This window comes from Erwinia mallotivora (assembly GCF_000590885.1).
GTDB classification, from domain to species: domain Bacteria; phylum Pseudomonadota; class Gammaproteobacteria; order Enterobacterales; family Enterobacteriaceae; genus Erwinia; species Erwinia mallotivora.
In genome coordinates, this window is the sequence record NZ_JFHN01000029.1 from 1 (window position 1) to 115,343 (window position 115,343).

The following is a 115,343-nucleotide window of genomic DNA, read 5'->3' on the forward strand; positions in this document are numbered from 1 at the left end:
CGGTTGGTGATTTGTTTTGATTTGGCGATTGATCAGATCGCACAATCCGGGCTGAGTTCCCTTAAAGTGATCTACTATTCCGCGCAGCTATTTAGAGTCGGGGGCTGGTGCTGAGTCCGCAGCGGGGCGGAGCCGTGCAGATTCCAGGTTGCGGCGGCGAGGCAATCATTCTGCTAATGTTCTCTCTGGTTTCAAACAAGCAGGAACAGTCCGGGGTGCACTAATGATAATGTTTCTTACCTGTTCGGATATGTAACTGCTCAATTTGACGTGCATAATACTTTTGCAGTTCGGACAGTGCATCACGTCTGGTTCTAATTGGGCTCCGTTTGGTAAACGGAAAATATTGTACGTTAAGGTTGTTTTTGCACCGGCTGATATCAACTGACCGCAAAGGACGATACTTCGCCGTGATAAGTGCCATCAATAACATGCTTATCGACCTGATGGCCGCGATGTCGCATAAGGACTGGCTGAGTCGCCGCCAGCGTCAAAAGCAGGGAATTGAACGGGCCCATACATTTGGTAAGTACCGGGGAAAACAGGCTGATCAGGAACGGCATCAGAAAGTCCTGTACTACCGGCATATCAAGAAACTGAGCATCAGTGAAACAGCAGATGCGACAGGGTACAGCCTCTCCCAAATATGTCGGATACAGAACCTCTATCGAGAGGTAAACTCAGATTCTGACTTTTCATTTTCGAATTAAGTTCAGTAAGAAACTCAATCAGGCAATGGCATGTAATTTAAGGTGATTAGATGTACAATTTCACGGCAGTCTGTTGAAAGGCATAAGCTCGAAATTATTCAATGATATGAATGTTTGGGGCGCTGTAAGACCCTGGAAACGCGAGTCGCATCTAAAAGCAACTTGTTTTGACCCCTGATTTTTATTGCGAGAGGCTATGACTAAAACCACTATTTTGCATCTCTCTGATCTGCACAGGGATTCGGGAAGCCGTATCAAGACACAACCCCTTTTGTCATCTTTGTATCGTGATCGCAAGCGCTATACTGAAAATGAAGGCATTCCTAAACCTGATATAGCGGTCATTAGCGGTGACATCGTCTATGGAGTTAGGGGAGATGATCCAGATGGTGATAGAAATCTCGAATTGCAGTATGAGGAAGCCTATGAAACTTTAGCTGGTTTGGCTGAACGGTTTTTTGACGGTGATAGGGAAAGGATAGTTGTTGCGCCGGGTAACCACGATATAAGTATGCCACATGTCCTCCGCGCGATGAAGCGTTTAGACACCCCTCCTGACGATGACAAGAGACGAATGCTAATTCAGAAGGTTTGGGAAGACGATTCACGATATAGACTCAATATTCCAGAGATGTCTGTCTATGAAATCATCAACCAGACTGTCTACCATCAACGCTTAGAACCATACGCAAAATTTTACGATCGCTTCTACGAAGGCAAACGGAAGTTCTCGTTAAATCCTAAAGAACAATATTCTATCCATGAATATCCTGAGTTAGATCTCTGTGTAGTAGCATTTTCGAGCTGTCTTGAGAATGATTTATTTAATCGAACAGGAGCAATTTCTGCTGAGGCTATCAATAACGCAATGGACGAGGTTGCACCGAAAGTAGAAAGAGGGGCTCTCGCTATTAGCGTCTGGCATCACAGCATCCAGGGTGGTCCCAAAGAAAACGACTATATAGACTCCGATTTTCTCCGACTGCTCATGGATTCTGATTGCTCTATTGGCATGCATGGACATCAGCATAGATCGGGCCTACTAGAAAATCGGTTCTCTCCTGACGTACAACGACATATATCGGTGATTAGTGCAGGAACTCTTTGCGGTGGTCCACGAAGTCTGCCCACAGGTAGAATGAGGGGATATAACGTTGTTGTACTCGATCGAGAAGCCGGATATGGCACCGTTCACGTAAGAGCGATGACTAACAACGATTTCAGTGCTCCCATATGGGAACGAGGCTACGTCAGTGAATTTAGTGGCAGTTCGATACAGTTTGCGTTAGCTAAAAAACGAGTTCAATCAATATCGCCCTTCGAGTTGGCAGCAAAAGCAGATGAATTGTTAAGAAATGGCCAAGCAATAGAAGCTTATGAGCTTATTCGCAATCACACACAAAACCAGTGGGTACGTGCAATTGCAGTTAAAGCTCTTATCAATTTAGAGGAATGGGGGGAAATTGTTGATTTGCTCACCCCCCCTGCGTCCGATACAGATTTTCTTATACTGAGTGAAGCATACGAGAATCTGCTTGACTGGCCATCTTTACGTACCTTGATTAGCTCTATCGATTCAGAAATCCCCTCTGGCTCAGCTGCGGTACGTATGAGAATTCAACAATGTCAAATTCTTTTGAGGGGCAAGTAAATATGTCAACAACTAATATATCTTTCCAAGTTGAAACAGATCGAGTACTTGAGATTCTCTCAAAGCAAATATATGACTCCCCGTTTGCTATGGTGCGAGAGAATATCCAAAACTGCTACGATGCAGTGCTCATGAGAGCCAATATTGAAGGTGGTGAGTTGTGTTCTTATCACATTGAGGTAATCGTCACTCCCGAATCAATATCTATAACCGACAACGGTATCGGCATGTCGGAAACAGTATTAAAGGAAAATTTCTGGAAAGCTGGGTCATCCGGTAAAAATACTGAAAGTGCGCGTCAAGCCGGTGTTATCGGTACGTTTGGTATTGGTGCTATGGCCAACTTTGGTGTGTGCTCTGGCCTCTCAGTTACCACACGGGCATTTAATAGTGCTGTAGGTTACCGTACTGAAGCTCAAAAGAAAGACCTTAAAATTGGCCAAGACTGCATTAGCTTTGAACTACTGGATCATTCGACGCCTGTTGGTACAAGTATCGTAGCAACTCTTGATGGCGATTCTTTACTCGACCTGGACGGTCTAAAAAACTACGTGAGCCAGTTCGTAAAATTTCTTCCCGTACCTGTAATAATTAACGGTGAGCTGATTAGCCAACAAGATCAAATTACTGCTGTAGGGATCAAAGATTGGCAGTCTATTGGTAAAAAAAACGTGGTTGCTGGCACGCTAGAATTTAACTTAGAGGTATATATTTCTGGCACTAATGGAGTCGGGTTGGTGTGCTCTAATTTCCAGCGTGATAGCGCACCAATTAAAGGGCTACTCTGCCTCCGCAATGGCATGGGGTCAATCATGGGGCTTCGTTCCAGCTTCGGTCTAGCGCCATTGCCTGTCGCGAGTGTTTACCAACTCGGCGGATTTGCCGATTTACCGTTCCTTGTACCCACAGCTGGCCGTGAAGCCTTAACCAGAGATTCTATCGGCGATGCTTCAAGAATTTTCCCTCCCCTTGAGAAGAGTCTCACTGAAATGCTGGCATCTCATCCAATTGCAGACAGCCTGACAGCATTTCAACAATATGTGGTAAATAATCACCTTACTGTTTTAGGAAGCAGAGTAAAAATTCAGGTTCAGGAAGATGGCGAACAATTCGAAATGGGGGAGCTGACGACCCAATTTTCTGGCCTTCAGATGCAATCTTATGAGGGCACCGATCCAGATCTTATAAGGATGTTTTCAGGGTCAGAAAATCCCCTCATACGGATCAGTCAGAGCCAGCCGCGTCGTGAACTGCAACGTAGATATTTGAGTGAAATACTTCATATTCCAAGCATTCCAAACCATGCAACTATATCGCATGTATATGATCCAGGAAACTTAACTCGCGAGGAGGTTAGCCTAACGTTCTCGCTTGCTAAGGTACTTCGAAGTGACTATATGCTGGATGATGTGGATTTAATTTGGGCGGATATCACTCATGGAGTTCCGATGATCGCTAAGATGGAGGGAGATAAGGTTACCCTGACGCTCTCCAGAAATTGGCCAGCCCTGAAAGCAGTTCTAAACCATCTTTCGACTTCATACGAACTTCTTGATAGTTTCACGAAAGATTTCGTAAGGGTATATATATATGCCCAAATTCAGTCTTTTGTACCTAGTTCGCAACGTGCAGGACTTGATGCTCTTCAGCGAGCACTAGAACGGAAGCGTGAGATTTTCCGGCTTGAGCGACAAGACAACGGGGAATTAGATCCCCTGATTGCAGACTACTTAAGTGGCAAAGTTGAAATAGGTCAAGTTCTCAGCGCCGCCGTGGCAATTACTGCGGTACAAAGCCAGCATGTCAGTGGTAGGCAAGTGGGCACTGTTGAACAGGCTCTACCAGATGTAGTAAGTGCAGCAGCCCCTGAAATTCCCGCATCTAGTATTGCAGTGGCTGCTCCAACAGCAGCGTCTCCTATCCTGCGATTGAATACCACAATTGACGACCGACTGTTGACTACGGAACAAGAATTGCCGCAATTGAATAACTATCGGATGTTTTTAGCATTGTCAGATCGACTTTTCCTGCAGGAACTTGAGTTTTTCAAATGGCCGCATTCAACTCAAGTAGCTTGGGCTGGTCGGAGAATTGTTTATCTCTTTACAGGAGCAAATGCAGGCATCAGCTTGTATTACGATATAGAACTCAGAGGTGCTAGGTTAGCCGGTGATGCGGGAGGTACTGCGTTGGCAACAACGACTATTGTTTCGAATAATCGTATCCTTGTGCCCGTACCGACGCCTTTAATGAAATGTTTTACGGTAACAGATGATCCAATTGAGTTTTACGTTAGATTTGATCTCCTTATGCATCACGACTATTTACAGAAGCCAATACATTAAGAGTTTGATCAACCTGTCCAGTTAGTTGTAAAGCGGATGTTTCAACCTCTAATCCCTATTAAGTTAAGAGGAAGGAACATCCGTTTTTCGTTTCAAATTGGTAGGTTTTTATCATTGAGATGAACATGTAAATAGACCCGTTTTAGTTCCACGCACTTTTTGAGATCCCCGACAGATAGTGTTGTAACCGGTATTCCTCCGGTGTCAGATTTTTCAGGGACTCATGCGGACGTTCACAGTTATATTCTGAAAGCCACCGCTCTGTGATTTCCCTTACTTCGTTCAGCGTCCTGAACAGATAGAAATCGAGTATTTCAGTGCGGTATGTCCGGTTAAAGCGTTCAATAAATGCATTCTGAGTCGGCTTACCCGGTTCGATAAATTCCAGCCTCACTGCGTGCATTTCTGCCCACTCCGCCAGAGCCAGCGAAATAAATTCCGGGCCGTTATCCATGCGAAGCATCGCCGGATATCCGCGGTTTGCTGCGATCCTGTCGAGCACCCGAACCACTCGCCGGGCCGGCAGATTCAGATCAATTTCAATCGACAACGCCTCCCGGTTAAAGTCATCAACGACATTGAACGTGTGAAAACGACGGCCACAGACCAGGGCATCATGCATAAAATCAACAGACCAGCTCTGGTTCAGCGCTGCCGGCGTGGCCAGCGGCGAGGGATTACGCACCGGCAACCGTTGTTTGCCCTTACGGCGAAAATTCAGCTTCAGCAGGCAGTAAATACGGTAGATCCGTTTATGGTTCCACTGGTATCCCTGCCGCCGCAGAACCTGAAACAGCTTCGGGAAACCGTATCGCGGATATCTTTCAGCAGCCGTCTGCAACGCGAAAATAACGGGTTCGTCACGCGTGGTATCCGGGCGGTAATGGTAAATTGTTCTGCTGAGATTCAGACTCCGGCAGGCCTGACGGATACTGAGTCCGAACGTCGTTATCAGATGAGTGACCAGCTCACGCCTGGAAGCTGGCCTCAGAGCTTTTTTTCAATAACATCTTTCAGTGCCCGATTCTCAAGACTGAGGTCGGCAAACATCTGCTTAAGCCGTCGGTTCTCGTCCTCAAGGTCCTTTATCTTTTTAATATCAGAAGCTTCTATGCCACCGTATTTGGACTTCCAGTTATAGTACGTGGCTTCAGAGACCCCGGCCTCACGGCAGACATCTTTGACTGTTCGTCCGGCTTCAACCGACTTAATCACCGTGATGATCTGATGCTCAGTAAAACGGGCTTTACGCATAACGGGCCGGAATTTATCTCTCTGGCACTGGCCGAATGGGCAGAAAGCCGGAGCGTGGAGCTGGAATTTATTAAGCCCGGAAAGCCAACACAGAATGCGTTTATAGAACGTTTTAACCGGACTTACCGGACAGAGGTACTGGATTTTTATCTGTTCAGAACGCTGGACGAGGTGCGGGAAATCACAGATAAATGGCTGGTCGAATACAACACTGAACGTCCGCATGAATCCCTGAACAACCTGACGCCGGAAGAGTACCGGATGATGGATAATTTCGCCGGAACCTCAAAAAGTGCATGGAACTAAAACGGGTGTCTTTACAAGTTGGCTCTAATTTATTCTACAGAGCCGCTATTAGATTAAATTATGAATCAATATCATTTACTATGGTTAGCGCATCAGACCACGTGGTATTTTCCTCAACATGTTTTTTAATTAGAACCCGGTTCGACACAATCATAGATGGCCAACGATTCTTCCAAGAGCGGTATGCATGCCAAGAGTATCCAATATAGTAATCTTTTCTCATTGTTGTCATCGAGCGTAGTACTGCATCAAGGTATTTTCCTTCTATTGAAGTTTTACGCACTTCAAAAATAGTTCCGAGGTAAATGAGCCAACGAGCCAGATGTTCATATTGCTCCCAGGCATTATGCTCGTTGGTTAAATTTGTTTTGGTTTCAATAATATCGCCAATCATTGCTACTACCATGTTATTATTCCAGCTCAGCCCCTCAGCGGCAATTGCAGAAATAATCTGATAAAATGAGTCTTCGAGCTTCAAGTACGTGTCTTTGAATGAGTGATTTTCATACACGACTTTCCGAATGGATTTTAAGGAACTTTCGGAAATCTTTTCTGCCTTCGGTATTTCTTTGTTTAAATTTTTAAAGAAAGCATTAATTTCAAGGGAATCTAATACTCTAATACCGTAGCAATGAAAATAGTAATCCTTCACATTTTGGTCTATTGAGGACCTAGAAATCAAAAATATATTTGAACCAACTACATGACTTTTAGAAAAACCTTTATAATCACTAATAATTGCTTTTAGGTTCGTATCCCCAAGAGAATATCCTAAAATCACAACAGTGTTTTCATACAAAACGGTGCTTAGTTTTCGAGAAAAGTATGAATCACTATTTATAAATTTAAAATAATCCTCTGATGTGATCACCATATTTTGGGGGGAATCTACGGAACCATGTACATGATAGACTTTAACATTCGCAGAAGATCTTGGTATCGGCAATCCCGGTGTAATTGATTGAGAAGTATTTTCACATGTTAAACTTTCAGCTAGTTTATCATAATTGGTTGTTACGACGCGGAAAGAACGGTTAGAAAAAAAGCTCTCAATTTCCTCCTTACTATCTCCTAACTGTATTTTAGAAATAATCTTAGCAACCTCTTCATGAATGTCCTTATCTTGAGCTGCCAGCTTTATTGAGATTATTTGTGCTGTTTCTTCTAGGCTTAAAAGTGATGACTTTTCTTTTGGAAAAAGTGACGCCTTTAATTTATCTGCATTTGGTAAAATATCGCACAGTTCTTCGAGAAGACCTTTCCATGTTGGAGCATCACCATTAGATACCTCCTTTGAAAAACCTGTTCCGGTAAATAGACAAAGTCTATTTGTGGCTGCTGCATATGCAATTTCAAATAACTCACTCATCTGAGAATCCTTTTTCATTTTTATAACTGCCAAGATACAGCTTAGCGGTTCTCTTTTCAATATGGGAATGTCCGCTCCTGGCACGAAGCAGCCCACAACAACTATTCCTGGTTACCAAGAATGATATTTAGTCAAATGTTGCAGATGGCTTCTCGTTTTCTGGCGACCAATAGCCACCACTGCCATGATATGTTTCAGCGCCTAATACAAACTGAGTACCGCAATGCTTACATGTAAAATGATAGTCAACTATATCGCTCCATATCATCTTTTCAGCACACTCATTAAAGCTATATTGGTTCCAATCATCAGTTGCTTCGATCTCAGTCAAAATCCCTTCTTTGAGCGCATGCTTTGCAATACGAATTGCCTTACGTAAATGTTCAGGATGACGGATGATGTATTTAACACACAAATCCAGGCAGTGTTCACAACTCATCAAAAGATCCCTCCATAATAATGTTTTTTGCCTGAGTTTAGCCCACTCACACAGTATTACACATGGTAATTATTTCCTTCCTGAAAGACATTAGCTACGTCCGCTCCTGGCACAAACCAGCCCCACGTCCCCTACCACTATCCATCCCAAAACTTTCATGGCAAACTTAAGTTTATGTGATGTAACCGGAACTTTCACGATGTCATTGCCCGCCGCTGAATGCCTGTTTACTGAAGGCAAAATCACCCTGCCGGAAGGCTGTCAGGACCGCACCGTCAATGCCTTTCCCGCACCCGCGCCGGGCGCTCCTGCATTTAATATTTCCCGTGACGCGCTGAATGATGCCGAAACCCTTTCCGCTTACGTTGACCGCCAGCTGGCGCTGATGCAGGCGCACCTGAAGGACTGGAAGCAGACCGGGCGCGTGCCATCGGTGCTGGGTGATAATCTGCTGCACGGCGAGTGCGTTCACGCCAGCTATCTGCGCGACGGCAGGCGCGTCTTTCAGCAGCAGGCGGTTTTTAATCCGCAGGACAACCGTATTCTGGTGTTCACCATGACCTGCACCGCTGCGCTGACTGAGGCGGATGACGCGCAGTTTCAGCGCCTGCTGGCCAGCTTTCGTTTCCATGAACAGTAAGGACTGAGGTCATGTTTGAAGCGGCCCGCGTCGGCGATGATATCGGTCACTCTCATGCCCTCGCGGGGATGATTGCCGGTACGATTGTTGGCGGGCTGATTGCGGCGGCGGGCGGGCTTGCCGCCGGCGCGCTGTTTGTGGCCGGGATGGCTTCGGCCTGCCTGGGCGTTGGCGTGCTGCTGGTCGGGGCCAGCCTGGCGGTGGGGTATCTTACCGGAGAGCTGGCCACTGCCGCCCGTGACGGTATCGCCGATGCGGGGGCCGCCAGCATGGAGAAGGAAGGCGTTATCGGCACCGGCTCGCCTGACGTCTTTATCAACGGCAAACCTGCCGCCATCGCCACCAACAGCATGGTTGCATGCGCGAAGGATGCGGGCGCGCAGCAGATGGCGGAAGGCTCGTCGCGGGTGTTTATCAACGGGCTTCCGGCGGCGCGAATCAGTGACCAGACCACCTGCGGCGGCAGGGTGATGACCGGCTCCGGCAACGTGCGCATCGGCGGCGACCCGTTGCAGACGCTGCCCATCCAGCCTGAAGTGCCTGAGTGGGTGTACAAAGCCTCTGACCTGACGCTGCTGTTTGCCGGGCTGATTGGCGGGGCAGGGGGCGCAGCCGGAAAGGTCGGTGCGCTGAGCCGCCTGCTCAGTAAACTGCCCTTCATCGGTAAACTGACCCGTGTCGCCTGCCGCGCCGGGGTGCTGATGACCGGTGCCGCCGCCGTGGGGATTATTGCCCGCCCGGTGGATATCGTCAGCGGCCAGAAGTTTCTCAGCGGTGATGATGAGCTCGATTTTGTGCTGCCTTCCCGCCTGCCGGTGCGCTGGCAGCGCTGCTGGCGCAGCGGCAACCCCGGCGACAGCGTGCTGGGGCGCGGCTGGAGCCTGTTTTGGGAAACCCGCCTGGAACGGTATCAGGACGGGCTGGTGTGGCGCGCACCCTCCGGCGATTACGTCTCCTTTCCGCTGGTGCCCAGAGGGCAACGGACCTTCTGCGAGGCGGAGAAGCGCTGGCTGGAGCACCATGCGGACGACAGCTGGTCGGTATATGACGCTGGTGAAGAGCGCTGGCACTTTCCGGCGCTGCCCGACGATGCGCCGTCCCTGCCGCTGCGCCTGACGGAACCGTGCGGCAATGCCATCCTCTTTGAGTGGAACGATGACCACACTCTGCACGCGCTGACCGACAGCGCCGCACAGCGCGTGACCTGCCGCTATCAGAGTATTCACGGTCAGACCCGTCTGGTGGGCGCGTGGCTGGATGATGAGGTCTGCCTGGTCAGTTACGGTTACGACGAAAAGGGACGGCTGCTGACCGTCATCGGGCGCGGCGGCCAGGTCCGCCGTCGCTTCAGCTGGTATGACGACGGCGACGGCGCGGACCTGATGCGCAGCCACGAGGACGGCAACGGCCTGGTCAGTGAATACCGCTGGCAGGTGACCGACGGCCTGCCGCGCGTGGTGGCGTACCGCAACGGCGCGGGTGAGCAGCTTAATCTTGAATATGACTTTGAAAACGGCACCCGCCGCGCCACCCGTGACGACGGGGCGCAGGCGCAGTGGCTGATTGATGACGATGACAACGTTGCCAGCTTTACCGACTGGGACGGTCGCCAGACCAGCTTCGTTTATCGCGACGGTGAGCTGTGTGACGTCATCCTGCCCGGCGGGGCGATGCGCCGCAGCCAGTGGGACCGCTTTGGCCGGATGGTTTCCGAAACCGACCCGGCGGGCCGCACCACCCGTTATCACTGGTTCCGCAATACCGGGCGCATCGTACAGACCGTTTACCCGGACCGGACCAGCACGCGGGCCACTTACGACCTGCACGGTCGCCTGCTGTCGGAAACCGACCCGCTGAACCACACCACCCGGTACCACTACCCTGATGAGGAAGAGACGCTGCCCGCGCGCATCACCGATGCGAACGGCGGTGACGTGCTGCTGGAGTGGAACCGTCAGGGCCTGCTGACAACGCGCACCGACTGCTCCGGCAGCGTCACCCGCTTCAGCTATGACCGCTTCGGGCAGCTGGTCAGCAGTGAGGATGCGGAAGGGAACCTTACCCGCCGCGAGTGGGACGCTGCCGGGCAGCTTACCGCCGTTATCCGCGCCGACGGCAGCCGGGAAACCCTGCGCTGGAACGAACAGGGCCAGCTTGCTGCTTGGCGTGACCCGCTGGAAAGCGAAACCTGCTGGCAGTACAACGCGCTTGGGCTGCCGGTCAGCGTCACCGACCGTATCGGCCGTACGCGCCGCTGGCATTACGACCCGCGCGGCAACCTGCTTAAGCTTGAGAACGGCAACGGCGGGGAATACCGCTTTACCGTGGATGCCGTGGGCCGCCCGCTGAGTGAAACCCGTCCGGACGACACCCTCCGGCAGATGGAGTGGGACGAACGCGGCCTGCTCTGTACGCTGCTGGAGAGCGGTAAACCGCAGGCGGACGGCGGCATCGCCCGGCGCGTGCAGACCTTCAGCTATGATGACGGCGGCCTGCTGACGGCCCGCAATACCCGTCACGCCGAATACCGCTACCGGCGTGGGGAAAACGGTGAACTCACCGGGCTGCTACGCACGCCGACTTCAGAAGGCGTGGCGCTGGGCATTGAAGCGGACGACATCCGCTTTTGCCACGACGCGGCCGGGCAGCTTGTCAGCGAACGGGGCGTTGGCGGCGGGCTGGAATATGAATACGACCCGCTGGGCAACCTGACACAACTCACCCTGCCGGGCGGGCAGCACCTCTCCTGGCTGCACTACGGCTCCGGCCACGTCAGCGCCGTTCGCTTTAACCAGCAGACGGTCAGCGAATTCACCCGCGACCGGCTGCACCGGGAAATCAGCCGCAGCCAGGGCGCGCGTGAACAGCGCCGGGAATACGACAGCCTGGGCCGGCGCACGTTACAGCGCAGCATCCCCGGTTCCACGCCGGACCTGCCGGAGCAGATAATCCTCGAACGCGCTTTCCGCTATACCGCACGCGGTGAGCTGGCGGGTGTCAGCGACACCCTGAGGGGCGAGGTGAGCTACGGCTATGACCCGGAAGGCCGTCTGCTCAGCCAGTACGAGGCACGTCAGGGGCACCAGAGGCAGTCATTCCGCTACGATGCCGCCGATAATCTACTGCCCGATGAAATCCATCCGGACCGTCCGGTGACGGATAACCGCCTGACGCACTGGCAGAACCTGTTTATGCAGTACGACGGCTGGGGCAATCTGGTCCGCCGTCGCAGCGGGCTGCACGAACAGCACTACCGGTACGACGTTGAAAACCGGCTGATACAGGCTGAGGGCACCGGGCCGGAAGGGCGCTTCACCGCGCATTACCACTACGATGCGCTGGGCAGGCGCACGCGCAAAACCGTCACCACCGCACGCGGTACGCAGGAAACCCGCTTCCTGTGGCAGGGCTTTCGTCTGTTGCAGGAGCAGCATAACGGTCAGTGCCACACGTATATTTACGACCCCAATGAGGCATACAGCTCGCTGGCGCGCGTTGACCACCCGGCAGACGAAAACCACGGCGAGATTTACTGGTTCAGCACCGACCTGAACGGCGCGCCGCTGGAGGTAACGGACGAACAGGGGCAGCTTCGCTGGAGCGGCCAGTACGGCAGCTTTGGCCAGGTCAGCAGGCAGACCGACGGATTTTATCGTCTGTCCGGGCACACATCCCTGACTCATCAGCCGCTGCGCTATGCCGGGCAGTATGCGGACGGTGAAACCGGCCTGCACTATAATCTGTTCCGGCACTATGACCCACAGATGGGGCGCTTTACGGTGCAGGACCCGATAGGGTTAGCCGGTGGCTGGAATCTTTATCAGTATGCGCCGAACCCGCTGGGTTGGATCGATCCACTGGGGCTTGCCCTCACGCAGCTCCAGCAAATGGTTGTTGATGCTCATTCTCAGCTTGATGAGTTTGCTCAGGGCCGTAAAACAACGGCTATCGGTATTGATAAAGAGGGTAATTACCACCTCGCTTCAAGCGATCGCGTGGTCCCTCCGGCTCAACGCGCCTGGGCTAAAACGAATAATGTCAATGTTATCAGGGGCGACGGACATGCCGAAGAGACTATAATGAACAAGGTTTCTGATGTGGAACACATTGATGCCTCCAGAGGCGTCTGTCTTGATTGTGAAGGTATGATGCATGAAAATAGCGTATTAACTGACACGCCAAAAACGGGTAAGCGAAGCCGAAACAGAATAAAAGGATGCACGGGGAAATGATTATTGAACAATATGCCAGTGACTATTTGGGTAGTCTCAGTCAACTATCTGGTGAAAAGAAATTAGTTATTGGTTTATGTAATCTTGCCAGGCATATAAAGTCTGTTCAGCAATTTGATGGCTTTTACAATGAATCATTGTCAGATGAGTTCACGAAAATACTGAAAGGTTTCCTGGACTGTACGCAAGGCGTTAAATCCACACTTGTTGGAAAAGACTATATCCAATCTGTTGCTCCTGACACAGATGACTACCCGGATACTGAAGGGACTATTGCTCAGAATGCATTTGGGGCAGCATATTATTTACATTCATATTTTGTCAGTAATGAGAATCAAGACTTTTTGCAGTCCCTTGATAAGTCATTTGAAAGTACAGATGCTTTGAAGTATGACAAGGGAACGACTGAGGAGGAAGATGAATATTTTTCACTTGAAGCTAACAAGCTGGAAAGAATTTTGGTTAAAGTAAAAAACATAGATGCATTTCCTTTAAGCCGTGTTGAAGAGCTAATGGATTTTGCGAAAACCATTCCACTGGACTGAGAGCGCACATCTAAAATAATACCCCTTCCTTAACAGTTTCTTTGCTGAGAATTACTACCCATGCAAAAATATCTGCATTCACGGTTTTCCAGGAAGTATGACGGGCAATTAATTCCCGCTATCCCATAAAGAGTTAATTACGGCTTTTACCTCCGTGCACGGGCACGCTGGAGCGGCCAGTACGGCAGTTTTGGTGAGGTGCGTGCCCAGAGTGACGGGTTTTATCGTCAGTCCGGGCAGTCTTCCCTGCGTCATCAGCCGCTGCGCTACGCCGGACAGTATGCGGACGGTGAAACGGGCCTGCACTATAATCTGTTCCGGTACTACGACCCGCAGGTCGGGCGTTTTACGGTGCAGGATCCGATAGGGCTTTACGGGGGTTGGAATCTTTATCAGTATGCACCGAACCCGCTGGGTTGGGTTGATCCATTAGGCTTAGCTGCTGTTAATGATCCCGGATATAATGTTTATGGTTTATATGATTTAGATGTAAATGGAAATCCTGTAGGAAATCCTTATTACGTTGGCATTACTAATGATTTGCCCAGAAGGTCAGCTGAGCATTTAGAAACCGGGCGATTAGGGGGAAATACTGGTCTGATCCCTTTAGATTAAAATATCAACTATGGACAAGCTCGTGGTTATGAGCAATATTATATTGAAGAATATAATACTCGAACCGGAAAAATAGGTAGCGAAATATCTTCAACAAATCGTGGTAATAAATATAACTCTTTTGATCATAGTAGAGCAGATGTTCGAGCAGATTCTTTTAAAAGTGCTTATGAAGATAAGATGAAAAGTTCAGGAAGAAAGAGTGGAGGAACATGTAAATGAAAAACTTTAAGTTATGGGCCTGGGATAAAAAGCCTCGAACAATGCTAAGATTTATTAAGCCTGGTGATATATTTTGCTTTCAATTGGATGATAAAAAATATGGTTTTGGACGAATTATATCAAAGGTCAGCATTGGTCACTCAGCAGAAATATTTGATCACTTTTCATCCTCTCCAGGTATCGATGAGTCTGCTTTAAATCTGAATAACTCTCTTTTTTTATTGATATTGGATACATATAGTCTTTTTGATAAAAAATTTCGGGTGAGTGGAGAATTATTGGACATGGGGATTTTTCTGAAACTCATCAAGATACATATTTTGTCTATGGCCCGGTTGGGGAGAGAAAGAAAGTTGATGTATTGGGGAATGTGTCTGATATATCAGATGAGGAATCAGAAAAATATCCACCATACTTGCCAAAAAATGATTTTCACGTAAAAAATATGTTGTCTGTCTAAGTTGAATGGTTATTAAAGGAATTGTCAGGAAAATTACCTTAATCTTTCTGGCTATTCCGCTAAATTGATTTGAAGTATAAAATATTGAAAATATGTGATCGTAGCTACCTAATCAGAAGTAAAGATCGGAGAGTACTTTTCACAGTTTATAAAAAAATCTGATGAGGTAATTTTTTTAATTGATATTTTTTCGGGAGATATAAAAGTTGAATAGTATAGTCAATGTGGAATCTCTTATGGCAGGTATGCTTTCTGGTGAAGTGGAAAAAAAGACCGGGTTCTCCAGTTATACTGGTTCTGTTTTCAGAGGGAAGGTCAATCGATATCTTCTGGCTTGGTGTCTTCTACCTTTATTTTGCCTGCGTGAGGATTGATATTATTTTCAATACACCTGCGAATAATATCGGGATGCTTACAGTGTCCAACAATTTGCTTTTCACGGTATTCAGGCGCCATGTCATAAACGTCACGAGCGTTTTTCTTTTTCTTGATTCTGATAAGAGTAGAAGCTTTACACTCTTGCTTCTCTCCTGCGACGTCATAGCCTGGAATTCCTCGTGACGATAGCCTTCCCATTCTTTCTGCTCGTACCAAAAGATAACGGTCAAAGAAATAATTGGTACAGTAGGTCGTACTGCAAAAGCGGGAGATTTTGCGAGAAGTGATGATTTATGGTGAGACAATAAAACCCGTAAGTTACGGGTTTTATTGGTGTTATGGCATTATATGAATGCTGGTGAGAAATTACTCGATATTCTGAATCTGCTCGCGCATCTGCTCAATTAATACCTTAAGCTCAATAGCGGAGGCGGTGACGTCAGCGTTGATGGATTTTGAGGCCAGCGTGTTCGACTCGCGATTGAATTCCTGCATCATAAAATCGAGGCGACGACCAACGGCCTCTTTTTTCTTCAGGATGTTGTAAGTCTCTTTGACATGAGCTTCCAGGCGGTCCAGCTCCTCTGCAACATCAACACGCTGCGCCAGCATGATCAACTCCTGCTCCACGCGGTTACTGTCAAGCTGTACCTGAGCTTCCTCTAACTTGCTGACCAGTCGATCACGCTGCCATTTCAGCACCTCAGGCATCTGTGCCCGTACTTTTGTCACCTCAGTACTGACTCCGGCAAGGCGTTGTTCGATCAACGTTTTCAGTGCAGCGCCTTCCGTTTCGCGTGAGGTAATAAAGTCATCAAGTGCCACATCCAGTGCTTTCAGCAATTCGGCGGAGATGACATCGAGATCCTGCTCTTCTGCGGACATGACGCCAGGCCAGCGCAGGATATCAACCGGGTTAATTTCACCTTCATCGCTCTGCAATTTCACCCAGTTTGCCGCCTGCACCAGTTGAACTGCCAGCTTTTCGTTCAGCACCAGCTTGCTTTGTGCCTGCGGGTTAGCATCAAAGCGCAGATTGCACTCGATTTTACCGCGTGTCAGCCGGTTACGAATCCGCTCACGGATGACCGGCTCCAGGCCGCGGAACTGCTCAGGCAGGCGGATATAGGTTTCCAGATAACGTTGGTTGACGGAGCGAAGCTCCCAGGATGCGGTGCCCCATTCGCCTTTGGTTTCACGCCGGGCGTAGGCGGTCATGCTGCGAATCATTGTGTGTACCTGTTTTGAGATAAAGATAATCAGATTATAACGGTGGCAGTGATGGCTTAACAGGTATCAGCCAAAACTCGGCTAAATCAGCGGGGTGTCTGGCGTTTTAACGTGGTGCGATTATGATGTCCGAAGCCGACTGGCTCAGTGCCGGGCGATATGATGACAGCAACATAGCCTGTGAAGAAAAGGATACTAATGAAAAACACTCTCCTGATTGCCGCGTTGACGGCAATAACGCTCAGTGGCTGTACCGCACCCCTTCATCAACCTAAGCCGGTTCCGGTGTGTAAAGTCGGTGATGCGATGCAGCAAAGCACACTTTACTTTGGCCTGAGCAGGCCGCACGGCGTGGAAATCAGCGCAGCGGAATGGCAGTCCTTTATTGATAATGATGTGACGCCACGTTTTAAAGATGGTCTGACGGTCTTTGATGCCCGTGGGCAGTGGTTGGGACAGGATGGTAAAGTGTCGCATGAACCGAGCAAAGCACTGCTACTTATCTACAGCGCCTCGCCGCAAAATGAGCAGAATATTGAGGCCTTAAGAACGCGTTATAAGCAGCGTTTCCAGCAGGAGTCAGTGATGCGGGTTGATCAACCCGCTTGTGTCGGATTTTAAAAATTGCCCGGCGCGCTATGCGCCGGGTGATCATTACAGTACCAGACCAGCAAAGGCTGCGGAAAGCAGGCTGACCAGCGTGGAGCCGTAAACCAGTTTCAGACCAAAGCGGGAAACCACATTACCCTGACTTTCATTCAGTCCTTTAATCGCACCTGCCACGATGCCAATGGAGGCAAAGTTGGCGAAGGACACCAGGAAAACCGAGAGGATCCCCAGTCCACGAGGTGAAAGTTCAGCTGCAATCTTTTTCAACTCAATCATCGCCACAAACTCATTCGCCACCAGTTTGGTTGCCATAATGCTGGCGGCGCGAAGCGCGTCATGGGCTGGAATACCAATCAGCCATGCGAACGGCCAGAAAACATAGCCAAGCATCTGCTGAAAGCTGATACCGAAAACACTGGAAAACAGGGCGTTAATTGCCGCAATCAGCGCGATAAATCCTATCAGCATCGCCATGATAATCATCGCCACTTTGAATCCTGCCAGGATGTATTCACCCAGCATTTCAAAAAAGCTCTGCTCTTCATGCAGCTTTTCCAGTTTGATCTCTGGCTCATCGCCAGGTTGGGTCGGATTAATCAACGACAGGATAATAAAGGTGCTGAACATATTGAGGATCAGCGCCGCCACGACATAACGTGGTTCAATCATCGACATGTAAGCGCCAACGATGGACAGGGAGACGGTCGACATCGCCGCCGCCGCCATAGAATAGAGACGGCGCGCTGAAATATCGGCCAGAATACCTTTATAGGCGATAAAGTTTTCAGACTGGCCCAGTATTAATGAGCTGACAGCATTGAACGATTCCAGCTTGCCCATTCCGTTTACCTTCGACAACAGGGTGCCCACGATGCGGATGAGGAGTGGCAGGATGCGCAAATGTTGCAGGATGCCAATCAGCGCGGAGATAAAGATGATGGGGCAAAGCACGCCAAGGAAGATAAAAGCCATCCCCTGACTGCTCATCCCTCCGAATACGAATTCCGAACCCTGAGCAGCAAATTTCAGCAGTGTTTCAAAGAAACCCGCAAAAGCTGTCACTATGCGCAGGCCACCCGCCGCATGCAGAAAGAAATAAGCCAGTGCGGCTTCGATAACCACCAGCTGGATGATGATTCGGGGCCGAATTTTTTTTCTGTCATTACTGAACAGCAATGCCAGGCAAAAGATGACCACAAGGGCCAACAGGAAATGGAGAATGTCAGGCATCGCAGTTGTTCCACAGAAAGAGGGCGGTAAAGTGCAGCATTTAGCCACAAATCCTGATGCTTTTCACCTGATCTGATTGCACTACGGGAAAGATTCGGAAATCAGAAGAATGATTACCGTACTCAGGCTGTCATAGGCATCCGCCAGTGAAATCCGTATAATGCGCAGCCAATACAGATTTTATCAGCCGGAGAGAAACCATGCGTCCAGCAGGCCGTAGCGCACAGCAGGTGCGTCCCGTAACCCTGACCCGCCATTACACCAAACATGCTGAAGGTTCAGTCCTGGTTGAATTCGGTGATACCAAAGTGTTATGTACTGCCACGATTGAAGAGGGTGTACCCCGGTTTCTGAAAGGTCAGGGCCAGGGGTGGGTGACAGCTGAATACGGTATGTTGCCGCGCGCTACCCACAGTCGCAATGCGCGTGAGGCTGCAAAAGGTAAACAAGGTGGTCGCACTCTGGAGATCCAACGGCTTATCGCCCGTTCACTGCGAGCAGCGCTGGACTTAAAGGCACTGGGCGAGTTCACCATTACCCTGGATTGCGATGTCATTCAGGCGGATGGTGGTACCCGGACAGCGTCAATCACCGGTGCCTGCGTGGCGCTGGCGGATGCGTTAAATCACCTTGTCTCCGTCGGCAAGTTGCAGGCTAATCCAATGAAAGGGATGGTCGCCGCCATTTCTGTCGGTATCGTTGATGGCGAAGCGCGCTGTGACCTGGAGTATGTTGAAGACTCTGCCGCAGAAACTGATATGAACGTAGTGATGACTGAAGATGGTCGGATGATCGAGGTGCAGGGCACGGCCGAAGGAGAACCGTTCAGTCATGAGGAGTTACTCAGCCTGCTGGCGCTGGCACGCGGTGGTATTGAATCGCTAATCAAGGCGCAAAAAGCGGCGTTACAGAACTGATTATTAAGGCGACCTGAGAGTCGCCTCTTTTATAACCGACAGAGGAAGATAAGATGAAAGCCTGGCAGCGTCAGTTTATTGAATTCGCCATCAACAAGCAGGTGCTGAAATTTGGCGATTTCACGCTGAAATCAGGGCGCAAAAGCCCTTATTTCTTTAATGCAGGCCTGTTTAATACGGGCCGGGATCTGGCGCTACTTGGGCGTTTTTATGCACAGGCGCTAGTGGACTCCGCTATTAATTTTGACCTGCTGTTTGGCCCTGCCTATAAAGGCATCCCGATTGCCACTACCACGGCTGTCGCGCTGGCCGATCATCACGATCGCGATGTGCCTTACTGCTTTAATCGTAAGGAAGCGAAGGATCATGGTGAGGGCGGTTTATTGGTCGGCAGCCCCTTGCAGGGGCGTGTCATGCTGGTGGACGACGTCATCACTGCCGGAACGGCAATTCGCGAATCAATGGAAATTATCGCCGCCAATCAGGCCAGGCTTGCCGGGGTGCTGATTTCCCTCGACAGGCAGGAACGCGGTCGCGGCCAGGTTTCCGCCATTCAGGAAGTTGAGCGGGACTACGGTTGTAAGGTGATTTCGCTAATTACGCTGAGTGAGCTGATAACCTGGCTGGAAGAGAGGCCTGAACTGGCCGACCACCTTGCTGCGGTGCGTGCTTACCGGCAGGAATTTGGTATCTGATCTGAACAGGGCCGGCATAAGGCCAGCCCTGGTGCAAACCCGCGTCAGACCAGCTGCAAAGCCAGTAATGACCAGCGGGTTTCAAAATCCACCGTCGGACGATAGCGGAAATCCGAACGAACAAAACGCGACAACATCCCTTCACAAAATGCCAGTAGCTGGCTTGCCAGCAGCGTTTCATCGGTTTTGAAGCCTTCACCATCACGCATTTTCTGCTCGCGCAGCACCTGGCGAAGCTGAAGTTCAATACGTTCGAACAGTTGATTGATCCTGCCCTGCAAACGGTCCTGTTCAAACATTAACGCGTGACCGGTCAGGATGCGCGTCAAACCCGGATTACGCTCACCAAAGCCCAGCAGCAGCTGGATAATCAGACGCAGACGCGGTAGCGTCTCTTTTTCATCTTTTAAAATCAGATTGATGCGCGTAATCAGGCTGTCTTCAATAAATTCGATCAGACTGTCAAACATCCGGGTTTTACTGGGAAAATGGCGATAAAGCGCCGCTTCCGAAACGCCGACGTTGGCGGCCAACTTGGCGGTAGTGATGCGTTGGCTGCCGTCGCTGGATTCCAGCATCAGGGCCAGTGCCTGTAGTATTTCCTCGCGACGGTTCCTTTTCGCTTTTTTTTCTTCTGCCATGTCCTGAACAACCCCTGAAATATCACTTTGAACGGGCAAATGCCCACGCAATCGCGGTGAGCATCATGCTTACGGCAAAAACAAGAATGGGTTTAAGCGCTGGTCGAAGGCCGGGTGCTACTGGCGACCTGAGTGTCCGAAGCCACCTTCACCACGGTCACTGGTGTCAAAATCGTTCACCAGATTGAATTCTGCCTGGACTACCGGCACAAAAACCATCTGCGCAATACGTTCACCGGGCTCAATTGTGAAGTCGTTCTGGCTGCGGTTCCAGACTGATACCATCAGTTGTCCCTGATAATCAGAATCGATAAGGCCGACCAGATTGCCCAGTACCACGCCATGTTTGTGACCCAGACCGGAGCGGGGAAGGATGACTGCGGCTAACTGAGGATCGGCAATGTGAATGGCCAGTCCGGTGGGAATTAACGTCGTGCCTCCCGCACCCAGAACAACAGCCTCATCAAGACAGGCACGCAGGTCCAGACCCGCCGAGCCTGAAGTGGCATAAGTGGGCAAAGGAAAAACCTTGCCCACACGTGGGTCTAAAATCTTAACGTCGATTTTTTTCATCATAACGGCTGACTATCTCGTCTAGTAACTGTTGGCCAAGGAGAGATTTATCGCTGAGCGGTAATTTCTTTTCTCCATCCTGCCAAAAAAGATGCAGGGCATTGTTATCACTGTTGAAACCTTGCCCGGCCTGCGAAACATCATTGGCACAGATTAAATCCAGGTTCTTGCGCCTTCTTTTTTGCTGGGCGTATTCTTCCACATTATCTGTTTCTGCCGCAAATCCGACCACATAGGGCCGACCTTCCTTCATTGCCGCCACACCGGCCACGATATCGGGATTTTTAATCATTTTAAGGGTAATTTCATCACCCTGTTTTTTGATTTTTTTGCATGCCACTTCCGCTGAACGATAGTCTGCTACGGCCGCTGTGGCGATAAAAATATGCTGGCGATGCGCGTTGTCCATAACAGCCTGCTGCATTTCTGCTGCGGTTAATACGTCAATCCGCTTTACCCAGGGTGGAGTGGGTAAACTGACCGGACCTGCCACCAGCGTGACATTCGCGCCCCGCTTCGCAGCGGCTGTGGCAACGGCAAAGCCCATTTTGCCGGAGCTGTGATTAGTGATGAATCTTACCGGGTCAAGGGGCTCACGGGTGGGGCCGGCGGTAATCATAATGTTCAGATGTTGCAGGTCGTTGACCGGCGACGCCCAGTTTAGCGCATTGTCCACAATGGTTAGCGGGTCCAGCATCCGTCCGGGGCCAATGTCACCACAGGCCTGGCTACCGCTATCCGGCCCCCATATCATCACGCCGCGTTCAGCAAGGCGCTGAAGATTGTGCTGGGTAGCGGCTGCCCGGTACATCTGCTGGTTCATTGCCGGCACCACTGCGATCGGGGCCGGTGTGGCAAGACAAATCGTGGTTACCAGATCGTTTGCCATGCCTGCGGCCTGGCGGGCTATCAGATCCGCAGTGGCCGGGGCCAGCACGACCAGATCGGCCCATTTGCCCAGCTCGATGTGGCCCATGGCGGCCTCCGCAGCGGGATCTAATAAGTCAGCGTAAACGGGATAGCCAGAAACAGCCTGCAAGCTAAGGGGAGTGATAAACGCTTTTGCCGCCTCGGTCATTACCACCCGAACTTCCGCCCCCTGATCCCGAAGGCGTCTGACCAGCTCCGGGGTTTTGTATGCAGCAATCCCACCACTTACACCCAGAACAATCTGTTTACCGGTTAATCCTGCCATGCTGCTATCTGCTCCGTTGAGTCTGGCTGACGCGCACTTTGCCGTCATTATCTGCGTATTTTATCACATTCCAGTTGCCTCAGATTTCCACGCCATGCTGCCTTTGCGAGGCGGATCGGGAAGCTGAACAAAACAGATGGAAAAGTACTGTATATAATGCCATGTTTTCTGTGAGAGAGAAAAGGAGATTCGACAAATGAAAGAGCAATGGCTGACTGTTCCACCACGTGAGAAGCTGCTGCAAAATGGTGCAAAGGCGCTAACGGATGCTGAGCTTCTGGCAATTTTTTTACGTACAGGCGCAAATGGCGTACACGTTATGTCCCTGGCGAGACAACTGATTGAAGAGTTCGGGTCACTGTATCAACTGATGACCGCCGGAAAAGCCGCCTTCGGCCACATTAAGGGCATTGGTGATGCAAAATATGCACAGCTGAATGCCATTGCTGAGCTTGGGCGCCGTTTTTTTACCTGTAACGAAGTGCTGGAGCACCGTTCCGTAGAAAGCGCGCAGGATATGCTGAGTTATTTAAGAAGTACGCTTGCCCATCGCGAGCGTGAAATTTTTCTGGTGGTCTTTCTGGATAATCAGCACCAGATGTTGCATCACAGTGAGATGTTTGCCGGAACCATCAACAGCGTGGAGGTTCACCCACGTGAAATTGTCCGTGAAGCCCTGAAACATAATGCAGCGGCACTTATCCTGGCGCATAACCATCCTTCGGGGATCTCCCGCCCCAGCCAGGCAGACAGGGATATCACCAGGCGGATTGTTGCTGCCTGTCAGCTGCTTAATATCAGGGTGTTGGATCACCTGGTTATCGGTCATGGTGAGTACGTCTCTTTTGCAGAAAGAGGGTGGATTTGATGCAGGCAACGCAACGCAGTCCGCTTTTTCTGGTCTGAATGGAGCAATTTTGCGCGATCGTCTGGGATCTTTATCTGTTCGGGACTTGAGCACCAGCGCCGCAGGGCGTATACTACGCCACCTTTGAGAATCTCGGGTTTGGCATTTGGCCTGCTCAGCGGGTTCACATTGAACTCGCCTGGATGGGCTATGAGCCTGACGAGGCGGCCAGGACCTTATTTTTAAAGCTCGAGCTGATTTGATTTTTGGAGAATAGACATGTCACGAGTCTGCCAAGTAACTGGCAAGCGTCCGGTGACGGGTAACAACCGTTCCCACGCAATGAACGCGACGAAACGCCGTTTTCTGCCTAACCTGCATTCTCACCGTTTCTGGGTTGAGAGCGAAAAGCGTTTTGTTACACTGCGTGTATCTGCCAAAGGCATGCGCGTAATTGATAAGAAGGGTATTGAGACGGTTCTGGCCGATCTGCGTACCCGTGGTGAGAAGTACTAAGGTAAGGAACTGAAACATGGCTAAAGGTATTCGCGAGAAAATCAAGCTGGTTTCTTCTGCTGGTACAGGTCACTTCTATACCACCACGAAGAACAAACGTACTAAGCCGGAAAAACTGGAGCTGAAGAAATTCGATCCTGTTGTCCGTCAGCACGTGATGTACAAAGAAGCCAAAATCAAGTAATTGATTTAAGCTGATGAAAACCTCGCTCCGGCGGGGTTTTTTCTTTTGTGAAAACTAAAACAGTGAGTCACGATAATGCCGGAATTACCTGAGGTAGAAACCAGTCGGCGAGGCATCGAACCACATCTCACCGGCGCCACGATTCTGCATGCGATTGTGCGTAACGGACGCCTGCGCTGGCCGGTATCTGATGAGATTCATCGCCTCAGTGACCAGCCTGTGCTTAGCGTACAGCGTCGGGCGAAGTATTTATTGCTGGAGCTACCCACTGGCTGGATTATTATCCATCTGGGGATGTCCGGCAGCCTGCGTGTGCTGACAGAAGAACAACCCGCGGCCAGGCATGACCATGTCGATTTGGTGATGAGCAACGGGAAAGTGCTGCGCTATACCGATCCCCGTCGTTTTGGTGCCTGGCTGTGGAGCAGTGACCTGGAGAGCAGTAACGTGCTCGCTCACCTCGGACCGGAACCTTTAAGTGAAGCGTTTAACGCTGATTATCTGTTTGCTAAATCGCGAACTAAACGCACGCCGGTAAAACCCTGGCTGATGGATAACAAACTGGTGGTAGGCGTCGGCAACATATACGCCAGCGAGTCACTGTTTGCTGCGGGTATCCATCCCGATCGTCAGGCGATGGCGCTGAGTTATGAAGAGGCTGCGTTACTGGTCAACACCATTAAGGCAGTGCTGTTGCGCTCCATTGAACAGGGGGGCACCACGTTACGAGATTTTCTACAGACGGATGGCAAGCCGGGGTATTTTGCGCAGGAATTGCAGGTATATGGCCGTGCCGGAGAGCCGTGCAGAGTATGCGCCACGCCTTTGCTCAGTGCTAAACATGCTCAGCGCAGTACCTTTTTTTGCCCCACCTGCCAGAAATAATCCTGGCCGGATATCGGCTCAGAGCTTCGCCAGCAGAGCGGTATGTATCGTAGCAGGTAAGAAGGCGCTGACATCTCCCTGATGTCGCGCGACCTCTTTCACCAGTGATGAAGAGATAAAGGAATACTCCTGCGACGGCATCAGAAACACACTTTCCAGCGCAGAATAAAGGTGGCGATTCATCTGTGCCAGCTGCATTTCGTATTCGAAATCAGATACCGCACGCAGGCCCCGCACCAGCACACTGGCCTGTTGCTCACGGGCGAAGTCAGCCATCAGATTACTGAAACCGACCACTTCCACATTGGGTAAATGCGCGACCACTTCGCTGGCCAGCGCAATACGTTCATCCAGCGAGAACAGCGGCTTTTTGCCGGGGCTGGCGGCAATCGCCAGTACGATATGGTCGAACATCAGCGCTGCGCGGGTGACGATGTCCAGATGACCGTTAGTCATAGGATCGAATGTGCCGGGGTAGATTGCTTTGGTATTCACAGATGCCCCTTGCCAGAAGAATGAGAGGCGTTATGCAGCGCCCAGAGTGCGGTGTACTTGTTAAAGGTATACTGTGCATTGACGACGGCCAGCAACCAACCCTGTTTACCGTCGAGAAAACCGGCCCGCAAAATCAACGTCTTAAAAAAGGCACCGAGAGTATGGGCAAACACCGAGGCAATGCTGCAACCTTTACCCTGATGGTAACGCTGTTTTGCCCATGCTTCCGCGTAGGCAAACTGTTTCCACTGAAAGGCTGAAAAATCGCGACAGGTCAGATGCAGCAAATCACCGCGCAATGCCGTTACCGTAGCGCCTCTGGCGTCGAGCGATTCGTGCACCTGATGGTCGTTATAGTGAAAAGTCGCCGGATAAAGGCGGACTACCCGATCGGGATACCATCCGCTGTGGCGCATAAAGCGGCCAAGAAACAGATTGCGACGGCTCAGACTGTAAACCGTGTTGGAGAGCGGCTGCTCCAGCACCGTTTCGATGGCACTTCTCAGTTGTGGTGTGACACGCTCATCGCTATCGATCATCAAAATGACGGGGTGGCTGGCATAGCTCTGTGCCAGCTGGCGCTGTTTGCCATAGCCCTGCCATTCTGCTGAGTGATAAACCTTTGCACCATGACGAGCCGCTATCTGCGGTGTGCCGTCACTGCTGCCCGAATCCAGCAGGATAATTTCATCGGCCCAACTGACCGATGCCAGGCATTCCGGCAGCAGGTCCGCTGCATCTCTGGCGATCAGCACGACGGACAGTGGGTGGCGTGTCGTCATTTAGTGGTTCCGCTGTGGCAGATAGGGTTCAAGTAACTGTAGCAGGCGTTGCAGCGCGCCCTGATTCTGATGAAGCACTTCTACGGCATGACGGCCATAGTAAAGGCGATAGTCTTCATCTGTCAGCAGCGTGCCAATCTCTTTATCCAGTGAGCTGGCATCGGTGACGGTAATCAGCCCGTCGGCCTGTGAAAGCCTGGCGCAGATATCTTTAAAGTTGAAAGTATGCGGTCCCATCAGCACCGGAATGGCATGAGCTGCCGCCTCCAGCGGATTATGACCACCGCGTTCCACCAGGCTGCCACCGACAAAGGCCAGGTCGGCAATGCCGTACAGCAACATCAGTTCTCCCATTGTGTCGCCAATCACCACCTGCGTACTGCCAGATGGGATCTCGCCACTGCTGCGCAGAATAAAGCTGAAGCCGTTTTTTTGCGCCATATCGCGGGCAGTGGCGAATCGCTCCGGATGGCGCGGAACCAGAATCAGTAGCAGGGTGGGAAAACGCTGTAACAATCTGCGGTGTGCATCAAGAATAACGCTCTCTTCACCATCGTGAGTGCTGGTGGCGATCCATACCGGACGGCGCGGCGCCCACTGGCGGCGGAGCGTGACAGCGCGAGCGGCCAGCTCCGGGGTGACCGATATATCAAACTTCAGACTGCCGGTAATGGTCAGCTGAGTGCGTTTTAATCCCAGACTGATAAAGCGCTCGCCATCCTCTGCATTCTGCGCCGCGATCAGGGTTATCTGCCGCAGCAGACGTTGCATAAACTTACCGAGTTTTTTATAGCCCCTGGCCGAACGTTCTGACAGGCGGGCATTGGCAATGACCAGCGGAATGTTGCGCGCGTGCAGTTCGGCAATCATATTGGGCCACAGCTCTGTTTCCATAATAATCACCAGCCGTGGGCTGACATTATCAAGAAACCGCTGCATCGAACCGGGCAGATCGTAGGGAAGATAGACGTGATGTACATCTTTGCCGAAGGCTGATGCTGCACGCTCTGAACCGGTTGGCGTCATGGTGGTAACGGTGATCGGCATGGCAGGATAACGATGACGTAATGCCCGCACCAATGGCACCGCTGCCAGCGTTTCTCCCACCGAAACTGAGTGCAGCAGGATGCCGTCCGGTTTAACCTTACCAGCGCAATAGCCATAGCGCTCCGCCCAGCGTTTACGATAGGCGGGAGCTTTGCGGCCTCGTAGCCAGAGCCGGAGCCAAATCAGCGGCTGAATGAGATACAGCAGGACGGTATAAAGTGTTGTCATCACAGTTATTAAAATGCGCGGAGCTCTGCGCAAGAGCAGGCCGAAAACAAGAAACAATGCGGCATGTTAGCAGATAGTCTTTCCGGCTCACACTACTTATCAGGCGTGCCGCATACTTCTTGATACAACGCATTAAGCTGGCCAGCCAGTTGTTGTGGCGAGTATGGCAGGACACGACGCCGGGCAGCATCACCCATACGGCTGTCTGCACTCCTCACTGGCACGGAGACGGCCGCGGCGGTCAGCGAAGGAATATCCAACGCGTCGCAGACAAAACCCTGCTCGCCGTCAACAATGAACTCCGCGCCACCGCAGGTAAAGCTGGTGATGACCGGCAGACCACATGCCATGGCTTCCAGAATAACGTTAGGGAAGGGGTCATACAGTGTGGGCAGCATCAGGCCATCGGCGGCGTGATAGAAAGGGATAACGTTATGCTGTACACCCGCAAAATGTACGCGGTCCAGACATCCCAGACGGCGAGCCAGCGCCACATAGCGCGCTTGCTGCTTGTCCTGTCCCACCACTAACAGATGAGCATCGGTAGCGGCGAGTGCGCAGATACTGGCTTTCAGTCCTTTACGTTCAAAGCCGGAGCCTACATAGATAAAAACCTTACTTTCAGCAGGGAGGCCCAGCTTTTCGCGTGATTGTTGCCGTTGCTCCGGCGTGGCTGGCATAAAGCGGTGTGCATCAATAGCATTATAAATAACGGCGAATTTCTCTTCCGGAAGCTGAAAGCAGCGCATGATGTCATGCTTAACCATCAACGAGTTGCAGATGATTTTTTTCAGGGAAGGTGAGCGAAACATGGTTTCTTCGGCGTTCATCACATAGCGATGGTAGGGGCTCAGGCGAGTCAGTAAACGCTGGGCTGGCGAGATCACCCTTGCCCGTTGCTCCAGCCAGACCCGATGCACACCATCGCCAGCGCGAAAAATATCACAACCGGCAATGCGTTCGTGGCTTTGCACAATATCGAATTTTTCCCGCTGCCAGCAGGCGCGAGCCGCCACCGCAAAACCGCGTTCACGCGAGATTCGCCCCCATTTTCTGGGATTACAGATATGCAGATGCCAGCCGGGTTTTGGTTCATCCTGCCAGCTACGGGTGATGATGTTCAGTTGCAGGCTGTCATCGTCCAGCGCCTCCAGCGCACGGGCGATAAACCGCTCTGCACCGCCGTCGGGCCGGTATTTCTGTCGGACTATTGCCAGGCGAACTTTATTCATCCAGATATTTCCTTGCCGCTGTGACCACGTCCTCAAGCGGGATAGCTGAGAGATAACGGGTTTCTGTGTTGGTATCAATGCTGTCTGGCGACGGCAGCGCGGCAAAGTCACCGGCCCAGATAACCTGGTTGTTTTCGCCCCAGGGGCGCCATTGGGTCAGCTTGGTTGGACCAAACAAGGCAATACAAGGCGTATTCAGTGCGGCCGCCATATGCATAGGCGCAGAATCGACACCGATAAACAGGCGGGCGTGATCGATTAGCGCAGCCAGCTGCGGCAGAGTGAGCTGGCCTGCCAGAGAAATGACGTGCCGGTGATGACACAGTGAGAGGATATTTTCGACCATCGCCTGCTCCTTTTTGTCAGGCGCAGCGGTTAACACAATGTCATAGCCCGACGCCGCCAGCGCATCAATAAGCCCGGCGACTTTGTCATCTTCCCAGCATTTGAATACCCAGCGCGAAGTGGGCTGGATCACGATACAGCGATCGGGGGAAGTCTGCTGTTTTGCCAGTATCGCCAGCGTTTGCTGCCAGTCGTCGTCACTGTAATGCATCGACGCCGGAAAACCGGTCTGCGGGATCCCCAGTGGCGTGAGAGCGGTCAGATTTTGTTCCACGGTATGCAGCGCATTGTGGCCCTGGGTGGAAATGAGATGAGTATGTGCGCGTTGCCACAGTGCATTCTGTCGCTTACGAAAATCGAAACCAATCCTGATTTTTGCCCCGGAAAGTCCGGTAATAATTGCGCTGCGCCACTGGTCAGCCAGATTTATCACCAGGTCGTAATGCGCATGGCGCACGGCCTTCACCAGCGCCATTTCATGACGGATATGCTGCCAGCTTCCCTCTTTCTTCCAGTTACGATCGATAATGTGCAGATGGCGGATCGCCGGATGTGATTGCAACATAGGGCGGGTTTCTTTATACAGCAGCACATCAATATTTGCGTCCGGATAGTGCTGACGGAGTGCATTGATCACCGGGGTGGTCAGCAGCATGTCACCATGATGACGCAGTTTTATCAGCAGAATATTGCTTGGCGCAAAAGTGGTGGGAATGGGAAGAGCCGTGGGCATACTCATTGGGTCTCAAAGTGAAGTGGACCAATTGTAAGGGAAACGCTGTTGCGGGGAAAGCTGACTGCTGCCCGCATTATTTTTTACGCCAGCGCCAGACGCGCCATAACCAGAGCAGCAACTGATACCACTGGCGAATTCCCCGTGCATTTCGCAACATCAGTCCCGGTGTTTTACTGGCAAACAGATCGGCAATCATCGTCTGACGCGCCTGCTCGTCGGGTTCACGACGTAACGAGTGGCAGACGATCAACGCTTCTTTGGTTACCTGCCGGTAGACTGCCGCAGGAATAGTAACCTTCTGACGATAACGCTGATTGATTTCGTCCAGCATTCTGGCGATTTTAAGATAATGCCGCTGATATTCGGCGTTACGCATGCCGGTGCGTTTCTGGTTGCTGATCGACTGGTCATGGACGTAGTAACGATACATGACTTTTTCGTTGTAGCGCACTCTTTGTGCATTGAGCATCAGTTCGGTGGTCCACGGAATATCCTGGTGATGCAGTCCGGGCTCAAAGCACAGCTGAAGCTTTTCGATTAACGCACGACGGTAGATACCCAGCCAAACCACATGCAGATAGCGATTGGTCGATAATGCTTTGCCGAGCCACTCGGCACCACTCAGCACGGTGGTTGATTGCAGGCGATCGGTTGGGATCAGCGGTTTGGCACGGCCACTCCCCCAGAATACCCGCTCCGCATTGCATTGCGCCACATCCAGATCGTCAGTGAGTGCCATAGTCATCAGAGTGCTGTACATCTCTGGTGATAAAGTGTCATCGGCATCGGGAAAGGTGACATATTGCCCGCTGGCAACGGCCATGCCCGTATTGCGCGCCCGGGAAACCCCACCATTCTGCTGATCGATAACCTGGATATGCGGATACTGTGCGGCATAGCGATGGGCCATTTCTGCTGATTCATCAGTAGAACCATCATTAACGATGATAATTTCGACAGAATCCAGCGTTTGCGCCAGTACGGACTCAATAAAAGCCTGGAAACTCTTACCAGCGTTGTACATCGGGACAATCACGCTCAACTGCGGCGCGGAGGGTTCAGAATGCGGCTTCATACTCAGGGTAATATCTTCTTTTCTGTCAGGTGTTGCGGACTGCGTGTGCAGATAAAGTCGTAAATATCATCCAGCTTGCGCGCATCAAGCGCAAAAAGCTTTTCAGCCGGATAGACAAATTTGTAAGGGGCCTGAAAGACAAATGATGACGGGGCGATATGATCTGGCCCTATCAACAATACTTCACCTAAAGGTCGCTGCTCTTCAACACTGCATGGGCCATAGATCAGCACAATCGGCACGTTTTGTGAGTCAGCGATGTAGACATTTCCGGAGTCTGAGGCGACATAAAAGTCCATATTGCCAATTGCCCAGGGCAACTCTTCAAGCGTGAGTTTGCCAATCATGTTGACAATGTTATGGCTCTCATCCAGCACGTTGTACAGCTGTTGCAGCCACGGATTTTCTGAGGGTGTGCCAAATACATAGAACAGGCATGGCAGTGGACTCAGCCGCTCAAACAGTTTTTTCCATGTGGCAGCCGGGATGGTTTTGGCCTGATTGCCAGCGGAAATGCTGATGCCAATCCTGATCATATCCGGACGTAATAACTCTTCCGGTGGATTTTGCGGCTGATAGAGCGGCAGGGTGGCATGCTTGGGATAGCTTACCCGGCTCAGCGTGCGGTCTGCCAGCCGGAGATAGCTTTCCACCGTCAGCGAGGTTTTGCTGTGTTCAACAATACCGTCAGCCGTCGCGTAGAAAAGAGCGTGGTACCATTTTCTACGGTAGGTTGAGAGAAACTGTTTATTTGAAGCATTACAAATCGCGGCACAGAACAGATTCAGGCCGTCAGGATGTAGCAGGTAAATATTGTCGTAGCGATTGATCAGCATGAAGGCCAGCTTCAGCTTGTTAAGCGTGCTGCTCTTATAGTCTTCAACGTAGAACACCTCCTCAAGGGTGGCGTCATACTTCGCCAGCGGCGCAACCGTTCGGCTCAGCAGGGCATCGCTCTGTCTGAGATGTTTCAGCAGCGGGGTGATATTGATGAAATCCCCGATTTTCGCCGTCTGGATCACCAGATTGCGGGATGGCTTTCTGTGGCCCAGCTTCTTTAGCAGCTTCAGAGGCAGCAGAAGCAGGAATAAAAACACATAATTCACGCCCCGTTCTCCCTGAGCGAAATGAACCCTGTCCAGTCAGCAATGGAACCGGCAGGTGTTAAGATTTTGCACATATTTATCACTGAGTTCTGATATCTGTTCCTGTTCACCATCACTATCATGGGGTAAAACCTTAAATCATGATGAAAGAAAAGTGTGATCTTCATCCGTAATGAAGCTGTGTGATAAACGAAAAGCGCGGCAATCATAATGACGTTTTCTGATGATACATGTCAGAAGGGTTCTTATTTTTATCAATTAAATCAATGTATTGTTGGCATATTTTCTCAACGCTGTAAGGTTGGAGATTCAGCCTGGTAACATCGGGCGGATTGTCCCAGATATCTTTCATGGTGGCTGCCAGCGAATCGTCATTCATCTCTGCCAGTCCACGGGCAAGATCGCCCGTCAGAATGCTGGTTGGCCCACCCGGACAGCGGGTGCTGACAACCGGCGTATGGCAAATCAACGCCTCAACCAGCACATTGCCAAAGCCTTCACTGTCGGAGCTGACCACCAGCATTCGGGCATGGCGTATCCAGGGATAGGGATTGCTGGTAAAACCCTTGAAAACAACCCTGTCGCTGATAGCCAGCTCACAGGTCAGCGCTTTCAGTTTTGTGGTGATTTCATCACTGCCCTGACCAATCAGTACCAGTGGTGCAGTCAGACCACTTCTGGCATAGGCTCGCAGCAGGCGATCGTGGCGTTTGGTTTCATGGAAACGTCCTACATGAATCAGGTAATCCTGCCCGGCCATTTTGCAGGGTTTAAAAGATTGCGCCAGCACCGCCTCAAAATCAAAAGGGTTAAAAATAACCACTTCCCGGGCAGGCTGAATGTGGAAAGCCTGCTTAAGATCGTCAATAACATATTGTGAAACGCCCAGCACATTACGGTTTTGATAGACTTTTCTGGTCTTGGCTTTTTTCAGCCATAACGAAAATCCGCTGCGTTGTGCCAGATAAGAGGCAGAAAAAACGCCGTGCAGGCAGAACCAGGTTTTCGACGGGGACAGCGCGGTGCAGCGTCTGACAATGCGGTCGGTTTTGTGCAGGTGAGAAACGACCAGATCAAAGCTTCCACCTTCTTCTTCCGCCGCAACAATCGCCTGATTCAGCAGCTGCGCACGGCGACTCAGTTCCGTCAGTTTTCGCCAGGGTTTCTGGCAGCGATCTTTAATAACCAGATAATGCAGGCCATCAGGGATAGGGTAATCACACACGGTTCGCAGTGAAAACAGTGAAACGCGGTGGCCGCGTTCCATCAGTCCCCGGGCCAGCGTGAGCACCACCTTCTCAGCACCTCCGCCGGGCAAGCCATCAATGATCATCAAAATACGCTTGGACAATTTTTCACCCTTAGACAGAGGCACTTTTTCGCGGGAAGGTGTGTTTTCCCTTCCGCACTCAATACAACTTATTGTTGCCATATTTAATGCAGACCATCCCTTTATCCTGAGCGGGTTAATGATGTCGTGCCGATCTCAGGAATCTGCTTACCCACCTGCGTTGTCTGTTGAGGTTATCTTAAAAAATTAATAAAGATAGTGCTATCCGAATCGGTCCACCGCAGAGTGAGGAGACAAATCTCTTTGCGTCTCTTCAGGGGGCTGCGTAACATACCGCCAGGGTCATCGTGGAGCCGCAACCAGCATGAGCAAACCAGCATTTTTAATCACTATTGATACCGAAGGCGACAATCTTTGGCGTAACCGATCGGGCAATGTTACGACCAGAAACGCGGCATTTCTTGCCCGCTTCCAGCAGATTTGTGAAAAATATGCCTTTAAACCAACCTGGCTGACCAACTATGAAATGGCCACAGACCCGGTATACATCGAGTTTGCTCGCGATGTGCTCGCCCGCAACGCCGGGGAGATTGGGATGCATCTGCATGCCTGGAACAGTCCTCCTGACTATCCGCTGACAGAAAATGACTGGCAGTTTCAACCCTATCTGATTGAGTACCCTCGTGAAGAGATGCGCAAAAAAGTGGCGTTTATGACCGGGTTGCTGGAAAAAACCTTTGCGACAAAAATGCTCAGTCATCGTGCAGGTCGTTGGGCCTTCAACGAATATTACGCGCAGTTATTAGTTGAATTTGGCTACCGGGTGGATTGTTCGGTGACACCGGGAGTGAACTGGCAATACTCTCCGGGCGCGCCGCAGGGTAAGGGGGGGACCGATTACAGTCGTTTTCCACGCAGCGCCTATTATATTGATCCTCATGACATTTCTCGTTCAGGAGAGTCTGCTCTGCTGGAAGTGCCGATGAGTATCCAGTACCGGCATTCCGCGCTGATGAACATGCTTAAACAGGGATATGACAGCCTGCGCGGTAAAAAACGCAGTCCTTCGGTGCACTGGCTACGCCCGGTGGGCGGGAACGTTGAGCAAATGATTAACGTGGCGGAAAAATCCCTCTCATCCGGAGCAGATTACGTCGAATTTATGCTGCATTCTTCTGAATTTATGCCTGACGGAAGTCCGACGTTTAAAACCGAAGCGGATATCGAGCGGCTTTATGATGATCTTGACCGACTCTTCTCATGGTTACACAGCCGGACTCGTGGGATGACGCTGGCGGAGTATGCTGCTGATAAATCAGCCAGCGCTCCGGCGAAATCAATCAGCTGACGCTTTTAATCTGCGGGCTGTTTATTACGGTGGGTGAGAATGCTGCCTGAAGATGCCGGTAATCGTCAGGTTGCAAACTGCGTCCTCTTCACATACCCCGTTTGCGCACGGCCAGCATCTTTCTTTTATAACTCATCCTGATTTTGCTGTTCAGCAGAAAGCGCCCAAGACTGATTCTGGCAATACGCTCTTTCACCGTATTGCCCTGTGAGGTTCCACGCAGGGCGGGATGATAACGATTGGCAATATCCAGCCAGTGGCAGGTTATCAGGTGTTCAAATCGGGCAGGCAGAACCTTGTCCATATTTTGCGTTGCTGCAATCAGACAGCTGATTTTGCGCTCATCTATAGCCGTCGACAGGCTGTGCTGGTGCTTACGATACAGATAGAAGCCGCTGGTGCTGAACAGTGTTTTCTTACTGTGAGTCAGTAACAGCGGAAACAGCCAGGTGTCTTCATAACAGATGAAGTCCGGAAAAGCATGTTGTTGTAGCAGCGTTCTGGAAAAGAACTGACCGATGAAATGCGCCTGGAAGTCACGATGTACCAGAAAACGTTCGATTGCATCGTTTCTGGTCAGTTCGGTGTGTTCACCGGGTTGCCACTGTAACCTCGGGAGCTCGTGGCGAACTTCGATAATTTTACTCAGCAGGATGTCGGGAGTGTGCATCCTCAGCGTATGCAACCTGTCGTGCAAGGCGCAGGGCAGCAGTTTGTCATCCCCGTCAACCATCAGAATGTAATCACCACAGGCCAGCTTAACGGCATGATTACGAACTTTACCTACGTTGCGGTAGTCAGTATGGAAACTGCGCAAAAGCGGCAGCCGTTGTGCGTAGTCATCAATGATCGCCTGAGTATTGTCCGTGGAAGCGTCATTAACAATCACAATCTCCGCCCGTGGCAGTGACTCGCCCAGTGATGCAACGATACTGTCTAAGGTCTCGGCAAGATAATCGCCACAGTTGTGTGCGGCGATCAGGATGCTCAGGCAGGGTGCTGTCATCTTTTTTTAATCTTTCACGCGATCAGAGGGAGGAGATGTTCGGCCACAGTCTCCGCTGAAATATCAGCCATATTATTGCCCTTATTTGGGCGCAGTACGAACTGATTTTTACCATAACCACCAATCAGTCCCGGGTCGGTAGGTCCATAAAGCGTAATATTAGGACGATCCAGAGCGGCAGTCAGATGACTCAGTCCGGTATCGACTGACACCACCGCTTTCGCTCCGGCCAGCGTGCGGGCCACCTTTTCCAGCGTCAGCCTGGGCAACACTTCCACATACTCAAAACCTTCTGCCAGTCTCAGCGCCCGCTGGTGTTCCTTTTCGGTTCCCCACGGCAGTTTGATCTTCAGTCCGCAGGTTTCCACTAATGCTGTCAGTTGACGCCAGTTTTCTTCAGGCCAGTGCTTCGCCTCGCGCGTGGTGGCATGCAGGAATACCAGATAGTTTCCGGCATCGGCAGGCGGTTCGGTCAGAAAATGTGCGGCGATAGCATAATCACCCTGCGTATCAGGCAGCGGGTAACCCAGGCTTTTGGCGAACAGTTCGCGTGTGCGTTGCACGGCATGCTGCTGTTTATTGATTTCATGCCGTTTGTCATACCACCAGCTGGCGAAAGGCTCACGCGCGCTGCGGCTGTCCTGACCGTGCTTAATGCCTTTGGCAATACGGGTAACCAGTGCGGCGCTTTTGATTAATCCCTGTGCATCAATAACCAGGTCGTAATGACGTGACTGGAGCTCGCGTTTAAACAGAAAACGCTGCTCGCGAACTTCACTGCCAAACCAGTGCTTGCGCCAGCGCCGGATGGCAACCGGGATCACCCGGTCTACCGCAGGATGCCAGCCGGGAATTTGTGCAAATCCCTCTTCCACCACCCAGTCAAAACGAATATCGGGTAACGCCTGCATGGCATCTGTCAGGGCGGGCAGGGTGTGCAGCACATCCCCCATTGATGAGGTTTTAACGATCAGGACCTGCATGGGTTCTCCAGATGTTCGTCCAGCAGTGTCATCAGCTCTGTCATTACCCGTTCTGGTTGAATATCGATCAGACTCTGATGGTAGCCTGCTTCACCTTCGCCTTTCCGTACTTTGTGATAACCGGTGATCAAACGGATCACGCGCGCTTTGTCTGAAAGCGGAGGGGTAAAGTCCGGACTGCTCGGGCCATACAATGCAATCAGTGGGCGATCGAGGGCGGCAGCAATGTGCATCAGCCCGGAATCATTACTGACTACGGCCTTGCAGTTAGCCAGCAAAATTACCGCCTGCTCCAGCCTGGTCTCGCCCGCCAGATTGCGGCAGTGCTGACGGGCCTCATCCGGCAGACTTTGCAGGATTTGCCTGCCCGTCTGCTGGTCTTTTTCGGAACCGAACAGGGCTATCTGATAACCCGCGTCGATCAACATCCCGGCCAGCGCGGCATAATGATAATGTGGCCAGCGTTTGGCTGGACCAAATTCTGCTCCCGGACAGAAGCCAATGACGGGCCTTTCTGCTGCCAGATGGAACTGTGCCGCCGTATGCTGTTTCTCTTCTGCTGAAACGACCAGCGACGGCCAGAGCAGCGGCTGAGGAAGGTCTTTTGCAGAGGCGATCTGCTGTCGGTCATAAGCCAGTGCCACATAGCGCTCAACCATGAGTGGAAACGCCGCTTTATCCAGCACCCGCATATCGTTCAGCAGGCCGTAGCGCATCTCTCCGCGCCAGCCCGTGCGGGTTTTGATATTGGCAAAAAAGGGCACCAGCGCAGACTTAAACGAGCCGGGCAGAATGTAAGCGTGATCGTAGCCTTCACTGCGTAAGGCTTGTCCCAGCCGCCGACGTTCGCCCAGTTGCAGCGCGCCATGACCAAGTGGCATCGCCAGTGCCGTAGTGACTTCCGGCATGCGGGAAAGTAATGGACGGCACCATGCCGGTGCCATCACGTCGATTACCGCCTCAGGATGTTTGACTTTAAGCGTGCGGTAAAGGCTTTGCGACATCATCATATCGCCGACCCATGACGGGCCGATTACCAGAATTTTCATGACAGGCATTGCCCTGTTACACGCTGCGGTTCAGCCAGGCCATATATTCAGCCACGCCTTCGGCCACGGTTTTGAAAGGTTTATCATATCCCGCTGCGCGCAGCCTGGTCTGATCCGCCAGGGTGAAAGCCTGATAGCGGCCTTTAAGTTTCTCCGGGAATGGGATGTATTCAATTTCACCTTTCTGATGGAAATTCAACGCGGCATCAGCCACTTCCTGGAAAGACTCAGCACGGCCTGTACCACAATTGAAGATACCGGAGACATTGTTCTGCCAGAACCACAGGTTGACAGCAGCCACATCGCCGACGTAGATAAAGTCACGTTTGAAGTTGTCGCTGCCTGCAAACAGCTTAGGATTTTCACCGTTATTCAACTGGGTGTTCAGGTGGAAGGCGACGCTGGCCATGCTGCCTTTGTGGCCTTCGCGTGGACCATATACGTTGAAGTAGCGAAAACCGCACACCTGCGATTGCGCTTCAGGCAGAATTTGACGGACATAGTGATCGAACAGCATTTTGGAATAACCGTAGACGTTTAGCGGCTGTTCAAACTGACGTTCTTCAATGAAGTTGTCGTTACGACCACCGTAGGTGGCGGCTGAAGAGGCATACAGGAAGGGGATCTCTCTTTCAAGACAGTAATGCAGCAGCTCTTTGGAGTACTGATAGTTATTATCCATCATGTACTTGCCATCCCACTCGGTGGTGGAGGAGCAGGCACCTTCGTGAAACACCGCCTCAACGTCATCAAAATCTTCATTTGCGAGAATGGCAATAAGGAAATCTTCCTTATCCATATAGTCTGCGATGTTCAAATCCACCAGATTGGCAAATTTGGTGCCATCTTTCAGGTTGTCGACCACCAGAATATCGGTGTGGCCCTGGTCATTCAGCGCCTTGATGATATTGCTGCCAATAAATCCTGCGCCGCCAGTGACGATAATCATAAGCTTAAGCCTTAAGAAAAAGTGGGGTGAAACGGGACGTTCCACACGCTGATACTTTTCATCATAACATTTCAGCAGGGCTCAGGCAGCCAGATGACTCCGTAAGCGAATGCGATGCGCCATTCCGGCCTTTTGCCATCAACCCTGGTGTTTTTCAGCGTCGGTCAGGTAACGCACTTTTCGCGTGTAATCCTGGCCTTTGAAGGTGAGAGGCGTCAGCGATGACTCAAGGTATTTTTGCCATTCAGCAAGGGGAAAACCACCGTGTGCGCCAATCACTTCTTGTGGAATTGTTGCGGTGCTGCCGCCAATTTTTTTGGAAACCGGCCAGTTCATCCAGTCTCCCAGATTGACGGTTTTGAGATCCAGCAAATCCAGCAGCGCCGCCAGTGGTAACTGATCGGTTGGCGGCTGTGAATCGTCCATCAGCTCCCAGGTATCCTGAAACAGCGTCAGCCACAGAGGGCAAATACGCTGCCAGGTGCGGCGGGTTGCCGCCAGAAAAGCGCCGTTAACATGATCGACGATAAACGGACGAATGGCGTTGCGATAGTAGGCCGGGCGATTATGCTCCGGCGCATTCATCAGCTTGGCAATCATCTTACCCTGACGAAAGCTGGAATAGAGATGGCCATCCAGCATGTCGATGACCGGCATCTGAAGCAGATTCAGGTCAGAATCGATCATCAGAATGCCCTCTGTGCGCGCCTGCAACGGTGTCTGGAGCTTGATCAGTCTGCTGCGGTAAATCTGCTTATAACGGTAGCTCTCTTCGCGAAACGGAACGTCCAGCGTCACTACGCGCGTTTTTGGCGGCAATGAACCAAATTCTTCCTCTGGCCGGTCGGTAACAATCACAATCTCTTCTGCCATAGTGGCAAAACGGGAAGCAAACAGCGCGCTCAGTAGCGCCTCTTCAATATAATCCTTACCGGTGCAGGGGATCATTACGGAGGTCACCGCAACGTTACCCTGAACCGCTTTCTGCTGATAAGGGAGGTTGTGGCGCGCACGCACGTGGCGGAATCGGGGGTTAAGAAATTCAAACATGCGATGGATTCCCATGTGTCGCATTCTGCAAAATAGTTTCCACACCAGAGATGTAGTTCTCAATGGCATAGCGTTCTTTTACGCGGCTGTTGGCCTGCATTAACAGCTGCTGGCGGGTGGTGGTGTCAAGCCACAGCGTTTTTATCTGTGCAAACAGCGCATCAGTATCACCATAGTCATACAGCAGGCCGGTTCTGTTGTGCTCAATGAGTTCTGCCGTTCCCGTCACCCGTGAGCCAATGACCGCCGTTTTCAACAGCATGGCCTCCAGCACTACGCGGGGAAGGCCTTCACTTTTTGATGCACGGATAAACACATCAAAAGCGGCAAGATAGTCCAGTGGATTGTCGCGAAAACCGGTAAAGATCACGCGTTCGGCAATCCCTGATTGTTGCGCCTGCTGTTGCAAAGCGTCATGCAGTGGGCCTTCACCCAGCACCACCATCCGCCAGTCGACGTCAGGAAAGGCGGCGGCGAATTTCGCCAGTGCCTGCAAAGTATGATGATGTGATTTTCTGGCAATCAACGAGCCGATGCTGCCAAATACAAAGGTTTCCGGCGGGACATTGAGTAACTTCTGGCGCATGGCTTCACGTGCGGGTAAGGCCTGGCTGATGTCGATAGCATTAAACACCGTAAAGCACTTTTCTGCGGATACGCCATGTGAAAGCAGGACCTGATTTACCCCGTCGGAAACGGCAATGACCGCACTGGCGCGTTGATTGATCATCCGCACCAGCCCTGAGTTAAGAACCGGTTCGATGCGGCAGTGTTGTACAACCGCAATGGGCAGGTTGTTGGCCGCCAGGTAACCCTCGGCGTTCGAACCCGGCTGGTTATTCATATACAGCAGACTGAAACCTTGCTGCACGATAAGCTGGCGAATTTTCAGCGCATTAGGCTTAATCCGCCATAAGGTATCAACAAAGCGGGTGACTTTCTGCCGCAGGCCCCGATGAAAAAACACCAGCCCACGCAGCAGTTCTTTGGCGATTTTCGCCCGGCGCGGCTGAAGACGCTGAGGAATAAAGATCACCGGAATGCCAAGTGAATTCAGCACCTGCTCAATTGAATCGCCTTGGCCACGGCGATAGTTATGATAAAAGCAGCAATGAACGTCAAACCGCCGGCGATCAATACGTTTCAGCAGTTCCAGCATGCTGTTAGTCCCGCCACCCCATTCGTTACCTGTATCCAGTAACAGAATTTTTATGCTTTGATGTTCCATCATGCTATTTCCCTGTCCATTTCAGCTGGCTCCTGTGCGAGAAGGCGGCGCGTTAAGGCTGGTTACCGGAACGCATTCTCAGGCCGGAAAAATTGGTGGAAAAATAGTGAACAATCGCACTGTTGGAGAGGCTCTCTGCAACACTGTTCAATGCCTGCGATGCGGGTATCGGCACAACCTTCACCGGGCAAATTTTCACCCCACGGAAAGCACTCTGAACAGGGGCTGGCTTACTCTGCGCTGGCAGTGACGTCGGCTTATTGTTCTGTGGTTCATTCAGCAACTGGCCTGGGCGTACCAGCGTAATATCTGCCGGGAGCGTCGGCAACATCTGTTGCAGAACTTTCACCGTAGTCGGGTGAGGGTGACCAATAGCGATGGCGGAACCATCCCGCTGAGCAAGACGAACAGCACGCATAAATTGCTGGCGAATATCGGCTTCATTTTGCGTGTCATCAAGGAACACCCGGCGTTTAATGACTTTAACGCGGGTGCCTTGTGCGGCGCGAAATGACTGGCTGTTAGCGATGGTCATGCTGTCCAGAAAGTAGAAATTATAGTGATTCAGCACCTGCATCACTTTTTGCATCCCCTCCAGACTGGACGTCATGGCGCTGCCCATATGGTTATTCAGCCCGACAGCATAAGGCACATTGAGCGTGGCTTCATGAATGATGCGTTCAATCTCAGCCAGTGACATATCCGGACGCAGCGTGTCCTTTTCCAGCGGCTGTTTGCTGAGAGGCGCCATTGGCAGATGGATGAGGACTTCATGGCCACGCTGGTGAGCTCTGGTTGCCATTTCGCGGGCGTGAGGAGCATTAGGTAATACCGCGACGGAGATGGCAGGAGGCATTTGCAACACGAGGTTTTCCTGCGCCGGACGATAGCCAAAATCATCAATGACAATAGAAAGTTTACCCGCGTGGGCGCTACAGGCCATCAGCAGACCGGTGAGCATACCGCTGATTTTAGGGAAATGTGACAAAAGTTATCTTCCTAACCACGGCAGTGGATTGACGGCCTGTCCCTGGCGGCGAATTTCAAAATAGAGTGAAGGCGTGCCCCTGCCGCCACTGGTTCCTACCAGCGCAACAGGCTGTCCGGCGCGGACCTGAGTGCCAACGCTTACCAGCGCACTCTGGTTATAACCATACAGGCTCATATCCCCTTTGCCATGTTCAATGACCACGACCAGACCATAGCCTTGCAGCCAGTCGGCCATCAGCACACGCCCATCGGCAATCGCTTTAACTTCAGTCCCTTCCGGTGCGTTAATCACCAGGCCTTTCCAGCGTAGTTCGCCTTGTAACTGCTCGCCAAATCGATGCTCAATGCGCCCATGCACCGGCCACAACGCCTGACCAGATGGTCGTCCCAGACCACCGGTACGTGCCATAAGCGAGCGCTCACCTTCAGTAGGTTTATAGGTGCTACCCTTACTTTTGGCCTGCGCTTCACGATCGCGAACACGCTGGGCGTCTCTGGCTTCTTTTTCCGCCCGGGCCCGTGCTTCCCGTTCTGCTTTAACAATTTTGTCCTGCAAACGGGTTTCGTTCTGCCGCATTTCAACTAGCTGCGCCTGGTCTTTTTGCAGCGAAGACTCCAGCACGGTCAGCGTTTTCTTGCGGGCAACGCGCGCACCTTCCAGTTTTTGCTGCTGATCCTGCTGCTGTGCCAGTAAAGACTTCTGTTGTGCCTGCTTATCGACCAGCGCCGCCTTTTGGGCTGAAAGCTCGTTACGGGTCTTTTTCAGTTCGTCGATAGATTTTTGACGTGCGGCATTGAGATAGCCGAAGTAGGCAAGAATACGTTCGCTACGCTGACTTTCTTCACCGCTGAGGATCAGTTGCAGGCCACTGTGCTGCCCCTGGCGAAAAGCAGCGTCGAGCTGGTCAGCCAGCAGCTTTTGCTGGCGCTCCTGCTGGGCCTGTAATTTACTGATTGAGGCAGTCAGCGCAGCAATGTCTTTGTTCAGGGCAGAGAGAGTGATTTCAGTTTCGCGCAGTTGTCGGCTTGCCTGAGCAATGGTTTTTTCCTGGCTTTGCAGCTGCTCCAGCAGTTTGCCGCGCTGTTGTTTCTGCAACTGAACGCTTTTCTCTTTGGCAGCAATGTTCTGCTGAATACTTTTCAGTTCAGATTTATTGTCTTCGACGGCGTAGCTGAGGACGGGCAACATCAGCCCGGCAGAAAGCACGCTGGCGGACAGAATCAACGCGGCAAAACGCGATGGAAAGCCGTTGGCGGATCCATTACCCAGGGTTGGTGAAATTAAAACGGTCGCTTTTTCCCTCATAGGGCCAGGATTATTTCACGATGAACAGCCGCTTACCAGCTATCTCCAGCGCTTTTGCGTTTCCAATAATGACAGCGCCTGAGCAGGGTCTGCTGCGAAAGACTCAAAAGAGCGGCTGCGCAACAAATAACCGGGAAGTTGAAAGGGTGCCGCAGGGGCAACTGATCATTTGCACTTAAGGTAATTTTTTTTGCGAATCTGCCCCAGAAAACGTAACTCTCGCGGCTTCACGACTGTACATGAGAGCACTGGCAGGTATACTCAGAAGCCTTGTTTTAGCTTATTCACCCGTTTCGGGAGTTGTTACCCCTCATGCAAGATATTATGCAGTTTTCAGGCAACCATACCATCCTCAGTCTGGCGTGGGTTGTCCTGTTGGTTTTGGTGATTGTCACTACGGTTAAGGGTGTGTTTTCCCAGGTGAAAACCATCAGTCGTGGTGAAGCTACCCGCTTAATTAATAAAGAAGATGCAGTGGTTGTTGATGTGCGTTCACGTGATGACTACCGTAAAGGCCATATTTCGGGTGCCATTAACGTTCTGGCTGCTGATATTAAAAAAGGCAGTGTTGGTGAACTTGAAAAATACAAAGCACAACCGGTCATTGTTGTCTGCGCCACCGGCACCTCAGCCGCTGATTCGGCTGCACAGCTCAACGCTGCTGGTTTTGGGCAGGTTTTTATTCTCAAAGATGGCGTGTCTGGTTGGAGTGGTGAGAACCTCCCGCTGGTTCGTGGCAAATAAATCTGGAGTTACAACATGGCAAATGTTGAGATTTACACCAAAGCAACCTGTCCTTTTTGTCACCGCGCCATAGCGTTATTGCGTCAGAAAGGGGTTCAGTTTCAGGAAATTGCCATTGATGGCGATGCTGCAAAGCGTGAAGAGATGATCAAACGCAGTGGCCGTACTACGGTTCCGCAGATATTTATTAATGCACAACATATCGGTGGCTGTGACGATCTTCACGCGCTTGATGACCGACAGGGGCTTGACCCGTTATTAAAATAAAATGGTCGGATTACAATTTTAACGGATTATTAAACACATAGGATTACGTAATATGTCAGAACAAAACAACTCCGAGATGTCTTTCCAGATCCAACGTATCTACACCAAGGACGTCTCTTTTGAAGCACCTAATGCCCCTCAAATTTTCCAGAAAGAGTGGGAACCAGAAGTTAAGCTGGATCTGGACACCGCGTCCAGCCAGTTGGCTGAGGGTGTGTTTGAAGTGGTGTTGCGCGTCACCGTTACCGCAACCGTAGGTGAAGAAACCGCGTTTCTGTGCGAAGTGCAGCAGGCGGGTATTTTCTCTGTTTCCGGTATTGAAGGTAACCAGATGGCGCATTGTCTGGGTGCATACTGCCCGAATATTCTCTTCCCCTATGCGCGTGAGTGCATCACCAGCCTGGTTTCGCGCGGTACTTTCCCGCAACTGAATCTGGCTCCGGTCAATTTCGATGCCCTGTTCATGAACTATCTTCAGCAGCAGTCAGGTGAAGGTGCTGCGCCGCAACAGGATGCGTGATGCCACGGGCTAATGCATCAATGAGTGTTATCGGTGCCGGTTCATACGGCACCGCTTTAGCCATTACACTGGCTCGAAATGGACACCAGGTGGTGATGTGGGGACATAACCCTCAACATCAGATGCAGCTCCAGGCCGACCGTTGTAATAAGGCCTTTCTGCCCGATGTTATCTTCCCTGATTCTTTAAACCTTGAAACCAGTCTTGCCCGCGCCATTGCAGCCAGCCGTGATCTGCTGGTAGTGGTGCCAAGTCATGTTTTTGGCGATGTCTTACAGCAAATTAAGCCGCATCTGCGAACTGACTCGCGCATTGTCTGGGCCACCAAAGGTCTGGAGAAAGAGACTGGTCGTTTGTTGCAAGAAGTGGCCCGCGAAATTCTGGGTGAAGATATTCCTCTGGCGGTGATTTCTGGCCCGACCTTTGCCAAAGAACTGGCTGCGGGTATGCCAACGGCTATTGCGCTGGCGGCAACCGATCATCAGTTTGCGCAAGAGCTGCAAACGTTATTGCACTGTGGTAAGAGTTTTCGCGTTTATAACAATCCCGATTTTACCGGTGTTCAACTGGGCGGTGCGGTAAAAAATGTTATTGCAATTGGTGCCGGTATTTCCGATGGCATCGGTTTTGGCGCAAATGCGCGAACAGCCTTGATAACCCGTGGGCTGACGGAAATGACTCGTCTGGGAACAGCGCTGGGTGCCGATCCTTCGACGTTTATGGGGATGGCTGGGCTGGGCGACCTCGTACTGACCTGTACCGACAATCAATCCCGTAACCGCCGTTTTGGCATGATGCTGGGGCAGGGGATTGACGTGGAAACCGCGCAAAGCAATATCGGTCAGGTAGTGGAAGGTTTCCGAAATACCAAAGAAGTAAAGGCCCTCGCGGCGCGCTGTGGTGTGGAAATGCCAATAACTGAGCAAATTTATCAGGTATTGTATTGCGAAAAAAATGCGCGAGAGGCAGCATTAAGCCTGCTTGGACGCGCCAGAAAAGACGAAAACAGCGTCAACTGAGACAGGGAAGCCCGGCGTAGTAGCTTACCGGCGTTTAACGGAAGCTATATTTGAGGGGAGAGAGTAATGCCGTGTGTAGAGCCTGAACTGGTCTGGGATTATATTAAAGCAGAAGCGTGGGCCCTTGTGGACTGCGAACCTATGCTGGCCAGTTTTTACCACGCTACGTTGTTGAAACATGACGATTTGGGAAGTGCGTTGAGCTATATGCTCGCTAACAAGCTGGCTAATTCAATTATGCCCGCTATTGCCATTCGTGAGATTGTTCAGGAAGCTTATAAGCAGGATCCTTCCATGATTAAGTCGGCGGCCTGCGATATTCAGGCTGTGCGTCAGCGCGATCCCGCCATTGATAAATATTCCACTCCGCTGCTCTACCTGAAAGGTTTTCATGCTTTACAGGCCTATCGAATCGGCCACTGGTTATGGAACGAGGGACGGCGTGCACTGGCAATCTATCTGCAAAATGAAATTTCCGTTTCTTTTGCTGTGGATATCCACCCGGCAGCAAAAATTGGTCAGGGCATTATGCTTGATCATGCTACCGGCATTGTGGTGGGTGAAACGGCAGTAATTGAAGATGATGTGTCGATTTTGCAATCGGTAACGCTGGGCGGTACGGGTAAAACCACGGGCGATCGCCATCCTAAAATTCGTGAAGGTGTGATGATTGGTGCTGGTGCTAAAGTCCTTGGCAATATTGAGGTGGGACGTGGCGCTAAAATTGGCGCTGGCTCAGTGGTTCTGCAACCTGTTCCTCCTCATACCACCGCAGCTGGCGTACCGGCACGCATCGTTGGTAAGCCGAACAGTGATATGCCATCAATGGAGATGGATCAGCATTTTAATGGCATGGTCCCGGGTTTTGAGTTCGGCGACGGTATCTAAGCTTTAATCAACGCACCGGCATAGTCCAGCTGCCGCCATGCCTCATAAACCACCACTGAAACTGCATTGGACAAATTCATGCTGCGGCTGTCTGGCCGCATTGGAATACGGATTTTCTGCTGTGTGGGGAGCGAATCCAGAACCCCGGCAGGTAGTCCCCGTGTTTCCGGCCCAAACAGCAGATAATCCCCGCCCTGATAGCTTACTGCGCTGTGTGCAGGGGTTCCCTTCGTGGTCAGAGCGAACAGCCGTTGAGGTGCTTCAGCCTGGATAAATGCGTCATAGTCAGCATGATGCTGTATCGCTGTAAATTCATGATAATCAAGCCCGGCCCGGCGCAGGCGTTTATCATCCCAGGCAAAACCAAGCGGCTCGATAAGATGCAATCGAAAGCCGGTATTGGCGCAAAGGCGAATGATATTGCCGGTATTGGGGGGAATTTCAGGTTCAAATAAAACGATATTCAGCATTGATAGCGACCCTCAGCAACAAGGGCCGCAGCATAGCAAAGATCAGGCGTTGCTGATATACAGCGGTAGCCAGATTGTCAGGCGCAAACCACCCAGCGGGCTGTCATCGGCTTTCACCCAACCGTGGTGCTGTTGAATGGCGGTTTCCACAATTGCCAGTCCTAATCCGGTGCCGCCGGATTCACGATCCCGCGCCTCGTCAGTGCGATAGAAGGGCCGGAAAATCTGCTCACGATCTTCAGCGCTGACCCCAGGACCATCATCATCGACATGAATGGTAATGCCTTTTTTATCCACCGAGAAACTGACCATAATTTTTGAATAGGAATAGCGCAGTGCATTACGAACAATATTTTCCAGCGCGCTGTCGAGCGCATTGGGGTTACCGTAAAGCGGCCAGGGGCCGGGTGGATAGGGGATATCCAGGGTTTTGCCCATCTGCTCGGCTTCGAATTGCGCGTCATCAAGCACGCCTGACCAGAGCTGGCTGGCCTTCATTGCCTCACTGACCAGCGCATTTTTATGCTGCGTTCGTGACAGGACCAACAGGTCGTTGATCATACCATCCAGCCTCTGCGCTTCCGTTTCAATCCGTTGTAGTTCCTTCCCTTCCCCCTGACGACGGCGCATCAATGCCGTTGCCAGTTGCAAACGGGTGAGTGGAGTACGCAATTCGTGAGAAATATCAGAAAGTAAACGTTGTTGTGCGGTCATCATTCTTTCAAGCGCGCTGACCATCTGGTTAAAACTGGAACCCGCGGCCAGAAACTCTTGCGGGCCGGATTCCAGTTCAGGGCGCTGACGTAAATTCCCTGCGGCAACATCATCCGCCGCGTGTTTCAACTTACGTGCTGGTTTTGCCAGGCTCCAGGCCAGCCAGAGTAATAATGGTGAACTGATTAGCATGGTCACCATCAGTAATAACAACGGGCGATCAAATAACAGATTAATAAAGTCCAGCTGAGTGCTTCCAGCGGGGCGAATAAGATAGAGCTGATAGTTATCCTCTCCGTCACGGACTGAAAAAGGACCAATCATTTCGGTCCGGCCATATTTCTTTTTTTGTGGGTGATCGGCATTGTCCGACTGACCAATAAAATTACGGATAACCTGCATTTCGTTATGCTGGGCACCTATCACCCGCCCTTCACTGGTTACCAGCAATAAACGCTGGCCAGGTGGTGCCCATTTATCTATGGCGCGAAACAGCCTGCGCCACCACATCAGATCGTTAGGCGGATCCTGCATCAACTCCGCCTCGACATGTTGTTCGATCATAATGCCCTGACGCTGTTCATTATCCAGCAGCGGCGTCATCTGGCGGGTATCCAGTTTAGGCACCATTAAGACCAGCATCAGCACCAGTGCCAGGGTAAGCCAGAAAATGGCGAAAATGCGGGTGGTCAGACTTGAAATCATGTAGCGGAAACCATCAGATAGCCACGACCGCGCAGGGTTTTAAACCACGGATGACCATCCTTGCGATCCGGAAGCTTACGACGCAGATTAGAAATATGCATGTCGATTGCGCGATCAAATGGCGTCAGGCGTTTACCCAACACTTCCTGACTCAGATGTTCACGAGAGACAACCTGGCCAAGGTGTTGTGCCAGAAGATAAAGTAACGTGAACTCGGTTCCGGTCAGATCGAGCGTCAGATCGTCGAAACTGGCTTCCTGACGTCCCGGGTTCAGACGCAGATGGTCTACTTCCAGGGTCGGGGAGCTGCTGTCCTGCTGCTGCTGTTGTTCACTCCAGTTTGAACGGCGCAGGATAGCGCGAATTCGGGCTACCAGCTCACGGTCGTTAAAAGGTTTGGGCAGATAGTCATCCGCGCCCAGTTCCAGCCCCAGCACGCGATCCAGCTCACTGCCACGCGCCGTCAGCATGATGACGGGAGTCTGGTGGTGCTGTCGCAATTCTTTCAAAGTATCAATGCCGTTTTTCTTTGGCATCATTACGTCAAGCAGTAACAAATCAATTGAACTGTCCAGCAGGCCCAGCGCCTGTTCACCGTCACCAGCGACCAGAACATCAAAGCCTTCCATTTCAAGTAATTCTTTCAGTAGCGAAGTCAATTCGCGGTCATCGTCAACCAACAGGATTTTATTCATTTTTGTTGCCCTCCGCAGGCAAAATACCGTGAACGAATGCTGTCAATCCATGACTTTACGTAGTTTTACACCGCCTGACGCATGTTTTCAGCTGCCTCCGTAGACTGGCCTTCGTTGAGACGAAATATGGAAACCAACCTGGGAGTTAACGATGCGCAAAGTTACCGCCGTCGTTGTGATACCTACGCTGATGATGAGTTTTTCTTGTGCGTGGGCCACAGAAGTGACGACGACTGACCAGATGCATCATGATGACACAGAGTCACGCAGTATGACGCATATTCCTCAGAGTCACATGTTTGACGGTATCAATCTTAATGAGCAGCAGCGTCAACAAATGCGGGATCTGATGCAACAGGCTCGTCATGAGCGTTCTTCCATAAGTATTAACGATTTAGAACAACTGCACGACATGATTATTGCAGATAAATTTAACGAAGCGGCCTACAAAGACAGGTTAAATCGAATTGCACAGGCGGAGATTGACCGGCAGGTTGAGATAGCGCGAGTACGCAATCAGATGTATCACCTGTTAACACCTGCACAACAGGACGTTTTGAACCAGAAACACCAGCAGCGCATAGGCGAAATGCGCAAGTTATCAGCTATGCAGCAGGCTTCATCGTTGCAGGCAGTAAGTAGTACCGGCAGTAATCAGTAACGTAGTACCCCTGTTTTTTCCTTGCCATAGACACCATCCCTGTCTTCCCCCGCATGATGCGGGGGTTTTTTTATCAGGTACTTAGAAAAAATCCCTTTTAAATCAATCTGTCCTGTAACTGCTGAAAGCAGCTACAGGAAGCGTTTAGCGTTACGGCCGTAGACAAGATGTAGACAACATTGTCACACCGCCAACCCGCCGCCGAGTGGATTTAACGTTACCGCGTGTTGCAGATAATCCGGCGCAAGGTGAGCATAAACCATTGTCTGTTGTATGCTGGCGTGTCCCATAATCTGCTGTAACGCAATAATGTTTCCTCCGTTCATCATGAACCAGCTCGCGAACGTATGCCGAAGTACGTGTGTGGCTAAGGCAAACGATAAATTGGTAGCCTTGTTCATCCGCCATACACCCTGCGGCGATACTTCTTCAGTATTTTTCAATTTCTGCATCACTAACCATCGCACCAATCCTGCCCGTCAAAACATTCAACTTCTTTCACTCAGAGCGCATGAGCGCGACTCTGCCATGCGAAACCCGCAATCGGTTTCAAGACATCCAGAAGCCAGAAAACGTGCTGAGAAGACGGGAAAGGCCGAGGAGTGGCAATTAAGAGTATCCCCTCCAGACCCTTCGCAGCGTGGGCTGTTCCCCCGTCACCTGTGTGGAAGATTAGCTTCGTTTTTTGTGCATTTGCCGATCCAAGGGCAAACCGCGCCGGCACAGGGGGGGGGAAGGGCATAAGCAGCATCAAAAAAATTGTGCAGTGATGTGCAGCAATTTTAATGAGTCTGGTATTGCTGAATTTTTGTACTTATAGCCACATTTCTCTTGTAAAGGACTGCATATGAGTGTGACTTTTCAGCATTATGGAATGCCTCCCTGAAATAAAGGTTGATGAAAATCCCTGTCGTCGCAAGGACGGGCGTAAAGCTTTTGATGATCAGTGTGCGATACGGATTGGCACGGCATTGGCGCGGTGTGGGTACGACGTGACTAAGCTGCGGGTGGCTGCACTCCAAAAGCGAAGGGCATATATTGCGTGCTGAAGAACTGGCTAACGCCCTGAGGAACGCCAACATACCGGGTATTTTTCCGATGGTGAAAGTAAGCGCCGGTAATTTTGAAAAGGTACTTAAAAATCAGCGAGGTATTATCTTCTTTAAGGACTACTGGCGGCGGGGAAATGAAAATTTTCTTAACCGTAGCGGAGATCATATCGATCTGTGGAACAGTGACCGGCTGACAACGAAACTCAGTTACTTTCGTGTTCAATGGGGTCTGAGTATAGATGGACTCTGGTCGAGTTTTGCCAATGCTAAGGAACTCTGGTTCTGGAAAATAATATGAGAATACTCAAAATAACGCTTTCCATGCTGGTCGGCGCGATGTGTGGCGCAGGTCTGATGTTCCTGCTGATGCCGTTAATCAGTCGCGCCTTTGTTGGCCCCATCCACGGAGAGGATCAGATGTCTGCAAACTTTGAAATATTCTTCATCGGTACACTGATGCTGGCCGTTCCTGGTGCGATAGTTGGCTGGATGGTAGCCAGGAGACTGACCAGGCAATAGACTCCATTTCTGGGCCGTCACGAACGCGGTAATGAGAGTTTCATTTTAAGTTTCCGTCTTGTCGACTCCCCATTAAAGGGACGTAATAGTTTCCATGATGGAAACGCCAGGAACGTAGCAAAGTGCAAATTGTTTCAAGAGTGCCGTTTGATCTGGTCGCAAAAAAACATCCCAATGCTGCCAGCGCGCTGGATTTACTTTATCGCCAGTTGAGGCAGGGGCAATCCAACACTCCGGATGAGTTAAAGGCGCTGTATGCCAGCCTTGACCACATTAATTGCCGCATATTATATGGATACCCATTTACCGCTCTGTAGTTTGTAGAAAATTATCTGAACAATGTGGCGTCTTCTGCCACTGGAAGTAAAAAGGGAAAATATTCAGAATCATCCTGTATAAAAAACAGCAGAATATTCCAATGTATTAATTTTGATTTTTAATTTAATTAAAATTCTTTTCCGGTGACTTACAACATGCCTGTCATTCCTGGTTACATTATTAATGGCTGGTTTACAATAACAGTATTGTGAAGAATTTTTTCGAATGCCGGAGATTATATTGTCATCCTCTTTACGGATGGTTTAAGTAAATCCCCGTAGAATGACGGCTTTGGTCATTTTTTTCAGGGGAAATGATGGGCGGGGAAAAAATACGACGGATTCTGGTTATCCGTATTGATTTTCTGGGTGATATGGTTTGTACAACGCCATTTTTGCACTCACTACGCAAACGATGGCCAGAAGCCGAAATTCATGTTCTGGCTAATAAATACAATGCTTCCGTGCTGGATAATAACCCTGATGTTGATGTGGTTCATCACTATGTTTATTCGAAGCACTATCATAAAAATCTCAGAGCAGGATTTCTGAATTCCCTGACCGACAGAATTCGGTTGATTTCGAAACTACGCAAGCTTAAATTTAATTTGCTTATTGTACCGAATGGTGGGGTAAATAAAAATGCCATCAACTTTTCTAAGCAATTAAATATCTCTGACTGTCGTTGGCATAATGCGGATACCGAGTTCGACGACAGAAATCCCTTGCATGTCACTACAAGGCCTTTGGTACATGAGGTATTATCCGGCTACAAACTTGTTCCTGAGTTAGAAATACCTGATCCAATAACATTGCGCATTTATCCACAGCAAGACCTTAAGACTAAGTGGCAGCATTATTTTAATAACAAGCAAAGGCGCAGAGTGGGATTATTTGTCTCTAATAACAGTTATGAGCGGCAATGGGCGTGGGATAAATGGAAATCATTAGCAAAATCGCTGGCACCAGATTATGAGGTAATCATTTTTCACTCCCCTGAAGAAAAATTTCCTGCGGATTGGGGTGATATGGCTGGCGTATATCGCGTATCAACACAAACTATACCCGATCTGATAGCAGCAATGACCTGTATTGATCTGTCGGTATCAGCTGACAGCGCGCCTGTACATCTTTCCTGCGCACTCAATATTCCAGTGGTCGCATTATTTGAATCCCGCCCGGAGAAATATCTGCGTTGGTATCCTCTGGGCGTAAATAATATCTTGCTTCATGAAGGCAGTATTGTTAATGATATTTCAGTTCATCGCGTATTAATGGCGGTAAAAGAGTTGTTATCCGGAATTACAGTGCATGAATTAAAATTCAGGGAATCACATTAAATTATGCCAGTGCGTAAATTGAAGAAAAAAAATCATGGACGCAGATGGGGTTTATCTGAAAAGGAATGTGAACATTGCCATGCTAAACGTGGTCTTATTGCCCGACTGATCGCGGCCGATAAGGATCTTTGCGATATTTGCTATTTTGAATTGGTAAGATCAACACGTGAAAGAGACCGCAAAGTTGAAGATGAATAAACTGGCCTGCTCAATTTTTTAAATTTTACAACCAGCAGGAAGTAAAAGCCTCTGACAATTGGTTCACCTGACTGCGTCAGTCTTAGCAAGGGAGCGGGGCGTTTTGTCAAAATCCTCTCGCTGAGAGAACAGTCCCATTAATTAAATTTAATCAGCGAGTGGCTGCCGAGAGTGCTCCGATTCCACGACGGCTGGAAATGCTATTTTTCGACTTAAATCCAGTATACTGACAGCTCTGTACTGAACGGAGTAAGGCATGGAACATCACTATGCACGGCTGGTAAATTCTGCCGCACTGGCTGCAACCACACTGGCCTCATTGTTACTGTTGGTGAAAATCTTTGCATGGTGGTACACCGGTTCGGTTAGTCTGCTGGCAGCGCTGGTGGACTCGCTGGTGGATATTGCCGCCTCCCTGACCAATCTTTTTGTGGTGCGTTACTCCCTACAGCCTGCCGACGAAGAGCACACATTTGGTCATGGTAAAGCGGAATCGCTGGCGGCGCTGGCGCAAAGTATGTTTATTTCCGGCTCCGCGTTGTTCCTCTTTCTGACGGGATTGCAGCACATGGCCACGCCCAATGAAATGCATGCGCCTCTGGTGGGTATGGTTGTGACTCTGATAGCGCTGTTTTCCACGCTGATGCTGGTGACTTTCCAACGCTGGGTGGTGCGGCGAACCCGTAGCCAGGCGATCCGTGCGGATATGTTACATTACCAGTCTGATGTGATCATGAACGGTGCGATCCTGCTGGCGCTGGCGCTCAGCTGGTATGGCTTTAAACGTGCTGATGCTTTGTTTGCGTTAGGTATTGGCGTCTGGATCCTCTACAGTGCTTTGCGTATGGGCTATGAAGCCGTGCAGTCGCTCCTTGACAGGGCGCTGCCTGAAGCAGACCAGCAGGAGATTAAGAATATTGTCTCCAGCTGGCCGGGGGTGCAGGGCGTGCATGACATCCGTACCCGGCAATCTGGTCCGACACGTTTTATCCAGCTGCATCTTGAGCTGGACGACCACCTGCCGTTATTTCAGGCCCACCGCATTGCGGAAGACGTTGAGCAGGCTTTACTAAGAGGTTTTCCAGGTGCAGATATCACTATTCACCAGGATCCCTGTTCGGTCGTTCCCGAATAGCAGCAATATGAGTTAATATTTCCAGTTATATGAGTGCTTCACCGCCGAAGTCGTCGGGTGGTGAAAAGGGGAGGAAAATAGCCAGATGTTCACTGACCTGAATCAATTCAGCCCAGAGGCATTGATATACTATTGCCATCATTAGTCCATAAAATCGCTCGCGGCGCTCCTTCCCCACGGCGTTCAGACTTTTTATATTTGCATTAACAAGTTCAGAGGTTGTCATGATTAAAAAAATCGGTGTACTGACAAGTGGCGGTGACGCTCCAGGTATGAACGCAGCCATCCGGGGAGTTGTACGCGCAGCGTTAAGTGAAAATCTGGAAGTTTTTGGGATTTATGATGGCTATATGGGGTTGTATGAAGATCGCATGGTCAATCTGGATCGCTACAGCGTGTCGGATATGATTAACCGCGGTGGTACTTTTCTTGGCTCAGCCCGTTTCCCTGAATTCCGTGAAGAATCTGTCCGCGCCGTCGCTATCGAAAATATGAAAAAGCGTGGCATTGATGCGCTGGTGGTTATTGGCGGCGATGGTTCCTACATGGGGGCCAAGCGTCTTACTGAAATGGGTTTTCCGTGCATCGGTCTGCCCGGCACAATCGATAACGATGTTGCCGGAACGGATTACACTATTGGCTACTTCACCGCGCTGGAAACGGTGGTCGAGGCCATTGACCGCTTGCGCGATACCTCTTCCTCACATCAGCGTATTTCTATTGTGGAAGTGATGGGGCGTTATTGTGGCGACCTGACGCTGGCGGCCGCCATTGCGGGTGGCTGCGAGTTTATCGTGCTTCCGGAAATTCCTTACACACGTGAGGAACTGGTGGAGGAGATCAAAGCCGGCATCGCCAAGGGTAAAAAACATGCCATCGTGGCGATAACTGAGCACATTTGTGATATCGATGAGCTGGCTAAATACATCGAATCTGAGACTAAACGTGAAACCCGCGCAACCGTCCTGGGGCATATTCAGCGCGGGGGGGCGCCAGTGGCCTATGACCGTATTCTCGCGTCGCGTATGGGGGCTTACTCTATCGAATTGTTGTTGCAGGGCTATGGCGGACGTTGCGTCGGTATTCAGAATGAGAAGATGGTGCATCATGACATCATTGATGCCATTGAGAATATGAAACGTCCATTCAAAGGCGACTGGCTGGATACGGCTAAAAAACTTTATTAAGCAAAATCAGGGCACTGAAATACAGTGCCTTTCTTATGCAAATTGTTATGCCATTTAGCTATTACCGCTATTTTTTAATTCTTTAAAACGTAAAAGACTTTGTGTCACGCTCTCTCACAGTAAAAAACCTTTGGGAGCGCGTGAAATGAATAAGTGGAGTGTAGGGTTAACCCTGTTACTGGCCTCAACCAGTGTTCTGGCAAAGGATGTGCAGCTGTTAAACGTTTCTTACGATCCAACTCGTGAGCTTTACGAGCAGTACAACAAGGCTTTCAGTGCCCATTACAAGCAGGAAACTGGCGATAATGTGGTCATCCGCCAATCTCACGGCGGCTCCGGCAAGCAGGCAACTTCAGTCATTAACGGTATTCGCGCCGATGTGGTAACGCTGGCACTGCAATCAGATGTAGATGCTATTGCCGATCGAGGGCGCATTGATAAAAACTGGATCAAACGTCTGCCGGATAACTCCGCTCCTTACACCTCCACGATTGTCTTCCTGGTACGCAAGGGCAATCCAAAGCAAATCCACGACTGGCAGGATCTGGTAAAACCGGGCGTTTCGGTGATTACGCCAAATCCCAAAACCTCCGGTGGCGCGCGCTGGAACTATCTGGCCGCCTGGGGATGGGCGCTGGATAAAAACAAGGGTGATACAGCAAAAGCCCAGGCGTATATCCGCTCACTGTTCAAAAACGTCGAGGTTCAGGATTCCGGTGCGCGTGGCGCAACCAATACTTTCGTAGAGCGTGGCATCGGCGATGTGCTGATTGCATGGGAAAACGAAGCGTACCTGGCGGTGAACAAGCTGGGCAAAGATAAGTTTGAAATTGTTACGCCGAGCGAGTCTATCCTGGCTGAACCTACCGTATCCGTGGTGGATAAGGTGGTAGACGAGCGTGATACCCGTAAAGTGGCTGAAGAGTACCTGAAGTACCTCTATTCACCTGAAGGGCAGGACATCGCGGCGCAAAATTATTATCGCCCACGCGATCCAGCGGTGGCGAAAAAATATGCCAGCACTTTTGCACCGGTCAAACTGTTCACCATCAACGATGCTAAGTTTGGCGGCTGGAGCAAAGCGCAGAAAACCCATTTTGCCGATGGTGGCACCTATGATCAGGCCATGCAGCGCTGAATAATCCTGTCAGCATCAGGGCCGGACAACTGTCCGGCCTTTTTTTATCTGCTGCTGCATTTGTAACCATTTTCATTAATCACCTGGGTATATTATTTGAAATGTTCTTCTATAATAATTGGTTTACATAGTGGGCCAATCACGCTCAGAGGTTTCCAGATATGCAGGGGCAAAAGCATACCCTCATCGCAGTGGTATTAGTTGGGGTGGTGGTGACAGCGGGCTGTGCCTCTGTAGCGTTGAGTAGAAAAAACAACGCGGATGCGTTGTGGAAAATTGTCAGTCAGAAATGCGTTCCCAACCAGCAAAAGAATCATGATCCCAGCCCCTGTCGTGCGGTCGATCTCCGTTATGATTATGTGGTGCTGAAAGATCGCGTCGGTCCGCTGCAATTTTTACTGATCCCGACGGAAAAGATCAGCGGAATTGAAAGTCCCAGATTGCTCAATCCTTCCACCCCCAATTTCTTCGCTGAAGCCTGGCGTTCTCGTCATTACATGAGTGAGAAGCGCGGCCAGCCGATGAGTGAGAGCGTGGTATCGCTGGCGGTTAACTCTGTCAGTGGCAGAACGCAAAACCAGCTACATATTCATATCTCCTGCCTGCGTAGTGATATCCGACAGCGTCTGGACAGCCTGGCGTCGATACTGAAAAACAGCTGGCAGTCTGAACAGCTGGGAGAACATCAGTATCAGGTCAGAACGCTGACCGGCGATGAGATGCAGAGAACCAGCCTGTTTATCCGTGTGGCAAATGAGCTGCCCGGTGCACGTGAGGAGATGGGGAAATATGGCATAGCGGTGGCTGCGTTGCCGGATGGCCGCCGTGTGCTGATGGTCATCAGGCGCAACTTGTTGTTGCTCAACCCCGCCTCTGCGGAGGAGCTACAGGACCACAGTTGCAGCATTCTGAAATCGTAAAGGGATAAAGCCTGGCCCATCAGACTGGGTTATTTGCCATTCCGCTGCCAGGCTGCGCGCACCTTGCGTACCCCCTCAGCGCTTCAGGTTGTTCCGCGCTGCCCGGGCCCGGAGTGATGACAACATACACGCCTGATGGCCAGGGTTTTAATGTTTAATGGTGGCGGATTCGATCGGTTTGTCATCAGCATATTTTGCTGTGGCAATCCATGCGGCGCAGAACAGCGTTAAGCGCGCAAAGAAATAGAAAAACGCCATCAGCCCCAACACCGATCCAAAAGCTGCTCCCGATGGCGAAGAAGCCAGTTTTGGCAGCGTTAATGTCATGATGAATTTGATGACTTCAAACCCAATAGCGGCGAGTAAAGTGCCACGAAACAGTGCTTTCTTACGGGGCTTATGGCGTGGGAGTATCCAGAAAATCCACAGAAATAACAAATAATTAGCCAGAATGGATATCGACAGGGCGATCAGCGTCATCGCCGGGCGCAGCCATTCAATACCCTCCAGGCCCAGCGCCCGGACAATGCTGGCCTGAGCCGCTCCGGCAACGGACGTCAAAGAGAGCGTGACAATCAGCGCCACGACCAGCCCGGTGAGCGAGATAAAGTCGCGCGTATACTTAAACCAGACCTTTTCCTTGTCCTGCTCGTTACGCTCCCAGACATCGCGTGACTGGGCACGGATGGCCTCTCGCAGATTACCCATCCAGCTAATCCCGGAGTAGAGCGCGATAAGCAACCCGGTCAGTCCGACGGTGGTACGCTGTTGCACTGCGGTGTTCACCGTGTTTTTCAGCGTTGAGGCAAGGGTGGGATCGCTGATGTTGTTGACGATCTTATTAATCAGCTCGGTCAATAAGTCCTGATTAGACGCCAGCACAAAGCCTACGGCGGCAAAGGACACCATCAGGATGGGAATCAGCGAAAGAAAGGAGAAATAGGTAATCGCAGCACCAAACTGGCTACCCAGCCGGTCGTTAAAGCGTTCTCCTGCACGAATAAAATGGGCCACGGCGTGGTTTGCCTTAAACCGGGTGGCAAGGGTTGAGACGCGATCAATCGATTTATCGACGGTCTGATTCCCCGTTTTGATATTAAGTAGTGATTTATCCTGCTGATGCTGCACATCTGTCGGTTTTTTTTCCGTCATGAAACCTTCTTCGTCTTCTTCAGGTGCGGGCTGTTAGCAAATTATAACCTGTGGATCAGTCTACGTAACTTTGCATCGCCCTGCTCAGCCATTCCATAAAGACGTGTACCCGCCTCGCCAGATTACGGCGATGAGGGAAAATCAGCGACAGGGGCATTGGCTCTGGGCGAAAATGCGGCAGAATTTCAACCAGCCTCTTATCTTTAATCGCCTGACGCATTCCGCGTTCAGGTGCCTGAATAATGCCCAGGCCAGAAAGGCAGGCCGCACGATAAGCCTGAGTATTGTTGACGGTAACGGTGCCACCGGTCTTGATGAAATGGCGGTTTTTGCCGTCAAAAAATTCAAACCCCGCAGGCGTGCTACCCAAATGCTGGCTGTAATGCACCACGGCGTGAGTGGCAAGGTCCTCCAGCGCGACCGGCGTTCCAAAACGCGCCAGATAATCCGGGCTGGCGCAGTTAATCTGGGTCAGCGTTCCCAGAGAACGGGCAATAAGGCCGGAATCTTCCAGCACGCCACCACGTATTACACAATCAAAGCCCTCTCTGACCACATCCACCCGATGGTCGCTGCTGCTCAGTTCCAGCTCGATCCCCGGATACTGTTGAAGAAATTCCGGCAGCATTGGCAGGATACAGTCACAGGCCAGGCTGACTGGCATATCCACCCGCAGACGACCACTGACTGACGCGGGATCGTGTTGAAACAGCGAATCCATCTCTTCCAGCGTAGCCAGCAGCTCCCGGCAACGTTCGTAATAAACCTGACCGTCCTGAGTCAGCTGTACCCGCCGCGTGGTGCGATGCAGCAACCGCGTACCCAGCCTGTTTTCCAGCGTCTGGAGCTGTCGTGACAGGCTGCCTTTTGGTAATCCCAGGCTTTCAGCCGCGCGGGTGAAACTTTGTAATTCCGCCACCCTGACAAAAATCTGCATTGCCTGAATTTTATCCACTTTGCTGCCTTTTGTTGCTCAGAATGAAACAGTGATATGCATTTATGAATATTTATAGATCAGAGTGAAGCTAATAATCTCTCTTTTGTCGATAAAAAAACCAGTGGAGAAGAACATGAGCGATAAAATTGCATTAATTACCGGTGGAAGTCGTGGTTTAGGTAAGAATGCGGCGCTGAAACTGGCTGCACGAGGGGTAAATATCATCCTGACCTGGCATAGCTTCGAACAGCAGGCGCGGGAGGTCGTTGCACAAATTGAGGCGCTCGGCTCCCGTGGCGTGGCGCTCCAGCTGGATACCGGCAACAGTAAAACCTTCCCAGGCTTTGCCACTGAAGTGCAGCAACAGCTAAAAGCGATATGGCAACGCGACACGTTTGATTATTTATTAAACAACGCCGGAGCCGGACTGCATCAGGAGTTCATCACCACCAGTGAAGAACAGTTTGACCAGATGGTGAATGTGCATTTCAAAGGCCCTTTTTTCCTGACGCAGAAGCTGTTGCCGCTGATGGCCGATGGTGGTCGCATTCTGAATGTATCCAGCGGGCTGGCCCGGTTCAGTTTGCCAGGCTCCAGCGCTTACGCTTCGGTAAAAGGTGCAATTGAGGTGTTAACCCGCTACCAGGCGAAGGAACTCGGCGCGAGAGGGATCACCGCCAATGTGCTGGCCCCTGGCGCTATCGAAACTGATTTCAGTGGTGGGATGGTGAGGGACAATCCGCAGGTGAATGCTTTCGTCAGCTCCATTACGGCGCTGGGTCGTCCCGGATTGCCGGATGATATTGGTGATGCCGTTGCTTTATTGCTTAGCGATGAGAGTGGCTGGATTAATGGTCAGCGCATTGAAGCCTCTGGCGGGATGGCGCTCTGATGGAGCGCCTTAAAGTGGAATGGCTCAGACGTTAATGGTGCCGTCAATGACCGTCACTGACTGACCGCCAATCCACACGCCATCTGGCGTGTAATTCACGCTCAGGCGGCCGGCACGTTGCAGAACGGTGCCCTGGCGCACGCGGTAATCCAGCGTCTTCCCCTGTGCCTGAAGATAACGGGCCAGACAGGCGTTGGCGCTGCCTGTAACCGGGTCTTCAACCAGTGCACCATTTTCAGTAAACAGGCCGCGCACTTCATACTGCTCCTTCTCGCCAGCAAGCGGCCCGAATATCATCACGCCATTTACGCGGGCTTTTTGCGTCAGCCGCTCAAATTCCACCACGTTGGGTTTAACCGCCAGCACGTCACGGGCAGAGGTCATAGGCACCAGAAGCCAGCGAATGCCCATATCAGCCACCATCACCGGCAGCGTGCTCTCCATCGCCTCGCTGTTGAGTGCACTGCTGAGCGGGGCATCACTGAATGCTGACAGCGTGGCCTCCGGCGCGGCGAAGGCCAGGTGGTGGTCAGCAGCTGTTTTTATCGTCACCAGCCCGATACCGCACTGCTGAACGATCTTACCCGGCATTTTCAGGCTGATTCCCGATTCCAGCAGAGCGTGTGCGGTGCCCAGCGTCGGATGCCCGGCAAAAGGCAGTTCGAGAGTGGGGGTAAAGATACGCACCCGGTAATCGGCCCCCGGGTCGCTGGCTGGCAGAACAAAAGTGGTTTCCGACAGGTTGGTCCAGCGTGCAATAGCCTGCATCTGCTCATCGCTTAGCCCGTCGGCTTCCAGCACTACCGCCAGTGGGTTGCCGTTCAGCGGCGAAGAAGTGAAAACATCAACTTGCTTAAAAGCGCGTAATTGCGACATTGTGAGTATCCTTGCCATTGTCAGCCCGTGCCGGGTTGAATGTTAAATAAAAGTGACGATCTTATGCTGAAGATATTAGGTAGGGCCTCATCGATCAACGTCAGAAAAGTGCTGTGGCTGTGTGACGAGCTGAATATCGCCTGGAGGCGCGATGACTGGGGCGAAGGTTTTAAGTCACCTCAGCAGGACGCTTTTAAGGCGATGAATCCTAATGCCTTGATTCCGGTAATCCAGGATGGCGATTTTATTATGTGGGAATCCAATGCCATTATTCGCTATCTGGCCAATGCATATGGCGGCGGCTGGCTCTATCCGGACGATCCTCGCGCCCGTGCGCCGGTCGATCAATGGATAGACTGGCAGGCGACCGAGCTGAATACCTCCTGGCGCTATGCTTTTATGTCACTGGTACGGCATTCCCCCGCGCATCAGGACCCGCGTCTGCTGGCTGCGGCCTGTAAGGGCTGGTCACACACGATGGCTATCCTCAACCAGCAACTGGAACGGACCGGAGCCTGGGTGGCAGGGAACACCTTTTCACTGGCTGATATTCCGATAGGTCTGTCGGTTAACCGTTGGTACGAAACGCCGCTGGAGCATCCTGACCTGCCTGCGGTGCGGGCCTACTACGAACGGCTCACCGAAAGAAAAGGGTATGCAGCCTGGGGGCGCAACGGTACGCCCTGAATCTCATTCGCTGCCTGCTGCTATCCCACTCATTTCGCAGGCCAGTGCGCCAGTTCTTTTCAGCGCCCAGCTGTAGCGGTCGTCAAACGGATAGCAGCAGCTCAGGCGCATGGCGCTGTTACCCCGTTCGCTGAGCGTATAGAGGGCACCGGGCGTCAGACAGATTTTCTCCTGCAACAGACGGTGGAACAGCGCGACGCAGTCCAGCCTGCCGGGCAGTTCAACCCAGAAGACAAATCCGCCGCTGGGCTGGGTGGCTCGTGTTCCTGCCGGAAAGTGTCGGGCGATCATGCCGCGTGCCTCATCCATCTGGGCAGCATAGCGGCGGCGAAGATTGCGCAGGTGATGGTCATAGCCGCCTGACTCCAGAAAATGCCCCAGCGTTTCAGAAAGCAGCCTTGATTCTGCCAGCGAGGAGACAGACTTCAGCCGCGCCAGTTTTTCATGAAAACGTCCGCCAGCCATCCAGCCAAGATGGAAATCAGGTGCGATGGTTTTGGTAAAACTGGTGCAGTGAATGATCCAGCCATCGCTGTCAAAGGCTTTTACCGCCGGTGACAGCGGCCAGTTAAATTGCAGTTCACAGTACAGGCCATCTTCGATCAGCGGCACCTGGTAGTGATTGACCATTTTTGCCAGACGTTTTTTATCGGGCAAGGTCATGGTGCATCCCATCGGATTTTGCGCTGTCGGCATGGCGACCAGTGCCTGGATGCGCTTTTCCTGTAACACCAGCTCCAGCGCATCCAGCGACAGACCCTGCTGCGGATCGGTGGGGATTTCCAGCACGCTCAGCCCCAGACTGGCCAGCAAAGGGAAGAGATAAAAATAGGTTGGCGTTTCCACACCGACACAGTCACCCGGTGTGGTGACGGCCCGAAGCGCCAGCTGCAACGCCTCCATACAGCCATGAGTCAGGGTGATCTCTTCTGCGGTCAGGCTCATCCCCAGGTCCAGCGCGCGTCGTGCGATTTCCCGGCGCAGCCGCTGGCTACCAGGCGGTAGCGCATAGCGGCCGATCAGCATCGGTTCCCGCCGCAGCAACGAGGAGATAATACGGCTGATTTTTGCTGTGGGATAAAAGTCGCTGTTCTGCGGGCAGGCGAGGGAGATGTTGGTGTAGTCAGGGTGATTTTGTGCGGCAAAAACGGTTTCAATCAGCGCCAGCTTATCGCTTCCCGGCGAGTGCACCGTCGGGTGGAGTCGGCTGACGGCTTTAACCGAAGGCAGCACGCTGCGCACATAATAACCAGACTGAGGGCGTGCCTCGATCAGTCCGCGATCCTCAAGGATACGGTAGGCCGTCAGCACAGTATTAACGCTGACCTGATGATGGCTGGCACAGCGGCGGATCGCAGGCAGGCGGCTACCGGGAGGATAAGTTCCGCAGTGAATCGCTTCCGCCAGGGTGACGGCCAGCCGTTGATAGAGCGGTGATTCCTCGGTTTCGCTGATGGACACAATTATTCCTCTCGGGGATGGGTACAATACAGGGATAAGGATGACTGTACCCATAACAATAGTCTGTTTCTGAATCTGTTACCATATCGTGGCAGCCTGTATGTTGATGTTCTTACTCATCATCAGGATAACAATCATGCTCGACCCCTCCTTTTTCAGTTACGTCACGGTTATGTCGATTACGCCAGGCCCTAACAACCTGATGCTGGCGACATCCGGCGTGAATTTTGGCATGAGACGAACACTGCCAATGATGATGGGAATTGTCTGTGGCTGTGCGCTCCAGACTGCCCTCGCCGGGCTGCTGCTGGATGTGTTACTCCAGTGGATGAGTGCGGTCAGAGTGCCTCTGACGTTGCTTGGCTGTAGTTATCTGCTGTGGCTGTCATGGAAGATTTTCCGCGCAGGATCGCCGGAGATGCAGGAAAAATCCCGCCCCATGACGCTACTGGGCAGCGCGGCGTTTCAGGCGGTGAATCCGAAGGCCTGGCTGATGGCTACCAATGTTGCGCTGATGTACAGCTCAGGCAATGGCATTCTGGCGGTAGCGGTAGGATTTATGGTGCTCAATCTACCCTGCATCATGGTCTGGGCGGTGATGGGGGACCGGATGGGCCGTCACTTGCAGGTGCCATGGAAATTGCGAGCATTCAACAGTGTGATGGCGCTGTCGCTGGTACTGACCACCGTATGGATGCTGGTGGAAGCCATTAACATCCGCTGAATCAATCATCTTGTCGGCAGGAAGAGGGATGAGGCAGGATAAAGCAGGGTGGTTATACCACCCTGTTATGACCGTTCCGGCGGGATTATTTGCCAATAACCGCCGCGTGGCCGTCTTTGTTTTCATCGTTGGCCGCTGATGAAGGCGTGTAATCAAGTTGCAGAATGCGGCTGGTTTCCGCCATTTCATGTTCCGTTGCCGCCACGTTACCGTTCAGTTTCTGACCATAGGACGGAATTATTGCCCTGAGTTTTGACTGCCATGCCGCACTGTGGAACTGCTCCTTAAAGACTTTATTCATCAGGTCAAGCATGATTGGCGCTGCGGTAGAGGCACCCGGCGAGGCACCCAGCAGCGCTGAAATGGTGCCATCTTCAGAGGTCACCACTTCGGTTCCCAGCTTCAGCACGCCGCCTTTTTTCTCATCTTTCTTGATGATCTGCACGCGCTGTCCGGCTTTTACCCGCTGCCAGTCGCCTTGCTGCGCCTCAGGAAAATAGTCCTGCAAGGCTTTCAGCCGCGCCTCATCGGTTAACAACACCTGACCGACCAGATATTTGATTAAATCAAAATTTCCCAGACCGACATGCACCATTGGCATCAGGTTGGTCGGGGTGATTGAGCCAAACATATCCCACAGCGAACCCTGTTTAAGGAATCGGGTCGAGAAGGTGGCGAACGGCCCAAACAACAGTACCTGTTTGCCATCCAGCATTCGGGTATCCAGATGAGGCACCGACATGGGCGGTGCGCCGACGGAAGCTTTGCCATACACCTTCGCCAGATGACGTTGCACCACCTGCGGATTATCGCTGACCAGTAACTCGCCGCCGACCGGGAAACCAGCATAATTTTTGGCTTCCGGAATCCCCGTGCTCTGTAACAGGGGCAGCGCCGCGCCTCCCGCACCAATAAAAATATATTTCGCCCGCAGGGTCTTTTCTTTACCGTTTTTATTCAGGTCGGCCAGACTGACCTGCCAGCTGCCGTCCTGATTGCGTCTGAAACGGCGTACCTCATGGCGAGTTTGCAGTGTGAAGTGCGCACTTTTCTGCATCGAGGCGATCAACTGGCGGGTGATTTCGCCAAAGTTAACGTCCGTTCCTGCTGAGGTGCGCGTCGCGGCAACAGGCTGTGTTGCATCACGCCCTTCCATCATCAGCGGCACCCATTCCCTGATCTGCTCAGGATCTTCGGAGTATTCCATTCCACGAAAAAGGGTGCTTTTTTGCAGAGCGTTGAATCGTTTCTTCAGAAAACTGACGTTCTCATCGCCCCAGACGAAGCTCATGTGCGGCACACTTTTAATAAAACTGTGTGGCTCCTTCAGCATTCCCTTCTGTACCTGATGCGCCCAGAACTGGCGCGACTGCTGAAAGGCTTCATTAATATTGATGGCTTTCTGAATATCGACGCTGCCGTCACTGTTCTCCGGGGTGTAGTTCATTTCCGCAAGGGCGGCATGGCCTGTCCCGGCATTATTCCAGCCATCAGAGCTTTCGCCGGCCACGTCCGCCAGCCGCTCAACCATTGTGATATGCCAGCCTGGCTCCAGTTCCTGTAAATAAGCACCCAGGGTGGCGCTCATAATACCGCCGCCGATCAACAGCACATCGACGTCTGTTCTCTGTTGCTGTTCGGAGGCCGGGGTAAGGTTTTCGGCTGATTTTCGCATGGGGCGACATCTCCATATGTTGACGAATCAACATGTTAAGCAGGTGAAACAGCCCGGTTTCGGCAGAAAAAATCTGGCTGAATCGCTGAATACAAGGGGATAGCTGGCCGCGACGCCATACCGCAGGCATGGATAAATGGGCAACCAGTCAGGCTGTCAGAAAATATACCATTGTTATGAGTAAATTAAAAAATTGTTTAAATATTAAAAATGAGAATGAAGAATAAAAAGAAATCAGTAATAGTAATAATAAAGCTGGAGAGGGAGGCGGGTGTTTGAAAAATATTTTTTAAATCATGCGATTAGATGAAGATGAGCAAAACAATTGACTGACTTTTCAGGCCCGTTTCTGCTGCTGAATCGAGCCTGCTGAGAGGGGAAGTGTAAATTTTTCGGGCTGCCAGCAAGCCACAGCCGCCTCAGAGTATCCGTTCAGTTGCCGGGTGTGCTGTCGGGTAATTTTCGATGGCTGATGGCCAGACGGTTCCAGGCGTTCATCAGGCCGATGGCGATACTCATATCGGCGATCTCTTTATCGCTGAATGCTGCCGAAACCTGAGCAAATACCGCATCCGGCGCCTGCGTCCGGGCAATTAGGGTCAGCGACTCTGCCCAGGCCAGTGCAGCCCGTTCCCGGGACGTGAACCAGCTCCCGGCCTCACGCCAGACTTTGGTCAGTACGATTTTGTCCCAGGCCAGTCCTGCACCATGCAACGCTTTGGTATGTTTATCGATGCAGTAAGCGCAGCCGTTGATTTCTGAAACCCGCAAAAAAATCAGCTCAATAAGTTCCATTGCCAGCCCCGATTGCGCAACATAGTTGTATACACCTGCCAGTGCTTTCATACCTGCCGGTGCGACCCGGGCGTAGTGGATGCGTTCGCTCATTCTCTTCTCCTGTGATGACATCGCGGATCCCGGCATAACAATGGTGCCGGTACTGAGCAGATTCTCTCTGTCCTGATGGAACAACAAAAGTGCCAGGAATTGACAAAAACAGTGGCCCATCCCTGACAGCCGAAATTGACCTTACCCTGAGTCGTCAGGCTTCTCTGAACCTGAGTGAACAGATAGTCGCGGCTGTCAGCGCGGCGATCCGATCCGGACGGATTCGTCCCGGCGCACGGATGCCTTCCGCCCGTGACCTTGCCATCCAGCTTGGTGTGGCTCGCGGGACGGTGCGTGCTGCCTATGACATGCTGGCGGACAGCCAGTTGCTGGTGGCAAAAGGCGCGGCAGGAACCTGGGTCGGCGAGCGACTGCCGCTGCCAGCAACCTCTGTGCCACAGGTTCTGACTCCGTCGCCGCTGTCTGGCGTTATGCATGATTTTGATACTCCTCCGCGGATTTTTCAGCTGGGTGTTCCTGCGGGCGACGCATTTCCGGGGAAAGTATGGTCGCGTATCGTATCCCGCCATGCCCGCGAAATGAGTGGCAGGTCGGTCGGCTATCCCGACCCGCGTGGCAGTCAACATTTGCGCGAACAACTGGTCAGTTATCTGGCAATGACGCGTGGAATAAATTGTCAGGCATCGCAAATTATCATTACGCACGGTTTTGCGGGTGCGCTGGGATTGATTAGCCTGGCAATGAACTGGCGTGGGCACAAAATCTGGACAGAAGACCCCGGTTATCTGCTGGCGCGTAAAGCGCTGGAGCTGGCCGGAATGACAGTGGTTGGCGTTCAGGTTGATCAGGAAGGAATACGGGTAAGCGAGGGGCAGCGCCTTGCTCCCGATGCCAGACTGGCGCTGGTTACGCCAGGACAGCAGGCTCCGTTGGGTATGCCTCTGTCACCTGGCCGACGCGGTGAATTACTCCACTGGGCGATGATGTCTGAAGGCTTCATCATCGAAGATGATTACCTTGGTGAGTTGCAGTTAACGGGCCGCGCTGTGCCAGCCCTGGCATCACTGGACAGTGAGCGGGTTTTGCATATCGGTACGTTCAGTAAGAATCTCAGCCCCGCATTGCGGATGGGGTATCTGGTGGTGCCGGAGAGGCTGTCCGGACAATTTGGCGATGTCGCCGCCGCTCTCTTACCCGCCGCGTCTTTTGTGCTACAGGATGCCGTTGCGGAGTTTTTGCGTGAGGGGCATTTTATGCGGCACCTTCGGCGGATGAAGCGCCTGTATGCGCAACGGCAGGCAAAAATGCTGTCAGCCCTGAAAAATCATTTCCCTCTGGTTTATCCGGCAGCCCTGGCCGTGGTGGTTGAATTTTCGGCCGGGACGAAGGACGTGGACATTGCCAGCAAAGCGCTGGCTTATGGTATGGCCCCGACGCCTCTCTCGCGCTGGTATCTGCATGAAGATCAGTGCCGTTACGGGTTAATACTGAGCGTGACGAACATGCCGGAAGAGGGATTTGAAAGTCATGTGCTGACATTAAAAAGTCTGGTGGAGCGGTGGGGATAAGTGAAAACCCTGCGCCGTTTTCAGCGCAGGGAGAACGATCAGAGGTTTTTAGCCGCAGCCGCAGCTTTGACGATCACTGCAAAAGCATCTGCTTTCAGTGATGCGCCGCCAACCAATGCGCCGTCAATGTCCGGTTGTGCAAAGAGTTCAGCGGCATTTTTGTCGTTAACAGAGCCACCGTACTGAATGATCACCTGAGCCGCCACGCTGGCGTCTTTTTTCGCAATGTGATCGCGAATGAATTTATGTACCGCCTGTGCCTGAGCTGGGGTGGCTGATTTTCCGGTGCCAATAGCCCAGACTGGCTCATAGGCAATGACCACGCCATTGAAGGCTTCAGCGCCCTGGGTGTTGAGCACCGCATCGATCTGGCGGGCACAGACTTCTTCTGTTTTACCTGCTTCGTTTTCGGCTTCGGTTTCACCAATGCAGAGAACCGGAACCAGGCCCGCTTCTTTCAGCACGGCGAATTTTTTGGCGATCAGCTCATCGCTCTCTTTGTGATAGGTGCGACGCTCAGAGTGACCAATAATGATGTATTTCGCGCCGATATCTTTCAGCATCTCAGCAGAGATTTCACCGGTGAAAGCACCAGACAGATTGACGTCAACGTTTTGGGCGCCAGCCGCAATGTGGCTACCCGCGATGGCGTGTTTTGCCTGATCCAGATACATCACCGGTGGGGCTATGGCTACACCGCAGCCGTCAACGTTGCTCAGCTCGGTGCGCAGACCGGCGATCAGTTCGTTGACCATGTGTTTGCTGCCGTTCAGTTTCCAGTTACCCATTACTAACGGATGTCGCATTATTTCCTCCACGCTTAGCGCGATACGGTTAAATTAGCCTGCCTCAGCAGCGTTGTCTGCCGGACAGTATAGAGATCAAAACCTATGAAGGCTTTGCTTTTCGTCATTTTTGACCGCAAGTCAGCCAGTGCTCATGGCAAGCTTAAGTGGTTCGATGGCAAAGGTCAGCCCTTTATCGCCATTATCAGAAACGACATAGCGCAGAGCACCTTCGCTTTGAGAAAAATAGCGTAAGCCTTTACCCTTGCTCAGCAGATCGTCCAGCCGTCTCAGGCTCTGTTCTTCGTTCAGCGTCGGCTCAAAAAAACGCTCCAGCGCGGCCATGTAAGCGCGAGCGATATCACGTGAGCTTTGCTCCTCCGGACCGGGGATGGGCAACCAGGTTATTTGTAACGTTTTGATCTTTCCTGTGCCTTGTTCAAGGGCGGTTGAGGAATAGATATTTTCGTTGATCTTGCTGGCAGCACGGGTCAAATTACTTTTGTCGTCACGGTTGTCGATTGCCCGGTATTCCGGGATCTGCAAGGTTGGATTGCTGAGATTATACTTTTCGCGAAACTGGCCGATAGTCATATCAAAGGTAGGCGCACCGGGTAAAAGATAGGGCGCAGTTGGCAAATGCTCAGCATGATCCTGAGGGTCAGCATCGGCCCGGGCTGGTGCCATCGCCAGTATGCCGAGTAACACCATGCCCGCGAAAAGCGTTTCTTTCATTTTCATCTGCCCTTACCTGTGCATTTTTACGGAAGATTAGAGCGGACAATCGCTGGAAAAGTCAAAGGTTGAGGCTGTTCCTGGGGATAAAAAAATGACCTTACAAGCGTGGTGTTTTTCCTATCGCGGCAGGATCGGTCGGCGCGATCTCTGGATCTGGCTAATGCTGTGGCTGATACTGATGATCGTGTTATTTATGCTGGCGTCCTGTGAATGGGTGAGCACGCAGACCGCCGCTTTTTGCGTGGTCAGCCTGTTATGGCCAACCAGTGCAGTGGTGGTTAAGCGTCTTCATGACCGTAACAAACCGGGTTACTGGGGACTGCTGTTGATTGCTGCCTGGATGCTGTCGGCTGGCAACTGGGAGATGTTACCCGCAAGTTGGCAATGGGCGCTGGGGCGCTTTATCCCCACGCTGATTCTGGTGACCATGACGCTGGAGCTGGTGGTGTTGCCTGGCACCAGAGGGGATAATCGTTTTGGCACAACCGCCTGCCGGGTTAACTATTCTGGCCGCAGAGCCTCAGACTACCAGTAATGTTCACTGGTCATATGTCCGGGTTTACGTTTCAGATGTTTTCGCATCTGGCGCGTGTCTTTCAGCAGTTGCTGAGTGTCCCTGACCATTTGCGGGTTACCGCACAGCATGACGTGACTGTGTTCCGCCTCCAGAGCCAGCCCAACGGCTGATTCCAGCTGACCACTGGCGATCAACGCCGGGACGCGGCCGGTCAGCGAGCCGGCAGCCTCTTCCCGACTCACCACCGTCTGAATGCGGAGCTTACCGTTATATTGTTGTTGCAGCTGCTGCATCAGCGGCAGGTAGCTCAGATCCTGGGCGTAACGTGCTGCATGAACCAGTACAATGTGTTCGAAACGCTCCAGACCTTTCCCTTCCTGTAATATTGACAGATAAGGCCCGATGGCGGTGCCGGTAGCCAGCATCCACAGTGTTTTACAGGGAGGGATTTCGTCCAGCACGAAAAATCCCGCCGACTCTTTCGTGATCATCACCTGTTGGCCGGGCTTTAACTGGTGTAATTGCGGGCTGAGTTTCCCTTCAGGGACGTTGACAATGTAAAACTCCAGATGGTCGTCGCTGGGTGCGTTAACGAAAGAATAGGCACGCTGAACGCGCTCACCGTCGGTTTCCAGCGCCAGCTTGGCAAACTGGCCGGCGATGAAAGGATCAATTGGAGCAGTGACGACAAGGCTGAATAAACTGTCAGTCCAGGTCTTTACCTCTTTAATACTGGCGTTAACCCATTCGGCCATAACAACTCCTTAGTCGGTGTGGGGCGGGGTGGTCACCTATCTTCGCTACTGGCGCGGCTTTTTTCCAGTGACTGCCAGTCATAAAGCTCATATCGACAAATGACCCTGGCATGGGTGCACGCAAAGCGCCAAATCTCCTCGTCGACAGGGGAGCCGGTGGTGGCCGGGCTTAGAGCCTGACCCATCAGGGCTGGTTTACTCGTCATTTTGAACCCGGGCACGGCTCGAAATCCTCACAGACTCCGTGTACGCTCCGGTTTCTGCGCGTTGTCCCTGTCCAGACTGGCTACGACAATAACGCCTGGTGGGACAGGTTCTTACAGGTCGTTATGTTAAGTTGGCGTTTAATTTATTATTCATATCAGAAATGTCGTGATTTACACTCTTTTTGATGATGATTGATTTTTGCTTTTTTTATTGAAGGAAATGACGTGGATTATTTTTCATTATTTTTAATATTTAAAATATTTTCTGCTGAGATGAGATCAGGTAAAGTCGGTAATTGTTTTTTCTGTCAGGTTGTTTTCAATTTTCTACGACGTAAAAGCTATATATTAATTTTTTGAGTACTAATTCCAATATATCTTTTTTTATTTCTGCGTTCTGATAAATAAAGATGTATCTCTGTTCTTACTTCAGGCAGCGGGAATTCGGCGACTTTTATGCTGATTCTGAACACCCGGTAAGACTTTGTGCGTTATTTTAATAAAAAAAGAATCTGGCGTTTGCAGTATCCGGATCAACGCCAGCCTTAATTTATCAATGCCAGGTAGAAAAAAGGGCCTTCCAGCACGGCAGAAGGACCACTCATATGATGGACTTCCGGCTGCATTATGGTGTTGTGAAACCAGACCACCCTACTATTAACTGGAAAAGCTATGAACAGATCACTTTTTCACAAAACTCCCACCGTCAAGGTGACTGATAACCGTGGTCTTACCGTGCGCGATATTATTTACCACCGCCATCCCGACAGCCCGGAGTTTACCGATGAGCGCCTGACTTATCATCGCTACGACCCTCGTGGCTTTTTAACTGAAAGCACAGACCCGCGTTTGCACCAGGCCGGACTGGTTAATTTACATCGCCTGAACGATCTCACTGGCGATGCACTGCTCACACAAAGTGCCGACGCCGGGACGACAATCTTTTTTAAGGATGCCAGCGAGCGGCCCTGTATCAGGATTGACAATATTTGTATTAATGACGACGGCACCACCGATCCTGACCAGAAAGTAACCCATACATACCAGTATGAAAATGCTGACCTGCCCGGACGTCCGCTAAGTGTGACTGAGCAGGTAAACGGCGAAGCTGCCAGAATTACAAAGCGTTTCTTCTATGCTGGCAATCAACGTGCCGATCGGGATAACAACCTCGCCGGGCAGTGTATATATCACTGTGACCCTGCCGGGATATTGATGACTGATGGCGTTGCCCTCACTGGCGTGCCGCTTTCTGTCACCCGGCTGTTACTGGACGATGCGTCTGATGCGGATGTGGTCGCAAACTGGCAGGGGGATATTTCTGCCTGCCTGAACTGTGTGGAAGCCACAGGGCATACCAGCCTGAGTATCGCTGATGCTACGGGTAGCGTATTTAACACCACCGATGCAGCCGGTAATCAACAACGCATGCAATTTGACGTGGCAGGACTTCTCAGTTCCTGTTGGTTGACGGTGAAGGGCGGGATGGAGCAGGTTATTGTCACATCCCTGACCTGGTCCGCTGCCGGACAGAAACTGCGTGAGGAGTATGGCAACGGCGTGGTGAACCAGTATCGCTATGAACTGGAAACCCAGCGCGTGATCGGCATAACCACTTTCCGTCCGGCCGGACATCCTGCCGGTGCGAAGATGTTGCAGGACTTGCACTATGGCTATGATCCGGCGGGAAACATAATCAGCATACGTAATGATGCGGAAAAAATTCGTTTCTGGCGTAACCAGAAGGTGGTGCCGGGAAATACTTACGTTTATGACAGCATATATCAAATGGTCAGGGCGACTGGCCGGGAAATGGCAAATGCATGCCAGCAGGATGTCAGCAAACTTGCCGTAAATGTCCCTCTCATCACTGATAACGTCTCATATACCTCCTACATCCGCAGTTATCTTTATGACCGGGCCGGAAATCTTCTACAGATACGCCATGGTGCACCTGCCACAGGAAATAACTACACGACAAAGATCACTGTCAGTGACCGAAGTAATCGGGCAGTACTGAGTTCTCTGGTTGCCCGAGCGGAAGAGGTGGACGCGCTGTTTACGAATAGAGGCTGCCAGACAGAGTTGGTATCGGGACAGCATCTTTCATGGACATCCAGAGGGGATCTGCTTCGGGTGACGACCGTGGCGCGTAAAGGCTCGGCGGACGACACTGAAAGCTACCGTTATGACAGTGGCAGCCAAAGGGTGCTGAAGATCAGCCGTCAGCAGACACAAAACAGTGTGCAAACGAGGCAGGTGCTGTACTTGCCCGGACTGGAACGGAGAAAGACATTTATTGGCAGCGTGGAAACAGAAAACCTACAGGTTATCAACGCCAGGGTGGCTCAGGTGCAGGCATTGTGCTGGGAAAACGGCAGGCCACACGGTATCAACAACGATCAGCTGCGTTACAGCTGCTCTGACCTCAACGGCAGTATAACGCTTGAATTGGATGGCGAAGGCAATCTTATCGACTATGAGGAGTATTATCCTTTTGGTGGCACGGCGGTAAGGACGGCGCGTAGTGCTGTGGAGGTGGACTACAAGACGGTGCGTTATTCTGGAAAAGAGCGGGATGCAACGGGTCTGTATTACTATGGCTACCGGTATTATCAACCCTGGGCAGGGCGCTGGCTCAGTGCCGATCCTGCGGGTACAGTGGATGGCCTGAATTTATACCGCATGTGCAGGAATAATCCGCTGTCATATAAGGACCAGCATGGGCTTGTTGGGCGGAGTCTTACCTCGCTGTTTGTTTCAGATGATCAACAGCTAAAAAAAGGGAGCATTACACCCTTGCGCTCGCGTGGTCTTTTGGTGGGAAGTGACACAGTGGAAACATCATTGCAGTTTGATATTCACCGTTATGACTCAGATAAACATCTGTCAGAGCCGCTACCTTATACTTCCGAAATTCTCAATGAAGAAAGTATTTTACACAAGACGGTGATGGTATTTGATGGTCAACATATGACCTCAAGTGAATCGGGCGCAGGAAAAATAGGTTCCCACTGGGATAGCAATAAACTGAGTAAAGATATTCAGGGAATACAGGTTGCGAATGGAATGTCAGGTTCAGTGGGAATCCGCATTGCTCTTGACAGTATCCATGATGGTAATCCTTTGATAGTCACTTCAGGGGCTTTAAGTGGTTGCTCCATGATATATACGGTGGACGATGATCATTTTTATGCTTTGCATACAGGGCAAAAACCCGGTGATAACAAATGGAAAACAGGCCTTCATGGTGTAGCTTCCGCCCAGCATACTTTACAGGCTCTGTCAGGAAAGACGCTGGATACTTCGGGTAATCATAATAATGATTTAATTGATACCCTGGGTTTATTCGATAACTCTGCGCTGACTTTTTTTGGTAAAGAGGGCACCCGAACGGACAGAGTGAAAAGCAATGTGACTACGTTTGATTATAACCTGGCGCAGGCTCCGAAATTTTCGATCAGAGCAGGCTATAGCTATGCTTTATTAGCGAAAAAGCAAGGGAAGACCATTGTCAAAGTGTTATCGGAGGATGTGTCAGTTAACTCAATGAATAAGAAAATTAATGTGCTTGGTTCAATGAAATTCAACCTGAGATAGACGTTTTTATTTGAGTTTCATTGGCACTAATGAGCCGGGCTCTGAAGAACGGTTTTTCCCCTGATGAAGGGTAACCTTAAGTACCATGGCGCTGAGCTGTGCAATATTGTCCAGCCGTTCAGGGTAAGGCCTTAAAAGCACGGTATCTTATACCGGAATGGGCAAGTTGACGGCTCACCTTGCCCAGGGTGATTACAAAATATAAGGGTGAAGATTCTCGTCCTTACGATCCAGATAATGGACGGACTGAATGCGACGAATGGTGCGCGATTTGCCACGGATAAGTAGTGTTTCCGTGGTGGCAATAGTGCCCTTGCGGGTAATACCTTTGAGCAGGTCGCCGTCAGTGATGCCGGTGGCAGAGAAGATAACATTATCGTCTTTCGCCATATCATCCAGTTGCAGCACCCTGCCAGCGTCTATCCCCATTGCGGCGCAGCGCTGCAACTCCTGTTCACCGGCAGCCCGGTTTTCAGGGGTGTCGCCTTTGACATGATGGCGGGCCAGCAGCCGACCCTGCATATCGCCATCCAGCGCACGGATGACCGCAGCCGAAACCACGCCCTCGGGCGCGCCGCCAATGCCGTAAAGTACGTCCACTTCACTGTCCGGCATACAGGTCAGAATCGATGCGGCCACATCGCCATCAGGAAAAGCAAATACCCGCACGCCAAGCTGCTTAAGCATGGCAATAACCGCCTCATGGCGCGGTTTGGCTAGCAGGGTAACGGTTAATTCGGACAGGGGCTTTTGCAACGCTCCGGCGATCCGCCGCAGGTTCTCTTCCAGCGGCTGGTTCAGGTCAATTACACCTTTTGCTCCCGGCCCGACGACCAGCTTTTCCATATACATATCCGGAGCATTCAGGAAGCAGCCTTTGTTACCGACGGCCAGCACCGCCAGCGCATTAGCCTGCCCCATTGCGGTCATTCTGGTCCCTTCAATGGGATCGACGGCAATATCTACGCGATCACCATTGCCGCTGCCCACCCTTTCACCAATATAGAGCATGGGAGCTTCATCAATTTCCCCCTCGCCAATCACAATCTGACCGTCAATGTTGATGTTATTGAGCACGATGCGCATGGCATGGACAGCTGCACCGTCGGCGGCATTTTTATCACCGCGCCCCAGCCATTTATATCCGGCCAGCGCGGCGGCTTCCGTTACGCGTGAAAATTCAATGGCGAGTTCTCGTTTCATGATTTGCCCTGGTGGAATGATCAGGCAGAGGAGTTTATCACAGCGGAGAAAGAGGAAGGGGAAATGCCCGCGATCCTGACAATCGCGGGCGGGAGGGGATTATGCGTCGTCCTGCTCTTCCCATGCCTGGGCACGGGCAACGGCTTTTCTCCATCCGGCGTAGCGGTAGTTGCGCTCGCTGCTTTCGATGCCGGGACGGAATTCACGCTCAATGACGGCTTTCTCTTTCACTTCATCCAGATCTTTCCAGAAGCCAACGGCCAGGCCTGCCAGATAGGCGGCTCCCAGGGCGGTGACTTCACGAACTTCCGGGCGCTCTACGCGGGTGCCGAGAATATCGGACTGGAACTGCATCAGGAAGTTGTTGGCTACCGCTCCGCCATCCACGCGCAGCGATTGCAGACGGGTATCCGCATCGTTTTGCATCGCTTCCAGCACGTCACGAGTCTGATAGGCAATGGACTCCAGCGTTGCGCGAATAATGTGGTTAGCATTTGCACCGCGCGTCAGGCCGAAAATCGCGCCGCGTGCATAGGGGTCCCAGTAGGGTGCGCCCAGTCCGGTAAAGGCCGGAACGACATAAACGCCGTTACTGTCTTTCACTTTCATCGCGAAGTATTCAGAATCGGTCGCGTCACCAATCAGTTTCATCTCATCCCGCAACCACTGGATAGAGGCTCCACCGATAAACACCGCACCTTCCAGTGCATAGTTCACTTCACCGCGTGGGCCACAGGCTATGGTAGTCAGCAGACCATGGGTTGAGGTGACGGCTTCAGTTCCGGTATTCATCAGCATAAAGCAGCCGGTGCCGTAGGTGTTCTTGGCCATGCCCGGCTGAACGCACATCTGACCATAAAGTGCCGCCTGCTGGTCACCGGCAATACCCGCGATAGGAATACGTGTCCCGCCTTTACCACCAATGTTGGTCTGACCGTACACTTCGGAAGAGGATTTCACCTCAGGCAGCATTTCACGCGGAATATCAAGAATTTCCAGCATGCGCTCGTCCCACTCCAGCTTGTGGATGTTGAACATCATGGTGCGCGAGGCATTGGTGTAATCGGTGATGTGCACGCGGCCCTGGGTCATTTTCCACACCAGCCAGCAGTCAACGGTGCCAAACAGCAGCTCGCCGCGTTTGGCGCGTTCGCGGGCACCTTCGACATTGTCGAGTATCCACTTCACTTTAGTGCCGGAGAAGTAAGGGTTGATCACCAGGCCAGTGGTGTGCTGGATATACTCTTCCAGTCCCTCTTTTTTCAGTTTTGCACAGTAATCAGCGGTACGCGGATCCTGCCAGACAATCGCGTTATAAACCGGCTTACCGGTTTCCTTATCCCAGACGATAGCGGTTTCACGCTGGTTAGTAATACCGATAGCGGCAATTTCATCTGAACGGATATCGGCGTGGGCCAGCACTTCAACCAGGGTTGAACTTTGTGATGCCCAGATGTCCATCGGGTCATGTTCAACCCAGCCTGGCTTAGGGTAAATTTGCTGAAATTCGCGCTGAGAGACGGCCACAATGTTTGAGTCATGATCAAGGATAACCGCGCGGGAGCTGGTTGTGCCCTGATCGAGCGCGACAATGTATTTCTTTTCTGTAGTCATAAATCCTTCCTGATGATTCAAAAGGTTATCTTTTACGCTTTACGCTGCTCAGCACGCGCTATCGTTTTCTCTTCTTGCTTTACTACCGCAACGGCGCCAGGCAGATTACGGGCAATTAATACGCGGTAGCCAAATGCGCCCACGCTGGCACCGACAATCGGGCCAAAAATCGGTACGAGGAAGTACGGGATATCACGGCCACCGGTAAAGGCCACATTGCCCCAGCCTGCCAGCCATTCAAACAGTTTAGGTCCAAAATCACGGGCAGGGTTCAGGGCGAAGCCTGTCAGTGGACCGGTAGCGCCACCGATGATGGCAATCAGCAGGCCAATCAGCAGCGGAGCCATAGGACCACGCGGCAAGCCATTACCGTCATCGGTTAGCGCCATAATCAGTCCCAGCATGACGGCGGTGATTACGGCTTCAACCAGGAAGGCCTGGCCTACGCTGATGTGCGCGTTAGGGTAGGTGGAGAAAACGCCAGCCAGTTCAAGGCTTTCCACGCTGCCACGCACAATATGATGCGTCTGCTCATAATCGAGAAACAGGTTGTAGTACAGCCCATAGACAAGGGCAGCAGAGCAGAAGGCACCTGCGATTTGTGCCAGAATATAGGGAACGACTTTACGAGCTTCAAAATTACCGAACAGGCACAATGCAATGGTGACGGCTGGGTTTAAATGAGCGCCAGAAATGGCGGCGCTGAGATAGATAGCCATAGCAACGGCCATCCCCCAGATAATGCTGATTTCCCACAGTCCAAGAACTGCTCCGGCTAATTTTGCTGCGGCGACACAGCCAGCACCAAAGAAAATAATGGTGCCGACTCCCAGGAATTCTGCGATGCACTGCCCTTTGAGCGTGCTTGTTGTTTGAGTCATGTTGGCGTTTCCTGAAGGCGAGGTTAAATGTTGAACTGCGTTTTTTTCTCATTCCCTGAGCTGCCCTGGTTATTTGTAGGGCTGATGTGAATTTATCGTTAACGAGCATAAACGAGAAATAGCGAAATCAAAACTTGTGCTCTGCGTCAAAAAAATGAGCGTTTTCGCGTCTTTTGACACTATGTAAACGGCATTCCAGCTTTCGTTTTAATTTTAATTTATCTTTTTTTTAACAATAACCCCGCTCCCGGCAAGGGCAATTGTTACATTTACCAGGTCTGGACTGAAAATTGTTACAGACTGCACTCCATGCCGGTTCGCTGCTGGACTTGCCGGACGGGGGTACTTACAATCGGGGCATCGTTGTTACCCGGAAGAGGCCGGTTCATGCCCTCTTACCGTGCGGGTGGCAGCATCAACGCTTGCAATCAGGAGAGGTTACAGCCATGTCATTTGAAGTGTTTGAAAAACTGGAAGCGAAAGTACAGCAGGCGATTGATACCATCACTCTGCTACAGATGGAAATTGAAGAACTGAAAGAGCAGAACAATAATCTGCATCAACAGGTCCAACAGGCGGCAGGTAACAGTGAATCACTGGTGCGTGAAAATCAGGTGCTGAAAGAAGAACAGCATGTCTGGCAGGAGCGTCTGCGCGCATTGTTGGGAAAAATGGAAGAGGTCTGAGTTAATCAGCCAGATTGTAACGGGTGCCAATGGCACCCGTTGCGTTTTATTCGATGTCCAGCGGGTCTTCGGAAAGGATAATGCCCGTATTATCCGCGTAAAGATGGTCGCCTGAGAAAAAGGTCACGCCGCCAAAGTTTACCCGAACGTCGCTTTCACCAATACCTTCGCCTGCTGCGCCTACGGGAATGGCGGCGATAGCCTGAATACCAATGTCCAGCTCTTCCAGGCTGTCCACCTGACGGACTGAGCCATACACCACAATACCTTCCCACTCGTTTTGCAGCGCCAGCCTTGCCAGCGCGGCGTCAACCAGCGCACGACGGACCGAGCCGCCGCCATCAACTAACAGGACACGACCACGTCCGTTTTCCTCCAGCAAATCGTAGAGAAGCCCGTTGTCTTCGAAACATTTTACCGTGATGATTTGTCCACCAAACGAGGTACGACCACCGAAGTTTGAAAAGAGCGGTTCAACGACGTTTACATCTTCGTGATAGATGTCGCAGAGTTCAGAAGTATCATATTTCATAAGAAAGGTTCGTCTGTTTGCCACAGGAAGGGCAAGTATATCGCTTTCCGCCGGGTGTTGCCAAAATCATCAGTTGCTAAAAATTGCGATGGGTCAAGCACATCGTGATTAGCTGATGACCAGACCAACAGCAAAAAGCAGGTTAACCAGCAGCGCGCTTTTTACCGTTTTTACCAGCAGTGGCCGCATTGCCAACGCCGAGGTTTGCTCCAGCACATAACGGCCCTGACGGAATAGCAGAGGCGAAGCCAGCAGGAACAACCAGCCGGTTACACCCAGTGAGTTCATCGCGGCAAACAGTGCAAAGCACAACAGTGAAGCTGACAGCAGCAGCAGATGGTAATAGCGTGCCCGGGTGGGACCCAGGCGCACAGCCAGGGTGAATTTGCCATTCTGGCGATCGTTTTCAATGTCACGCATGTTATTGGCGTTAAGGACTGCGACCGCCAGTAACCCACAGCCGCTGGCTGGATAGAGTAAGATTGCGTGGAAGTTGTGGGCCTGGAGATAATAGCTGCCGAGTACGCCCAGCCAGCCAAAAAAAATCAGTACAGATGCATCCCCAAGCCCGAGATAGCCATAAGGTTTTTTCCCCACGGTATAGGCGATAGCGGCTACGATAGCCAGCGCACCCAACGCCAGAAAACCGAAGATATCGCTGAGCGACCGACAGGCACTCACCACCAGAGTCAGGCCAGAGGCGATTGTCAGTACAATAGTAATCACCAAAGCAAAGCGCATCTGTTTCTGACTGATCATCCCTTTCTGCATTCCGCGTAGCGGGCCGATACGCTCCGGGGTATCACTGCCCTTTATTGCATCGCCGTAGTCATTCGCCAGATTGGACAGGATTTGCAGCAGGGCGGTGGTCAGCAGAGCAAGTACGGCAACAGAAAGCCTGAAATGCCCGTGCCACCAGGCGAGAGCCGATCCGGTGATCACTGAGGCACAGGCCAGAGGCAGGGTGCGTAACCGCAGGCTTTCCAGCCAGGCACGAAGTGGGGAGAGAGTCGGTATGGAGCAGATGTTTTCCGTCATCGGGCTGTCCCCTGGCTGGAGAGAAGGAGCGGTAGAGTGTCAGAAAGTATAAGGGGGATATTTTGTAAAAGACTTAATCCATATCAACTAACGCTTTGCGCTGTATCGCAGTTGTTTCTTGCTGTTAGTGACCTGTACCGGTTCCGGCAGAGATTGGTTATCAGGAAATATTTGAATTTTATTGCTATAAGTTCAGCCTCTCCTGGTGCAGGGAATGGCTGTCTGATGTTCAACCTGGCTGAAAAAATGCAATACCGTAATGCATACAGGTAATGACGATCGTTCTGCCGCAATCGATGAAATCTTATCCTGCCAACTGGATGCGATCTCTTCAGAATAGTGCCGATCGCCTGGGACGATCGGCAGAGGGGAAGGTGACTTGATTCGCGCTAAAATTACAAAATAAAACGGCTGAGATCTTCGTCGGCCACCAGCTCGTCGAGGTGTTTACCAACGTAATCCGCATCAATGGTAATGGATTCGCCGTTACGATCGCTGGCGTCATAGGAAATCTCTTCCATCAGACGCTCAAGCACCGTGTGCAGACGGCGGGCACCGATGTTTTCAGCCGTTTCATTGACCTGCCACGCAGCAGCAGCAATCCGACCAATGCCATCTTCGGTGAAATGAATATCGACACCTTCCGTCTTCATCAGCGCTTTATATTGTACGGTGACAGATGCATTTGGCTCAGTCAGGATCCGTTCGAAGTCATGTGTCGTCAGCGCCTGCAATTCGACCCTGATGGGCAAACGTCCCTGAAGTTCCGGAATCAGATCCGAAGGGCTGGCCACCTGGAACGCACCGGAAGCAATAAACAGGATGTGATCGGTTTTCACCATGCCGTGCTTGGTGGAAACCGTGCATCCTTCTACCAGCGGCAGCAGATCGCGTTGTACGCCTTCACGTGAAACGTCAGGGCCAGAGCTTTCACCCCGCTTACAGACCTTGTCAATTTCATCAATAAACACGATGCCATGCTGTTCAACCGCGTCGATCGCTTCCTGTTTCAGTTCTTCAGGATTGACCAGTTTGGCGGCTTCTTCTTCCACCAGCATCTTCATGGCATCTTTGATCTTCAGCTTGCGTGGCTTCTGCTTCTGTCCGCCCAGATTCTGGAACATTGACTGCAACTGGCTGGTCATCTCCTCCATCCCCGGAGGTGCCATGATTTCGACGCCCATTGGCGCTGCGGCCAGATCGATTTCGATCTCTTTGTCGTCCAGCTCACCCTCACGCAATTTTTTACGGAAAGACTGGCGCGCGGCGGAAGGCTCAGCAGATGACTCGGCCTGGCCCCAGTTATTTTTTGCTGGTGGGATCAGTACGTCGAGAATGCGCTCTTCAGCCATCTCTTCAGCGCGATAACGATTCTTATCAATCGCCTGCGAGCGCACCATTTTAATGGCTGAGTCAGTCAGATCACGGATGATGGAGTCAACTTCTTTGCCAACGTAGCCCACCTCGGTGAATTTTGTGGCTTCAACTTTGATAAAGGGCGCGTTAGCCAGTTTGGCAAGACGCCGGGCAATTTCGGTTTTCCCTACCCCGGTTGGGCCAATCATCAGAATGTTTTTTGGGGTGACCTCATGGCGCAGCTCTTCATCCAGCTGCATACGACGCCAGCGGTTACGCAGAGCGATAGCCACAGCACGTTTGGCACCATCCTGACCGATGATAAATTTGTTCAGTTCGCTAACGATTTCGCGCGGAGTCATTTCAGACATAATCGGGTCCTTACGCTTTAGACGGTAATTCTTCAATGGTGAGGTTGTGGTTGGTATAGATGCAGATATCGCCTGCAATACCCAGCGCTTTTTCCACGATATCGCGCGCACCGATTTCGGTGTTTTCCAGCAGTGCGCGGGCGGCTGCCTGCGCGTAAGGACCGCCGGAACCGATAGCAATCAGGTCGTTTTCCGGCTGAATGACATCGCCATTACCGGTAATAATCAGGGAGGCATTCTCGTCAGCGACGGCCAGCAGGGCTTCCAGTTTGCGCAGCATCCGGTCGGTACGCCAGTCTTTTGCCAGTTCAACGGCTGCTTTTACCAGGTGCCCCTGGTGCATTTCCAGCTTACGTTCAAACAGTTCAAACAGCGTGAAGGCATCTGCGGTACCACCAGCAAAACCGGCAATAACCTTGTCGTTATAGAGACGACGCACTTTTTTGACGTTGCCTTTCATTACGGTGTTGCCGAGGGTGGCCTGGCCATCACCGCCAATGATTACCTGGCCGTTGCGTCGTACACTTACAATTGTTGTCACGGGCAGACCCCTTGTTGCAGTCAGAAAGATACCCCCGCAGCATGGCTACGGGGTTTTAATGATGCAAACAGATATGGGGCGGGTTTGAGGTGTTTCAACCCCCGGCGGCGAGAGGAATGCAATTTGTGTGGCCGGAGCCGCGCAGTCTCTTCAACGTGCTGTCAGCAGCAGGGCGATTGTTTAACGGTCCAATGACGACGCGATTCCAGCCGCCGCCGGTAGTGATCCGACTCTCAAATCCTTCGAAAGCCAGCTGGGCACGAACCGATTCGGCCTGATCGGTGCCCTTAAAGGATCCACATTGTACCATCCAGTGTTGAGACTTCTCTTTTGGCACTTCTTTGGGTTTGGCTTCTGCTTTTGGTTGTTGCGCCGTTTGCGGTTGAGCCGCAACCTGATGAGTCGGTTCACGGGTGACAGGAGCAGCCTGCTGTGGACGGTTTTGCGGCAGCATGCGCGTTGTTTGCGGTTGATTTGTCGTTTGGGACTGACTGTGGTTTTGCGCCGCTGATGGCTGTTGCAAACGAGACTGTTGCTGCAATGTGTTTTGCTGCTGCTGCTGATGTTGCAGTGTTTGCTGGCGTTGCAGCGTTTGCTGACGCTGCGCCGGTGTCTGCTCGTTCCACGGCACTTCATTCAGTTGGGTTGGCTGCTGGCGCATATCTGCCTGCATCTGCTCAAGCAATTGACGCTGCTCGTCGGTCAGCTGAGTCTGGGAATGAACTTCGCCGCCCGCAGAAGGTTCGGTTGGGGTTGGCACGGTTATCTGACGGTTTTCCAGCTCTTTGATGTAACGCCAGCGTTCTTCAGGTTTAGGCGGCAGGCCATTGCCTGGCGCTTTATGATCCTGAATTACCGCCGTTTCTTCTTTTTTATGATGAGCAATAAACCACAATCCACCGACGAAGGTCACCAGCACTGCTGCGGCAAGCACCACCATTATCTTTGATACACCTGAACCACCACTGCGCTTTTTACTGCGACTGTTGGTCTTTTTGCGCCGCGTCCCTGTCGAACGCCCGCGGCTAACGTAATCTTTTTGTGCCACTATCGTTCCGCTAATAAACAGTGAAAAAAGTGAGGCCGGAAACTCATCAGCGCTGGCGCGCCCGGTTGTCAGCCCGCCATGTTACTCAAGGGGCGGAGATTTGACCAGCAGCGATGCCATTAAGAATCTACTGAATCTCGATTTCAGCTCTGCAAAACCGCTATTAATCGCTTTTATTCCTTTTCGTCGAGTGAGGGGGCGGTGCTGCCACGAATTTTCAGTTCAAAATCTAACAGCCTTGAACCATTGTTAATCATTTTTCCCTGCATCTGTTCCAGCAGCAGGTTCATCGCTTCACGCCCAATGTTAAATCTCGGATGAACGATGGTGGTCAGCTGAGGATCGCTGTAACGAGACAGTTCGATATCATCGAAGCCAATCAAAGAGAGATCCTGAGGTACGCGCAGCCCCATACTCTTTGCCTGAGACATAGCACCCAACGCCATAATATCACTGTGGCAAAACAGCGCATCGGGTGGGACAGGTAACGCCATTAGCTGTTTCAGTGCCCTGGAGCCTGCGTCAAAGGTGAAGTCACCCCGCACAATATAGTGTGGTTCCAGCGAAATGCCATGGCGCTGCAATGCCTGAATATATCCTTGCAGGCGAAACTGGCACAGCGGCATATGATGTGGGCCAGCGATGCAGGCGATACGGCTGTGGCCCAGCTTCAGCAGATGGTTTACCGCCTCAAAGGCCGCGGTCAGATTGTCGATGTGTACAGAGGGCAGATCAAGTTCAGGCGCAAATTCATTCGCCATCACTATCGGAGGCAGATTCTGGCGCTCTTCCATACTGCTTTTAAAAGGCAGTTGAGAACCGAGCAGGATCATGCCGTCAATCTGGCGGGTCATCATCAGATTGAGAAAGGATTGCTCATGGTGGAGCTGATGAGCGCAATCGCCAATCAGCACCAGATAGCCGTGTCGGGATGCCACGACTTCAATCCCCCGAATCATCTCACTGAAAAAGGGATCACAGATATCCGGAACGATTGCCAGAATGGTTTTTGATTCAGTGCGCCTGGCGTTGCGCGCCAGGGTGTGCGGTGAGTAACCGACGGCGATCACCGCCTCTTCGACTTTTTGTCGCGTTGCGGCTGAGACTTTATCCGGGTTCATCAGGGTGCGCGAAACGGTTGCCGTTGACACGCCAGCTTTCTCCGCCACGTCCTTCATGGTGACACCCGTTGTCTCTTGATTCTGCTCCAACGCTACTCTCCTCACGCCAGCCAGAGCTGGCCTGACAATCATTATTCTGGCAACAACGCTGCTGTGGCCTGTCCATTGTTAAATATTCCGGCAATGAGATGCTAACGGATGGCGTAACCTAATTTGCATAAAAATTGTGACTTGTGCGACTTTTTTCGATCGCTCTCGCAGCGGTCCTGCACAGCAGGAAAGGTTTTCAGCCTTCCCCGGGATCGACATCCAGCGTCCATTTGACTTTTCTGGCCTGTGGCAGCGTCCCAATCAGCGGCAGCGTATATTTTATCAGCCGTTGTAAATGACCACGCGAAGGATGCTGAAGCAGTAATTGCCAGCGATAACGTCCACCGCGTTTAGGTTGTAGCGCGGGAACAGGCCCCATTACCCAGAACGCCTCATCTTTCAGCGGGCTGGCTTCAAGCAGATTTCGCAGTTGCTGCAGAAAAAGCGCCGACTGCTGATTATCATGATCGTCTGAACGAAACAGGGCATGGCTGGTAAAAGGGGGAAGAAATACCGCTTTACGTTCACTGAGTGCCTGCTGTGCAAATGCATCATAGCCCTGATGAAGCAGAGTTTGCAGCAGCGGATGTTCCGGGTGGTGCGTTTGCAGCAGCACTTCACCCTGTTTGCCCGCCCTGCCAGCCCGACCCGCTACCTGGGTATACAGTTGTGCAAACCGTTCGGACGAACGAAAATCAGCAGAAAAAAGCGCGCCATCGACATCCAGCAAAGATACCAGCGTGACATCCGGGAAATGGTGACCCTTAGCCAGCATCTGAGTACCCAACAGAATGCGTGCGCCGCCACGGTGAACCTCGGCCAGTTGCTGCTCAAGAGCACCTTTGCGGCTGGTGGTATCCCGGTCAATACGTGAGAGTGGTATCCCTGGAAACAACTGACTCAGATTTTGTTCCAGTTGCTCTGTGCCGAGGCCCACCGGCACAAGATGGGTTGAGCCACACTGCGGGCACTGATGTGGAATGGGCCGCTGACTGTCGCAGTGATGGCAGCGCAATTGTCGTTGATGCTGATGGAGTGTGTAATAGCGATCGCAACGCTGGCATTCAGCAATCCAGCCACATTCATGGCACAGCATAGCGGGGGAGTAGCCACGACGATTCAGAAACAACAGCACCTGATTGTCGGCTTTCAGGTGTGTGCCAATTTTTTTCAGCAGCGCTGGCGAAAGGCCGCCCTGAAGCCTGACGCCTTTCAGATCGATCAATTGCTGCGTCGCCTGCCGTGCATTACCGGCGCGCTTGCTGAGCGTTAATTGCCGGTACTTGCCAATCTGCACATTATGCAGCGTTTCCAGCGCCGGTGTCGCCGTGCCCATCACCACGGGGACTTCTTCCTGCTGTGCCCGAAAAACGGCCAGATCGCGCGCCTGATAACGCCAGCCCTCCTGCTGTTTATAAGAGCTGTCATGCTCCTCATCGATAATGATCACGCCCAGACGGGCAAAGGGGGTAAACAGTGCCGAACGGGTGCCAATAACGATAGCCGTTTCGCCGCGATGTGCCCGTAACCAGACTGCCAGACGTTCACTGTCATTCAGGGCGGAGTGCAAAACATCAACCGGGGCATGAAAGCGTTCGCGAAAACGGGCAATGGTTTGCGGTGTCAGACCAATTTCAGGCACCAGCACCAGTGCCTGACTGCCTTTTGCCAGCACATTCTCCAGCACGCTCAAATAAACCTCTGTTTTACCTGAGCCGGTGATGCCTGCGAGTAGCCAGGCTGCAAAATGGTCGTCTTCGCTGCGAATGGCACCCACTGCCATTGCCTGTTCGGTATTCAGCCGCAGACGTTCACCTTTTACCGCATAGTCTTCGCGCCAGTCAGGCTGTTTGACAAAACTTGCCTGCAAATCACACAGGCCTTTGACCCGCAGCGCCTGTAGCGTGGCGTCTGTAATATCGTGCTGGCTGATTTCATGACGATAAAGATTACTCTGGCGCAGGGCTGCCAGTGCCTGTTGTTGCTTAGGCGCACGTCTGAGAGTTTCTGGTGCCGTTGCCCGACCGGTTTCGCTGATAAACCACTGCCACAATGGTGCTTCCTGTGCGGGTTTTCCCTGGCGAAGCAAAACGGGTATGGCATGAAACAGGACTTCGCCTGTCGGGTAATGATAATAATCAGCAGCCCATAGCAGAATGCGCCAGAGTGAAGGCGGATATAACGAGCAGGTATCCAGGACGTCGTATACCGACTTCAGCTGATCCTGTGGCAGGTCACTGCTCTCTGCCAGTCCGACGACGATGCCGATAGCTTTGCGCTTGCCAAAAGGTACGCTTACGCGCGCGCCGGGCACCGTTGCAGGCAGATGCGCAGGCAACAGGTAGTCAAAGTTACGGGCAAGCGGGACGGGCAGTGCGACCTGAACAACACGCATGAATTCATCCGGGTGAAATTATCAGCGGGACAGTGTACACTGTGTCGTTCGCAATGTGCGGATTCGATTGCGGCGCGTGGTTAATTTCTGTATAGTTCGCCGCCGTTGATACGTTAAGTGGTATCAGCATACAGCTGTTATTTTTAATCTTCGTGTGGTACCTGTGCAGGAGTGACCTGGCACGGGAGAGCGACACGGCCTTCACTGAGGTTTCCCATGAAAAAAGGTATTCACCCAAATTACGTTGAAGTTACTGCAAAATGTTCTTGTGGTAATGAAATCAAAACCCGCTCAACAGTGGGTCGTGACCTGAACCTGGACGTATGTGGTAACTGCCACCCGTTTTACACTGGTAAGCAGCGTGATGTTGCTACCGGTGGCCGTGTTGACCGCTTCAACAAGCGTTTCAGCATTCCTGGTAGCAAATAAGCTACCTGAAGGTTACGCGATGACAAGTCCGCTTCAACACTCAGTTTTCTGATGAGGAGCGGATAAAAAACGGGTACTGAATAGCGGCAACTGTTGGATGTAAGCCAGCCAGAAAACCGATATTCGTGCCCGTTTGTTATTTACTTCAGAAGGGTTTTCGCAAAACTTCTTACCAGCCACCAGCCACCAGCCACCAGCCACCAGCCACCAGCCACTTATCTATGGGTTAGTGACATCAGCCCTGCCAGTAAACGTCTGTTCTCCGTCAACGTTCAATGTTATCTGCCGTATTATTAATGGCACAGATTCAGGTTTATCAGGCCTGGCAAAATGTTTCAGTTGAGGTGTTCTTCAGCAACGCAACCGGGGTGAAAAATTCCGTACAGCATGCTGACTGAAAATTAAAGAACGGTACAATTGTACCGTTCTTAATCTGGTTTCATCACCCAGATTATTGGCCCAAATATATTTAGGCTAAGTTAGCTACAGTGATGAAATAACCTGTTGATACAGTATTACTCTGTGGTGGTTTTATTCAGCGTCACTGTGGGGGCAACAATGTTACCTGCGATATCACTGACGCTGGCTATGGTCGGTGCAGTAATATTGATGGAGGTATCAGCTGACAGCGTTCCTGATGTACACAAGACCAGCCAGGAGCAGGTTTTATTATTGATTTTACCATTGGTGTTGAGTGCCAGAGTATTGCCTTTCAACGTACCATAGTTAGTAATGCTGTTAAGGCCGGTAACGACAAAAGCATCTTCGGCAGTCATTGTGCTGGTATTTTCAAAACTACCAGAATAAACAGTAATATCCTTGCCACTGAACGTAGTTGCGTTTTTAACCGTGTTTGCCACAACGTAAGCGGTTCCTTCCGTGGAAACTGAGCCAGAATTCAGGTTGACCTGATCCGTTGCCAGCAGGTTGACGGCGCTTTTTCCGCTAATGGTGCCCGTATTGGTGACTTTAGTATTGGCTACGGCTGTAAGCGCGTTATCTGCATCGGATGTATACCCGGAACGGAGATACACGGTGCCATCTGAACTGATGGTGCCTTTGTTTTCAATGTCACCTTTATAGGCGATAAGCTGATTGGTGGTGGTTGCATTCAGCGTGGCTTTTTCTGAGTTGGATATTTTACTGCCGGCCGCCGCGCTGAGTATGGCACTGGCATTAACTGTACCGTTATTATTCAAGTCTCCGGACGAAACCAGTTGAATATTTGTGCCAGTCATCGAACCGCTGTTTGTCAGGGTACCGCCGGAAGATGCGATGAGATTGGTGGTGGCTTTCAATGATCCTGAGTTGATCAGCGTACCATTGGTGGAAATCTGCATATTGTCAGCGGTCAGCGTACCATTGTTATTAACACCGACCCCCGTTTTGGTGCTTTGCAACAGAATGACACCCGCTGTCACCCCACCCAACGCGCTGACATCAATACCGTTTACTAAAAATGCGTGAGATCCGTCGGCGGTGACCATGTCGGTGGTGCTGTCATAGGTATACCTCCCTGCGATAGCCCTGAGAGTTCCCGAGGTAATCTGACCGTTAATACGTACATTTTCAGCCAGAATATCCGTATAGCTGTCAGTATTTGTTAACCCACTGCCGTTAACGGTGACGGTTCCTTTCTGAACGTTAAAGCCCGTCAGCGCGCCGTCGTATAATACGGGCGTACCGGTAGTCAGCGTTGCCCGGCTGGCATTAACAAAGCTACAGCCCGTGCAGGTGATGCCGTTTGGATTGGCGATAATAACGTCGGCAGCAGTACCGCCAACCTCAATAAAGCCTTTTAATGTACTGGCTTTATTGGAAATAACTTCGTTCAGAATAACTTTTGCAGCCGCATCCAGGTTGTTATTTTTGGCGATGTTACCACTATCACGTATCAAATCAGCGGTACTGTTGTTCAGCACCATTCCTTTATCGCTGACGTTAAAATCTGACCACATGTTGTGAGAAAGACCGTTGGTATCAGCTTTGTTGATGTTCACCACGGTAGAACCATTAAGATGCGTGTAGGTGGCTGGATCCGCTAAAGCAACCTGTGACATCATGGCAACCGAAGTGGCTAAAAAAACCAGGTTAAATTTATGCATTTTCATTTTTAATCCTTTAATAACGTTCCTGATAATAGTGAGTATTGCAATAATCAGAGCTAACAATAACTTGCTATTGTTTTTTTTGACCTCCTTAATTTTTAATATTTCCAGTACAGAGAAAAACCTAAATTCAAAGGATCAGTATGGAGCCCCTGAGGTTTATAAAGTGGCGCGCCGAAAAAAAAGTCATAATGGGTATTCCAGAGCCGACCACGCAACCCCGCGACGCTACCTGTGAGCGTTCTACCAGAATAATATTGCTGGCTGTAATCACCAATGACCTGGCCGAAATCGATCCCCAGATAAGGCTGATAGTTTTTCCCTGCGAATACCCAGCTTATGTCATTACTAAAAAACCATCCCTGGTTATCCTGTAAATTATTTTCGCCATTAAAACCTTTGACTGTCCAGCGGTTACCCAGTGAATAACGATCCAGTGATGATAAAGTATCCGGTGACAATTGCAGGTTAAATCGCGGAGAGTAATTTAGTCTTTGCCCCAACAGAGAGAAGTTCATTGACCCCTGAAGGTCAAGCGTAATAATCCGTCCTGCACTGTCGATCAGGCCATATTGCTGTTCCACGGTTTTGCTGCTGGAAAACCAGGGCATTTTCTTTTGGTAGCTGAGGCTGGCAGAAACAGCGGCGTTATCGAAATAATGCTGATGCTGGAGGCGAACTTTCCATCCGGCATTTCTCTTATGCATACTGGTCAGTTCATAATCATTATAATAGTAATGCGTACCTGCGTTAAAAATCTGCAATTCAACGATAGATTTTTGGTGAACGGTATGGGACAGCAGGCGACTGATTTGGGTGCTGAAATAATAGTTTTTGTTATTCAGCATCCAGTCCAGACTGTTTCCTTCGATATGTTGTTTGTAGCGACTCTGGCTGGCATACAAATCCATCCACCAAAATCCAAAGGGAACCGAGTAGCCAATTGACTGATTGTTATTACCTTCAGGTTTATTACGGTGGTTCAGGTCATGACCCGCAGAGATAAACAAGGTGTCACTGAGTGAGGTCACATTATTAAGATACAGTGCCCCGCCGGCCTGATAGCGCCCTGTGGATTTATTGCCGGCATCATCCATCCATGCACTGACCTGCCAGTATTTATCCTGATAGCGATTAATCAGAATCTCGCTCTCACCCTTTCTTTCCCCGGGAATGACATTGAGCCTGACCTGCGAGCCGGCAACGCGCTGTAAATTAAAACTCCCCTGTTCCAGCTCACTCAGGCTCAGCAGATCACCTTCGCGAAAAGGCAAGGTTGTTTTCAGGTTGATATAGTTAGAGCCTCCTTCTTTCAGGCGGATTTTGCTGATCTTGCCGGCATTAATATCAAAGTACAGCTCTCTTTTATTCAGATCCTGTTCGGGAAGATTTATTCGCGTAGTGATGTAACCCAAACGGATGATTTCATCTTGCAGCACTTTTGTTAATAGTCTGATGCCTTTAATACCCAGGCATTTCCCCTGAGCCTGATGGGTAAAGTAATCCAGTGTTCTTAAATTCAAATTTGCGTTATCTTTTTTCCAGCTGACCTTATCAATTACGTAACAAGTCTTCTCATCTGGGAAGTGGATTATTTCTTTGTTGGTTTCTTGTTTTGTTGAGCGTTCGCCTCTTTCGGTCTTCAGTAATTTTTCTTTGCGATTTTTATCCTGTTCAATCTGATTAATGGACTGATCGTGAAGTGATTTTATGGCATTTTCTGTTGGAGCTTCTGCTGCTTGTGTTTCTGTATTCAGGGAAACAAGAATAATAATGAAAACAGGCATCATCGTCCGGATGCTTAAAAAACTATCCATGTGGAATTCCGTTTTTTTTTAAATTTTATTTAAGTCGGCAGTATACTTTATTATTAATAAGACGGGCAATATAGCGGTGATGCATTTTACTGGTTTTTTATCTGGCAATTAATAGCGGGTTTTTTTACAGGTTTTCCGGTAATTTCTGAATCATCAATTGATTCTAATCTCACCAGAATATAAAGGAGAGCAACTGGCAGCAATTATTGAGATACGCTTTTGCTGCCAGAGTTGAACAACGCCTGATGCGTCAGTATTCCCAGGTATCGGGATCGACACCCATCTCCCGCATGATGGCTTTTGCATCCTCGGGGATCTCATCGCCGCGTTCCTTCCGCAGATCGACGTCATCCGGCAGCGGTTGACCGGTGAAAGCATGTAAAAAAGCTTCACACAGCAGCTCACTGTTGGTGGCATGGCGGAGGTTGTTAACCTGACGGCGAGTACGCTCGTCGGTCAGGATTTTCAGTACTTTTAACGGAATGGATACCGTAATCTTTTTAACCTGTTCGCTCTTTTTACCGTGCTCAGCGTAAGGGCTGATATATTCGCCGTTCCATTCAGCCATGGGTTACCTTAGTTATCATTAAAATTGAAAATGCCAAAATTCTGCTAATTATGCCTGAAGTTTGTGCTTGTCACACTGCACTGGCGTTACTTCCTGTTGGCCTGAACGGCATAATATTAACGGTTATTGGCGGTTTGCTCAATCTGTACGCAAAGACATTTAGATGTCCAGATGTTTTGACGTCTATTTTTGCACTGATATGCTTAAGCTCACTCTTCGTTCTGCTTCAGGAATTTAAAACACCATGACTCGTAAACAGGCAACAATCGCCGTTCGCAGCGGTTTGAATGATGACGAACAGTATGGCTGCGTTGTTCCACCTATTCATCTTTCCAGTACTTATAACTTCACTGATTTCAATCAGCCACGCGCACATGACTATTCCCGGCGCGGCAATCCCACACGGGATGTCGTTCAGCGTGCGCTGGCTGAACTGGAAGGTGGGGCTGGTGCGGTGATGACCAACACCGGCATGTCAGCGATTCATCTGGTCTGTACCGTATTCCTGAAGCCCGGCGATCTGCTGGTGGCACCGCACGATTGCTATGGTGGCAGTTATCGTTTATTTGACAGCCTGAGTAAACGCGGGGCTTACCGTGTCAGGTTTGTTGATCAGGGTGATGATGCGGCTCTGAAAGCGGCGCTGGCTGAAAAACCCAGCCTGATACTGATCGAAAGCCCCAGCAACCCATTGCTGCGCGTCGTGGATATTGCGGCTATCTGTAAAGCGGCCAGCGAAGCTGGAGCAATAAGCGTGGTAGACAATACCTTCCTTAGTCCGGCGCTGCAAAACCCTCTGGCGTTGGGCGCGGACCTGGTCCTGCACTCCTGCACCAAATACCTGAATGGCCATTCTGATGTGGTGGCAGGTGCGGTAATAGCGAAAGATCCGGCTCATGTTACTGAACTGGCGTGGTGGGCGAATAATATTGGCGTGACGGGTGCCGCTTTTGACAGCTACCTGCTGCTGCGTGGTTTACGAACGTTGGCACCGCGTATGGCTGCTGCGCAACGTAATGCGCTGGCCATTGTTGATTACCTTAAGCAGCAACCATTGGTGAAAAAGTTGTATCATCCTTCCCTGGCGGAAAATGCAGGTCATCAGTTTGCGGTACGCCAGCAAAAGGGCTTTGGTGCGATGCTGAGTTTTGAGCTGGACTGTGATGAGCAAACCTTGCGTCGTTTCCTGAAAGCGTTGCAACTTTTCACTCTGGCAGAATCTTTAGGTGGGGTGGAAAGTCTGATTTCTCACACCGCGACCATGACGCATGCCGGTATGTCAGCTGAAGCCCGCGCTGCGGCAGGAATTTCAGAAACGCTGCTGCGTATTTCTGTGGGTATTGAAGATCACGAAGATTTAATCGCCGATTTGGATAATGCATTCCGGATCGCGGCGGAGAGGTAAGCATGAGTCAGTCAGCAGTGGCAGCAGGAACGCGTCAGTTGCATAAATTTGGTGGTAGCAGTCTTGCTGATGCCAAATGTTATTTGCGGGTTGCCGGGATTATGGCGGAATACAGCCAGCCCGGCGATATGATGGTTGTTTCAGCTGCGGGAAGCACCACCAATCAGTTAATCAACTGGCTGAAACTGAGCCAGAGCGATCGGTTATCCGCCCATCAGGTCCAGCAGGCGCTGCGGCGCTATCAAAGTGAGCTGATTAACAGCCTGCTGCCCGGTGACGCGGCGGAGGTGTTGATTGCCACCTTTATTCAGGATCTGGAAAAGCTGGCCGCGCTGCTGGATGGCAAAATAACCGAAGCGGTATATGCCGAAGTGGTAGGGCATGGTGAAATCTGGTCTGCTCGTCTGATGTCAGCGGTATTAAATATGCGTGATATCGCGGCAACCTGGTTGGATGCCCGTGATTTTCTGCGCGCAGAGCGGGCTGCTCAGCCGCAGGTGGACGAAGCAAAGTCCAGGCCGTTATTACACCAACTGATTGCCCGGCATCCGGACCAGCGTCTGGTGGTCACCGGCTTTATCAGTGGGAGTGATGCTGGTGAAACGGTGCTGCTGGGGCGCAATGGTAGTGACTACTCAGCCACGCAGATTGGCGCGCTGGCGGGTGTGTCACGTGTGACCATCTGGAGCGACGTGGCCGGGGTATACAGTGCTGATCCACGCAAGGTTAAAGATGCCTGTCTGCTGCCTTTATTGCGTCTGGATGAGGCCAGCGAACTGGCTCGCCTGGCGGCTCCGGTATTGCACACCCGCACTTTGCAACCCGTTTCCGGCAGCGATATCGATTTGCAACTGCGTTGCAGCTATCAGCCGGAGCATGGCTCCACCCGCATTGAACGTGTGCTGGCTTCCGGAACCGGAGCCAGAATTGTCACCAGCCACGATGATGTCTGCCTGATTGAGTTCCAGCTTTCGCCGCAGCATGATTTTGCTGCCCTGCAAAAAGAGGTTGATCACCTACTGAAACGGGCACAGCTTCGTCCTCTGGCAACCGGTGTGCATCCTGACCGCAATCTTTTACAGCTGTGTTATACCTCCGAAGTGGTGAGCAGTGCGCTGGCACTGTTGCAGGACGCGGCAATGCCGGGCCGTCTCCAGCTGCGTGAGGGGATGGCGCTGGTCGCCCTGGTGGGCGCCGGAGTTTGTCGTAATCCGCTGCACAGCCACCGTTTCTGGCAACAGTTGCAGGATCAGCCCGTAGAATTTATCTGCCAGTCGGAAGAGGGTATCAGCCTGGTGGCGGTACTGCGCGTTGGTCCCACAGAGCATCTGGTGCGTGGTCTGCATCAGTCCTTGTTCCGCGCAGAAAAGCAGGTTGGCCTTGTGCTGTTTGGTAAAGGCAATATTAGTTCACGCTGGCTGGAGCTGTTTGCGCGTGAGCAGGGTTCGCTTTCGGCCCGTACCGGTTTTGAATTTATTCTGGCAGGGGTGGTGGACAGCCGCCGCAGCCTTCTCAGCTATGAAGGACTGGATGCCAGCCGTGCGCTGGCTTTTTTTGCAGATGAAGCGCTTGAACGGGATGAAGAAAGCCTGTTTTTATGGATGCGCGCGCATCCGTTCGACGATCTGGTGGTGCTGGATGTCACCGCCAGCGAGCGTCTGGCGGCACAGTATCTGGATTTTGCCAGCCACGGATTCCATGTGATTGGTGCTAATAAACTGGCCGGAGCCGCCAGCGGCGATAGCTATCGGCAAATCCGGGATGCCTTCGCCAAAACGGGACGTCAGTGGTTGTATAACGCCACCGTCGGAGCCGGGTTGCCGGTGAATCACGCCGTGCGCGACCTGCGGGAAAGTGGCGACACCATTCTGGCGATCAGCGGGGTGTTTTCCGGAACGCTCTCCTGGCTGTTTTTACAATATGACGGTACGGTGCCTTTCACCGAGCTGGTCGATCAGGCCTGGCAGCAGGGATTGACCGAGCCTGACCCACGGGTCGATCTGTTGGGCCAGGATGTGATGCGCAAGCTGGTGATCCTTGCACGTGAAGCGGGTTACGACATTGAGCCAGACCAGGTGCGGGTTGAGTCACTGGTGCCAAAAAGTTGCGAGGGTGAATCAATCGATCACTTCTTCGAAAACAGCGAAGTGCTTAACGAGCAGATGAAGCAGCGGTTTGAAGCGGCACAGGAGATGGGATTGTTACTGCGTTATGTGGCGCGTTTCGATGCCAACGGCAAAGCGCGTGTTGGCGTGGAAGCCGTAAGGGATGACCATCCACTGGCCTCTCTGTTGCCGTGCGACAATGTTTTTGCCATTGAAAGCCGCTGGTATCGGGACAATCCCCTGGTCATCAGAGGACCAGGCGCAGGGCGGGACGTCACGGCTGGTGCAATCCAGTCCGATATTAACCGTCTGGCGCATCTGCTTTAACCTGACCCGGGCCGGAATTCTCCGGCCCTTTGAATTTCAACGCCTTCCTTCCTCAGATGAAATTCCCTCAACTTTGCTGAGAATTTGTCACGAAAGTTCCGCATTTATTCGTTGACTGAAAAGGCTTAACCCTGCATTTTGAATGTCTGGACGTCTAAACGTATGGATGTTCAATTCGACAAATTATTAACTGAGCGATCGATGAGGGAAGCCATGAGTTTTTTCCATGTTAATCAGCGCGAGGTGCTGAACCAGAGTCTGGCCGAGCTGAACGGACAAATTAATGTCTCATTCGAGTTCTTTCCGCCACATACCAACGAAATGGAACAGACGCTGTCGGCTTCAATTGATCGCCTCAGTAGTCTGAAACCGAAGTTTGTGTCGGTCACCTATGGGGCTAACTCCGGTGAGCGTGACCGCACCCACAGCATTATCAAAGGAATTAAAGATCGTACCGGGCTGGAGGCAGCACCGCATCTGACCTGTATTGATGCCACCCGCGATGAGCTGCGCACGATTGCCCAGGATTATTGGGATAATGGTATTCGTCATATCGTGGCGCTGCGTGGCGATCTGCCGCCGGGCGCGGGCAAACCTGAAATGTACGCAGCCGATCTGGTCGCGCTACTGCGCGAGGTAGGGGATTTTGACATTTCCGTTGCCGCCTATCCGGAAGTGCACCCGGAGGCCAAAAGCGCCCAGTCTGATTTAATCAACCTTAAGCGAAAAATAGATGCCGGGGCGACCCGCGCTATTACCCAGTTTTTCTTTGATGTGGAGGGCTATCTGCGCTTTCGTGATCGTTGTGTTATTGCCGGAATTGATGTGGAAATTGTGCCGGGCATTCTGCCGGTGTCGAACTTCAGGCAGTTGCAGCGTTTTGCTGCCCTGACCAACGTCCGTGTGCCCGGTTGGATGAACAGCATGTTTGCCGGACTGGATGATGATCCTGAAACCCGCAAAATGGTGGGCGCGAATGTTGCTATGGATATGGTGAAGATCCTCAGCCGCGAAGGAGTAAAAGACTTCCATTTTTATACCCTGAATCGTGCGGAGCTAAGTTACGCCATTTGTCACACCCTGGGCGTTCGCCCGGAGAAAAGTGCGCAACCGTCGATGGCGGCCAGTGAACATTAAGAGCCTGGTCCCTCAGGGCCGTTACTTGCCATTTTGCACCTGGGCACTGCCCGAAATTCTCACGTACTGCGTGTACGCTCCGGTTTCTGCGCGCTGTCCGGACCGGCTGCGACAATAACGTCTGGTGGGACAGGCTCTGACGGAAGTTTATTATCAGCCAGCTGTGAAAAGGAATTTTATAATATTTACAGAGCTCTGTTGATTAATTGAGTAGCTGCTTTATGGTGCGAAAAAGATTATTCATTCGGTCTTCTGTTAACAGATGATATTTTTCTGATAATTAATTAAATTTCCCGTATTGAAAATTATAACTATCAGTTTTTAATCAGTATTTCACAAGGCGTTGGGCTTTTTAAGCAGCCGCTTCAGTAATAAGTAAAAATCAGCCAGACAAATTCTTTTTCCTGAAAAAGAAATAATGGCGCAGGGAAATGATATTAATGTTTATTGGCTGATGTCATGAAACGAGATGCTGATAACACGCTGGTGATTGCGTAATAGAAATTTTTTCAGAACATGCAGTCACATCTGGCAAAGTGACATTATTTTAAAAGCAGCGTTTGTGTCCCTGCCAGGACACAAACGCATCATATTACTTAGCCCGTATTACGCATCCCCGCCGCAACACCGGCAATGGTCACCATCAGCGCCTGCTCAACACGTGCATCTGGCTCACCGCCGCTGGCTTCCTGCTGGCGGGAGCGGTGCAGCAGTTCAGCCTGGAGCACATTAAGCGGGTCAGTGTAGACATTACGTAAAGCGATGGACTCTGCAATCCACGGTTGATCGGCCATCAGATGGGCATCGTTAGCAATGGTCAGCACCGCCTTAATATCAGAATCCAGCTGATCGCGCAGCTGTTTACCCAGCGGCCACAACTCTTTATCGACCAGACGTTGATCGTAGTATTCGGCCAGCCACAGATCGGCTTTCGAGAAGACCATCTCCAGCATCCCCAGCCGGGTAGAGAAGAATGGCCAGTCGCGGCACATCGCTTCCAGCTGGTTCTGATGACCGGCGGCCATCGCTTTTTGCAGCGCGGCCCCGGCTCCCAACCAGGCCGGGAGCATCAGGCGGTTCTGCGTCCATGCAAAGATCCACGGAATGGCGCGCAGTGATTCGACGCCACCGGTCGGACGGCGTTTCGCCGGACGTGAACCCAATGGCAGTTTGCCCAGTTCCTGTTCCGGAGTGGCTGAACGGAAGTAGGGCACAAAGTCTTTATGCTCGCGCACATAGCCACGGTACATCTCGCAGGAGTCCTTCGACAGCTGGTCCATAATGTCGCGCCACTGTGGTTCCGGCTCTGGCGGAGGCAGCAGGTTGGCTTCAAGGATAGCGCCGGTATACAGCGACAGACTGCTGATCGTCACCTCTGGCAGACCATATTTAAAGCGGATCATTTCACCCTGCTCGGTGACGCGCAGGCCACCTTTCAGGCTGCCCGGCGGCTGTGAAAGCAGCGCTGCGTGAGCCGGTGCGCCGCCACGGCCAATCGTGCCGCCGCGCCCGTGAAACAGAGTCAGGGCGATACCGGCTTTTTCACAGGTTTTGATCAGGGCATCCTGCGCCTGATATTGCGCCCAACTGGCCGCCATCACCCCGGCATCTTTGGCGGAGTCAGAATAGCCAATCATTACCATCTGCTTGCCCTGGATAAAACCACGATACCAGTCAATGCTGAGCAGCTGGCTCATGACATCGTTGGCGTTGTTCAGGTCATCCAGCGTTTCGAACAGGGGAGCAACCGGCATGGCGAAGGGGATGCCAGCTTCTTTCAGCAACAGATGAACGGCGAGAACGTCCGATGGCGTTTTTGCCATTGAGATGACATAGGCCGCGACCGATCCTTTCGGAGCCTCGGCGGCGACACGGCAGGTATCCAGCACTTCCTGCGTCTCATCGCTGGGTTGCCAGTTGCGTGGCAGCAACGGACGCTTCGAATTGAGCTCGCTAATCAGGAAAGCCTGTTTATCCGCTTCTGACCAGCTGGCATAGTCGCCCAGCCCCAGATAACGGGTGACTTCGGCAATAGCATCGGTATGCCGGGTACTCTCCTGACGAATATCGATGCGCACCAGCGGCACGCCGAAACATTTGACGCGGCGCAGCGTATCCAGCAACTGTCCGTTGGCAATGATCCCCATCCCACAGGCCTGTAGCGACTGATAGCAGGCATACAGCGGGTCCCACAACTGATCGTTGTTGACCAACAAATCGGCAGGGCGAGCCGGACGTTCTCCCTTCAGACGTTGCTCAAGATAAGCCTGCGTGCTCATCAACTGCGTACGCAGCTTTTTCATGATCTCGCGATAGGGTTCCTGAGCGTCGGGGTTGCCGCACAGCTCCCATACTTCCTGCGTGCATTCCGACATCGACAGTTCGGAGACCAGCACGGCGATATCACGCAGAAAAAGATCGGTGGCTTTCCAGCGGCTCAGTTGCAGCACGTGGCGGGTTATTTTTGCTGTGACGTTTGGATTACCATCGCGATCGCCGCCCATCCACGAGGTGAACTGCACGGGGACAAAATCCACCGGCAGTTTGACGCCAAAACAGGCTTCGACCTGTTCATTCAGCTCGCGCAGAAAGTTGGGTACGCCTTCCCACAGACTGTTTTCCACTACCGCAAAGCCCCATTTGGCCTCATCAACCGGAGAGGGACGATATTTACGAATTTCATCGGTATGCCAGGCCTGGGCCACCAACTGACGCAGACGGCGCATGATCAGTGAACGATCATAATCAGAGAGATCGTTATGATCGAGTTGCTTTAAGCAACTGTTCACCTCGACCAGCTTGTGAATAAGCGTTCGGCGGGTGATTTCTGTTGGGTGAGCGGTGAGCACCAGCTCAAGAGAGAGTGACTCAATAGCTTCACGAATTTTCTCTTCGGTCAGGTCGGGATGTTGCTTCAGCCGCTCAAAAGCGTTGGTCAGCATTTCCGGATGGTTAGCCCTTTCGCCTTTCGGTGAAATCGTATGATACTGCTCTGCGACGTTGGTCAGATTAAGAAACTGGCTGAATGCGCGGGCGACGGGTAACAGTTCATCATTGGAGAGATTTTGCAGCGTTGACAGCAATTGCTGCCGGTGAGCGTCATTTCCTGCACGGGATGACTTTGAAAGCTTTCGGATGGTTTCCACCCGATCAAGAATGTTTTCACCTAATGCATTCTTGATAGTATCCCCGAGTAGTTTACCGAGCATACTGACATTACTTCGCATTGCGGAATATTGTTCGTTCATATGGCCCCTGATACCCTTCTTGTTTAATGCTCTTCACTTTTCAGGCCGCAGTAAGGCAGGCTGGATGCTTATCCCTCTCGCTTTGCTGTGAAAAGCGTCCTGGAATCCGCGTGGTTATCCTGTTCCTGCTTTCTGAAATCTTATGAGCGCGTCGCTGTTGATGGCATAACTTTGCCTTTTATCTAGCCACGTTCATTTCCATTCGTCAATTGAGTTAAATTTGCATTATCCTGCGGCTAAATGACGGGAATTTATGAAATTTAACTAACATGAAGTGAGATAAGTTATTCTTATTCAAAAGAGCGGCAAAAAGTCGGGATAAGCTGCTGTTTTCACAGTTGAATACCCCGAATGTCATCTAGTGGTAACAGAAATGCTGCACGACCTGAGTAATTAACTCACGGGTCGGTTGAATAAATGCGGTATCAATATATTCATCGGGCTGGTGCGCCTGTTCAATTGATCCCGGCCCCAGCACCAGCGTTGGGCACAGCTGTTGGATAAACGGAGCTTCCGTACAGTAGTTGACGATTTCCGTTGGCGTACCCAGAAGTTTTTCGACCACCTGCACCAGCTGGTGATCCGGCGGGCATTCATAGCCAGGAATAGGCGGATGTAACGGACTGACCGTCAGACGGCCCGGCCAGCGGGCACTTACCGGCGCCAGCGCTTCATTGAGCAAGCCATCCAGATCGTCCAGCGTCAGTCCCGGCAGCGGGCGAATATCCATATGCAGTTCACAGCAGGCGCAAATGCGGTTAGCGGCGTCACCACCGTGGACATGGCCAAAGTTCATTGTGGGATAAGGGATAGCGAAGCCTGCATGGTGATAACGTTCTTTCAGCGTGTTACGTAAGCCCATCAATTCGGTAACAGATTCATGCATCAGTTCAATCGCGTTGACGCCACGCGAAGGGTCGCTGGAGTGGCCTGACTGCCCCTGAATCCGGATGGCGTGGGATAAATGTCCCTTGTGCGCCCGAACGGGCTTCAACGAGGTGGGTTCACCAATGATCGCGCAATCAGGACGAATGGCGGTGCTCTCTGCAAAATATCTCGCGCCAGCCATGGTTGTTTCTTCATCTGCCGTCGCCAGGATGTAAAGCGGTCTGGAGAGCGTGGCAACATCAACGTCACGCAGGGCATCTAAAATAAACGCGAAGAAGCCTTTCATATCGGCCGTGCCCAGTCCGTACAATTTGTTGTCGTGTTCAGTCAGGGTAAAGGGATCGCGCGTCCAGCGGCCATCATCAAAGGGAACCGTATCGGTATGACCCGCCAGCAGCAGGCCACCCGCGCCACTGCCAGTTCTGGCCAGCATATTAAATTTGTGGGTCGTACCCGGTACTGCCTGGACTTCAACGGTGAAGCCCAGACTTTCAAACCAGCCAGCCAGCAAACTGATTAAAGTTTCATTACTTTGATCGAGAGCGGCATCGGTTGCGCTGATTGACGGCGTGGCAATCAGTTCACGGTAAAGCTCGATAAAAGGTGGTAATTTTGTCTTCACTGTTGGCAGTCCTTGAGTTAGGATAGTATCAATATTCATGCATTATTAGTGAATAAAAATACATTAGCGGCGTGAGGATGAAAACCGGAAACTGACCGGTAAGTTTAGCGCCCAACGCGAAGGGGCAGCAAAAAACGGCTGCAACCCGATACTTTAAGACCGTTATAAGGTAGTCAGTCTGATGTTGAATACGCTGATTGTTGGTGCCAGTGGTTATGCTGGCGTGGAGCTTGCCACTTACCTGAATCGTCATCCACAGGTGAACATAACCGCTTTAGCGGTTTCAGCGCAAAGCCCGGACGCAGGAAAATTACTCTCTGACCTTCATCCTCAACTCAAAGGTATCGTTGATCTGCCTTTACAGCCATTGAGCCAGGCGGCGGATTTTGCCGATAAAGTGGATGTGGTTTTTCTGGCTACGGCGCATGAGGTCAGTCACGATCTTGCTCCGGAGTTTCTTGCTGCCGGCTGTGTGGTGTTCGATCTTTCAGCCGCTTTTCGGGTCAACGAAGAAAGTTTCTTCACCGACTACTACGGTTTCCCTCATCAGCACCTGGACTGGCTGGAAAAAGCGGTTTATGGCCTTGCTGAATGGCAAGATGAAAAGATCAAAGAAGCGCGGTTAATCGCCGTGCCCGGCTGTTATCCGACGGCGGCGCAGCTGGCGCTGAAGCCGTTGATTGAGGCAAACCTGCTCAACCTTGATCAATGGCCGGTGATTAACGCCACCAGCGGGGTCAGCGGGGCAGGGCGCAAAGCCTCTGTCACCACCAGTTTCTGTGAAGTGAGCCTGCAACCTTACGGTATTTTCACCCATCGCCATCAGCCGGAAATTGCCGCGCACCTCGGCATTCCGGTAATTTTCACACCGCATCTGGGTAATTTCCCTCGTGGTATTCTGGCGACCACCACCTGCCGTCTGAAGCCGGGCATCACCCATGACGATGTGGCGGAAGCGTTCCACAATGCCTATCAGGATAAGCCTCTGGTGCGGGTATATGAAAAAGGTGTGCCTTCGATCAAAGGCGTGGTCGGTCTGCCGTTCTGCGATATTGGCTTTGCGGTGAAAGGGGAGCATTTGATTGTCGTCTCAGCGGAAGATAACCTGCTGAAAGGCGCATCATCGCAGGCTGTGCAGTGCCTGAACATTCGTTTCGGCTTCCCGGAAACCCAGTCACTTATTTAATCCGTGAGTAATCAAATGACCAATCCATTAATTGTTAAACTTGGTGGCGTACTGCTGGACAGTGAAGAAGCGCTGGAGAAATTGTTCGGCGCACTGGTCACCTGGCGCGAATCCCATCAGCGACCGGTATTGATCGTGCATGGCGGAGGTTGCCTGGTCGATGAGCTGATGAAAAAATTATCGCTTCCGGTGAAAAAGAAAAATGGTTTGCGCGTAACGCCAGCGGACCAGATCGACATCATCACCGGCGCACTGGCAGGCACAGCGAATAAAACGCTGCTGGCCTGGTCAAAAAAACATGGCATCGATGCGGTCGGTTTGTGTCTTGGCGATGGCGGCAGCGTCAACGTTGAGCAGTTTGATGAAGAACTGGGTCACGTTGGTCAGGCCACTCCAGGTTCGCCACGGCTGATTACCACGCTGTTGTCGGCCGGTTTCCTGCCCGTGATTAGCTCCATCGGCATCACTATTGATGGCAAACTGATGAACGTCAATGCTGACCAGGCTGCAACGGCGCTGGCGTCGACGCTGGGCGCAGACCTGATTCTGCTCTCCGATGTCAGCGGTATTCTTGACGGCAAAGGCCAGCGGATTGAAGAGATGACGGCGGCAAAAGCGGAACAGCTGATTGCCCAGGGCATTATTACCGACGGTATGATTGTTAAAGTGAATGCTGCCCTCGACGCAGCCCGCACTCTGGGACGTCCGGTGGACATCGCCAGCTGGCGTCATGCTGAACAGTTACCAACCCTATTTAACGGCGTGTCCATCGGCACCCGTATCCTCGCTTAACCGGTTCAAGGAAAAGACAATGCAAGACAAAAGCATCAAAAAAATCGTTCTGGCTTACTCCGGCGGTCTGGATACCTCTGCCATTATTCCGTGGCTGAAAGAGAACTACGGCGGTTGTGAAGTGGTTGCGTTTGTGGCGGATATCGGCCAGGAGCGTGGCGATCTGGAAGGCGTTGAGCAGAAAGCCCTTCAGTCAGGCGCTTCTGAATGCCATGTGGTCGATCTGCGTGAAGAGTTCATCAGTGAATATGTCTATCCGGTGCTGCAAACGGGCGCACTGTATGAAGGCACTTATCTGCTGGGAACCTCAATGGCGCGTCCGGTTATCGCTAAAGCACAGGTTGAGCTGGCGCTGAAAGTGGGTGCTGATGCGTTGTGCCACGGTGCAACCGGTAAAGGTAATGACCAGGTGCGTTTTGAAACCACTTACACCGCGCTGGCACCGCAGTTGAAAGTCGTCGCGCCGTGGCGTGAGTGGAACCTGCGTTCCCGTGAAGCGCTGCTGGCTTACCTGAAAGAGCGTAACATTCCCACCACGGCCTCACTGGAAAAAATCTACAGCCGTGATGAAAACGCCTGGCACATCTCCACCGAAGGTGGCGTACTGGAAAGCCCGTGGAATGCCCCGAATAAAGACTGCTGGGTGTGGACCGTTGATCCGCTGGAAGCACCTGACCAGCCAGAGCAGGTTACGGTCACCGTGGAGAAGGGCTGCGTGGTGGCGGTGAATGGCGAATCATTATCCCCATTCCAGTGTCTGGAAAAACTGAACGTGATTGGTGCGAAACACGGTGTTGGTCGCGTTGATATCGTGGAAAACCGTCTGGTCGGGATTAAATCCCGTGGCTGCTACGAAACCCCCGGCGGCACCATCATGGTTAACGCGCTGCGTGCGGTTGAGCAATTAGTTCTGGATCGTGACAGTTTCAAATGGCGTGAGCAACTGGGCCATGAGATGTCTTACGTCGTGTACGATGGCCGCTGGTTTGCGCCGCTGCGTAAATCCATCCAGGCGGCGGCCCAGTCACTGGCCACAGAAGTAAATGGTGAAGTGGTGCTGCAACTGTATAAAGGGCAGGTCACCGCTATTCAGAAGAAATCGGCCAACAGCCTCTATTCAGAAGAGTTCGCCACCTTCGGTGAAGACGAGGTTTACGATCACCGTCATGCGGGCGGCTTTATCCGTCTGTTCTCTCTCTCTTCACGCATCCGTGCGCTGAACGAGAAGAAATAAGCCGTCTGACAGAGCGGCGATTCCGCCGCTCTTACTGTTACGCTAAGCAACATCAATATTAATTTCCGAAATCAAGGGAGCACTGACATGGCACTTTGGGGTGGACGGTTTACTCAGGCAGCAGACCAACGTTTCAAACAGTTTAACGATTCGCTGCGCTTCGATTATCGTCTGGCAGAGCAGGATATCGTCGGGTCTGTTGCCTGGTCCAAAGCGCTGGTCACAGTCAATGTTCTGACCTCTGAAGAGCAGCAGCAACTGGAAAGCGCACTGAATGTGCTGCTGGAAGAAGTGCGTGCCAATCCACAGCAGATCCTCGAAAGCGACGCAGAAGATATCCACAGCTACGTCGAAGGCCGTCTGATTGAAAAGGTCGGGGCTCTGGGCAAAAAACTGCATACCGGACGGAGCCGTAACGATCAGGTTGCGACCGATCTGAAACTCTGGTGTAAAGCCCAGGTCAGCGAATTGCTGATGGCTTTGCGTCAGCTGCAACAAGCGCTGGTGGTTACCGCCGAAGCAAACCAGGATGCGGTCATGCCTGGCTATACCCATCTTCAGCGCGCCCAGCCGGTGACGTTTGCCCACTGGTGTCTGGCCTATGTTGAGATGCTGGCCCGTGATGAAAGCCGTCTTGAAGATGCGTTGAAGCGCCTCGACGTCAGCCCATTAGGTTGCGGTGCGCTTGCCGGAACAGCCTATGAGATTGACCGTGAGCAACTGGCGGGCTGGCTGGGCTTTGCCTCTGCTACCCGCAACAGCCTGGATACGGTTTCTGACCGTGATCACGTGCTTGAGCTGCTCTCGGATGCATCTATCAGTATGGTTCACCTCTCTCGCTTCGCTGAAGACCTGATTTTCTTTAATACCGGTGAGTCCGGATTTGTTGAGCTGTCCGACCGGGTGACTTCGGGTTCTTCGTTGATGCCTCAGAAGAAAAACCCGGATGCGCTGGAGCTGATTCGCGGTAAATGTGGCCGCGTTCAGGGGGCACTGACCGGCATGATGATGACGTTGAAAGGTCTGCCGCTGGCTTACAACAAAGATATGCAGGAAGACAAAGAAGGCTTGTTTGATGCGCTGGACAGCTGGTCTGACTGTCTGCATATGGCGGTGTTGGTGCTTGACGGTATTCAGGTGAAACGTCCGCGTTGCCAGGAGGCCGCAGAGCAGGGCTATGCCAATGCGACTGAACTGGCCGACTACCTGGTGGCGAAGGGCGTTCCGTTCCGTGAGGCTCACCATATCGTTGGTGAAGTGGTGGTGGCGGCAATCAATCAGGGTGTGGCGCTGGAAGCGCTGGCGCTGTCAGAGCTGCAAACCTTCAGCAACGTGATTGGCGAAGATGTCTATCCGATTCTGTCATTGCAGTCCTGCCTCGATAAACGCAATGCCAAAGGTGGCGTTGCGCCGGGTCAGGTTCGGTTTGCTATCGAACAGGCCAGACAACGGCTGGCCTGATACAGCAGTGAGCTTTACTTATCATATGGCGGTCGCCTGAACGGGCTGGTTAAAGGATCCATGTTTTCATGGATCCTTTTTGTTTTCCGTGCAATCGCCTTTCTGTGGTGATCTTCATTATTTTTATCCGCCCTTGATAGGGTTAATCGTTGATTGCTATCCTATCTATCGCCGCGAACTATCGTGGTCCGGAGGAATAAAATGAACATTCGTGATCTTGAGTATCTGGTTTCACTGGCTGAGCACCGGCATTTTCGCCGGGCAGCGGACGCCTGCCACGTCAGCCAGCCCACCCTGAGTGGCCAGATCCGCAAGCTGGAAGATGAACTGGGTGTGATGCTGCTGGAGCGAACCAGTCGTAAGGTATTATTTACGCAGGCCGGGTTACTGCTGGTGGACCAGGCTCGTACCATCCTGCGTGAAGTTAAAGTGTTGAAAGAGATGGCCAGCCAGCAGGGAGAAGCCATGTCCGGACCGCTGCATATCGGATTGATCCCGACGGTCGGACCCTACCTGTTGCCGCAGATTGTGCCCATGCTGCACCAGACATTCCCTAAACTGGAAATGTATCTGCATGAGGCTCAGACTCTGCAACTGCTGGCCCAGTTGGACAGCGGTAAGCTGGACTGTGCCATCCTCGCACTGGTCAAAGAGTCGGAAGCCTTTATTGAAGTCCCGCTGTTTGATGAACCAATGCGTCTGGCGATTTATCAGGACCACCCGTGGCACGATCGCGACCGCGTACCGATGTCTGACCTCGCCGGTGAGAAGTTGCTGATGCTGGAAGATGGTCACTGCCTGCGCGATCAGGCGATGGGTTTCTGCTTTCAGGCTGGTGCTGATGAAGATACGCATTTCCGGGCCACCAGCCTCGAAACGCTGCGTAATATGGTCGCCGCAGGCAGTGGTATTACCCTGCTGCCTGCCCTGGCGGTGCCGAAAGAGCGCACGCGTGATGGTATTTGCTATCTGCCGTGTTACAAGCCGGAACCTCAACGAACCATTGCGCTGGTTTATCGTCCCGGTTCGCCGCTGCGCAGTCGCTATGAGCAACTGGCAGAGGTTATTCGCGAACACATGCAGAGCTACATGACCAGCCGCTTAAAACAGCCTGTTTAAGCCGTTTAACGCGGCAACGCGATAGGCTTCAGCCATCGTTGGATAGTTAAAGGTGGTATTCACGAAATATTCAATCGTGTTGCCACCGTTTTTCTGCTCCATGATTGCCTGACCAATATGAATGATTTCCGCTGCGCGTTCACCGAAGCAGTGAATTCCCAGAATTTCTTTGGTTTCACGATGGAAAAGAATCTTCAGGCTGCCCACGTTCATCCCCACGATCTGCGCCCGTGCAAGATGTTTGAACTGCGCCCGTCCGACTTCATAAGGGACTTTCATCGCCGTCAGCTGCTGTTCGGTTTTACCGACGGAGCTGATCTCCGGAATGGTATAAATTCCGGTGGGGATATCCTCGATAAGATGAGCATTGGCTTCACCTTTGATCAGCGCCTGAGCGGCGATGCGGCCCTGATCGTAAGCAGCTGAAGCAAGGCTGGGATAACCAATGACGTCCCCCACTGCATAGATATGCGGCTGTGCCGTCTGGTACATGCTGTTGACCTTCAGCAAGCCACGACTGTCTGCGTCCAGTCCGACATTTTCCAGCGACAGTGAATCGGTGTTTCCGGTGCGGCCATTAGCGTAGAGCAGGCAGTCAGCTTTGACTTTTTTGCCGGACTTCAGGTGCATGATGACCCCATCGCTGACGCCTTCGATTTTTTCATACTCTTCGTTATGGCGGATAACCACGCCGCTGTTCCAGAAGTGATATGAAAGTGAATCTGAAATTTCCTGATCGAGAAAGGCCAGCAGATGATCGCGGGTGTTAATCAAATCGACTTTGACATTGAGGCCACGGAAAATTGAGGCATATTCACAGCCAATGACGCCGGCTCCGTAAATAATCACATGCCCCGGTTCGTGGTGCAGATTGAGAATTGAGTCGCTGTCGTAAACACGTGGATGGGTAAAATCCACATCGGCAGGACGGTAAGGACGGGAGCCACAGGCGATGACAAATTTTGCAGCGGTCAGACGTTCGGCAGTGCCATCATGGGTGATTATCTCAATGGTATTGGCATCAATAAATCGTGCATCACCCTGATACAACTCACAGCGATTACGCTCATAAAAGCCCTGCCGCATCCGCGTTTGCTGACTGATAACACTTTCAGTGTGGTTAAGAATGTCTGCAAAGGAAGAGCGCAAAAGGCGGGTGTGGTCGCTGTAGAGAGGGTTTTGATTAAACTCGATAATGCGACTGACTGCGTGACGGAGTGCTTTTGAAGGGATGGTTCCCCAGTGGGTACAACCGCCGCCAATATTGTGATAACGCTCGATAACCGCGATGCGTGCGCCCTGTTTCACCAGACCCATTGCGGCACCTTCACCGCCGGGGCCTGAACCAATCACAATAGCATCGTAATCATAAGACTGTTGCATGCCAATACGTCCTGGTTATTATACAATTTTACAACGATATTCTAACATCTCACCTGACTGGTGCCCAATTCTAACCACTTATTTTGTTATCATTTGACAAAGTGTGGGATTAACAGGCCGTCACAAAGTTGGCAGCACTGTACGCTGAAATTTTGATATAGTGCCTTTCCGGCAGTTAAAACAGGCACAAACATGGGCGTCAGAGCGCAGCAAAAAGAACGGACACGGCGTTCGCTGATTGAAGCGGCATTTAGTCAGCTCAGTGCCGAACGCAGCTTTGCCAGCCTGAGCCTGCGGGAAGTTGCACGCGAAGCCGGGATTGCTCCAACGTCATTCTATCGTCACTTTCGTGATGTAGATGAATTAGGGCTGACAATGGTCGATGAAAGTGGCCTGATGTTGCGCCAGCTGATGCGCCAGGCGCGTCAGCGCATTGCCAGGGGGGGCAGCGTAATACGTACTTCCGTTGCCACCTTTATGGAGTTTATTGGTGACAATCCCAATGCTTTCCGTCTGCTGCTGCGGGAGCGTTCCGGCACATCTGCTGCCTTTCGTGCGGCCGTTGCCCGTGAGATACAACACTTTATCGCCGAACTGGCGGATTATCTTGAGATTGAAAACCGTATGCCGCGTAGCTTTACGGAAGCGCAGGCTGAAGCGATGGTCATCATTGTTTTTAACGCCGGGGCCGAAGCGCTGGATATTGATGCTGACCAGCGTCGCCAGTTGGAAGAACGACTGGTGCTGCAACTGCGGATGATTTCGAAAGGCGCTTACTACTGGTATCGACGTGAACAGGAGAGACTGGCGGGCACGCTGGAATCTCAGGATTAAAGGACGGTGAAATGAAACTGGCTACTGGACGCGACAGAGGGACTCTGTTGCTGGCATTCCTCACCGGATTGTCGATTAACGGAACGTTTTCGGTACTGTTCAGTTCGCTGGTGCCGTTTTCTTTGTTCCCTCTGATTGCACTTGGGCTGTCGGCCTGGTGTCTGCATCAGCGCTACCTTAATCGTTCCATGCCTGATGGGATGCCCTCGATTGCCGCCGCGTTTTTTCTGTTAGGCATTTTGCTGTACAGCGCGATTGTGCGGGCGGAATACCCCGCTCTCGGGTCAAATTTTGTGCCCACCCTTTTAATGGTGGCGCTGGTATTCTGGATAGGACTGAAGCTCAGATCGCGCAAGAGCGAGTAACAAAGGGTGGCCGGTCGCCACCCTGGTGCTTAGCGACGAACCAGCAGTACACCGCATTCCATATGGTGTGTGTAAGGGAACTGGTCGAACAGAGCCAGCCGGGCAACCTGATGTGTCGTGGAGAGCGTAGCCAGATTTTCACACAGTGTCTGTGGATTGCAGGAGATGTACAGAATCCGTGGATAGGCCTGTACCATTCTGACCGTTTCGGCATCCAGTCCGCTACGTGGAGGATCGACAAAAATCGTCTCGCACTGGTAGCTGCTTAAATCGATACCTTCCAGCCGGTTAAAGATCCGTTCACCGTTCATTGCCTGGGTAAATTCTTCCGCTGCCATGCGAATTATTTGCACATTTTCAATGTTGTTCACGGCGATATTGTACTGCGCTGAGGCAACAGAAGGTTTGGCGATTTCGGTCGCCAGCACCCGCCTGAAATTGCGCGCCAGCGCTAATGAGAAATTACCGTTGCCACAATAGAGTTCCAGCAGATCGCCCCTGGCATCTTTTGTCACCTCCAGCGCCCATTCCAGCATCTGAATATTCATAGCCGCATTAGGCTGGGTAAAGCTGTTTTCCACCTGACGGTAAGTGATCTCCTGCCCCGCGACCGGCAAACATTCATCGACAAAATCGCGATCCAGGCAGATTTTAGTTTTTGTCGCCCGGCCGATCAGATGCAGGTCAAAGCCCTGAGCACGCAGCGTATCGCGCAGGATGACAGCCGCCTGCTGCCACTCTTCTGTCAATGTGCGGTGATAAAGCAGAGTGATAAGGACCTGATTGCTCATGGTGGAGAGGTAATCAACCTGAAACAGTTTATGGCGCAGCAGAGGGTTGTCCCGCACAGCGTTAATCAGCAGGGGCATCAGCTGATTGATTAATTCGCTGGCCGCCGGAAAGCTGTCCACACGGATGCGCTGGCGGGTATGTTGATCGAAGATAATGTGATAAAGATCATCGCCATCATGCCATACCCGAAATTCCGCTCGCATACGATAATGGCTGACCGGGGAACGAAACACTTCAGTTTCAGGCGCGTCAAACGGCGCCATCAGGGCATTCAGACGAACTACCTTCTGCTGGAGTTGTGCATCGTATTGTTCCGTTGGCAGCTGTTCGGGCGTCATGGTCATTCCTCGGTTGATGGCCTTTTGTGCCCGGCGCATTGTAGGGATTCAGCACGCAATGTCCAGCGTTGTCAGGTCGTGAAGGGGCTGCTCAGGTGGATACCTGGATTTATCCTGATTTTAAACATAAGATGCCCCGTTTTGCCGCTGCATCACTATGGGCTTCAGTGTAGCGCCGGAGCTGACACAATGCGGCGTGGGATTGCTCCCGGGTACGTTGTAAGGACAGCAGCGCTTTTATCCTTTGTGATGCTGGCACAATACTGCCGGGATATCCGCCGCATTTCACACGATTATCCTGTGCTGTTCGTTATGTGCCTGCGGCATCCTGCATGATCTTTTGGGCGTTTATTCAGAATGATGACTAATAAAAACAGACCGCTGGCATTCAGTATGTCGGCTATTTTCCTCTGGACGCAGCACGGTTTTGCGCAGACTACAGATAATACGCTGGTCACTACGGCTAATCGTTTTGCCCAACCCGTTTCTTCCGTGCTTGCTCCGACGACGGTCGTCACCCGTGAGCAGATTGACCGCTGGCAGTCAAAGAGCCTGGCGGACGTGATGCGCCGTTTACCTGGTGTGGATATTGCGCAAAATGGTGGTCTGGGCCAGCAAAGTTCACTGTTTATTCGCGGTACTAACTCCAGCCATGTACTGGTGCTGATAGATGGTATTCGCCTGAATCAGGCGGGAATCAGTGGTTCGTCCGATCTGAGCCAAATCCCAGTTTCACTGGTGCAGCGCATTGAATATGTTCGAGGCGCACGTTCTGCCGTTTACGGCTCTGATGCGATTGGCGGCGTGGTGAATATTATTACCGGGCGCGACAAGCCGGGAACTACGCTGACCGCAGGATCCGGATCGCATGGCTACCAGTCTTATGATGGCAGCACGCAGCAGACATCCGGTACAGATACTCGCATAACGCTCGCCGGTAATTACACCTACACCAAAGGTTATGATGTGGTGGCTAATTTGCCAGATATCTATGGCGATCCCGCGCAGAAAGATCGTGACGGCTTTATGAGCAAGACACTTTATGGTCTGGTCGAACACCAGTTTAATAACGAATTAAGTGGTTTTGTCCGGGGCTATGGTTACGACAATCGTACCGCTTACGATGGGTCGTTGAGCTTCAGTGTGCCGGGTGCGCTGGTGGATACCCGCCAGCTGTATAGTCAGAGTTGGGACACGGGGCTGCGCTTTAATCTTGACAGTTATTCATCCCAACTGATTGCCAGCTACAGCCACACTAAAGATTATAATTATGACCCCCGGCTGGGTCGTGATGTCGTTCCTGCGACACTGGATGATGTGCAGCAGTACAATCTGCAATGGGGGAATACCGTTGCGCTTGACTCCGGCACGGTCAGTGCAGGTGTTGACTGGCAGAGGCAAACCTCCCGGCCAAACACCAACTACGTCAGTGAAGGTCAGGAACAGCGTAATACCGGTATTTATGCCACCACTCAGCAGAAACTGGGACCGGTGACCCTGGAAGGCGCAGTAAGGGGTGATGATAATAATGCCTTCGGCTGGCACAACACCTGGCAGACCAGCGCCGCATGGGAGTTTGTCGATGACTACAGTCTGTTTGCATCGTATGGCACGGCATTTAAGGCACCGAATCTGAGCCAGGTATATAGCGCGAACTACGGTAACCGCGATCTCGCCCCGGAAAAAAGTCAGCAGTGGGAAGGCGGTTTTGCAGGTCTGACCGGCCTCGTCAACTGGCGTCTGTCTGGCTATCGTAATGATATTGATGACCTTATCGACAGCGATCCAAACACATTCCGTTATTACAATATCAGCAAAGCGACTATCAAAGGGGTGGAAGCGACGGCTTCGTTTGACACCGGCCCGGTCAGCCACGCCCTCTCTTATGACTATGTCGATGCGCGTGACGGCAACACCAACGAAATTTTGCTGCGCCGTGCCAGGCAGCAGTTGAAGTATCAGCTTGATTACACCATCTGTGATGTTGACTGGTCAGTCAGCTATCAATATCTTGGCGATCGTTACGACAAGGATTACAACTCAGATTACACGGCCCGAACTGTAAAACTGGGGGGTGTCAGCCTGTGGGATCTGGCTGTTTCGTATCCGCTCACATCTCAGCTAACCGTTCGTGGTAGAATAGCTAACCTGTTCGATAAAGATTACGAGACAGTTTATGGCTATCAAACTCCGGGAAGGGAGTATTACCTCAGCGGCAGCTACACCTTCTGAAGAACGACCCACGGTACTGGTGTTTGACTCCGGTGTTGGTGGGCTTTCTGTCTATGATGAAATCCGGCAGCTATTGCCGGATCTTCATTATCTGTACGTCTTCGATAATGTGGCTTTTCCTTACGGTGAGAAAAGTGAAGAGTTTATTGTTGAGCGCGTCCTGCAAATTGTTGATGCAGTCACCCGCCGCTACCCGCTGGCACTGGTGGTTATCGCCTGTAATTCCGCCAGTACCGTTACTCTTCCTGCCTTGCGTCAACGCTTCAACTTTCCCGTTGTTGGTGTCGTACCTGCGATCAAACCGGCGGCACGTCTCACCCGTAATGGTGTTGTGGGACTTCTTGCCACTCGTGGTACGGTGAAGCGACCTTATACACATGAACTGGTATCGCGTTTTGCCGGAGAGTGTAAAACAGAAATGCTCGGCTCGGCGGAGCTGGTTGAGCTGGCGGAGGCTAAATTGCAGGGTAAACCAGTGCCCCTGGATGAGCTGAGGCGTATCCTGCAACCCTGGCTGAAAATGAAAGAACCGCCGGACACGGTTGTGCTTGGTTGTACGCATTTTCCTTTACTAAATGATGAGCTGAGTCAGGTACTGCCTCCGGGGACCCGGCTGGTTGATTCTGCTGCTGCCATTGCCCGTCGCACCGCCTGGCTGTTAGAAAATGAAGCGCCTGAGGCTAAGTCAGCCGAGAGCAATCTGGTGTTTTGCATGGATATCACTGAGCGTGTAGTGCAATTAATGCCCGTTTTAAGGCGTTATGGCTTCGAACGGCTTGAAAAACTATCACTTTATGGCGCTGATGAGTAAAAAAACAGCGATCAAAATTTTATTTGCAGATAGCGCTTGTCAGCTCTCAGAAACTCCCTATAATGCGCCACCACTGACACGGAACAGCGGCTGAGAAGCCAGCGGGTCAGGAGGCTCAGCAACGCTGAGCCGCCGGAGAAAACCTCTTAAAAAAGAAGTTGACTCTGAAGGAGGAGCGCGTAATATACGCCACCTCGCAACAGCAGCAGCGCTGCCGGTTGCACCGCTCTTTAACAATTTATCAGACAATCTGTGTGGGCACTCACAGGATTGATATCCGCATCTCCGGATGCAAAAAAATATCAAGCCTCAGAGTGAACACGTAATTCATTACGACGTTTTCCCTAAGCACCGCTTCACGAGTTGAAGCAAATCAGACTTTTAATTGAAGAGTTTGATCATGGCTCAGATTGAACGCTGG

103 protein-coding genes, 1 rRNA gene and 4 pseudogenes (1 of these 108 running past the window's edge) are annotated in these 115,343 nt (G+C 51.6%); 52 read left to right on the top strand and 56 right to left on the bottom strand.

Annotated elements, in window-relative coordinates:
• Nucleotides 1–407: 407 nt before the first annotated feature.
• The 3 genes and pseudogenes from BG55_RS23175 to BG55_RS05190 all read left to right on the top strand — a co-directional run.
• Nucleotides 408–710: pseudogene (locus BG55_RS23175) on the top strand (recombinase family protein); the annotation flags it as partial.
• Nucleotides 711–906: 196 nt separating this feature from the next.
• Nucleotides 907–2,361: a metallophosphoesterase family protein gene (locus BG55_RS05185; RefSeq protein ID WP_034935104.1), complete on the top strand. Its 1,455-nt coding sequence runs from the start codon at nt 907–909 to the stop codon at nt 2,359–2,361.
• Between the two features lie 2 nt (nt 2,362–2,363).
• Complete coding sequence (locus BG55_RS05190; protein WP_034935107.1) at nt 2,364–4,706, top strand: ATP-binding protein; 2,343 nt, start codon at nt 2,364–2,366, stop codon at nt 4,704–4,706.
• A 142-nt stretch (nt 4,707–4,848) separates the two neighbouring features.
• On the opposite strand, the gene BG55_RS05195 is transcribed toward BG55_RS05190, so the two are convergent.
• Nucleotides 4,849–5,960, bottom strand: a protein-coding gene (locus BG55_RS05195; RefSeq protein ID WP_152542636.1) for an IS3 family transposase whose coding sequence is annotated in 2 segments (ribosomal slippage) — nt 4,849–5,699 and nt 5,699–5,960 — 1,113 coding nt in all. Because the reading frame shifts where the segments join, the coding sequence is not laid out codon by codon here.
• On the opposite strand from BG55_RS05195, the pseudogene BG55_RS05205 reads away from it, so the two are divergent.
• Nucleotides 5,961–6,266: pseudogene (locus tag BG55_RS05205) on the top strand (integrase core domain-containing protein); the annotation flags it as partial.
• 58 nt (nt 6,267–6,324) lie between these two features.
• On the opposite strand, the gene BG55_RS05210 reads toward BG55_RS05205, so the two are convergent.
• The gene (locus BG55_RS05210) at nt 6,325–7,635 is read right to left on the bottom strand and encodes an SIR2 family protein (protein WP_034935316.1); all 1,311 of its coding nucleotides are present in this window, start codon (nt 7,633–7,635) and stop codon (nt 6,325–6,327) included.
• 127 nt (nt 7,636–7,762) lie between these two features.
• Complete coding sequence (locus BG55_RS05215) at nt 7,763–8,074, bottom strand: hypothetical protein (protein ID WP_034935116.1); 312 nt, start codon at nt 8,072–8,074, stop codon at nt 7,763–7,765.
• 199 nt (nt 8,075–8,273) lie between these two features.
• Between BG55_RS05215 and BG55_RS05220 the strand changes: the two genes are divergently transcribed.
• From BG55_RS05220 to BG55_RS05240, 5 genes and pseudogenes are all read left to right on the top strand, one after another.
• The gene (locus BG55_RS05220) at nt 8,274–8,714 is read left to right on the top strand and encodes a DcrB-related protein (protein ID WP_034935118.1); all 441 of its coding nucleotides are present in this window, start codon (nt 8,274–8,276) and stop codon (nt 8,712–8,714) included.
• Nucleotides 8,715–8,725: 11 nt separating this feature from the next.
• Nucleotides 8,726–12,946, top strand: a complete 4,221-nt coding sequence (locus BG55_RS05225; RefSeq protein ID WP_084276213.1) for an RHS repeat-associated core domain-containing protein — start codon at nt 8,726–8,728, stop codon at nt 12,944–12,946.
• A complete protein-coding gene (locus BG55_RS05230; protein ID WP_152542638.1) occupies nt 12,943–13,491 on the top strand; it encodes a hypothetical protein in 549 nt (182 codons plus the stop codon). The genes BG55_RS05225 and BG55_RS05230 overlap by 4 nt, the downstream gene beginning before the upstream one ends.
• 153 nt (nt 13,492–13,644) lie before the next feature.
• Nucleotides 13,645–13,932: pseudogene (locus tag BG55_RS23480) on the top strand (RHS repeat-associated core domain-containing protein); the annotation flags it as partial.
• Between the two features lie 392 nt (nt 13,933–14,324).
• A complete protein-coding gene (locus BG55_RS05240) occupies nt 14,325–14,768 on the top strand; it encodes an Imm26 family immunity protein (RefSeq protein ID WP_235192721.1) in 444 nt (147 codons plus the stop codon).
• 335 nt (nt 14,769–15,103) lie between these two features.
• Here BG55_RS05240 and BG55_RS05245 read toward each other — a convergent pair whose 3' ends face one another.
• The gene (locus BG55_RS05245; protein WP_052018702.1) at nt 15,104–15,364 is read right to left on the bottom strand and encodes a hypothetical protein; all 261 of its coding nucleotides are present in this window, start codon (nt 15,362–15,364) and stop codon (nt 15,104–15,106) included.
• Between the two features lie 168 nt (nt 15,365–15,532).
• Nucleotides 15,533–16,396 (bottom strand): YicC/YloC family endoribonuclease, encoded by an 864-nt coding sequence (locus BG55_RS05250; RefSeq protein WP_034935125.1) that lies wholly within the window; start codon nt 16,394–16,396, stop codon nt 15,533–15,535.
• A 192-nt stretch (nt 16,397–16,588) separates the two neighbouring features.
• On the opposite strand from BG55_RS05250, the gene BG55_RS05255 reads away from it, so the two are divergent.
• Complete coding sequence (locus BG55_RS05255) at nt 16,589–17,017, top strand: DUF3574 domain-containing protein (protein ID WP_034935324.1); 429 nt, start codon at nt 16,589–16,591, stop codon at nt 17,015–17,017.
• A gap of 33 nt (nt 17,018–17,050) precedes the next feature.
• Here the strand turns inward: BG55_RS05255 and BG55_RS05260 are convergent, their stop codons facing one another.
• Entirely contained in the window at nt 17,051–18,235 is a 1,185-nt protein-coding gene (locus BG55_RS05260; RefSeq protein WP_034935128.1) for a NupC/NupG family nucleoside CNT transporter, read from the bottom strand.
• 200 nt (nt 18,236–18,435) lie between these two features.
• Between BG55_RS05260 and rph the strand changes: the two genes are divergently transcribed.
• Both rph and pyrE read left to right on the top strand, forming a co-directional pair.
• Nucleotides 18,436–19,152 carry a ribonuclease PH gene (gene rph, locus BG55_RS05265; RefSeq protein ID WP_034935130.1) on the top strand — a complete coding sequence of 239 codons (717 nt, stop codon included), beginning with the start codon at nt 18,436–18,438 and terminating at the stop codon, nt 19,150–19,152.
• Between the two features lie 53 nt (nt 19,153–19,205).
• The gene (gene pyrE, locus BG55_RS05270; RefSeq protein WP_034935133.1) at nt 19,206–19,847 is read left to right on the top strand and encodes an orotate phosphoribosyltransferase; all 642 of its coding nucleotides are present in this window, start codon (nt 19,206–19,208) and stop codon (nt 19,845–19,847) included.
• A gap of 44 nt (nt 19,848–19,891) precedes the next feature.
• On the opposite strand, the gene slmA is transcribed toward pyrE, so the two are convergent.
• From slmA to coaBC, 3 genes are all read right to left on the bottom strand, one after another.
• Nucleotides 19,892–20,488, bottom strand: a complete 597-nt coding sequence (gene slmA, locus BG55_RS05275; protein WP_034935135.1) for a nucleoid occlusion factor SlmA — start codon at nt 20,486–20,488, stop codon at nt 19,892–19,894.
• A 117-nt stretch (nt 20,489–20,605) separates the two neighbouring features.
• Nucleotides 20,606–21,064, bottom strand: coding sequence for a dUTP diphosphatase (gene dut / locus BG55_RS05280; RefSeq protein ID WP_034935137.1), 459 nt, complete (start codon nt 21,062–21,064; stop codon nt 20,606–20,608).
• Complete coding sequence (gene coaBC / locus BG55_RS05285) at nt 21,042–22,256, bottom strand: bifunctional phosphopantothenoylcysteine decarboxylase/phosphopantothenate--cysteine ligase CoaBC (protein WP_034935139.1); 1,215 nt, start codon at nt 22,254–22,256, stop codon at nt 21,042–21,044. The genes dut and coaBC overlap by 23 nt, the downstream gene beginning before the upstream one ends.
• A 196-nt stretch (nt 22,257–22,452) precedes the next feature.
• Between coaBC and radC the strand changes: the two genes are divergently transcribed.
• The 4 genes from radC (at nt 22,453) to mutM (ending at nt 24,688) form a co-directional block, all read left to right on the top strand.
• The gene (radC, locus tag BG55_RS05290; protein ID WP_034935141.1) at nt 22,453–23,124 is read left to right on the top strand and encodes a RadC family protein; all 672 of its coding nucleotides are present in this window, start codon (nt 22,453–22,455) and stop codon (nt 23,122–23,124) included.
• Nucleotides 23,125–23,382: 258 nt separating this feature from the next.
• Nucleotides 23,383–23,619 carry a 50S ribosomal protein L28 gene (rpmB, locus tag BG55_RS05295; RefSeq protein WP_004154798.1) on the top strand — a complete coding sequence of 79 codons (237 nt, stop codon included), beginning with the start codon at nt 23,383–23,385 and terminating at the stop codon, nt 23,617–23,619.
• A gap of 16 nt (nt 23,620–23,635) precedes the next feature.
• A complete protein-coding gene (gene rpmG, locus BG55_RS05300) occupies nt 23,636–23,803 on the top strand; it encodes a 50S ribosomal protein L33 (RefSeq protein ID WP_013094893.1) in 168 nt (55 codons plus the stop codon).
• A gap of 75 nt (nt 23,804–23,878) precedes the next feature.
• A complete protein-coding gene (gene mutM / locus BG55_RS05305) occupies nt 23,879–24,688 on the top strand; it encodes a bifunctional DNA-formamidopyrimidine glycosylase/DNA-(apurinic or apyrimidinic site) lyase (RefSeq protein WP_034935145.1) in 810 nt (269 codons plus the stop codon).
• Between the two features lie 18 nt (nt 24,689–24,706).
• Here the strand turns inward: mutM and coaD are convergent, their stop codons facing one another.
• From coaD to BG55_RS05350, 8 genes are all read right to left on the bottom strand, one after another.
• A complete protein-coding gene (gene coaD / locus BG55_RS05310) occupies nt 24,707–25,183 on the bottom strand; it encodes a pantetheine-phosphate adenylyltransferase (RefSeq protein ID WP_034935147.1) in 477 nt (158 codons plus the stop codon).
• Nucleotides 25,180–25,965, bottom strand: a complete 786-nt coding sequence (locus tag BG55_RS05315; protein WP_034935149.1) for a glycosyltransferase family 2 protein — start codon at nt 25,963–25,965, stop codon at nt 25,180–25,182. Before BG55_RS05315 ends, coaD begins: the two co-directional genes overlap by 4 nt.
• Nucleotides 25,966–27,240 (bottom strand): lipid IV(A) 3-deoxy-D-manno-octulosonic acid transferase, encoded by a 1,275-nt coding sequence (gene waaA / locus BG55_RS05320; RefSeq protein ID WP_034935153.1) that lies wholly within the window; start codon nt 27,238–27,240, stop codon nt 25,966–25,968.
• 92 nt (nt 27,241–27,332) lie between these two features.
• Nucleotides 27,333–28,472, bottom strand: coding sequence for a glycosyltransferase family 4 protein (locus tag BG55_RS05325; protein ID WP_034935155.1), 1,140 nt, complete (start codon nt 28,470–28,472; stop codon nt 27,333–27,335).
• The gene (rfaQ, locus tag BG55_RS05330) at nt 28,465–29,550 is read right to left on the bottom strand and encodes a putative lipopolysaccharide heptosyltransferase III (protein WP_034935157.1); all 1,086 of its coding nucleotides are present in this window, start codon (nt 29,548–29,550) and stop codon (nt 28,465–28,467) included. The genes BG55_RS05325 and rfaQ overlap by 8 nt, the downstream gene beginning before the upstream one ends.
• Before the next feature lie 76 nt (nt 29,551–29,626).
• The gene (locus BG55_RS05335; RefSeq protein WP_034935160.1) at nt 29,627–30,628 is read right to left on the bottom strand and encodes a glycosyltransferase; all 1,002 of its coding nucleotides are present in this window, start codon (nt 30,626–30,628) and stop codon (nt 29,627–29,629) included.
• Nucleotides 30,629–30,630: 2 nt separating this feature from the next.
• Nucleotides 30,631–31,734 carry a glycosyltransferase family 9 protein gene (locus BG55_RS05340; RefSeq protein WP_034935163.1) on the bottom strand — a complete coding sequence of 368 codons (1,104 nt, stop codon included), beginning with the start codon at nt 31,732–31,734 and terminating at the stop codon, nt 30,631–30,633.
• Between the two features lie 205 nt (nt 31,735–31,939).
• A complete protein-coding gene (locus tag BG55_RS05350; RefSeq protein ID WP_052018703.1) occupies nt 31,940–33,067 on the bottom strand; it encodes a glycosyltransferase in 1,128 nt (375 codons plus the stop codon).
• Between the two features lie 322 nt (nt 33,068–33,389).
• Between BG55_RS05350 and BG55_RS05355 the strand changes: the two genes are divergently transcribed.
• Nucleotides 33,390–34,373 (top strand): polysaccharide deacetylase family protein, encoded by a 984-nt coding sequence (locus BG55_RS05355; RefSeq protein ID WP_034935169.1) that lies wholly within the window; start codon nt 33,390–33,392, stop codon nt 34,371–34,373.
• Nucleotides 34,374–34,461: 88 nt separating this feature from the next.
• Here the strand turns inward: BG55_RS05355 and BG55_RS05360 are convergent, their stop codons facing one another.
• The 8 genes from BG55_RS05360 to envC all read right to left on the bottom strand — a co-directional run bounded on the left by BG55_RS05360 (nt 34,462) and on the right by envC (nt 42,934).
• Nucleotides 34,462–35,379 carry a glycosyltransferase family 2 protein gene (locus tag BG55_RS05360; RefSeq protein ID WP_034935172.1) on the bottom strand — a complete coding sequence of 306 codons (918 nt, stop codon included), beginning with the start codon at nt 35,377–35,379 and terminating at the stop codon, nt 34,462–34,464.
• Nucleotides 35,380–35,393: 14 nt separating this feature from the next.
• Nucleotides 35,394–36,362 (bottom strand): lipopolysaccharide heptosyltransferase RfaC, encoded by a 969-nt coding sequence (rfaC, locus tag BG55_RS05365; RefSeq protein WP_034935175.1) that lies wholly within the window; start codon nt 36,360–36,362, stop codon nt 35,394–35,396.
• A complete protein-coding gene (gene rfaF / locus BG55_RS05370; protein ID WP_034935177.1) occupies nt 36,350–37,411 on the bottom strand; it encodes an ADP-heptose--LPS heptosyltransferase RfaF in 1,062 nt (353 codons plus the stop codon). The genes rfaC and rfaF overlap by 13 nt, the downstream gene beginning before the upstream one ends.
• Before the next feature lie 16 nt (nt 37,412–37,427).
• Nucleotides 37,428–38,360: an ADP-glyceromanno-heptose 6-epimerase gene (gene rfaD, locus BG55_RS05375; RefSeq protein WP_034935179.1), complete on the bottom strand. Its 933-nt coding sequence runs from the start codon at nt 38,358–38,360 to the stop codon at nt 37,428–37,430.
• 138 nt (nt 38,361–38,498) lie between these two features.
• Nucleotides 38,499–39,410 (bottom strand): hypothetical protein, encoded by a 912-nt coding sequence (locus BG55_RS05380; protein ID WP_034935329.1) that lies wholly within the window; start codon nt 39,408–39,410, stop codon nt 38,499–38,501.
• Nucleotides 39,403–40,638, bottom strand: coding sequence for a glycosyltransferase (locus tag BG55_RS05385; protein ID WP_034935331.1), 1,236 nt, complete (start codon nt 40,636–40,638; stop codon nt 39,403–39,405). Before BG55_RS05385 ends, BG55_RS05380 begins: the two co-directional genes overlap by 8 nt.
• Before the next feature lie 52 nt (nt 40,639–40,690).
• Nucleotides 40,691–41,599 carry a divergent polysaccharide deacetylase family protein gene (locus BG55_RS05390; protein WP_034935182.1) on the bottom strand — a complete coding sequence of 303 codons (909 nt, stop codon included), beginning with the start codon at nt 41,597–41,599 and terminating at the stop codon, nt 40,691–40,693.
• Nucleotides 41,600–41,629: 30 nt separating this feature from the next.
• Complete coding sequence (gene envC / locus BG55_RS05395; protein ID WP_034935185.1) at nt 41,630–42,934, bottom strand: murein hydrolase activator EnvC; 1,305 nt, start codon at nt 42,932–42,934, stop codon at nt 41,630–41,632.
• 312 nt (nt 42,935–43,246) lie between these two features.
• Here envC and BG55_RS05400 point away from each other — a divergent pair, with 312 nt between their 5' ends.
• The 5 genes from BG55_RS05400 (at nt 43,247) to cysE (ending at nt 46,372) form a co-directional block, all read left to right on the top strand.
• The gene (locus tag BG55_RS05400; protein ID WP_034935187.1) at nt 43,247–43,678 is read left to right on the top strand and encodes a rhodanese-like domain-containing protein; all 432 of its coding nucleotides are present in this window, start codon (nt 43,247–43,249) and stop codon (nt 43,676–43,678) included.
• Nucleotides 43,679–43,693: 15 nt separating this feature from the next.
• On the top strand, nt 43,694–43,945 hold the full coding sequence (grxC, locus tag BG55_RS05405; RefSeq protein WP_034935189.1) for a glutaredoxin 3: 252 nt from the start codon (nt 43,694–43,696) through the stop codon (nt 43,943–43,945).
• 52 nt (nt 43,946–43,997) lie between these two features.
• Nucleotides 43,998–44,465 (top strand): protein-export chaperone SecB, encoded by a 468-nt coding sequence (gene secB / locus BG55_RS05410; RefSeq protein ID WP_034935191.1) that lies wholly within the window; start codon nt 43,998–44,000, stop codon nt 44,463–44,465.
• Nucleotides 44,465–45,484, top strand: a complete 1,020-nt coding sequence (gene gpsA / locus BG55_RS05415) for an NAD(P)H-dependent glycerol-3-phosphate dehydrogenase (RefSeq protein WP_034935192.1) — start codon at nt 44,465–44,467, stop codon at nt 45,482–45,484. The genes secB and gpsA overlap by 1 nt, the downstream gene beginning before the upstream one ends.
• Nucleotides 45,485–45,550: 66 nt before the next feature.
• A complete protein-coding gene (cysE, locus tag BG55_RS05420) occupies nt 45,551–46,372 on the top strand; it encodes a serine O-acetyltransferase (protein ID WP_034935195.1) in 822 nt (273 codons plus the stop codon).
• Here the strand turns inward: cysE and trmL are convergent.
• From trmL to cpxR, 3 genes are read right to left on the bottom strand one after another with little or no spacing between them, the layout of a single operon-like run.
• On the bottom strand, nt 46,369–46,842 hold the full coding sequence (gene trmL / locus BG55_RS05425) for a tRNA (uridine(34)/cytosine(34)/5-carboxymethylaminomethyluridine(34)-2'-O)-methyltransferase TrmL (protein WP_034935198.1): 474 nt from the start codon (nt 46,840–46,842) through the stop codon (nt 46,369–46,371). The two genes, cysE and trmL, sit on opposite strands and share 4 nt — an antisense overlap.
• A gap of 42 nt (nt 46,843–46,884) precedes the next feature.
• Entirely contained in the window at nt 46,885–48,261 is a 1,377-nt protein-coding gene (gene cpxA, locus BG55_RS05430; protein ID WP_034935201.1) for an envelope stress sensor histidine kinase CpxA, read from the bottom strand.
• Nucleotides 48,258–48,956 carry an envelope stress response regulator transcription factor CpxR gene (cpxR, locus tag BG55_RS05435; protein WP_034935204.1) on the bottom strand — a complete coding sequence of 233 codons (699 nt, stop codon included), beginning with the start codon at nt 48,954–48,956 and terminating at the stop codon, nt 48,258–48,260. The genes cpxA and cpxR overlap by 4 nt, the downstream gene beginning before the upstream one ends.
• Before the next feature lie 151 nt (nt 48,957–49,107).
• Here cpxR and cpxP point away from each other — a divergent pair, with 151 nt between their 5' ends.
• Nucleotides 49,108–49,617 carry a cell-envelope stress modulator CpxP gene (gene cpxP, locus BG55_RS05440; protein WP_034935205.1) on the top strand — a complete coding sequence of 170 codons (510 nt, stop codon included), beginning with the start codon at nt 49,108–49,110 and terminating at the stop codon, nt 49,615–49,617.
• A gap of 182 nt (nt 49,618–49,799) precedes the next feature.
• On the opposite strand, the pseudogene BG55_RS05445 reads toward cpxP, so the two are convergent.
• Nucleotides 49,800–50,066, bottom strand: a pseudogene (locus tag BG55_RS05445) (tyrosine-type recombinase/integrase); the annotation flags it as partial.
• 562 nt (nt 50,067–50,628) lie between these two features.
• Between BG55_RS05445 and BG55_RS22950 the strand changes: the two are divergent.
• The 8 genes from BG55_RS22950 to BG55_RS05495 all read left to right on the top strand — a co-directional run bounded on the left by BG55_RS22950 (nt 50,629) and on the right by BG55_RS05495 (nt 57,423).
• Nucleotides 50,629–50,967 (top strand): T6SS effector amidase Tae4 family protein, encoded by a 339-nt coding sequence (locus BG55_RS22950; protein WP_268745052.1) that lies wholly within the window; start codon nt 50,629–50,631, stop codon nt 50,965–50,967.
• Nucleotides 50,964–51,188, top strand: coding sequence for a hypothetical protein (locus BG55_RS05460; protein ID WP_034935211.1), 225 nt, complete (start codon nt 50,964–50,966; stop codon nt 51,186–51,188). Before BG55_RS22950 ends, BG55_RS05460 begins: the two co-directional genes overlap by 4 nt.
• 122 nt (nt 51,189–51,310) lie before the next feature.
• Nucleotides 51,311–51,505 (top strand): hypothetical protein, encoded by a 195-nt coding sequence (locus tag BG55_RS22440; protein WP_152542640.1) that lies wholly within the window; start codon nt 51,311–51,313, stop codon nt 51,503–51,505.
• 332 nt (nt 51,506–51,837) lie between these two features.
• A complete protein-coding gene (locus BG55_RS05470) occupies nt 51,838–52,845 on the top strand; it encodes a glycosyltransferase family 9 protein (protein ID WP_052018708.1) in 1,008 nt (335 codons plus the stop codon).
• A 454-nt stretch (nt 52,846–53,299) separates the two neighbouring features.
• Nucleotides 53,300–54,178 carry a CDF family cation-efflux transporter FieF gene (gene fieF, locus BG55_RS05475; protein WP_034935214.1) on the top strand — a complete coding sequence of 293 codons (879 nt, stop codon included), beginning with the start codon at nt 53,300–53,302 and terminating at the stop codon, nt 54,176–54,178.
• 224 nt (nt 54,179–54,402) lie between these two features.
• Nucleotides 54,403–55,365 carry a 6-phosphofructokinase gene (gene pfkA / locus BG55_RS05485; RefSeq protein WP_034935217.1) on the top strand — a complete coding sequence of 321 codons (963 nt, stop codon included), beginning with the start codon at nt 54,403–54,405 and terminating at the stop codon, nt 55,363–55,365.
• Between the two features lie 145 nt (nt 55,366–55,510).
• On the top strand, nt 55,511–56,503 hold the full coding sequence (locus BG55_RS05490) for a sulfate ABC transporter substrate-binding protein (protein WP_034935220.1): 993 nt from the start codon (nt 55,511–55,513) through the stop codon (nt 56,501–56,503).
• A gap of 161 nt (nt 56,504–56,664) precedes the next feature.
• Nucleotides 56,665–57,423: a CDP-diacylglycerol diphosphatase gene (locus BG55_RS05495; protein WP_034935221.1), complete on the top strand. Its 759-nt coding sequence runs from the start codon at nt 56,665–56,667 to the stop codon at nt 57,421–57,423.
• A 147-nt stretch (nt 57,424–57,570) separates the two neighbouring features.
• Here BG55_RS05495 and yhjD read toward each other — a convergent pair whose 3' ends face one another.
• Both yhjD and BG55_RS05505 read right to left on the bottom strand, forming a co-directional pair.
• Entirely contained in the window at nt 57,571–58,575 is a 1,005-nt protein-coding gene (gene yhjD / locus BG55_RS05500; protein ID WP_034935224.1) for an inner membrane protein YhjD, read from the bottom strand.
• A gap of 55 nt (nt 58,576–58,630) precedes the next feature.
• Nucleotides 58,631–59,530: a LysR family transcriptional regulator gene (locus tag BG55_RS05505; protein WP_034935226.1), complete on the bottom strand. Its 900-nt coding sequence runs from the start codon at nt 59,528–59,530 to the stop codon at nt 58,631–58,633.
• Nucleotides 59,531–59,645: 115 nt separating this feature from the next.
• On the opposite strand from BG55_RS05505, the gene BG55_RS05510 reads away from it, so the two are divergent.
• The gene (locus BG55_RS05510; RefSeq protein WP_034935229.1) at nt 59,646–60,404 is read left to right on the top strand and encodes an SDR family NAD(P)-dependent oxidoreductase; all 759 of its coding nucleotides are present in this window, start codon (nt 59,646–59,648) and stop codon (nt 60,402–60,404) included.
• Nucleotides 60,405–60,428: 24 nt separating this feature from the next.
• On the opposite strand, the gene BG55_RS05515 is transcribed toward BG55_RS05510, so the two are convergent.
• A complete protein-coding gene (locus BG55_RS05515; RefSeq protein ID WP_034935232.1) occupies nt 60,429–61,280 on the bottom strand; it encodes a PhzF family phenazine biosynthesis protein in 852 nt (283 codons plus the stop codon).
• 63 nt (nt 61,281–61,343) lie between these two features.
• Between BG55_RS05515 and BG55_RS05520 the strand changes: the two genes are divergently transcribed.
• Nucleotides 61,344–61,967: a glutathione S-transferase family protein gene (locus tag BG55_RS05520; RefSeq protein WP_034935340.1), complete on the top strand. Its 624-nt coding sequence runs from the start codon at nt 61,344–61,346 to the stop codon at nt 61,965–61,967.
• A 3-nt stretch (nt 61,968–61,970) separates the two neighbouring features.
• On the opposite strand, the gene BG55_RS05525 is transcribed toward BG55_RS05520, so the two are convergent.
• Entirely contained in the window at nt 61,971–63,428 is a 1,458-nt protein-coding gene (locus BG55_RS05525; RefSeq protein ID WP_034935234.1) for an aminotransferase-like domain-containing protein, read from the bottom strand.
• A 136-nt stretch (nt 63,429–63,564) separates the two neighbouring features.
• Between BG55_RS05525 and BG55_RS05530 the strand changes: the two genes are divergently transcribed.
• Nucleotides 63,565–64,152 carry a LysE family translocator gene (locus tag BG55_RS05530; RefSeq protein WP_034935236.1) on the top strand — a complete coding sequence of 196 codons (588 nt, stop codon included), beginning with the start codon at nt 63,565–63,567 and terminating at the stop codon, nt 64,150–64,152.
• An 85-nt stretch (nt 64,153–64,237) separates the two neighbouring features.
• On the opposite strand, the gene mqo is transcribed toward BG55_RS05530, so the two are convergent.
• On the bottom strand, nt 64,238–65,827 hold the full coding sequence (mqo, locus tag BG55_RS05535) for a malate dehydrogenase (quinone) (RefSeq protein WP_052018704.1): 1,590 nt from the start codon (nt 65,825–65,827) through the stop codon (nt 64,238–64,240).
• A 432-nt stretch (nt 65,828–66,259) separates the two neighbouring features.
• Nucleotides 66,260–66,715 carry a carboxymuconolactone decarboxylase family protein gene (locus BG55_RS05540; RefSeq protein WP_034935239.1) on the bottom strand — a complete coding sequence of 152 codons (456 nt, stop codon included), beginning with the start codon at nt 66,713–66,715 and terminating at the stop codon, nt 66,260–66,262.
• Nucleotides 66,716–66,804: 89 nt separating this feature from the next.
• Between BG55_RS05540 and pdxR the strand changes: the two genes are divergently transcribed.
• Entirely contained in the window at nt 66,805–68,244 is a 1,440-nt protein-coding gene (gene pdxR, locus BG55_RS05545) for a MocR-like pyridoxine biosynthesis transcription factor PdxR (RefSeq protein ID WP_034935241.1), read from the top strand.
• Nucleotides 68,245–68,282: 38 nt separating this feature from the next.
• Here the strand turns inward: pdxR and tpiA are convergent, their stop codons facing one another.
• Both tpiA and BG55_RS05555 read right to left on the bottom strand, forming a co-directional pair.
• Entirely contained in the window at nt 68,283–69,050 is a 768-nt protein-coding gene (tpiA, locus tag BG55_RS05550) for a triose-phosphate isomerase (protein WP_034935243.1), read from the bottom strand.
• A gap of 120 nt (nt 69,051–69,170) precedes the next feature.
• Entirely contained in the window at nt 69,171–69,764 is a 594-nt protein-coding gene (locus tag BG55_RS05555; RefSeq protein ID WP_034935343.1) for a YiiQ family protein, read from the bottom strand.
• A gap of 94 nt (nt 69,765–69,858) precedes the next feature.
• Between BG55_RS05555 and BG55_RS05560 the strand changes: the two genes are divergently transcribed.
• On the top strand, nt 69,859–70,302 hold the full coding sequence (locus tag BG55_RS05560) for a DUF805 domain-containing protein (protein WP_034935245.1): 444 nt from the start codon (nt 69,859–69,861) through the stop codon (nt 70,300–70,302).
• On the opposite strand, the gene fpr is transcribed toward BG55_RS05560, so the two are convergent.
• On the bottom strand, nt 70,293–71,039 hold the full coding sequence (fpr, locus tag BG55_RS05565) for a ferredoxin--NADP(+) reductase (RefSeq protein WP_034935247.1): 747 nt from the start codon (nt 71,037–71,039) through the stop codon (nt 70,293–70,295). The two genes, BG55_RS05560 and fpr, sit on opposite strands and share 10 nt — an antisense overlap.
• Nucleotides 71,040–71,071: 32 nt before the next feature.
• A complete protein-coding gene (locus BG55_RS22790) occupies nt 71,072–71,245 on the bottom strand; it encodes a hypothetical protein (RefSeq protein ID WP_160170835.1) in 174 nt (57 codons plus the stop codon).
• Nucleotides 71,246–71,917: 672 nt separating this feature from the next.
• On the opposite strand from BG55_RS22790, the gene BG55_RS05570 reads away from it, so the two are divergent.
• Entirely contained in the window at nt 71,918–74,845 is a 2,928-nt protein-coding gene (locus BG55_RS05570) for a cytotoxic necrotizing factor Rho-activating domain-containing protein (RefSeq protein WP_052018705.1), read from the top strand.
• Nucleotides 74,846–75,037: 192 nt separating this feature from the next.
• Here the strand turns inward: BG55_RS05570 and glpX are convergent, their stop codons facing one another.
• The 3 genes from glpX to BG55_RS05585 form a co-directional block, all read right to left on the bottom strand.
• The gene (glpX, locus tag BG55_RS05575; protein ID WP_034935250.1) at nt 75,038–76,048 is read right to left on the bottom strand and encodes a class II fructose-bisphosphatase; all 1,011 of its coding nucleotides are present in this window, start codon (nt 76,046–76,048) and stop codon (nt 75,038–75,040) included.
• 99 nt (nt 76,049–76,147) lie between these two features.
• Nucleotides 76,148–77,662, bottom strand: coding sequence for a glycerol kinase GlpK (glpK, locus tag BG55_RS05580; protein WP_034935252.1), 1,515 nt, complete (start codon nt 77,660–77,662; stop codon nt 76,148–76,150).
• A 32-nt stretch (nt 77,663–77,694) separates the two neighbouring features.
• Nucleotides 77,695–78,543 carry an MIP/aquaporin family protein gene (locus tag BG55_RS05585; protein ID WP_034935256.1) on the bottom strand — a complete coding sequence of 283 codons (849 nt, stop codon included), beginning with the start codon at nt 78,541–78,543 and terminating at the stop codon, nt 77,695–77,697.
• A 446-nt stretch (nt 78,544–78,989) separates the two neighbouring features.
• Here BG55_RS05585 and zapB point away from each other — a divergent pair, with 446 nt between their 5' ends.
• On the top strand, nt 78,990–79,229 hold the full coding sequence (zapB, locus tag BG55_RS05590) for a cell division protein ZapB (RefSeq protein WP_034935258.1): 240 nt from the start codon (nt 78,990–78,992) through the stop codon (nt 79,227–79,229).
• 46 nt (nt 79,230–79,275) lie between these two features.
• On the opposite strand, the gene rraA is transcribed toward zapB, so the two are convergent.
• The 7 genes from rraA to priA all read right to left on the bottom strand — a co-directional run bounded on the left by rraA (nt 79,276) and on the right by priA (nt 87,721).
• Nucleotides 79,276–79,761, bottom strand: a complete 486-nt coding sequence (gene rraA / locus BG55_RS05595) for a ribonuclease E activity regulator RraA (protein ID WP_034935261.1) — start codon at nt 79,759–79,761, stop codon at nt 79,276–79,278.
• 108 nt (nt 79,762–79,869) lie between these two features.
• Complete coding sequence (locus BG55_RS05600; RefSeq protein ID WP_034935264.1) at nt 79,870–80,799, bottom strand: 1,4-dihydroxy-2-naphthoate polyprenyltransferase; 930 nt, start codon at nt 80,797–80,799, stop codon at nt 79,870–79,872.
• A 395-nt stretch (nt 80,800–81,194) separates the two neighbouring features.
• Nucleotides 81,195–82,526, bottom strand: a complete 1,332-nt coding sequence (gene hslU, locus BG55_RS05605) for an ATP-dependent protease ATPase subunit HslU (RefSeq protein WP_034935267.1) — start codon at nt 82,524–82,526, stop codon at nt 81,195–81,197.
• Nucleotides 82,527–82,536: 10 nt separating this feature from the next.
• Nucleotides 82,537–83,067: an ATP-dependent protease subunit HslV gene (hslV, locus tag BG55_RS05610; protein WP_034935270.1), complete on the bottom strand. Its 531-nt coding sequence runs from the start codon at nt 83,065–83,067 to the stop codon at nt 82,537–82,539.
• Between the two features lie 94 nt (nt 83,068–83,161).
• Nucleotides 83,162–84,115 (bottom strand): cell division protein FtsN, encoded by a 954-nt coding sequence (gene ftsN, locus BG55_RS05615; RefSeq protein ID WP_034935271.1) that lies wholly within the window; start codon nt 84,113–84,115, stop codon nt 83,162–83,164.
• 173 nt (nt 84,116–84,288) lie between these two features.
• Complete coding sequence (cytR, locus tag BG55_RS05620) at nt 84,289–85,326, bottom strand: DNA-binding transcriptional regulator CytR (RefSeq protein WP_034935273.1); 1,038 nt, start codon at nt 85,324–85,326, stop codon at nt 84,289–84,291.
• A gap of 196 nt (nt 85,327–85,522) precedes the next feature.
• Nucleotides 85,523–87,721, bottom strand: a complete 2,199-nt coding sequence (gene priA, locus BG55_RS05625) for a primosomal protein N' (RefSeq protein ID WP_034935274.1) — start codon at nt 87,719–87,721, stop codon at nt 85,523–85,525.
• A gap of 216 nt (nt 87,722–87,937) precedes the next feature.
• Between priA and rpmE the strand changes: the two genes are divergently transcribed.
• Entirely contained in the window at nt 87,938–88,150 is a 213-nt protein-coding gene (gene rpmE / locus BG55_RS05630; RefSeq protein ID WP_034935277.1) for a 50S ribosomal protein L31, read from the top strand.
• A 515-nt stretch (nt 88,151–88,665) separates the two neighbouring features.
• Here the strand turns inward: rpmE and BG55_RS05635 are convergent.
• From BG55_RS05635 to metJ, 3 genes are all read right to left on the bottom strand, one after another.
• Nucleotides 88,666–90,261, bottom strand: coding sequence for a two-partner secretion domain-containing protein (locus BG55_RS05635; protein ID WP_034935278.1), 1,596 nt, complete (start codon nt 90,259–90,261; stop codon nt 88,666–88,668).
• A gap of 95 nt (nt 90,262–90,356) precedes the next feature.
• Nucleotides 90,357–91,781 carry a ShlB/FhaC/HecB family hemolysin secretion/activation protein gene (locus BG55_RS05640; RefSeq protein WP_235192722.1) on the bottom strand — a complete coding sequence of 475 codons (1,425 nt, stop codon included), beginning with the start codon at nt 91,779–91,781 and terminating at the stop codon, nt 90,357–90,359.
• A gap of 544 nt (nt 91,782–92,325) precedes the next feature.
• Nucleotides 92,326–92,643: a met regulon transcriptional regulator MetJ gene (metJ, locus tag BG55_RS05645; RefSeq protein WP_034935279.1), complete on the bottom strand. Its 318-nt coding sequence runs from the start codon at nt 92,641–92,643 to the stop codon at nt 92,326–92,328.
• Between the two features lie 244 nt (nt 92,644–92,887).
• On the opposite strand from metJ, the gene metB reads away from it, so the two are divergent.
• From metB to metF, 3 genes are all read left to right on the top strand, one after another.
• The gene (metB, locus tag BG55_RS05650; protein WP_034935281.1) at nt 92,888–94,048 is read left to right on the top strand and encodes a cystathionine gamma-synthase; all 1,161 of its coding nucleotides are present in this window, start codon (nt 92,888–92,890) and stop codon (nt 94,046–94,048) included.
• A 2-nt stretch (nt 94,049–94,050) separates the two neighbouring features.
• Complete coding sequence (locus BG55_RS05655; protein WP_034935283.1) at nt 94,051–96,480, top strand: bifunctional aspartate kinase/homoserine dehydrogenase II; 2,430 nt, start codon at nt 94,051–94,053, stop codon at nt 96,478–96,480.
• Nucleotides 96,481–96,693: 213 nt separating this feature from the next.
• Nucleotides 96,694–97,617: a methylenetetrahydrofolate reductase gene (gene metF / locus BG55_RS05660; RefSeq protein WP_034935284.1), complete on the top strand. Its 924-nt coding sequence runs from the start codon at nt 96,694–96,696 to the stop codon at nt 97,615–97,617.
• A gap of 596 nt (nt 97,618–98,213) precedes the next feature.
• Here metF and ppc read toward each other — a convergent pair.
• Nucleotides 98,214–100,865: a phosphoenolpyruvate carboxylase gene (gene ppc, locus BG55_RS05665; protein WP_034935286.1), complete on the bottom strand. Its 2,652-nt coding sequence runs from the start codon at nt 100,863–100,865 to the stop codon at nt 98,214–98,216.
• Between the two features lie 358 nt (nt 100,866–101,223).
• The gene (gene argE, locus BG55_RS05670; RefSeq protein ID WP_034935287.1) at nt 101,224–102,375 is read right to left on the bottom strand and encodes an acetylornithine deacetylase; all 1,152 of its coding nucleotides are present in this window, start codon (nt 102,373–102,375) and stop codon (nt 101,224–101,226) included.
• 181 nt (nt 102,376–102,556) lie between these two features.
• Here argE and argC point away from each other — a divergent pair, with 181 nt between their 5' ends.
• The 5 genes from argC (at nt 102,557) to oxyR (ending at nt 108,167) form a co-directional block, all read left to right on the top strand.
• Nucleotides 102,557–103,561: an N-acetyl-gamma-glutamyl-phosphate reductase gene (gene argC / locus BG55_RS05675; protein ID WP_034935289.1), complete on the top strand. Its 1,005-nt coding sequence runs from the start codon at nt 102,557–102,559 to the stop codon at nt 103,559–103,561.
• Nucleotides 103,562–103,576: 15 nt separating this feature from the next.
• Nucleotides 103,577–104,353 carry an acetylglutamate kinase gene (gene argB, locus BG55_RS05680; RefSeq protein ID WP_034935291.1) on the top strand — a complete coding sequence of 259 codons (777 nt, stop codon included), beginning with the start codon at nt 103,577–103,579 and terminating at the stop codon, nt 104,351–104,353.
• 19 nt (nt 104,354–104,372) lie between these two features.
• Nucleotides 104,373–105,587 carry an argininosuccinate synthase gene (locus tag BG55_RS05685; RefSeq protein WP_034935294.1) on the top strand — a complete coding sequence of 405 codons (1,215 nt, stop codon included), beginning with the start codon at nt 104,373–104,375 and terminating at the stop codon, nt 105,585–105,587.
• An 87-nt stretch (nt 105,588–105,674) separates the two neighbouring features.
• Nucleotides 105,675–107,048: an argininosuccinate lyase gene (argH, locus tag BG55_RS05690; RefSeq protein WP_034935298.1), complete on the top strand. Its 1,374-nt coding sequence runs from the start codon at nt 105,675–105,677 to the stop codon at nt 107,046–107,048.
• A gap of 201 nt (nt 107,049–107,249) precedes the next feature.
• Nucleotides 107,250–108,167 (top strand): DNA-binding transcriptional regulator OxyR, encoded by a 918-nt coding sequence (gene oxyR, locus BG55_RS05695; protein WP_034935299.1) that lies wholly within the window; start codon nt 107,250–107,252, stop codon nt 108,165–108,167.
• Here oxyR and sthA read toward each other — a convergent pair.
• Nucleotides 108,150–109,550, bottom strand: a complete 1,401-nt coding sequence (gene sthA / locus BG55_RS05700; RefSeq protein WP_034935302.1) for a Si-specific NAD(P)(+) transhydrogenase — start codon at nt 109,548–109,550, stop codon at nt 108,150–108,152. The two genes, oxyR and sthA, sit on opposite strands and share 18 nt — an antisense overlap.
• Nucleotides 109,551–109,742: 192 nt before the next feature.
• Here sthA and fabR point away from each other — a divergent pair, with 192 nt between their 5' ends.
• Together fabR and BG55_RS05710 are read left to right on the top strand one after the other, a co-directional pair.
• Nucleotides 109,743–110,384, top strand: a complete 642-nt coding sequence (gene fabR / locus BG55_RS05705) for an HTH-type transcriptional repressor FabR (protein ID WP_034935304.1) — start codon at nt 109,743–109,745, stop codon at nt 110,382–110,384.
• An 11-nt stretch (nt 110,385–110,395) separates the two neighbouring features.
• The gene (locus tag BG55_RS05710) at nt 110,396–110,749 is read left to right on the top strand and encodes a YijD family membrane protein (RefSeq protein WP_034935306.1); all 354 of its coding nucleotides are present in this window, start codon (nt 110,396–110,398) and stop codon (nt 110,747–110,749) included.
• Nucleotides 110,750–110,778: 29 nt separating this feature from the next.
• Here the strand turns inward: BG55_RS05710 and trmA are convergent, their stop codons facing one another.
• Nucleotides 110,779–111,879, bottom strand: a complete 1,101-nt coding sequence (gene trmA / locus BG55_RS05715) for a tRNA (uridine(54)-C5)-methyltransferase TrmA (RefSeq protein WP_034935307.1) — start codon at nt 111,877–111,879, stop codon at nt 110,779–110,781.
• Between the two features lie 357 nt (nt 111,880–112,236).
• On the opposite strand from trmA, the gene btuB reads away from it, so the two are divergent.
• From btuB to BG55_RS05730, 3 genes are all read left to right on the top strand, one after another.
• Entirely contained in the window at nt 112,237–114,111 is a 1,875-nt protein-coding gene (btuB, locus tag BG55_RS05720) for a TonB-dependent vitamin B12 receptor BtuB (protein ID WP_034935309.1), read from the top strand.
• On the top strand, nt 114,056–114,922 hold the full coding sequence (gene murI / locus BG55_RS05725; RefSeq protein WP_034935312.1) for a glutamate racemase: 867 nt from the start codon (nt 114,056–114,058) through the stop codon (nt 114,920–114,922). The genes btuB and murI overlap by 56 nt, the downstream gene beginning before the upstream one ends.
• Before the next feature lie 382 nt (nt 114,923–115,304).
• Nucleotides 115,305–115,343 (top strand): 16S ribosomal RNA (locus tag BG55_RS05730) (its annotated part continues 191 nt past the right edge of the window); the annotation flags it as partial.

Coding starts and splice junctions, on each gene's coding strand:
- BG55_RS05185 (WP_034935104.1), top strand. CDS start 907: ATGACTAAAACCACTATTTTGCATCTCTCTGATCTGCACAGGGATTCG.
- BG55_RS05190 (WP_034935107.1), top strand. CDS start 2,364: ATGTCAACAACTAATATATCTTTCCAAGTTGAAACAGATCGAGTACTT.
- BG55_RS05210 (WP_034935316.1), bottom strand. CDS start 7,635: ATGAGTGAGTTATTTGAAATTGCATATGCAGCAGCCACAAATAGACTT.
- BG55_RS05215 (WP_034935116.1), bottom strand. CDS start 8,074: ATGAGTTGTGAACACTGCCTGGATTTGTGTGTTAAATACATCATCCGT.
- BG55_RS05220 (WP_034935118.1), top strand. CDS start 8,274: ATGTCATTGCCCGCCGCTGAATGCCTGTTTACTGAAGGCAAAATCACC.
- BG55_RS05225 (WP_084276213.1), top strand. CDS start 8,726: ATGTTTGAAGCGGCCCGCGTCGGCGATGATATCGGTCACTCTCATGCC.
- BG55_RS05230 (WP_152542638.1), top strand. CDS start 12,943: ATGATTATTGAACAATATGCCAGTGACTATTTGGGTAGTCTCAGTCAA.
- BG55_RS05240 (WP_235192721.1), top strand. CDS start 14,325: ATGAAAAACTTTAAGTTATGGGCCTGGGATAAAAAGCCTCGAACAATG.
- BG55_RS05245 (WP_052018702.1), bottom strand. CDS start 15,364: ATGGGAAGGCTATCGTCACGAGGAATTCCAGGCTATGACGTCGCAGGA.
- BG55_RS05250 (WP_034935125.1), bottom strand. CDS start 16,396: ATGATTCGCAGCATGACCGCCTACGCCCGGCGTGAAACCAAAGGCGAA.
- BG55_RS05260 (WP_034935128.1), bottom strand. CDS start 18,235: ATGCCTGACATTCTCCATTTCCTGTTGGCCCTTGTGGTCATCTTTTGC.
- rph (WP_034935130.1), top strand. CDS start 18,436: ATGCGTCCAGCAGGCCGTAGCGCACAGCAGGTGCGTCCCGTAACCCTG.
- pyrE (WP_034935133.1), top strand. CDS start 19,206: ATGAAAGCCTGGCAGCGTCAGTTTATTGAATTCGCCATCAACAAGCAG.
- slmA (WP_034935135.1), bottom strand. CDS start 20,488: ATGGCAGAAGAAAAAAAAGCGAAAAGGAACCGTCGCGAGGAAATACTA.
- dut (WP_034935137.1), bottom strand. CDS start 21,064: ATGATGAAAAAAATCGACGTTAAGATTTTAGACCCACGTGTGGGCAAG.
- coaBC (WP_034935139.1), bottom strand. CDS start 22,256: ATGGCAGGATTAACCGGTAAACAGATTGTTCTGGGTGTAAGTGGTGGG.
- radC (WP_034935141.1), top strand. CDS start 22,453: ATGAAAGAGCAATGGCTGACTGTTCCACCACGTGAGAAGCTGCTGCAA.
- rpmB (WP_004154798.1), top strand. CDS start 23,383: ATGTCACGAGTCTGCCAAGTAACTGGCAAGCGTCCGGTGACGGGTAAC.
- rpmG (WP_013094893.1), top strand. CDS start 23,636: ATGGCTAAAGGTATTCGCGAGAAAATCAAGCTGGTTTCTTCTGCTGGT.
- mutM (WP_034935145.1), top strand. CDS start 23,879: ATGCCGGAATTACCTGAGGTAGAAACCAGTCGGCGAGGCATCGAACCA.
- BG55_RS05315 (WP_034935149.1), bottom strand. CDS start 25,965: ATGACGACACGCCACCCACTGTCCGTCGTGCTGATCGCCAGAGATGCA.
- waaA (WP_034935153.1), bottom strand. CDS start 27,240: ATGACAACACTTTATACCGTCCTGCTGTATCTCATTCAGCCGCTGATT.
- BG55_RS05325 (WP_034935155.1), bottom strand. CDS start 28,472: ATGAATAAAGTTCGCCTGGCAATAGTCCGACAGAAATACCGGCCCGAC.
- rfaQ (WP_034935157.1), bottom strand. CDS start 29,550: ATGCCCACGGCTCTTCCCATTCCCACCACTTTTGCGCCAAGCAATATT.
- BG55_RS05335 (WP_034935160.1), bottom strand. CDS start 30,628: ATGAAGCCGCATTCTGAACCCTCCGCGCCGCAGTTGAGCGTGATTGTC.
- BG55_RS05350 (WP_052018703.1), bottom strand. CDS start 33,067: ATGATCATTGATGGCTTGCCCGGCGGAGGTGCTGAGAAGGTGGTGCTC.
- BG55_RS05355 (WP_034935169.1), top strand. CDS start 33,390: ATGAGCAAACCAGCATTTTTAATCACTATTGATACCGAAGGCGACAAT.
- BG55_RS05360 (WP_034935172.1), bottom strand. CDS start 35,379: ATGACAGCACCCTGCCTGAGCATCCTGATCGCCGCACACAACTGTGGC.
- rfaC (WP_034935175.1), bottom strand. CDS start 36,362: ATGCAGGTCCTGATCGTTAAAACCTCATCAATGGGGGATGTGCTGCAC.
- rfaF (WP_034935177.1), bottom strand. CDS start 37,411: ATGAAAATTCTGGTAATCGGCCCGTCATGGGTCGGCGATATGATGATG.
- rfaD (WP_034935179.1), bottom strand. CDS start 38,360: ATGATTATCGTCACTGGCGGCGCAGGATTTATTGGCAGCAATATCATC.
- BG55_RS05380 (WP_034935329.1), bottom strand. CDS start 39,410: ATGTTTGAATTTCTTAACCCCCGATTCCGCCACGTGCGTGCGCGCCAC.
- BG55_RS05385 (WP_034935331.1), bottom strand. CDS start 40,638: ATGGAACATCAAAGCATAAAAATTCTGTTACTGGATACAGGTAACGAA.
- BG55_RS05390 (WP_034935182.1), bottom strand. CDS start 41,599: ATGCTCACCGGTCTGCTGATGGCCTGTAGCGCCCACGCGGGTAAACTT.
- envC (WP_034935185.1), bottom strand. CDS start 42,934: ATGAGGGAAAAAGCGACCGTTTTAATTTCACCAACCCTGGGTAATGGA.
- BG55_RS05400 (WP_034935187.1), top strand. CDS start 43,247: ATGCAAGATATTATGCAGTTTTCAGGCAACCATACCATCCTCAGTCTG.
- grxC (WP_034935189.1), top strand. CDS start 43,694: ATGGCAAATGTTGAGATTTACACCAAAGCAACCTGTCCTTTTTGTCAC.
- secB (WP_034935191.1), top strand. CDS start 43,998: ATGTCAGAACAAAACAACTCCGAGATGTCTTTCCAGATCCAACGTATC.
- gpsA (WP_034935192.1), top strand. CDS start 44,465: ATGCCACGGGCTAATGCATCAATGAGTGTTATCGGTGCCGGTTCATAC.
- cysE (WP_034935195.1), top strand. CDS start 45,551: ATGCCGTGTGTAGAGCCTGAACTGGTCTGGGATTATATTAAAGCAGAA.
- trmL (WP_034935198.1), bottom strand. CDS start 46,842: ATGCTGAATATCGTTTTATTTGAACCTGAAATTCCCCCCAATACCGGC.
- cpxA (WP_034935201.1), bottom strand. CDS start 48,261: ATGATTTCAAGTCTGACCACCCGCATTTTCGCCATTTTCTGGCTTACC.
- cpxR (WP_034935204.1), bottom strand. CDS start 48,956: ATGAATAAAATCCTGTTGGTTGACGATGACCGCGAATTGACTTCGCTA.
- cpxP (WP_034935205.1), top strand. CDS start 49,108: ATGCGCAAAGTTACCGCCGTCGTTGTGATACCTACGCTGATGATGAGT.
- BG55_RS05460 (WP_034935211.1), top strand. CDS start 50,964: ATGAGAATACTCAAAATAACGCTTTCCATGCTGGTCGGCGCGATGTGT.
- fieF (WP_034935214.1), top strand. CDS start 53,300: ATGGAACATCACTATGCACGGCTGGTAAATTCTGCCGCACTGGCTGCA.
- pfkA (WP_034935217.1), top strand. CDS start 54,403: ATGATTAAAAAAATCGGTGTACTGACAAGTGGCGGTGACGCTCCAGGT.
- BG55_RS05490 (WP_034935220.1), top strand. CDS start 55,511: ATGAATAAGTGGAGTGTAGGGTTAACCCTGTTACTGGCCTCAACCAGT.
- BG55_RS05495 (WP_034935221.1), top strand. CDS start 56,665: ATGCAGGGGCAAAAGCATACCCTCATCGCAGTGGTATTAGTTGGGGTG.
- yhjD (WP_034935224.1), bottom strand. CDS start 58,575: ATGACGGAAAAAAAACCGACAGATGTGCAGCATCAGCAGGATAAATCA.
- BG55_RS05510 (WP_034935229.1), top strand. CDS start 59,646: ATGAGCGATAAAATTGCATTAATTACCGGTGGAAGTCGTGGTTTAGGT.
- BG55_RS05515 (WP_034935232.1), bottom strand. CDS start 61,280: ATGTCGCAATTACGCGCTTTTAAGCAAGTTGATGTTTTCACTTCTTCG.
- BG55_RS05520 (WP_034935340.1), top strand. CDS start 61,344: ATGCTGAAGATATTAGGTAGGGCCTCATCGATCAACGTCAGAAAAGTG.
- BG55_RS05530 (WP_034935236.1), top strand. CDS start 63,565: ATGCTCGACCCCTCCTTTTTCAGTTACGTCACGGTTATGTCGATTACG.
- mqo (WP_052018704.1), bottom strand. CDS start 65,827: ATGCGAAAATCAGCCGAAAACCTTACCCCGGCCTCCGAACAGCAACAG.
- BG55_RS05540 (WP_034935239.1), bottom strand. CDS start 66,715: ATGAGCGAACGCATCCACTACGCCCGGGTCGCACCGGCAGGTATGAAA.
- tpiA (WP_034935243.1), bottom strand. CDS start 69,050: ATGCGACATCCGTTAGTAATGGGTAACTGGAAACTGAACGGCAGCAAA.
- BG55_RS05555 (WP_034935343.1), bottom strand. CDS start 69,764: ATGAAAGAAACGCTTTTCGCGGGCATGGTGTTACTCGGCATACTGGCG.
- BG55_RS05560 (WP_034935245.1), top strand. CDS start 69,859: ATGACCTTACAAGCGTGGTGTTTTTCCTATCGCGGCAGGATCGGTCGG.
- fpr (WP_034935247.1), bottom strand. CDS start 71,039: ATGGCCGAATGGGTTAACGCCAGTATTAAAGAGGTAAAGACCTGGACT.
- BG55_RS22790 (WP_160170835.1), bottom strand. CDS start 71,245: ATGACGAGTAAACCAGCCCTGATGGGTCAGGCTCTAAGCCCGGCCACC.
- BG55_RS05570 (WP_052018705.1), top strand. CDS start 71,918: ATGAACAGATCACTTTTTCACAAAACTCCCACCGTCAAGGTGACTGAT.
- glpX (WP_034935250.1), bottom strand. CDS start 76,048: ATGAAACGAGAACTCGCCATTGAATTTTCACGCGTAACGGAAGCCGCC.
- glpK (WP_034935252.1), bottom strand. CDS start 77,662: ATGACTACAGAAAAGAAATACATTGTCGCGCTCGATCAGGGCACAACC.
- BG55_RS05585 (WP_034935256.1), bottom strand. CDS start 78,543: ATGACTCAAACAACAAGCACGCTCAAAGGGCAGTGCATCGCAGAATTC.
- zapB (WP_034935258.1), top strand. CDS start 78,990: ATGTCATTTGAAGTGTTTGAAAAACTGGAAGCGAAAGTACAGCAGGCG.
- rraA (WP_034935261.1), bottom strand. CDS start 79,761: ATGAAATATGATACTTCTGAACTCTGCGACATCTATCACGAAGATGTA.
- BG55_RS05600 (WP_034935264.1), bottom strand. CDS start 80,799: ATGACGGAAAACATCTGCTCCATACCGACTCTCTCCCCACTTCGTGCC.
- hslU (WP_034935267.1), bottom strand. CDS start 82,526: ATGTCTGAAATGACTCCGCGCGAAATCGTTAGCGAACTGAACAAATTT.
- priA (WP_034935274.1), bottom strand. CDS start 87,721: ATGCGTGTTGTTCAGGTCGCACTGCCCGTCCCGCTTGCCCGTAACTTT.
- rpmE (WP_034935277.1), top strand. CDS start 87,938: ATGAAAAAAGGTATTCACCCAAATTACGTTGAAGTTACTGCAAAATGT.
- BG55_RS05635 (WP_034935278.1), bottom strand. CDS start 90,261: ATGAAAATGCATAAATTTAACCTGGTTTTTTTAGCCACTTCGGTTGCC.
- metJ (WP_034935279.1), bottom strand. CDS start 92,643: ATGGCTGAATGGAACGGCGAATATATCAGCCCTTACGCTGAGCACGGT.
- metB (WP_034935281.1), top strand. CDS start 92,888: ATGACTCGTAAACAGGCAACAATCGCCGTTCGCAGCGGTTTGAATGAT.
- BG55_RS05655 (WP_034935283.1), top strand. CDS start 94,051: ATGAGTCAGTCAGCAGTGGCAGCAGGAACGCGTCAGTTGCATAAATTT.
- metF (WP_034935284.1), top strand. CDS start 96,694: ATGAGTTTTTTCCATGTTAATCAGCGCGAGGTGCTGAACCAGAGTCTG.
- ppc (WP_034935286.1), bottom strand. CDS start 100,865: ATGAACGAACAATATTCCGCAATGCGAAGTAATGTCAGTATGCTCGGT.
- argC (WP_034935289.1), top strand. CDS start 102,557: ATGTTGAATACGCTGATTGTTGGTGCCAGTGGTTATGCTGGCGTGGAG.
- argB (WP_034935291.1), top strand. CDS start 103,577: ATGACCAATCCATTAATTGTTAAACTTGGTGGCGTACTGCTGGACAGT.
- BG55_RS05685 (WP_034935294.1), top strand. CDS start 104,373: ATGCAAGACAAAAGCATCAAAAAAATCGTTCTGGCTTACTCCGGCGGT.
- argH (WP_034935298.1), top strand. CDS start 105,675: ATGGCACTTTGGGGTGGACGGTTTACTCAGGCAGCAGACCAACGTTTC.
- oxyR (WP_034935299.1), top strand. CDS start 107,250: ATGAACATTCGTGATCTTGAGTATCTGGTTTCACTGGCTGAGCACCGG.
- sthA (WP_034935302.1), bottom strand. CDS start 109,550: ATGCAACAGTCTTATGATTACGATGCTATTGTGATTGGTTCAGGCCCC.
- fabR (WP_034935304.1), top strand. CDS start 109,743: ATGGGCGTCAGAGCGCAGCAAAAAGAACGGACACGGCGTTCGCTGATT.
- BG55_RS05710 (WP_034935306.1), top strand. CDS start 110,396: ATGAAACTGGCTACTGGACGCGACAGAGGGACTCTGTTGCTGGCATTC.
- trmA (WP_034935307.1), bottom strand. CDS start 111,879: ATGACGCCCGAACAGCTGCCAACGGAACAATACGATGCACAACTCCAG.
- btuB (WP_034935309.1), top strand. CDS start 112,237: ATGATGACTAATAAAAACAGACCGCTGGCATTCAGTATGTCGGCTATT.
- murI (WP_034935312.1), top strand. CDS start 114,056: ATGGCTATCAAACTCCGGGAAGGGAGTATTACCTCAGCGGCAGCTACA.